Annotated in this window: 101 protein-coding genes and 3 pseudogenes (2 of these 104 running past the window's edge); 51 read left to right on the plus strand and 53 right to left on the minus strand. The window is 63.6% G+C overall.

Features of this window, described 5'->3' with window-relative positions; translation table 11 throughout:
- Positions 1–152, minus strand: partial view of an NRAMP family divalent metal transporter gene (locus DVR09_RS01340; protein WP_115415339.1) — the beginning only. The gene continues 1,138 nt to the left of window position 1, outside the view; only the first 152 of its 1,290 coding nucleotides appear in the window; the start codon lies at positions 150–152; the stop codon falls past the left edge of the window.
- A gap of 24 nt (positions 153–176) precedes the next feature.
- Complete coding sequence (locus DVR09_RS01345; RefSeq protein ID WP_234041503.1) at positions 177–764, minus strand: Lrp/AsnC family transcriptional regulator; 588 nt, start codon at positions 762–764, stop codon at positions 177–179.
- On the opposite strand from DVR09_RS01345, the gene DVR09_RS01350 reads away from it, so the two are divergent.
- Positions 715–1,332, plus strand: a complete 618-nt coding sequence (locus DVR09_RS01350; RefSeq protein WP_115415341.1) for a LysE family translocator — start codon at positions 715–717, stop codon at positions 1,330–1,332. The two genes, DVR09_RS01345 and DVR09_RS01350, sit on opposite strands and share 50 nt — an antisense overlap.
- Here the strand turns inward: DVR09_RS01350 and DVR09_RS01355 are convergent.
- From DVR09_RS01355 to DVR09_RS01370, 4 genes are all read right to left on the minus strand, one after another.
- Positions 1,322–2,077: an endonuclease III domain-containing protein gene (locus DVR09_RS01355; RefSeq protein ID WP_234041504.1), complete on the minus strand. Its 756-nt coding sequence runs from the start codon at positions 2,075–2,077 to the stop codon at positions 1,322–1,324. The two genes, DVR09_RS01350 and DVR09_RS01355, sit on opposite strands and share 11 nt — an antisense overlap.
- Positions 2,078–2,096: 19 nt before the next feature.
- Entirely contained in the window at positions 2,097–2,288 is a 192-nt protein-coding gene (locus DVR09_RS01360) for a hypothetical protein (protein ID WP_234041505.1), read from the minus strand.
- Positions 2,289–2,442: 154 nt separating this feature from the next.
- Entirely contained in the window at positions 2,443–4,017 is a 1,575-nt protein-coding gene (guaA, locus tag DVR09_RS01365) for a glutamine-hydrolyzing GMP synthase (protein WP_115417716.1), read from the minus strand.
- Between the two features lie 542 nt (positions 4,018–4,559).
- A complete protein-coding gene (locus DVR09_RS01370) occupies positions 4,560–6,146 on the minus strand; it encodes a tetratricopeptide repeat protein (RefSeq protein WP_115415343.1) in 1,587 nt (528 codons plus the stop codon).
- 210 nt (positions 6,147–6,356) lie between these two features.
- Here DVR09_RS01370 and DVR09_RS17490 point away from each other — a divergent pair, with 210 nt between their 5' ends.
- On the plus strand, positions 6,357–7,298 hold the full coding sequence (locus DVR09_RS17490; protein WP_177822614.1) for a PEP-CTERM sorting domain-containing protein: 942 nt from the start codon (positions 6,357–6,359) through the stop codon (positions 7,296–7,298).
- A 119-nt stretch (positions 7,299–7,417) separates the two neighbouring features.
- Here the strand turns inward: DVR09_RS17490 and DVR09_RS01380 are convergent, their stop codons facing one another.
- Positions 7,418–8,800: an L-serine ammonia-lyase gene (locus DVR09_RS01380; RefSeq protein WP_115415344.1), complete on the minus strand. Its 1,383-nt coding sequence runs from the start codon at positions 8,798–8,800 to the stop codon at positions 7,418–7,420.
- 128 nt (positions 8,801–8,928) lie between these two features.
- Here DVR09_RS01380 and gyrB point away from each other — a divergent pair, with 128 nt between their 5' ends.
- Entirely contained in the window at positions 8,929–11,451 is a 2,523-nt protein-coding gene (gyrB, locus tag DVR09_RS01385) for a DNA topoisomerase (ATP-hydrolyzing) subunit B (protein WP_115417718.1), read from the plus strand.
- 4 nt (positions 11,452–11,455) lie between these two features.
- Complete coding sequence (locus DVR09_RS01390; RefSeq protein WP_115415345.1) at positions 11,456–12,547, plus strand: AI-2E family transporter; 1,092 nt, start codon at positions 11,456–11,458, stop codon at positions 12,545–12,547.
- Here DVR09_RS01390 and DVR09_RS01395 read toward each other — a convergent pair whose 3' ends face one another.
- From DVR09_RS01395 to DVR09_RS01420, 6 genes are all read right to left on the minus strand, one after another.
- Positions 12,548–13,174: a hypothetical protein gene (locus DVR09_RS01395; protein ID WP_234041506.1), complete on the minus strand. Its 627-nt coding sequence runs from the start codon at positions 13,172–13,174 to the stop codon at positions 12,548–12,550.
- Between the two features lie 73 nt (positions 13,175–13,247).
- Positions 13,248–14,051: a DUF1295 domain-containing protein gene (locus DVR09_RS01400; protein ID WP_115415346.1), complete on the minus strand. Its 804-nt coding sequence runs from the start codon at positions 14,049–14,051 to the stop codon at positions 13,248–13,250.
- On the minus strand, positions 14,048–14,674 hold the full coding sequence (locus DVR09_RS01405) for a 1-acyl-sn-glycerol-3-phosphate acyltransferase (RefSeq protein WP_115415347.1): 627 nt from the start codon (positions 14,672–14,674) through the stop codon (positions 14,048–14,050). The genes DVR09_RS01400 and DVR09_RS01405 overlap by 4 nt, the downstream gene beginning before the upstream one ends.
- A 73-nt stretch (positions 14,675–14,747) precedes the next feature.
- Positions 14,748–16,358: a carboxyl transferase domain-containing protein gene (locus tag DVR09_RS01410; RefSeq protein ID WP_115415348.1), complete on the minus strand. Its 1,611-nt coding sequence runs from the start codon at positions 16,356–16,358 to the stop codon at positions 14,748–14,750.
- A gap of 9 nt (positions 16,359–16,367) precedes the next feature.
- Positions 16,368–16,673, minus strand: coding sequence for an alkylphosphonate utilization protein (locus tag DVR09_RS01415; protein ID WP_115415349.1), 306 nt, complete (start codon positions 16,671–16,673; stop codon positions 16,368–16,370).
- Positions 16,670–17,839, minus strand: coding sequence for an isovaleryl-CoA dehydrogenase (locus DVR09_RS01420; RefSeq protein ID WP_115415350.1), 1,170 nt, complete (start codon positions 17,837–17,839; stop codon positions 16,670–16,672). Before DVR09_RS01420 ends, DVR09_RS01415 begins: the two co-directional genes overlap by 4 nt.
- A gap of 149 nt (positions 17,840–17,988) precedes the next feature.
- Here DVR09_RS01420 and DVR09_RS01425 point away from each other — a divergent pair, with 149 nt between their 5' ends.
- The 4 genes from DVR09_RS01425 (at position 17,989) to DVR09_RS01440 (ending at position 22,328) form a co-directional block, all read left to right on the plus strand.
- Positions 17,989–19,515 (plus strand): sensor histidine kinase, encoded by a 1,527-nt coding sequence (locus DVR09_RS01425; RefSeq protein WP_115415351.1) that lies wholly within the window; start codon positions 17,989–17,991, stop codon positions 19,513–19,515.
- A 70-nt stretch (positions 19,516–19,585) separates the two neighbouring features.
- On the plus strand, positions 19,586–20,032 hold the full coding sequence (locus tag DVR09_RS01430) for a hypothetical protein (RefSeq protein ID WP_115415352.1): 447 nt from the start codon (positions 19,586–19,588) through the stop codon (positions 20,030–20,032).
- On the plus strand, positions 20,029–20,796 hold the full coding sequence (locus tag DVR09_RS01435) for an ATP-binding cassette domain-containing protein (RefSeq protein ID WP_115415353.1): 768 nt from the start codon (positions 20,029–20,031) through the stop codon (positions 20,794–20,796). The genes DVR09_RS01430 and DVR09_RS01435 overlap by 4 nt, the downstream gene beginning before the upstream one ends.
- On the plus strand, positions 20,793–22,328 hold the full coding sequence (locus tag DVR09_RS01440) for an ABC transporter permease/substrate-binding protein (protein ID WP_115415354.1): 1,536 nt from the start codon (positions 20,793–20,795) through the stop codon (positions 22,326–22,328). The genes DVR09_RS01435 and DVR09_RS01440 overlap by 4 nt, the downstream gene beginning before the upstream one ends.
- A gap of 155 nt (positions 22,329–22,483) precedes the next feature.
- On the opposite strand, the gene DVR09_RS01445 is transcribed toward DVR09_RS01440, so the two are convergent.
- Entirely contained in the window at positions 22,484–23,548 is a 1,065-nt protein-coding gene (locus DVR09_RS01445) for a class I SAM-dependent methyltransferase (RefSeq protein WP_234041507.1), read from the minus strand.
- Positions 23,545–24,408 (minus strand): prolipoprotein diacylglyceryl transferase, encoded by an 864-nt coding sequence (gene lgt, locus DVR09_RS01450; RefSeq protein WP_115415355.1) that lies wholly within the window; start codon positions 24,406–24,408, stop codon positions 23,545–23,547. The genes DVR09_RS01445 and lgt overlap by 4 nt, the downstream gene beginning before the upstream one ends.
- 165 nt (positions 24,409–24,573) lie before the next feature.
- On the opposite strand from lgt, the gene DVR09_RS01455 reads away from it, so the two are divergent.
- Together DVR09_RS01455 and DVR09_RS01460 are read left to right on the plus strand one after the other, a co-directional pair.
- The gene (locus DVR09_RS01455) at positions 24,574–26,268 is read left to right on the plus strand and encodes a class I adenylate-forming enzyme family protein (RefSeq protein WP_115415356.1); all 1,695 of its coding nucleotides are present in this window, start codon (positions 24,574–24,576) and stop codon (positions 26,266–26,268) included.
- Positions 26,265–29,024 (plus strand): [protein-PII] uridylyltransferase, encoded by a 2,760-nt coding sequence (locus tag DVR09_RS01460; RefSeq protein WP_115415357.1) that lies wholly within the window; start codon positions 26,265–26,267, stop codon positions 29,022–29,024. Before DVR09_RS01455 ends, DVR09_RS01460 begins: the two co-directional genes overlap by 4 nt.
- Positions 29,025–29,180: 156 nt before the next feature.
- On the opposite strand, the gene DVR09_RS01465 is transcribed toward DVR09_RS01460, so the two are convergent.
- Positions 29,181–29,852: a YggS family pyridoxal phosphate-dependent enzyme gene (locus DVR09_RS01465; RefSeq protein ID WP_115415358.1), complete on the minus strand. Its 672-nt coding sequence runs from the start codon at positions 29,850–29,852 to the stop codon at positions 29,181–29,183.
- A gap of 22 nt (positions 29,853–29,874) precedes the next feature.
- Here DVR09_RS01465 and DVR09_RS01470 point away from each other — a divergent pair, with 22 nt between their 5' ends.
- The 5 genes from DVR09_RS01470 (at position 29,875) to DVR09_RS01490 (ending at position 37,568) form a co-directional block, all read left to right on the plus strand.
- On the plus strand, positions 29,875–30,450 hold the full coding sequence (locus DVR09_RS01470; RefSeq protein WP_234041508.1) for a thiamine phosphate synthase: 576 nt from the start codon (positions 29,875–29,877) through the stop codon (positions 30,448–30,450).
- Positions 30,451–30,564: 114 nt separating this feature from the next.
- Positions 30,565–32,901, plus strand: a complete 2,337-nt coding sequence (locus DVR09_RS01475) for an FtsK/SpoIIIE family DNA translocase (protein WP_115415360.1) — start codon at positions 30,565–30,567, stop codon at positions 32,899–32,901.
- A gap of 82 nt (positions 32,902–32,983) precedes the next feature.
- Positions 32,984–34,561, plus strand: a complete 1,578-nt coding sequence (locus DVR09_RS01480; protein WP_115417721.1) for a DUF389 domain-containing protein — start codon at positions 32,984–32,986, stop codon at positions 34,559–34,561.
- Positions 34,562–34,639: 78 nt separating this feature from the next.
- Positions 34,640–35,755 carry an alanine dehydrogenase gene (gene ald / locus DVR09_RS01485; RefSeq protein ID WP_115415361.1) on the plus strand — a complete coding sequence of 372 codons (1,116 nt, stop codon included), beginning with the start codon at positions 34,640–34,642 and terminating at the stop codon, positions 35,753–35,755.
- Positions 35,756–35,858: 103 nt separating this feature from the next.
- On the plus strand, positions 35,859–37,568 hold the full coding sequence (locus DVR09_RS01490; RefSeq protein WP_234041509.1) for a sensor domain-containing diguanylate cyclase: 1,710 nt from the start codon (positions 35,859–35,861) through the stop codon (positions 37,566–37,568).
- Between the two features lie 35 nt (positions 37,569–37,603).
- Here DVR09_RS01490 and DVR09_RS01495 read toward each other — a convergent pair whose 3' ends face one another.
- A complete protein-coding gene (locus DVR09_RS01495; protein ID WP_115415363.1) occupies positions 37,604–38,002 on the minus strand; it encodes an acyl-CoA thioesterase in 399 nt (132 codons plus the stop codon).
- Complete coding sequence (locus tag DVR09_RS01500) at positions 37,999–40,149, minus strand: S9 family peptidase (RefSeq protein WP_115415364.1); 2,151 nt, start codon at positions 40,147–40,149, stop codon at positions 37,999–38,001. The genes DVR09_RS01495 and DVR09_RS01500 overlap by 4 nt, the downstream gene beginning before the upstream one ends.
- 141 nt (positions 40,150–40,290) lie before the next feature.
- Between DVR09_RS01500 and DVR09_RS01505 the strand changes: the two genes are divergently transcribed.
- From DVR09_RS01505 to DVR09_RS01525, 5 genes are all read left to right on the plus strand, one after another.
- Positions 40,291–42,093, plus strand: a complete 1,803-nt coding sequence (locus DVR09_RS01505) for an aminopeptidase P family protein (RefSeq protein WP_115415365.1) — start codon at positions 40,291–40,293, stop codon at positions 42,091–42,093.
- A 66-nt stretch (positions 42,094–42,159) separates the two neighbouring features.
- On the plus strand, positions 42,160–42,552 hold the full coding sequence (locus tag DVR09_RS01510) for a VOC family protein (RefSeq protein WP_115415366.1): 393 nt from the start codon (positions 42,160–42,162) through the stop codon (positions 42,550–42,552).
- A gap of 208 nt (positions 42,553–42,760) precedes the next feature.
- Positions 42,761–43,447 (plus strand): EF-hand domain-containing protein, encoded by a 687-nt coding sequence (locus tag DVR09_RS01515; RefSeq protein ID WP_115415367.1) that lies wholly within the window; start codon positions 42,761–42,763, stop codon positions 43,445–43,447.
- 49 nt (positions 43,448–43,496) lie between these two features.
- Positions 43,497–44,234: a response regulator gene (locus tag DVR09_RS01520; protein ID WP_115415368.1), complete on the plus strand. Its 738-nt coding sequence runs from the start codon at positions 43,497–43,499 to the stop codon at positions 44,232–44,234.
- Positions 44,234–45,643, plus strand: a complete 1,410-nt coding sequence (locus DVR09_RS01525; RefSeq protein WP_115415369.1) for an ATP-binding protein — start codon at positions 44,234–44,236, stop codon at positions 45,641–45,643. The genes DVR09_RS01520 and DVR09_RS01525 overlap by 1 nt, the downstream gene beginning before the upstream one ends.
- On the opposite strand, the gene DVR09_RS01530 is transcribed toward DVR09_RS01525, so the two are convergent.
- Complete coding sequence (locus tag DVR09_RS01530) at positions 45,640–47,166, minus strand: helicase HerA-like domain-containing protein (protein WP_115415370.1); 1,527 nt, start codon at positions 47,164–47,166, stop codon at positions 45,640–45,642. The two genes, DVR09_RS01525 and DVR09_RS01530, sit on opposite strands and share 4 nt — an antisense overlap.
- Before the next feature lie 109 nt (positions 47,167–47,275).
- Here DVR09_RS01530 and pabB point away from each other — a divergent pair, with 109 nt between their 5' ends.
- The 5 genes from pabB (at position 47,276) to DVR09_RS01555 (ending at position 51,387) form a co-directional block, all read left to right on the plus strand.
- A complete protein-coding gene (pabB, locus tag DVR09_RS01535; RefSeq protein ID WP_115415371.1) occupies positions 47,276–49,087 on the plus strand; it encodes an aminodeoxychorismate synthase component I in 1,812 nt (603 codons plus the stop codon).
- Positions 49,084–49,740 carry an RluA family pseudouridine synthase gene (locus DVR09_RS01540; RefSeq protein WP_115415372.1) on the plus strand — a complete coding sequence of 219 codons (657 nt, stop codon included), beginning with the start codon at positions 49,084–49,086 and terminating at the stop codon, positions 49,738–49,740. The genes pabB and DVR09_RS01540 overlap by 4 nt, the downstream gene beginning before the upstream one ends.
- A complete protein-coding gene (gene arfB, locus DVR09_RS01545; protein WP_115415373.1) occupies positions 49,733–50,137 on the plus strand; it encodes an alternative ribosome rescue aminoacyl-tRNA hydrolase ArfB in 405 nt (134 codons plus the stop codon). The genes DVR09_RS01540 and arfB overlap by 8 nt, the downstream gene beginning before the upstream one ends.
- A 344-nt stretch (positions 50,138–50,481) precedes the next feature.
- On the plus strand, positions 50,482–50,649 hold the full coding sequence (rpmG, locus tag DVR09_RS01550) for a 50S ribosomal protein L33 (protein ID WP_067692617.1): 168 nt from the start codon (positions 50,482–50,484) through the stop codon (positions 50,647–50,649).
- Positions 50,650–50,724: 75 nt separating this feature from the next.
- On the plus strand, positions 50,725–51,387 hold the full coding sequence (locus tag DVR09_RS01555) for a LolA family protein (RefSeq protein WP_115415374.1): 663 nt from the start codon (positions 50,725–50,727) through the stop codon (positions 51,385–51,387).
- Positions 51,388–51,770: 383 nt separating this feature from the next.
- Here DVR09_RS01555 and DVR09_RS01560 read toward each other — a convergent pair whose 3' ends face one another.
- Positions 51,771–53,168 carry an alkaline phosphatase gene (locus tag DVR09_RS01560; RefSeq protein ID WP_115415375.1) on the minus strand — a complete coding sequence of 466 codons (1,398 nt, stop codon included), beginning with the start codon at positions 53,166–53,168 and terminating at the stop codon, positions 51,771–51,773.
- Positions 53,169–53,454: 286 nt separating this feature from the next.
- Here DVR09_RS01560 and xth point away from each other — a divergent pair, with 286 nt between their 5' ends.
- The 3 genes and pseudogenes from xth (at position 53,455) to DVR09_RS01575 (ending at position 55,808) form a co-directional block, all read left to right on the plus strand.
- Positions 53,455–54,246: an exodeoxyribonuclease III gene (gene xth / locus DVR09_RS01565; protein WP_115415376.1), complete on the plus strand. Its 792-nt coding sequence runs from the start codon at positions 53,455–53,457 to the stop codon at positions 54,244–54,246.
- Positions 54,243–55,311 (plus strand): annotated as a pseudogene (gene ribA / locus DVR09_RS01570) (GTP cyclohydrolase II). The gene xth and the pseudogene ribA overlap by 4 nt, the downstream one beginning before the upstream one ends.
- Positions 55,308–55,808, plus strand: coding sequence for a GNAT family N-acetyltransferase (locus tag DVR09_RS01575; RefSeq protein ID WP_199798581.1), 501 nt, complete (start codon positions 55,308–55,310; stop codon positions 55,806–55,808). Before ribA ends, DVR09_RS01575 begins: the two are co-directional and overlap by 4 nt.
- An 8-nt stretch (positions 55,809–55,816) precedes the next feature.
- Here DVR09_RS01575 and asd read toward each other — a convergent pair whose 3' ends face one another.
- Genes asd through recQ form a run of 8 tightly spaced genes read right to left on the minus strand, consistent with a single transcriptional unit; the run spans position 55,817 to position 62,242 of the window.
- The gene (gene asd / locus DVR09_RS01580; protein WP_115415377.1) at positions 55,817–56,656 is read right to left on the minus strand and encodes an archaetidylserine decarboxylase; all 840 of its coding nucleotides are present in this window, start codon (positions 56,654–56,656) and stop codon (positions 55,817–55,819) included.
- 26 nt (positions 56,657–56,682) lie between these two features.
- Positions 56,683–56,946, minus strand: a complete 264-nt coding sequence (locus DVR09_RS01585) for a DksA/TraR family C4-type zinc finger protein (protein WP_115415378.1) — start codon at positions 56,944–56,946, stop codon at positions 56,683–56,685.
- A gap of 46 nt (positions 56,947–56,992) precedes the next feature.
- Positions 56,993–57,985, minus strand: a complete 993-nt coding sequence (locus DVR09_RS01590) for a right-handed parallel beta-helix repeat-containing protein (RefSeq protein WP_435867799.1) — start codon at positions 57,983–57,985, stop codon at positions 56,993–56,995.
- 55 nt (positions 57,986–58,040) lie between these two features.
- Complete coding sequence (locus DVR09_RS01595) at positions 58,041–58,304, minus strand: hypothetical protein (RefSeq protein ID WP_115415379.1); 264 nt, start codon at positions 58,302–58,304, stop codon at positions 58,041–58,043.
- On the minus strand, positions 58,301–59,275 hold the full coding sequence (locus DVR09_RS01600; RefSeq protein WP_115415380.1) for an alpha/beta hydrolase: 975 nt from the start codon (positions 59,273–59,275) through the stop codon (positions 58,301–58,303). Before DVR09_RS01600 ends, DVR09_RS01595 begins: the two co-directional genes overlap by 4 nt.
- A gap of 1 nt (position 59,276) precedes the next feature.
- Complete coding sequence (locus DVR09_RS01605; RefSeq protein WP_115415381.1) at positions 59,277–59,471, minus strand: type II toxin-antitoxin system antitoxin; 195 nt, start codon at positions 59,469–59,471, stop codon at positions 59,277–59,279.
- 30 nt (positions 59,472–59,501) lie between these two features.
- Positions 59,502–60,413, minus strand: a complete 912-nt coding sequence (locus DVR09_RS01610; protein ID WP_234041511.1) for an SPFH domain-containing protein — start codon at positions 60,411–60,413, stop codon at positions 59,502–59,504.
- 59 nt (positions 60,414–60,472) lie between these two features.
- Positions 60,473–62,242, minus strand: a complete 1,770-nt coding sequence (gene recQ / locus DVR09_RS01615) for a DNA helicase RecQ (protein ID WP_115415382.1) — start codon at positions 62,240–62,242, stop codon at positions 60,473–60,475.
- Positions 62,243–62,360: 118 nt separating this feature from the next.
- Between recQ and DVR09_RS01620 the strand changes: the two genes are divergently transcribed.
- From DVR09_RS01620 to DVR09_RS01645, 6 genes are all read left to right on the plus strand, one after another.
- Positions 62,361–62,657, plus strand: a complete 297-nt coding sequence (locus DVR09_RS01620) for a hypothetical protein (RefSeq protein WP_115415383.1) — start codon at positions 62,361–62,363, stop codon at positions 62,655–62,657.
- A 90-nt stretch (positions 62,658–62,747) separates the two neighbouring features.
- Positions 62,748–63,011 carry a hypothetical protein gene (locus tag DVR09_RS01625; protein WP_115415384.1) on the plus strand — a complete coding sequence of 88 codons (264 nt, stop codon included), beginning with the start codon at positions 62,748–62,750 and terminating at the stop codon, positions 63,009–63,011.
- Positions 63,008–64,192 (plus strand): acyl-CoA dehydrogenase family protein, encoded by a 1,185-nt coding sequence (locus tag DVR09_RS01630; protein ID WP_234041512.1) that lies wholly within the window; start codon positions 63,008–63,010, stop codon positions 64,190–64,192. The genes DVR09_RS01625 and DVR09_RS01630 overlap by 4 nt, the downstream gene beginning before the upstream one ends.
- A gap of 189 nt (positions 64,193–64,381) precedes the next feature.
- The gene (locus DVR09_RS01635) at positions 64,382–65,620 is read left to right on the plus strand and encodes a CoA transferase (protein ID WP_115415385.1); all 1,239 of its coding nucleotides are present in this window, start codon (positions 64,382–64,384) and stop codon (positions 65,618–65,620) included.
- A 3-nt stretch (positions 65,621–65,623) separates the two neighbouring features.
- Complete coding sequence (locus DVR09_RS01640; RefSeq protein ID WP_115415386.1) at positions 65,624–66,856, plus strand: acetyl-CoA C-acetyltransferase; 1,233 nt, start codon at positions 65,624–65,626, stop codon at positions 66,854–66,856.
- A complete protein-coding gene (locus tag DVR09_RS01645) occupies positions 66,856–67,710 on the plus strand; it encodes an HTD2 family dehydratase (protein WP_115415387.1) in 855 nt (284 codons plus the stop codon). The genes DVR09_RS01640 and DVR09_RS01645 overlap by 1 nt, the downstream gene beginning before the upstream one ends.
- Here DVR09_RS01645 and ppk2 read toward each other — a convergent pair whose 3' ends face one another.
- Positions 67,711–68,484: a polyphosphate kinase 2 gene (gene ppk2, locus DVR09_RS01650; protein WP_115415388.1), complete on the minus strand. Its 774-nt coding sequence runs from the start codon at positions 68,482–68,484 to the stop codon at positions 67,711–67,713. It lies immediately after the preceding gene.
- Between the two features lie 54 nt (positions 68,485–68,538).
- Between ppk2 and phhA the strand changes: the two genes are divergently transcribed.
- Positions 68,539–69,480, plus strand: a complete 942-nt coding sequence (gene phhA, locus DVR09_RS01655; protein WP_115415389.1) for a phenylalanine 4-monooxygenase — start codon at positions 68,539–68,541, stop codon at positions 69,478–69,480.
- A 57-nt stretch (positions 69,481–69,537) separates the two neighbouring features.
- Here the strand turns inward: phhA and DVR09_RS01660 are convergent, their stop codons facing one another.
- From DVR09_RS01660 to DVR09_RS01675, 4 genes are all read right to left on the minus strand, one after another.
- Positions 69,538–69,795 carry a hypothetical protein gene (locus tag DVR09_RS01660; protein WP_115415390.1) on the minus strand — a complete coding sequence of 86 codons (258 nt, stop codon included), beginning with the start codon at positions 69,793–69,795 and terminating at the stop codon, positions 69,538–69,540.
- Between the two features lie 79 nt (positions 69,796–69,874).
- Positions 69,875–70,129, minus strand: a complete 255-nt coding sequence (locus tag DVR09_RS01665; RefSeq protein WP_115415391.1) for a GlsB/YeaQ/YmgE family stress response membrane protein — start codon at positions 70,127–70,129, stop codon at positions 69,875–69,877.
- A 107-nt stretch (positions 70,130–70,236) separates the two neighbouring features.
- A complete protein-coding gene (locus tag DVR09_RS01670) occupies positions 70,237–71,052 on the minus strand; it encodes an undecaprenyl-diphosphate phosphatase (RefSeq protein WP_115415392.1) in 816 nt (271 codons plus the stop codon).
- 42 nt (positions 71,053–71,094) lie between these two features.
- Positions 71,095–72,822, minus strand: a complete 1,728-nt coding sequence (locus tag DVR09_RS01675) for an ABC transporter transmembrane domain-containing protein (protein WP_234041588.1) — start codon at positions 72,820–72,822, stop codon at positions 71,095–71,097.
- Positions 72,823–73,088: 266 nt separating this feature from the next.
- Here DVR09_RS01675 and DVR09_RS01680 point away from each other — a divergent pair, with 266 nt between their 5' ends.
- The gene (locus DVR09_RS01680) at positions 73,089–74,327 is read left to right on the plus strand and encodes a polyhydroxyalkanoate depolymerase (protein WP_115417727.1); all 1,239 of its coding nucleotides are present in this window, start codon (positions 73,089–73,091) and stop codon (positions 74,325–74,327) included.
- Positions 74,328–74,333: 6 nt separating this feature from the next.
- Here the strand turns inward: DVR09_RS01680 and DVR09_RS01685 are convergent, their stop codons facing one another.
- From DVR09_RS01685 to DVR09_RS01700, 4 genes are all read right to left on the minus strand, one after another.
- Positions 74,334–74,936 (minus strand): DUF4126 domain-containing protein, encoded by a 603-nt coding sequence (locus DVR09_RS01685; RefSeq protein WP_115415393.1) that lies wholly within the window; start codon positions 74,934–74,936, stop codon positions 74,334–74,336.
- A 194-nt stretch (positions 74,937–75,130) separates the two neighbouring features.
- Positions 75,131–76,090 carry a DUF5996 family protein gene (locus DVR09_RS01690; protein WP_115415394.1) on the minus strand — a complete coding sequence of 320 codons (960 nt, stop codon included), beginning with the start codon at positions 76,088–76,090 and terminating at the stop codon, positions 75,131–75,133.
- A gap of 54 nt (positions 76,091–76,144) precedes the next feature.
- Positions 76,145–77,323, minus strand: a complete 1,179-nt coding sequence (locus DVR09_RS01695; RefSeq protein ID WP_115415395.1) for an acetyl-CoA C-acyltransferase — start codon at positions 77,321–77,323, stop codon at positions 76,145–76,147.
- Between the two features lie 56 nt (positions 77,324–77,379).
- The gene (locus DVR09_RS01700) at positions 77,380–77,829 is read right to left on the minus strand and encodes a MaoC family dehydratase (RefSeq protein WP_115415396.1); all 450 of its coding nucleotides are present in this window, start codon (positions 77,827–77,829) and stop codon (positions 77,380–77,382) included.
- Between the two features lie 226 nt (positions 77,830–78,055).
- On the opposite strand from DVR09_RS01700, the gene DVR09_RS17860 reads away from it, so the two are divergent.
- The gene (locus DVR09_RS17860) at positions 78,056–80,047 is read left to right on the plus strand and encodes a sulfatase-like hydrolase/transferase (protein WP_162814812.1); all 1,992 of its coding nucleotides are present in this window, start codon (positions 78,056–78,058) and stop codon (positions 80,045–80,047) included.
- Between the two features lie 263 nt (positions 80,048–80,310).
- Here the strand turns inward: DVR09_RS17860 and DVR09_RS01710 are convergent.
- Positions 80,311–81,327: pseudogene (locus tag DVR09_RS01710) on the minus strand (DUF5935 domain-containing protein); the annotation flags it as partial.
- Entirely contained in the window at positions 81,320–81,502 is a 183-nt protein-coding gene (locus DVR09_RS01715; protein WP_115415398.1) for a hypothetical protein, read from the minus strand. The pseudogene DVR09_RS01710 and the gene DVR09_RS01715, both read right to left, overlap by 8 nt.
- A gap of 81 nt (positions 81,503–81,583) precedes the next feature.
- On the opposite strand from DVR09_RS01715, the gene DVR09_RS01720 reads away from it, so the two are divergent.
- The 6 genes from DVR09_RS01720 to DVR09_RS01745 all read left to right on the plus strand — a co-directional run bounded on the left by DVR09_RS01720 (position 81,584) and on the right by DVR09_RS01745 (position 90,789).
- A complete protein-coding gene (locus tag DVR09_RS01720; protein WP_115415399.1) occupies positions 81,584–82,828 on the plus strand; it encodes a TIGR04063 family PEP-CTERM/XrtA system glycosyltransferase in 1,245 nt (414 codons plus the stop codon).
- Positions 82,829–82,831: 3 nt separating this feature from the next.
- The gene (locus DVR09_RS01725) at positions 82,832–83,419 is read left to right on the plus strand and encodes a hypothetical protein (protein WP_115415400.1); all 588 of its coding nucleotides are present in this window, start codon (positions 82,832–82,834) and stop codon (positions 83,417–83,419) included.
- Between the two features lie 156 nt (positions 83,420–83,575).
- Entirely contained in the window at positions 83,576–83,821 is a 246-nt protein-coding gene (locus tag DVR09_RS01730; RefSeq protein WP_115415401.1) for a hypothetical protein, read from the plus strand.
- Positions 83,822–84,053: 232 nt separating this feature from the next.
- On the plus strand, positions 84,054–88,709 hold the full coding sequence (gene gltB, locus DVR09_RS01735; protein WP_115417728.1) for a glutamate synthase large subunit: 4,656 nt from the start codon (positions 84,054–84,056) through the stop codon (positions 88,707–88,709).
- Positions 88,710–88,835: 126 nt separating this feature from the next.
- Positions 88,836–90,272, plus strand: a complete 1,437-nt coding sequence (locus DVR09_RS01740) for a glutamate synthase subunit beta (protein WP_115415402.1) — start codon at positions 88,836–88,838, stop codon at positions 90,270–90,272.
- Positions 90,273–90,279: 7 nt separating this feature from the next.
- Complete coding sequence (locus DVR09_RS01745; protein WP_115415403.1) at positions 90,280–90,789, plus strand: AAA family ATPase; 510 nt, start codon at positions 90,280–90,282, stop codon at positions 90,787–90,789.
- Between the two features lie 37 nt (positions 90,790–90,826).
- On the opposite strand, the gene DVR09_RS01750 is transcribed toward DVR09_RS01745, so the two are convergent.
- Positions 90,827–92,308 (minus strand): serine hydrolase domain-containing protein, encoded by a 1,482-nt coding sequence (locus DVR09_RS01750; RefSeq protein ID WP_115415404.1) that lies wholly within the window; start codon positions 92,306–92,308, stop codon positions 90,827–90,829.
- A 128-nt stretch (positions 92,309–92,436) separates the two neighbouring features.
- A pseudogene (gene ung / locus DVR09_RS01755) lies at positions 92,437–93,115 on the minus strand (uracil-DNA glycosylase).
- A gap of 78 nt (positions 93,116–93,193) precedes the next feature.
- Between ung and DVR09_RS01760 the strand changes: the two are divergent.
- From DVR09_RS01760 to DVR09_RS01770, 3 genes are read left to right on the plus strand one after another with little or no spacing between them, the layout of a single operon-like run.
- Positions 93,194–93,811: a ribonuclease D gene (locus tag DVR09_RS01760; protein WP_115415405.1), complete on the plus strand. Its 618-nt coding sequence runs from the start codon at positions 93,194–93,196 to the stop codon at positions 93,809–93,811.
- Between the two features lie 24 nt (positions 93,812–93,835).
- Positions 93,836–94,504 (plus strand): LPS export ABC transporter periplasmic protein LptC, encoded by a 669-nt coding sequence (gene lptC / locus DVR09_RS01765; protein ID WP_115415406.1) that lies wholly within the window; start codon positions 93,836–93,838, stop codon positions 94,502–94,504.
- A complete protein-coding gene (locus tag DVR09_RS01770) occupies positions 94,504–95,052 on the plus strand; it encodes an LptA/OstA family protein (RefSeq protein ID WP_115415407.1) in 549 nt (182 codons plus the stop codon). Before lptC ends, DVR09_RS01770 begins: the two co-directional genes overlap by 1 nt.
- A 7-nt stretch (positions 95,053–95,059) precedes the next feature.
- On the opposite strand, the gene holA is transcribed toward DVR09_RS01770, so the two are convergent.
- From holA to DVR09_RS01790, 4 genes are all read right to left on the minus strand, one after another.
- Positions 95,060–96,106, minus strand: a complete 1,047-nt coding sequence (gene holA, locus DVR09_RS01775) for a DNA polymerase III subunit delta (protein WP_115415408.1) — start codon at positions 96,104–96,106, stop codon at positions 95,060–95,062.
- Positions 96,103–96,591, minus strand: coding sequence for an LPS assembly lipoprotein LptE (gene lptE / locus DVR09_RS01780; RefSeq protein WP_115415409.1), 489 nt, complete (start codon positions 96,589–96,591; stop codon positions 96,103–96,105). The genes holA and lptE overlap by 4 nt, the downstream gene beginning before the upstream one ends.
- A complete protein-coding gene (gene leuS, locus DVR09_RS01785) occupies positions 96,591–99,107 on the minus strand; it encodes a leucine--tRNA ligase (RefSeq protein ID WP_115415410.1) in 2,517 nt (838 codons plus the stop codon). Before leuS ends, lptE begins: the two co-directional genes overlap by 1 nt.
- Before the next feature lie 62 nt (positions 99,108–99,169).
- Positions 99,170–99,616, minus strand: coding sequence for a DUF3576 domain-containing protein (locus DVR09_RS01790; RefSeq protein ID WP_115415411.1), 447 nt, complete (start codon positions 99,614–99,616; stop codon positions 99,170–99,172).
- A gap of 336 nt (positions 99,617–99,952) precedes the next feature.
- Here DVR09_RS01790 and DVR09_RS01795 point away from each other — a divergent pair, with 336 nt between their 5' ends.
- The 3 genes from DVR09_RS01795 (at position 99,953) to DVR09_RS01805 (ending at position 101,894) form a co-directional block, all read left to right on the plus strand.
- Positions 99,953–100,717: a hypothetical protein gene (locus DVR09_RS01795; RefSeq protein WP_115415412.1), complete on the plus strand. Its 765-nt coding sequence runs from the start codon at positions 99,953–99,955 to the stop codon at positions 100,715–100,717.
- A gap of 116 nt (positions 100,718–100,833) precedes the next feature.
- The gene (gene phbB, locus DVR09_RS01800) at positions 100,834–101,559 is read left to right on the plus strand and encodes an acetoacetyl-CoA reductase (RefSeq protein ID WP_115415413.1); all 726 of its coding nucleotides are present in this window, start codon (positions 100,834–100,836) and stop codon (positions 101,557–101,559) included.
- Positions 101,560–101,624: 65 nt separating this feature from the next.
- On the plus strand, positions 101,625–101,894 hold the full coding sequence (locus DVR09_RS01805; protein WP_370459212.1) for a ribbon-helix-helix domain-containing protein: 270 nt from the start codon (positions 101,625–101,627) through the stop codon (positions 101,892–101,894).
- 27 nt (positions 101,895–101,921) lie between these two features.
- Here the strand turns inward: DVR09_RS01805 and DVR09_RS01810 are convergent, their stop codons facing one another.
- Positions 101,922–102,146: a hypothetical protein gene (locus DVR09_RS01810; RefSeq protein WP_115415415.1), complete on the minus strand. Its 225-nt coding sequence runs from the start codon at positions 102,144–102,146 to the stop codon at positions 101,922–101,924.
- A 63-nt stretch (positions 102,147–102,209) separates the two neighbouring features.
- Positions 102,210–103,493 (minus strand): UDP-N-acetylglucosamine 1-carboxyvinyltransferase, encoded by a 1,284-nt coding sequence (gene murA / locus DVR09_RS01815; protein WP_115415416.1) that lies wholly within the window; start codon positions 103,491–103,493, stop codon positions 102,210–102,212.
- A gap of 124 nt (positions 103,494–103,617) precedes the next feature.
- On the opposite strand from murA, the gene galU reads away from it, so the two are divergent.
- Entirely contained in the window at positions 103,618–104,508 is an 891-nt protein-coding gene (galU, locus tag DVR09_RS01820; protein WP_115415417.1) for a UTP--glucose-1-phosphate uridylyltransferase GalU, read from the plus strand.
- A gap of 241 nt (positions 104,509–104,749) precedes the next feature.
- Here the strand turns inward: galU and DVR09_RS01825 are convergent, their stop codons facing one another.
- From DVR09_RS01825 to DVR09_RS01850, 6 genes are all read right to left on the minus strand, one after another.
- Entirely contained in the window at positions 104,750–106,360 is a 1,611-nt protein-coding gene (locus tag DVR09_RS01825; protein ID WP_115415418.1) for a site-specific DNA-methyltransferase, read from the minus strand.
- Between the two features lie 115 nt (positions 106,361–106,475).
- Positions 106,476–108,023, minus strand: coding sequence for an acyl-CoA synthetase (locus DVR09_RS01830; RefSeq protein ID WP_115415419.1), 1,548 nt, complete (start codon positions 108,021–108,023; stop codon positions 106,476–106,478).
- A gap of 152 nt (positions 108,024–108,175) precedes the next feature.
- On the minus strand, positions 108,176–108,856 hold the full coding sequence (locus DVR09_RS01835; protein WP_115415420.1) for a M23 family metallopeptidase: 681 nt from the start codon (positions 108,854–108,856) through the stop codon (positions 108,176–108,178).
- A gap of 142 nt (positions 108,857–108,998) precedes the next feature.
- Positions 108,999–109,799, minus strand: coding sequence for a ferritin-like domain-containing protein (locus DVR09_RS01840; RefSeq protein ID WP_115415421.1), 801 nt, complete (start codon positions 109,797–109,799; stop codon positions 108,999–109,001).
- A complete protein-coding gene (locus tag DVR09_RS01845; protein WP_115415422.1) occupies positions 109,796–110,269 on the minus strand; it encodes a peroxiredoxin in 474 nt (157 codons plus the stop codon). The genes DVR09_RS01840 and DVR09_RS01845 overlap by 4 nt, the downstream gene beginning before the upstream one ends.
- Positions 110,266–112,947 (minus strand): bifunctional [glutamine synthetase] adenylyltransferase/[glutamine synthetase]-adenylyl-L-tyrosine phosphorylase, encoded by a 2,682-nt coding sequence (locus DVR09_RS01850; RefSeq protein ID WP_115415423.1) that lies wholly within the window; start codon positions 112,945–112,947, stop codon positions 110,266–110,268. Before DVR09_RS01850 ends, DVR09_RS01845 begins: the two co-directional genes overlap by 4 nt.
- 106 nt (positions 112,948–113,053) lie before the next feature.
- On the opposite strand from DVR09_RS01850, the gene DVR09_RS01855 reads away from it, so the two are divergent.
- Positions 113,054–114,351 carry the 5' portion of a M28 family metallopeptidase gene (locus tag DVR09_RS01855; protein ID WP_115415424.1) on the plus strand. It continues 406 nt past the right edge of the window, so only the first 1,298 of its 1,704 coding nucleotides appear in the window; the start codon lies at positions 113,054–113,056; the stop codon falls past the right edge of the window.

A 114,351-nucleotide genomic window follows, 5' to 3' on the forward strand; every position in this document is an offset into this window, starting at 1 on the left:
AAGGCGAAAGTGGCTATGCCGGAGAACAGAATGGCCCAGAGCAGCGCGGTTCCCGTTCCCGCGCCCGCGCTGGCAGCGGCCGCGACCGTGCCGGGTCCGATAAATGCCGCTGCGATTGCGGACCACAACAGGATCGAGCCGATACGCCTCATTGCGCCAATGCCCTTGTGCCCGGCTCAGTCATGTGTCGCCAGCACCAGCCGCGTACCGCAGGATCGCACCCCTTCAAGCGCACCGATTCGATCCCGCAAGCGGCCAAGGTCCTGTGCGGTATCGCAGCGGCAATCCACCAGAAGATCGATCTCGCCCGCAAGGCAGAACGCCCGCTGCACGCCGCTAAATTGTGAAACCTGGACCGCCACGGCCTTTTGATCACTATCATCATCGAGCGTGACAGTAATGAAGGCCCGGATGTCGTCGATCAATTCCTCGTCCACGCGAACGGTATAGCCGCGCAGAATTTTCAGTTCCTCCAGGCGGCTAATACGGTCATGCGTGGCGCTTCGCGACAGATCGATTTCCCGCGCCAGGGCAACCAGGCTTGCACGCGCATTCCGGCGCAGGGCAGCTATGAGAGCGCGATCCCTGCGATCGAGAACATGGCGATTGGCGGCTTTCGGATCCACCGGAAAAAATCCTGTTTCACCGGCGTCTTGCCGGTGGAGTTGCGAATACGGTCCAGCATATTTTGCTCCGCAAGAAAAGGAGCCGATAATGGACCTCACCACATTCCTGCTGTTTGTCGCCACTACCTTCGTGGTCATCCTAACGCCTGGCCCCGCAGCCATCGCTGTCACATCTTTGGCCGCAGGAAATGGTCTTTCCCGAGGCCTGTTCGTCATCGCAGGCGTGGCATGCGCCAATACGGTGTTCTTTGCGCTGTCCGCCCTGGGCATATCTGCCATGATTATCGCATCCGATACCCTGTTCATGCTCATCAAGTGGATCGGAGTGGGATACCTGATCTATCTCGGAATCGGCGCGATCACGGGCAAGAGCACCACCCTCACCGTCAGGCCGGGTGGCGAACGACCTGCAACGCACCTTTTTTCGCGCGGCTTCGTGGTCGAGTTCGCCAACCCCAAAGCGCTGCTTTATTTTGCCGCCATCCTCCCGCAGTTTCTCGATACGGCCGCGCCCATTGCACCGCAGATCGCAATTATGGGAGCGACAACGCTGGTCCTCGATTGCCTGGTCTATACGATATATGCTGCGCTGGGCCACGGTATCTCGCGGAGTGGTATTCCAGGTCGGGTTGTGAGGGTGCTTGATCGGTGCGCCGGCGGTGCGCTGCTGTTTGCCGCCTATAAAATGGCACGCGTTACCGCCTGATCTCTTCGGCCTGTTTGCGCCCCGTCTCGCACAGCGCTTGGGCCGGGCAATCGGAACAAGCCGGTGAGGATGGGCGGCACCATGTCTGACCGAGCTTCTTCATCAGCAGATGATGCTCGTCATAGTCTGCGGCAGACCATTCCTCGGGCATTGCGGGCATGATGGCATCGAAGGCGCGCGCCGTGCTGGCTTTTGGCGGCACCAGGCCCATGCGCTGGAGGATGCGCCGATGATGCGAATCGAGCACTATCGCGCGGCGATCCAGTGTCGAGGCATTCATCACCCCGGCAGCGATCTTGCGCCCGACGCCAGGGAGCTGTTCAAGCCAGTCCATCGCATCGCCCGTATCCATCCGCTCCAGATGCGACAGGTCCACCGCGCCGCGTCGCTCGATCAGATCGGTGAGGCATGCCTTGAGCCGCTCCGCCGCGATATTGGGGTAGGTCTGCGAAGCCAGTTCCTGCTGAAGCGCATCGAGCGGTGCCCCCGCCACACCTTCCCAACTGCCATAGCGTGTCAGCAACCGATCGGTCGCCGCGTTCGAAACCTCCGACTTGGTTCGCGCCCCGATCACGCCCTGCACGATCGCCCATTCGGGTCTCCGCCTTTCCGCCGTGGCCCGCCCTATATGTCCGAAGCGCTGCACCAGCAGGAGCTGGAGGCGCCGGAGCGTTTCGGCACGTGGATCGGGACCGAGAGAGAGCTGCATCGCGCCGGAATAATCCAGCGACTGCCGGGCCAGCAAGCCAGCGCTTCGCCGACCGTCAGTTGCCCCAGCCCGTCACCGCCACTATCCGCCTGCCAACGAACCAGGAAATCGGAAACGAAACGATCAATCCCGCAGCCGCAGCGATGGCGATCGGTTGCCATTCGGCATTCATATCCATCGACAGCACCGCGATGACGGCCATTCCCATCAAAGACGTCGCCACAATCGGCAACAGGATGAGCATCATTCGGAACATTGCGTGGCTCCCGCTTGTACGGTTGTGGTCACATCATGCAGGCGATTCGCGTGAAAGGCGTTGATTCAGATCAAGTTTCGATGAACCGCCTCGAGATAGGATTACTGCACGGTCTCGCAGACGCCGGGTGCGACCCCGCCTCGCTTCACTCCCACTCGATCGTACCGGGGGGCTTGCTGGTATAGTCGTAGACCACGCGGTTGATGCCCTGCACTTCGTTGATGATGCGCGTCGCGACGCGGCTGAGAAAAGCGCTGTCGAAGGGGTAAACATCGGCGGTCATGCCGTCGGTACTGGTCACCGCGCGAAGGCCGCATACGCTGTCATAGGTACGCCCGTCGCCCATCACGCCGACGGTCTTGACCGGCAGCAGAACGGCGAAGGCCTGCCAGATCGCATCATAGAGACCGGCATTGCGAATTTCCTCGAGATAGATCGCATCGGCCTTGCGCAGGATATCGCAGCGCTCTTTCGTGACTTCTCCCGGGATGCGGATCGCGAGGCCAGGCCCGGGGAAGGGATGGCGGCCGACGAAGATGTCCGGCAGGCCCAGCTCGCGGCCCAGTTCGCGCACCTCGTCCTTGAACAATTCGCGCAAGGGTTCGACCAGCTTCATGTTCATGCGCTCGGGCAGGCCGCCGACATTGTGGTGGCTCTTGATCGTGACGCTCGGCCCGCCGGTGAAGGAAACGCTCTCGATCACATCGGGATAGAGCGTACCCTGCGCGAGGAAATCCGCGCCGCCGATCTTCTTCGCCTCGGCCTCGAACAGGTCGATGAATGCGCCGCCGATGAACTTGCGCTTCTTCTCGGGGTCGGTCTGGCCTTCGAGACCGCCAAGGAACATTTCCTCCGCGTTCACATGGACGAGCGGGATATTGTAGTGGTCGCGAAACAGAGTCACGACCTGCTCTGCTTCGTTCATGCGCATAAGGCCGTGATCGACGAATACGCAGGTCAGCTGATCGCCGATCGCTTCGTGAATGAGCACTGCGGCAACGGCGGAATCGACACCGCCCGACAGCCCGCAAATGACCTTGCCGTCACCCACCTGTTCGCGGATTTCCTCGATTTTGGTCCGGCGGAATTCGGCCATGGTCCAGTCGCCAGCGAGCCCGCAGACATGGCGCACGAAATTGGCGAGCAGCTTGCCGCCGTCGGGCGTGTGGACCACTTCGGGGTGGAACTGGGTGCCGTAGTACTTGCGCTCTTCGTCGGCGATCACCGCGAAGGGTGCACCGTCGCTGGTCGCGACGATCTTGAAGCCGGGGGCGAACTGGGTGACCTTGTCGCCATGGCTCATCCAGACCTGGTGGCGCTCTCCGGTCTTCCACAGACCGTCGAATAGCGCGCAATCCTCGGTCACGGTGAGATAGGCGCGGCCGAACTCCCCGCCTTCGCCAGTCTCATGCCCGGGACGGACCTCGCCGCCCAATTGCTGGCTCATCACCTGCTGACCATAACAGATGCCGAGGATCGGCAATCCGCTGTCGAACAGCACCTGTGGGGCACGCGGGCTGCCCTCGTCGCACACGCTGGCGGGCGAACCGGACAGGATGATGCCCTTGGGCCGCAAGCGATGGAACGCCTCCTCCGCCTCTGTGAAAGGCGCGATCTCGGAGTATACGCCCCCTTCGCGCACACGACGTGCGATGAGCTGGGTGACCTGGCTGCCGAAGTCGACGATGAGAATGGAATCGGGAAGATGTTCTGCCTGCATGGCCATCCCGTTAAGAGCAGCACGCCGTGCCTGTCCAGCGCCGCTCGGACGATTGCCGCGCAGTGCCGGAGAATTATCCGCAAAGGCGCAACGATGGCGCGATCCGGCACCGTGTTTTTGCTCTTTTGCTTACCGACGCTTGCCGCATGCTCTTCCGCCGCGGCTGGTTACCGACATGCAATTCGACAGCCAAATCGCCTACTTAGACCCAGGTAATCGGGGGAGATCGGGTTTCGTCGCCAGGAAAGCGCTCCTTCGCCCTTGCGTAAAACGCAACATCTTTCGATCTTTTCTCACTTTTGTACGCGGGCATGAAAGATTATTTCCTACTCACAGCCGGACGGTGAACCCTGACACTCCCGTCCCGGACGAGTTACAGAAGCGCTGGCCCCCCAAGCAGCCACGTTTCTGGCCTTCCTCGCCACCAGCGGCAGGCTATCGGCCCCGCACCGGCGAGGCGATATGGCAGCGAGTAGAGACGCGGCCGCCGACATTCCTCTCCCTCCCCCAAGAAGTCGGTGCCGCGTCTCGAAACGCAGCCTTCAGCTTTTCAGTTGAGCGATCATGCGATTCAGCTCGGCATGCTGGGAAGCGGGGAGCCCGGGCCGCAGTCGTTCCATCAGGGCGATCGCTTCCTTCCGCTTGTCGGCGGCCGCCAATACCTGCGCGAGATGCCAGCTAATCTCCAGATTGTCGGGCAGGGCGCGATACGCCGCCGTGAGGTGCTGTGAAGCGGTTTCGATATCCTTGTTGTTCATGAACAAGGTCCAGCCCAACGTATCCCGGACATAGGGATCATCGGGCATCAATTGATAGGCCCGCCTCGCCATTTTGAGCGCTCCGGCTTTGTCGCCCAGTTGCAATTTCACCATCGCCGCATTGTTGAACACCACGGGATTGGTGCTGCCCTCCCCGGTCGCGAGACTGGAATAGATCCTGTCCGCCTCCTGCCAACGCTCCTTGCCGATCGCTTGATTGGCACGGTCGAGTTCGCGGCGCATATCGCTTTTCGCGTCCTGCACTGCCGTCTCGAGCTGACCACTGCCGCTTTCCAGTCGCGCAAGCTTCGCCCGTGCCTCTTTCTCTGCTCCGGCATTTTTCAAAGCCTGGTGAGAATCGGCGAGGGCCGCCCAGGCCAGGGCATCGCCAGGTTGACGTTCGAGATATGGCGTAAGCTTGGCAACCGCCGTATTGTGGTTGCCTTCCTCTGCCGCCACGAAACCGGACAGACGTAGGCCACCCGGCATGGCCTCGATAGCCGCCTGATTGTTTTGGATGATTTCCTTGGCGATCTTCTCGTTGCCGGAGAAGAATTCCACTTCGGCCAATGATAGCTGAATGATCGTGCTGCCAGGAGCGACGGACAGGGCGCGCCCATAATATTCCTTTGCCTTGTCCAGATCCTCGGCCGCGCGATAACTGTCTCCCAGCGCGGCTAGCATGATGGGGTTTTCGGGTTGGCTTTCCACCGCTTTCTTGAAGGCGTCGAAGGCTCCGTCCCTATCGCCCTGTGCCAAGGCGACCTGACCTTTGAACAACATGACTTGCGCGACTTTCGGTCGCTTTTTCGACAAATCATCGGCCAATTTACGCGCTTCTTCGACTTTGCCGTCGGCCAGCAGCATGTGGCCTTGCAGCAGGCGCAATTCCGGATCGTCCGGTTGTGCCTCCAAAGCCTCGCGCAAAACGGTCCGCGCCTCGTCGTTACGATCGAGAGAAATCAACGCGAAAGCCCGCGCCCAGGCCATATGGTGCGCAAAAGGTCCCGAAATTGTTTCGGTCAGCTCGAGCGCCTTGTCCAGCCGCCCCTCCAAGAAGGCGGCCTTGGGCAATAACGCCTTCGCTTCCGCACCATATTTTGCGCTCTTGGAAAGCTTTTTCAGCTCGCTTTCCGCCCGCGTGCCGTTGCCGAGTTCCAAAAGGATCCGCGCATAGAGCATTCGTGCCGCTTCGTTGTCGGGTTCGGCCTTTAGCTCGGAAATGACGAATTCTTGTGCGGTACCGTACTGGCCCGCCGCATAAGCTTCCTGTGCCTTTTCGAAGGCGTTGTCCTGCAAACCGCTACAGCCGCTTGCGAGAAGCATAGGCGCGATGACCACAAGTGCGGTGTATTTGAAACTGCGGCGCATAAATCTGTTCCCAATATGGTATATGCAGCGTTTGAAATTGCCGGGAGCCGTTCTACCCAGCAAAAGTGAATTGTTGTTAAATGCTCTGGTTAATCGGCTCGCGCGCGAGCGATTATCGCGGGAAACCCGCTGCCCGACGCAAAACAGGCCATACCATCCACCATGATGGTTCGGGCTGCGTGCGGATCGGGCGAATGGGCTCTGTTAATCTTGGTTCGCCCAACCTTCCCTAAATGGCACAACCCCACCACGCTGCTCGACTATCAAACGTTAACGGCTATCGCACCATTCAATGATATCGGACACCTTTCAGTGGCGCCTGAGCTTGGCGATCAGGAGATAGTTATGAAGAAATTCGCACTTGCGACAATCGGTCTGGCTTCGCTCTTGGCAGCGCAACCAGCATCGGCTGCAATATACAATTATCAAACCTCGTTTGACGGCAAGATCGGCACGACCAATATTCGCATCGACACCGTTGCCGGGACTGCCAACTTCATAGGACGGAACATCAACCTGACTATGACCGGATCCGCGATCAAGAATTTTGACCCAAACCTCAGTTCCTATGGGAACACCTATAAGGTCGATTCGATCAGCGGGTGGCTCCGGCGCGAACGCTCGTTCCTGTTCGGCACCAAATGGACGGAAACGGTCAACGCGTTCTGGTCGAGCTGGCCCAAGCATACCCAGTTCCGCTTGGGTACCGACAGCTCATTCCTCTGGCTGTATGGCAGGAATGGCAACAATATGCCGCGCGATATCGATGCAAAGGGGGACTGGACGACCTATACCAGCTCGACCTCCGGCGGCTCAACCAGCTCGGGCAGCTCCACTAGCTCGGGTGGCTCGCGTTGTGGTTATTACGGCAGCCGCTATATCTGCTGGCCGACAGGAAGCTCGAGCGGCAGCACGACCAGCGGTGGTTCCACCACCAGCGGCGGCTCGACCACCAGCGGTGGCAGCACGACGAGCGGCGGTTCCACCACCAGCGGTGGCAGCACGACCAGCGGTGGCAGCACGACCAGCGGCGGTTCCACCACCAGCGGCGGCACCCCCGTCCCGGAACCCGGCATGCTCGGACTGTTCGGCATGGCTATCTTGGCTCTTGGCTTCGGACGCCGCCGCCGGTTCAAGCGAGCTGTCGCCTGAACCAGGTCAAATCACGCATCATAGCAATAGGTGGGGCGGCCGAATTGGCCGCCCCTCTTTTTTGAATTGTCAAACCGCCCAACAGCTGTGGAGATTTCGCCGGATTGCGGCGAGCAAGATCAGCATTCGATGACATTGACGGCCAGTCCGCCTTGGCTGGTCTCCTTATACTTGGTCGACATGTCGAGCCCGGTCTGGCGCATCGTTTCGATCACCTGGTCCAGACTCACGCAGCTTTCGGCGCCCGTTCTATGAAGCGCCAGCCGCGCGGCATTGACTGCCTTCACCGCGCCGATGGCGTTGCGCTCGATACACGGCACCTGGACCAGACCACCTACGGGATCGCAGGTGAGGCCGAGATTGTGCTCCATGCCGATCTCCGCTGCGCTGGCGACCTGTTGCGGTGAGCCGCCCCACAGTGCGGCGAGCCCGCCGGCCGCCATCGAACAGGCAACGCCGACCTCGCCCTGGCAGCCCATCTCCGCACCCGAAATGCTGGCGCGCTGCTTGTAAAGCAGGCCGATCGCTCCGGCTGTAAGCAGGAAAGTGCGGCGTTTTTCGCTACAACGCGCGCCTTCCTCCTCGCAATAGAAGCGAATCACCGCCGGGATGATCCCGGCCGCACCATTGGTCGGCGCGGTCACCACGCGCCCCCCGGCAGCGTTTTCCTCGTTGACCGCCATGGCGTAGCAGTTGAGCCAGTCGAACAATTGCTCGCGCTCGTTCGACTGAGGATTGGCGGACAGCTTGTCCCACAGATCCGGCGCGCGACGGGCAACCTTAAGCCCACCTGGCAAAATGCCGCGCTGCGACAGCCCGCGATCGATACACTGGTCCATCGCCGCCGCGACACGGTCGATGCCCGCGAGTGTCTTTTCGCGCGGGCGGAATGCGTCTTCGTTGGCAAGTACCAGATGTGCGATAGGCAGGCCCGTGCTAGCGCAGGCAGCCAGCAATTCCTCGGCCGAGCCGAAATCGTGTGGCACCGGCGTGCCGGTATTGATCCGGTCGTCCTTCGGCTTGCGCTTCAATTGCGCTTCGGAAGCAACGAAGCCCCCACCGGTCGAGTAATAGGTTCGCTGCGAAAGTTGCGCGCCGTCGTCATCGTAGGCCGTCAACGTCATGCCGTTGGGGTGCAAATCCGGAATGATATGCCCGGCAAGCTCGATATCGGTTGCCGGATCGAAAGCGATATTCCTCTTCCCGCCAAGCGCGAGCGATTTGTCGTTCCGCACCCGATCAAGCGCGTCCGCCGCCTCGTCCGGGCAGGTCGTATCGGGCGCGAAGCCCATGAGGCCGAGGATCGAGGCATCGACCGTGCCGTGCCCCACGCCGGTCAGCGCGAGCGAGCCCTGCAGTTCGACCGCGACACGCGCGGTACGCTCCAGCCGTCCCGACTTCGCCAGCCCCCGTACGAATGTCCGCGCAATCCGCATCGGTCCGACTGTGTGAGAGGACGAAGGACCGATCCCGATCCGGAATATGTCGAGTACCGAAAGCATGGGCTCTGGATGCGCCTTTCGCGTACCGAAATCAACCGGTTGCAGCTGCAACCGCCGTCACGCCAATCTGTGGGTAAAATCGGCCCCGAAACTTTGGAATTCCGCCGCCGAAAGCCTATATGATCGACATGAACGATACCCCTGAGAATGCGGGCGCCGAAGCGCCGAAAAAGAACGGTTACGGCGCGGATTCGATCAAGGTCCTCAAAGGCCTCGACGCAGTGCGCAAACGCCCCGGCATGTATATCGGCGATACCGACGACGGATCGGGCCTGCACCACATGGTGTTCGAGGTGTCGGACAACGCCATCGACGAAGCGCTGGCGGGGCACTGCGACCTCGTTTTGATCGAGCTCAACCCCGATGGCTCGGTGAGCGTGGAAGACAATGGCCGCGGCATTCCGGTCGATATGCACAAGGAAGAAGGCGTTTCGGCGGCCGAGGTCATCATGACCCAGCTGCATGCGGGCGGTAAGTTCGAGAATACGAGCGACGACAATGCCTACAAGGTTTCAGGCGGCCTGCACGGCGTGGGCGTTTCGGTCGTCAACGCGCTGTCCGAATGGCTCGAACTGACCATCTGGCGCGACGGCAAGGAACACTGGATGCGCTTCGAACACGGCGATGCGGTGGAATCCCTGCGCGTGGTGGGCGATGCGCCGAAGGTCGAGCAGAACCCGGACGAAAACGGGTTCAAGAAGGGCACGCGCGTCACCTTCAAGGCGTCGGAAGAGACCTTCAAGAACGTCATCGAATACGATTTCGAAAAGCTCGAGCATCGCTATCGCGAACTCGCCTTCCTCAATTCGGGCGTGCGCATCCTGTTGCGCGACAAGCGTCACGAGGAACCGCTGGAGCACGACTTGTTCTACGAGGGCGGGATTGCGGCCTTCGTGAAATATCTCGACCGCAACAAGCAGGCGCTGGTCGCCGAACCAATTTCGGTGAGCGCGGAAAAGGACGGCATCGGCATCGACGTCGCCTTGGAATGGAACGACAGCTATTACGAAAACGTCTTGTGCTTCACCAACAACATCCCGCAGCGTGACGGCGGCACCCACCTTGCTGCGTTCCGCACTGCGTTGACTCGCACGCTCAACAATTACGCCAGCGCCAGCGGCCTGATGAAGAAGGAAAAGGTCAGCCTGTCGGGCGAGGACATGCGCGAAGGCCTGACCGCGATCGTCTCGGTCAAGCTGCCCGACCCCAAGTTCGGCTCGCAGACCAAGGACAAGCTGGTTTCCTCCGAAGTCCGCCAGCCGCTGGAATCGCTCATGGGCGAAAAGATGACCGAGTGGCTCGAGGAAAATCCGAACGATGCCAAGCAGATCATCCAGAAAGTCATCGACGCCGCCGCTGCGCGCGAAGCGGCGCGCCGTGCGCGCGAAATGAGCCGCAAGGGCGCGATGAGCATCGCTTCGCTGCCCGGCAAGCTCGCCGACTGCCAGGATCGCAACCCCGAAAACTGCGAACTCTTCCTGGTCGAGGGCGATTCGGCAGGCGGCAGCGCCAAGCAGGGCCGCGACCGCAAGACGCAGGCGATCCTTCCGCTGAAGGGCAAGATCCTCAATGTCGAGCGCGCGCGCTTCGATCGGATCATCGGTTCGAAGGAAGTCGGCACGCTGATCCAGGCGATGGGCACGGGCCTGCGCGACGAATTCAACCTCGAGAAACTGCGCTATCACAAGATCGTGATCATGACCGACGCCGATGTCGACGGCGCGCATATTCGCACCTTGCTGCTCACCTTCTTCCACCGCCAGATGCCCGAAATCGTCAAAGCCGGGCACCTCTTCATCGCGCAGCCGCCGCTCTACAAGGTGGCGCGTGGAAAGAGCGAAGTCTATCTCAAGGACCAGGCGGCCTATGATCGCTATTTGATCGCGCAAGGGCTCGAGGGGCGCGTGCTCGAAGCGCAGGGCGGCGCGGCGCGCGGCGGGGGCGAGCTCGAAGCGCTGGTCGATCACGGCTTGCGCATGCGCAACCTGCTCGGCTTCGTGCCGCGCAAATACAAGACCGACCTGATCGAGGCGATGGCGATCGCGGGTGCCCTTGCTCCCGCGAGTGACCGCGTGGCAGCGCTCGACCGCGCGGCGAAGCACCTTCAGATGGGCGATCCCGAAGCGCGCTGGAGCGCGGAGATCGGCGAGGACGGCAAGGTCCGGCTCAATCGGGTGTGGCGCGGCGTAACCGACGTTCACGAAATCGATCCGGCATTCCTCGACAGTGCCGAAGCGCGCAAGCTCGACCGGATCGCGCAGGACTTCGCCGACGTCTATTCCTCGCCCCTGCGATTGGTCCGTGGTGGCACCACGGCAGAGCCTGAAGAGGCCGATGCGAGCGACGCGGAAGAGGATGTCGTCACCCTCGCGGACGATGCGATCACACTGCCGACGCAGCTGCTCGACGCCGTCATGGCCGCGGGGCGCAGGGGCCAGAAGATCCAGCGCTATAAGGGGCTGGGCGAAATGAACGCCGAGCAGTTGTGGGAGACCACGCTCGACCCCGACAATCGCGCCCTGTTGCAGGTCAAGGTCGAAGATGCGGATGTGACCGACGAGATCTTTACCCGTCTGATGGGCGATGTGGTCGAACCGCGTCGCGAGTTCATTCAGGACAACGCGCTCAACGTCGCCAATCTGGACATTTGACCGGATGAGCGCGGAGCGGACAACCGAACCGGTCGAACAGCGGGGTTTTCTGCTCTTTTTGGGTCTTGTCACCTTCGCGTTGCTGATGGTGGTCCTTCCCTTCGCCCGCCCGCTGCTCTGGGCGGCGATGGGCGCGATCGTCTTTCAGCCGCTCTACCGCTGGTTCCTTCTCCGGCGCCCCGGAAAAGAAAGCCAGTCGGCGCTGGCCAGCATGGTGGTGATTCTTTTCGCCGTGGTTTTGCCGTCTTTGTGGATCGGCAGTGCCGTGGTCGACGAGGCCGCCGGGCTCTTCCTGGCGTTCAGCGAAGGCGACATCGATGTCGCGATGTATTTCGAGCAGGTCTTCAGCGCTCTTCCGGCCAATATCCAGGCATCGCTGGCAAGTGCCGGTTTCGGCGAGCTAAGCGCCGTGCAGGAGCGCGTGACGGCATTCGTCCAGGCCAGCCTCGGGCTGATCGCGCAGCAAGCGCTCGCCATCGGCGGCAGCGTGTTCGGTTTCGTTCTCAGCTTCGGCATCGCGCTCTATGTCGGCTTTTTCCTGCTGCGCGACGGGCGCATGGTTGGCGATGCCGTGCTCGCGGCGCTGCCGATGGAACGCGGGGTTGCCGACCGGCTGGCGGAGCGCTTCCTCACCATTGTGCGCGCCACGATCAAGGGTTCGGTCGTGGTCGGCCTGGTACAGGGGGCGCTGGGGGCGCTGACCTTCTGGATCGTGGGGGTGCCCTCGGTCCTGCTGCTCGGCGTAATCATGGCGATCGCCTCGCTGCTGCCCGCGCTCGGCCCGGCGATCGTCTGGGTACCGGCGGCGATCTATTTGCTGGCAACCGGGGCGATCTGGGAAGGGATCGCCGTCATCGTGTCCGGCGTTGCGCTGATCGGCATGGCGGACAACGTCCTGCGTCCGATCCTCGTCGGTCGGGACACGGGCATACCCGACTGGCTCATTCTCGTCACCACGCTGGGCGGGATCGCCATGATGGGTCTGTCGGGCATCGTCGTCGGCCCGCTGGTTTGTGGGCTTTTCCTGGCAGGGTGGGGCATTTTCGCCGAACAGCGCGCTCCGGCCGCGGCGCAAACCGCGGAACCACCGGACTGATCAGGCGGCGCGGATGTCCTGTGTGCCGCGCGCGCCACCATCCTTCGCGTTCAGCCCATCGAAAATCGCCGCGACGATAAGCGCGAGCTTCTCCTCGCTCAGCCGCTCGTTGAGCATGGCGACCATATAGGGTTGGATATAACACAGCACCATCTGATTGATCAGCGACATGGCCGTATCGACATCGAGCCCCTCAAGGAAACCTTCGGCCTGCGCCTCCGCGATGAGTTCGCACAGATAGTGGTCACCCAGATCGATATAGCTGCGCGCATATTCGAAATAGCGTTCCCCCATCTCGACATAGAGGTTGAAGGTCGCCGGATCGTCGCGGAAGTTCTGCCGCAACAGGCGAAAGCGCCGGGCGAAAAATTCGTACATCTTGCGCCGGGGCGGCAGATCGGAAGCCATGACTTCGTCCATCACGGCCAGCTTGGGCGCGAACCATTCGGCGGTGATGGCGTCGAAAAGATCGCCATCTTCGGGGAAGACCGTTTCCACCCGGCTGCGCGCGACGCCCAGCTCGGCTGCGAGCCGGGTCCGGGTGACTTCCTCGCCGGTACGCTCCAGCAGCGCCATCGCCTCACGCGCGAAGCGGCTGCGCAAATCGTCGATGTCCTTCCCGCTCACGCCGGCACACTCCCAAATCGGCTCCTGCCGCAAATTAGGGACGCGTGCGTGCCGGTTAAACCCCCCGCTTGATTCAGCTCAAGGATTTCTTCGGCGGAAGCGGGAAGAAGGCAGAGGTCCGCGCCCGGTATTCCGCGTATCCGGGCCGCGATTTCTTCATCCCGCCTTCGAGCAGGGGCGCGCCCGACCATCGGGTCAGCGTGAATGTAAGGAATAGCGGTCCGATAACGGTCGCGGCGGCGACCCACCAGCCCGCCGAGGCCGCGGCAAGCCATATGCCCCACCACACGCACGCATCGCCGAAATAGTTGGGATGGCGGGTATAGCGCCACAGCCCCTTGTCCATCACTTTGCCGTCATTCGCCGCATTCGCCTTGAAGCGGGCGAGTTGCCAGTCGCCGACCCATTCGAAGACTATACCCACCGCCCAGAGCGTCAACCCGATCAGTGCCAGCCCGCTGATCGGCGTCAGTGCGCTGGCTTCCAGAATTCCGTATTGCGCGGGGCTGGAGACCAGGAAGAGCAGGACCGACTGACCGAGAAAGACCTTGGTAAGCGCGGCCAGCGCGAAGCGCCCATTTTCGCGATCCGTCCTGAGTATGCGCTTGTAGCGTTTATCCTCGCCCTCGCGCCGCCAGCGAAGGAAGAGATACAGGCACAGCCGCGCGCCCCAGATGACTGTCATCGCCATCAGCAAGGTCGCCAGCGGCCCGGGATCGTAGAGCCTGAGCCAGCTTACCAGCGCCATCAGCGCCATCCCCCCGCCCCAATAGGCATCGACAAAGCTCACATCGTCGATCTGCAGGGAAATCACCCACAGGATCAGCGCCAGTCCGAGCAAAATCACGGCATTGGCCAATAGCGCTTCGACGATCATCCTCTGTCCTCCTCCATCAGGCGCATAGCCTGTTGTTCCAGTACCTTGAACCGCCCGTAATCGGGCAGTTTGGAGCGCATGAAGCGGGCGATCTCCAGCAGGGTCTGCGCATAACTTCCCGTGGGTTCGATCGCCGGACCGAAGCCGAGAAGTTTGCGCTCGTTACATACCCATACCGGAACGATCGGCACGTTGGCGGCACGGGCGATATTGTAGAAGCCCGATTTCCATTCGCCCTTCGATCTGCGCGTACCTTCCGCCGCAATCACCAGCGCCAGCCGCTCGCGCCGGTCGAATTCGGCGGCGATCTGATCGACCATATTGGTCCGCTTGGTCCGGTCGATGGGAATTCCGCCCATATCCAGCATGAAGCTTTTCAAGATACCCCGGAACAGCGTGTGCTTGCCCATGAAGTTCGGCTCGACGCCCTCTTCCGCGGTTGCACCGATGAAGAACACGAAGTCCCAATTCGATGAATGCGGCGCACCGGCGATTACGTATTTCGGAATGTCTGGCAGATGTCCGTCGAGCTTCCAGCCCTTCCAGTGGTAAATCGCCACGATGACACGCCGCACGACGCGCGACAGGATCGATCGCTTGCGGCAAGGCCCGTTGGACGACAATTTACTCTCCCTCGAACGCAGGCGTAGCAGTTACGTCGGGGAAAGCGATAGGGATGCCGCGGTTTCCCGACGGTTACATCCTGAACACGCCGAATTGCGGCTTCTCCGGAATCGGTGCTTCGAGGCAGGCGGCAAACGCGAGGCCGAGCACATCGCGGGTCTGCGCCGGGTCGATCACGCCATCGTCCCACAGGCGCGCGGTGGCGTAATAGGGATTGCCCTCATCCTCGTATTTCTGGCGGATCGGGGCTTTGAACTCCTCGGCCTGTTCGTCGGTCCAGCTATCGGCGTCGCGGTGAACGGTGGCGAGGACCGACGCGGCCTGCTCGCCGCCCATCACCGAAATGCGCGCATTGGGCCAGGTGAACAGGAAGCGCGGGCTATAGGCGCGGCCGCACATGCCGTAATTGCCCGCGCCGAAGCTACCGCCGATGACGACGGTCACTTTGGGCACGGTCGCGGTGGCGACGGCGGTGACCAGCTTCGCACCATGCTTGGCGATCCCCTCCGCCTCGTATTTCCCGCCGACCATGAAGCCGGAAATATTCTGCAGGAACAGCAGCGGTATGCGGCGCTGGCAGGCAAGCTCGATAAAATGCGCGCCCTTCTGCGCGCTTTCGGAAAACAGCACGCCGTTATTGGCGAGGATCGCCACCGGCATGCCCCAGATATGCGCAAAGCCGCAGACCAACGTGCTGCCGTAATGCTGCTTGAACTCGTGAAATTCGCTGCCGTCGACGAGGCGGGCGATGACCTCGTGCACATCGTAGGGCGCGCGCACATCGTCGGGAATCAGCGCATAGAGATCGTCGGCATCGAATTTCGGCGGGCGCGGATCGCGCAGCTCGATATTCTTCGCCTCGGCACAATTATCGCCGAGATGCGACACGATATCGCGCACGATGGTGAGCGCGTGTTCGTCATTCTCGGCCAGATGATCGACCACGCCGCTTTTCTTGGCGTGGAGATCGCCGCCGCCCAGATCCTCGGCGCTGATTTCCTCGCCCGTCGCCGCCTTCACCAGCGGCGGCCCGGCAAGGAAGATCGTGCCCTGATTGCGCACGATCACCGTCTCGTCGGACATGGCGGGCACGTAAGCCCCGCCCGCCGTGCAGCTCCCCATCACGCAGGCGATCTGCGGGATGCCCAGCGCGCTCATATTGGCCTGGTTGAAGAAGATGCGCCCGAAATGGTCGCGGTCTGGGAAGACCTCGGCCTGGTGCGGCAGGTTGGCCCCGCCGCTGTCGACGAGGTAGATGCAGGGAAGGCGGTTCTCCTGCGCGATCTCCTGCGCGCGCAGGTGCTTCTTGACCGTCATCGGGTAATAGGTGCCGCCCTTCACGGTGGCATCGTTGCACACGATCATCACCTGCCGCCCCGACACGCGCCCGATCCCGGCGATCATCCCCGCGCCGTTGATTTCGTCCTTGCCGTACATGCCATTGGCGGCGAGCTGGCCGATCTCGAGAAACGGGCTGCCCGGATCGAGCAGCCGCTCGACACGCTCACGCGGAAGCAGCTTGCCCCGTCCGACATGCCGCTCGCGGCTTCCTTCGGAGCCACCCAGTGCGGCGGCAGCAACGGTGGAGCGCAAGTCTGCGACGAGCGATGTGTTGTGCTCGAAGCGCGCCTTGGCGTCGGGCGCCTCCCGGTCGAGCGTGGAAGTGAGAACGGGTGCAGTCATTGGTTTGCCCTAACGCTTCTTGACGAATTCGGCACGTAGGACGAGGCCCTTGATGCCGGGATATTTGCAGTCGATTTCCTGCGCATCGCCGGTCAGCCGGATCGACTTGATGAGCGTGCCTTGCTTCAGTGTTTGGCCCGCTCCCTTCACGTTGAGATCCTTGACCAGCGTGACCTGGTCGCCATCCTGCAGCAGGTTGCCAACCGCGTCGCGGACCTCGACATTTTCGGTCGCAGCCTGCTTTGCTGCCAGCTCCGAAGCGGGCATCCACTCGCCACTTTCCTCGTCGTAGACGTAGTCCTCGTCTGCGCTCACCCCGCCGCCCCGATCAGTTCGCGCCCGATCAGCATCCGCCGGATCTCGTTCGTGCCCGCCCCGATATCGAGCAGCTTGGCATCGCGCATGTACCGTTCCACCGGCCAGTCGAGCGTGTAGCCCGCGCCGCCCAGTGCCTGAACGCTTTCAGCGGCCACGCGGAAGGCGTTTTCCGATGCCAGCAGGATCGCGCCGGCCGCATCGAAGCGGGTGGTCTTTTCCGCATCGCAGCTCTTGGCCACGGCATAGGTATAGGCACGCGCCGATTGCAGCGCGACATACATGTCCGCCACCTTGGCCTGCATAAGCTGGAAGCTGCCGATGGGCTTGCCGAACTGCTTGCGCTCGCGAAGGTAGGGGATGACCGTGTCGAGGCAGGCCTGCATCACGCCGAGCTGCAATCCGGCAAGGACCACGCGCTCGTAATCCAGCCCGCTCATCAGCACGCCGACGCCCCCGTTTTCGGGACCCATCACGTTCTCTTCCGGAACGAAGCAATCGTCGAACACGAGCTCGGCCGTGGGCGAGCCGCGCATGCCGACCTTCTCGATCTTCTGGCCGATCGAAAAGCCAACGAAATCCTTCTCTATCAGGAAGGTGGTGATGCCGCGGCTGGCGGCGTCGGGCGAAGTCTTGGCATAGACCACCAGCGTATCGGCGTAAGGCGCGTTGGTGATCCAGAACTTCGTGCCGTTGAGCACATACCCGCCATCGACCTTCTCGGCCTTCGCCTTCATCGAGACGACGTCCGAACCGGCGCCTGCCTCGCTCATCGCCAGGCTGCCCACATGCTCGCCGCTGATGAGCTTCGGAAGGTAATTGGCCTTCTGTTCCGTGTTACCCCAGCGTGCAATCTGGTTGACGCAGAGGTTGGAATGCGCCCCATAGCTGAGGCCCACGCTCGCGCTCGCACGGCTGACTTCCTCGACCGCGATGACATGCTCCAGATAGCCGAGATCGAGCCCGCCATCCTCTTCGCTCACAGTGATGCCGTGCAGGCCCAGCTCGCCCATCTGCTGCCACAGCTCGGACTTCGGGAAGTAATCCTCGCGATCGACCTTGTCTGCCAGCGGAGCGATCTGTTCGTCGGCGAAGCGAGACACGCTCTCGCGGATCATTTCGGCGCTTTCGCCGAGCTGGAAATCGAAATCGGGGGTCGCGCGCATGGTCTCTCCTCAAACGCCTCGCGAAAATCGTATGCGCGCGCCGATAGCGGAGCAGGCGGCACTGGGCAAACCGAATAGGTCGGTGGCGCGCGCATGGCCGTTATATACTTTACGAAATTGGCGCTTGCTCCTAGGCGCTTGCTCCCGAAATGTTTCGCAAGGACAACATCCTGTGGCCGGACGGGCAATCACCCTCCGATGCCCATTGCGACGAGGACAAGCGCCTCGCGATTCTGGCCGCCCACGGCACGAAGGGGCTGGTGGATGATCCGGAATTGCAGGAGATCGTCGACCTCGTCGCGCGGATTTGCGATGCCCCGATCGCGATGGTCACGATGGTCGAAAAGGAGCAGCAGAGCTTCCTGTCCCGCACCGGCCTCGAAGCCCGCGACACTCCCCGCTCGAACAGCTTTTGCGCGCATGCCATGCTGGGGGGGGACCCCATGGTGATACACGATACGCTTGAGGACCGGCGTTTCGCCGACAATCCGCTAGTCGCCGGGCCACCGCATATCCGGTTCTATGCCGGCCACCCGTTGATATCGACTGAAGGCGCCCCGCTCGGCGCATTGTGTATCATCGACACCGTACCGCGCGACCATGGGTTGTCACCACTGCAACGCGAAGCCCTTTCGGTTCTGGCCAAGAGCGTCATGCGACGGATATCCCAGCAGCGGCTGAGCGAGAGCGCCCAGCGAGCACTCGATGTCCGCGAAAGCTATTTGCAGCGCATGATCGACAGCGTACCGGGCATCGCCTGGTCGGCCGACGAAGATGGCAATTTCGATCATGTGAACGCCCAATGGGAGGAGCTGACGGGTCTTCCCAAACCCCGGGTAGCCGCCGACTGGCGCACTGCGATCCATCCCGAGGACTGGCAGGCGACATCGGGCGAGTTCCTGGCCTCGCTCCACAGCGGCGAGCCGTTCGAATATGAATGGCGCTTGAAACTGGCGGATGGCGGCTACCGATGGATGCTGTCACGGGCAGTCCGGGCCGCGGTCGGTCCCGACCGCAAGCGCTGGTTCGGAACGGTGATCGACGTCGATCGCCAGCACCGTCTTTCCGACACGCGCGACCTGCTGGCAAACGAGCTGTCGCACCGGATCAAGAACATCTTCGCCGTCGTCTCCGGCCTTGTCGCGATCCGTTCGCGCGGGAAACCGGAGGTTGCGGAATTCGCGGCGGAGCTCAATCAGGTGATTCGCGACCTGAATACGGCGCACAATTACGTCCGCCCCGATCACGGACCGACGGCGAACACGCTTTCCGGCCTGCTGGCAGACCTGCTTGCGCCCTATGGAACCCCCGGCGAGGAACGGTTCAGTATAAGCGGTCCGGGAATCGCGATCGGACCACGCGCCGCCACGCCGCTGGCGCTGATATTCCACGAACTGGCGACAAATTCCGCCAAATATGGCGCGCTGTCCTGCCCCGAGGGAACCGTGACGGTCGCGGTGGAGGACGATTGCAGCGACACGGGCAATATCTGCGTCACCTGGCGCGAAAATGCGCGAAGCTGCGGCCTACCCGGCGAATCGGATCGCGAGGGCTTCGGTTCGCGCCTGCTGCGCATGGCGGTGGAAGGCCAGCTTGGCGGCACGTTCGAACGCACCTATTCGGACGATGGACTGGACGTGCGCATCGGCTTCCCCCGATCCGCGGTCGATAGCTGACCGGGCACCGCCCTTGAACCGGTCGCCCGCCTGTGCTTTCGCTGACACCATGCGAAGCAAAGGGGAACACATGCGCCGTTTGCCGGTCCTGGCCGTAGCCATAGCGACGCTTGCCGCGTGCTCGCCCGAAGCTGGTGAAAGCAACGAGGCCGCACACGCCCCGCAAGAGGCTATCACACCTTCGGGCGAACCGGCTCCCGACGCATTTTCCGCCACCGCCTGGCGCGCTCTGGCTGCCGATGGCGCGCGCTACACCACATATCTCGACGCCGATGGCACCTATCGCGATTTGCGCAATGGCGATCCCTGGCAGACTGGCAAATGGAGCCATGCCGACAGCCCACAAGGTCGGCTTCTGTGTTTCACGCCCGATCACGACAATGGCGTCGAGCGCTGCTGGGAGCCGGGCCGGATGAGCGATGGCGCCATGCGCGCGGAAAGCGAGACCGGGCATTCGATCGAACTCGAGCGCGTGGAATACAGCCTGCCCCCCGAGGTCGACGAAGAGCCATCATGACCGAAACGCCCGGGGCGCTGCTTCAGCTATGCGACCTGTGCAAGAGCTATGAGACCACCGATGCGGTGTCCGGAGTTTCGCTCGCCATCGCCCGCGGCGAGTTCGTCGCGCTGGTGGGCGCTTCGGGATCGGGCAAGTCGACGCTGCTGAAAACCGTCAACCGGCTGGTCGAGCCGACATCGGGCACCGTGCGCTTCGATGGCGAACCTATCGCGAACCTGCCCCTCGCCGCGCTCCGACACCGAATTGGCTATGTGTTCCAGTCGATCGGCCTGTTTCCCCATATGACCGTGAGCGAAAACATCGCCATCGGCCCGCGGCTGGTCGGCGAAAAGCTGGCGGCCAGGCGGGTCGAAAAACTTCTCGAACTCGTCGATCTCGATCCCGCCATGGCTACCCGCATGCCCGACGAACTGTCCGGCGGACAGCGCCAGCGGGTCGGCGTGGCCCGCGCGCTGGCGAACGAGCCGCAAGTTCTGCTGATGGACGAACCTTTCGGCGCGCTCGACCCGGTTACCCGCGACGCGCTGGGCAATCGCGTCCGCGCGCTCCACGAGAAACTCGGCCTCACGACCGTGATGGTCACACACGACATGGCCGAAGCGCTGCTGCTGGCCGATCGGGTGCTGGTGATGGAGGATGGCAGGATCGTCGCCGACGAAGCCCCGCAAGCTCTGCTCGCCGGGGCGGGGGGCGCAATCGCGCAAGGGCTTGTCGCGGTTCCGCGCGCGCAGGCCGATCGGCTCGCGGAGCTGGCCCGGTGAGCGACATCGGGACCATACTGCTTGGCCTGGGCGACAAGCTGGCAGCGCATGTGCTCCTGTCGGCCGCCGCCATCGCACTGGGCATTGCCGTTGCCCTGCCGCTCGCCATCTGGGCGAGCCGCTCGACCGCCGTGGCGCGCGCGACGCTGGGCTTCGCCAGCCTCGTCCAGACGATTCCCGCCCTCGCGCTTCTGGCATTGTTTTTCCCAATCCTGCTCAGCTTGCGCGCCGTGTTCGGCGAAGGGCTGCCGACGCTCGGCTTTCTGCCCGCGCTGCTCGCCCTGTCGCTCTATGCCCTGCTGCCGATCCTGCGCAATGCGGTGACTGCGCAGACCAATCTCGATCCGGGCGTGATCGAGGCTGCCGACGGCGTGGGCATGACCTTCTGGCAGCGCTTGCGGCTGGTCGAGGCGCCACTGTCCGCGCCCTATATCATGGCCGGAATCCGCACCGCGGCGGTCTGGACAATCGGCGCGGCGACGCTGTCGACCACCATTGGCCAGCCAAGCCTGGGGGATCCGATCTTCGCCGGCTTGCAAACGCAGAACTGGGTGCTGGTGCTGGCCGGATGCCTTGCAAGCGCGGGACTGGCGCTGGTGACCGACGCGCTGCTCGGCACCATCGAAAAAGGCCTGGCCTCGCGGCGCCGCTTCCTGACCTGGGGTGGGTTGGCTACCGTCGCGCTGGGCATCCTCGCGGCGCTGGCCATACAGGCCGGTGAAGGCAGGGACGATCGCATCGTGATCGGCGCGAAGGGATTTTCCGAACAGTACATTCTCGCACGGCTGATCGGGCAGCGGCTGGAGGCAACGGGCTATGCGGTCGACTATCGCGACGGGCTGGGCTCGGCTGTCGCGCACCGTGCGCTTTCCACCGGCGCGATAGATGTGCTCGTCGATTACACCGGCACGATCTGGACCAACGAAATGGGGCGCAGCGACAATCCCGATCGCGACACCATGCTCGCCGAGATCGTCGAATGGGAGGACCGCACCAGTGGAACGCGAGTCCTCGGTCGGCTGGGATTCGAAAATGCCTACGGTCTCGCCATGCCGCGCACCGCCGCCGAAGCGGGCGGATTCGAAACCATCGGCGATCTCGCCCCGCGCGCGCAGAGCATGTCCATTGGCGGCGACCCGGAATTCTTCGAACGGCCCGAATGGATCGCGGTGCGCAAAGCCTACGGGCTCCGCTTTGGCGAGCGACGCAATTTCTCGCCCACCTTCATGTATAACGCGCTCAAATCCGGCGAGGCGGACGTGATCGGGGCCTATACATCCGACGGGCGGATCGCAGCCGACGATCTCGTTTTTCTCGACGATCCCGAACGCGCCTTTCCGAACTATGATGCAATTGTCCTGCTCAGCCCGGAAGCGAGCGAAGACGAGGGCATCGCCGCAGCCCTGTCCCCGCTGGTGGGCGCGATCGACGTCGCGGCGATGCGCGAGGCCAATCTCTCGGTTGATCGCGACGAAGACAAGCTCACCTTCGAGGAGGCCGCGCACAGGCTGGCGAAACGCATCGGCCTGTGACCTAGCGCGCCCTGCGCCATAGCTGCGTCCGCTCGCTGGCGCCGATCTGGACGACACCATCCCGTTCCGCAGTCACCCAGCGTCCTCGATCGGTTCGGCGAAAGCCAGCGGTGTTGCGGCGAGCGAAAGGGCGGGGCGCGCGATCAGGCGCTTCATCATTCGGGTTTCCTCCGCTGACCTTCGGGAAAGCCCGCACCGCGCGGCCAGTCGCGCGCGGTCAGCGCCATGCATTTGAACACATCGCCCATCGCGTCGGGCTGGACCAGCCGGTCGTGCGCCAGCCGAATATCCTCGGCGCGGGCGGGCGATGCTTTCGCGAGAGCCTGCGCGCGCAGGCCGATGCCCATCGCGGTGAGCCATGCGCCCTGCGTCGTGAGCGAGCTGGCCACACCTTCCCGCCGAGCAATCGCATCGAGCGTGGCGAAATCGACATGCGCGCTCAGGTCCATCTCTCCCGGCGCGTCGAACACATCGCATTTCTCATGCGCCTTGACCGCCTGCAAGGTCGACCCGGTTCGCGGTGCCAGATGGCCATAATCGATAAACAGCGCCGCCCCGCCCTGAACGTCGAGCCGCAGGGCCAGCGCCTCGATCAACGCCGCCGCCGCCGGACAGGTTTCGATGACCGTATCGGGCTGTGCGGCTCGCTGATTGTCCGGCACCGCCTCGGTCATCGGATTGGGGCCGGACACAAAGGCGAACTCGCCCCCCTCCAGCCCGACCATGCGCTCGCGCCAACCCTGGGCGGTCATTACCAATTGACGAATCGGGAGCGCGTCGAGGAATTCATTGGCGAGCAGGAAAAGCGGGCGATCCTCCGGCAGCGTATCGATCGAATCGTGGAACCGCGCACCGGCCAGAGTGCCGCCCTGGATCTTGCGCAGTGCTTCCGATCCTTCGACCAGATGCACCTCGGGCCGCAGACCCTGGCTGGCCATGGCGCGCAGCGCATCCCTGGCCAGCGTCCCGCGGCCCGGACCCAATTCGACATAGATCGCGTCGGCCGGACGGCCTGCACGCACCCAGATATCGGCCAGCCACAGCCCGGCCATCTCGCCGAACATCTGGCTGATCTCGGGCGCGGTGGTGAAATCGCCGCCCGCCCCCAAGGGATCGCGCGAAGTGTAATAGCGCGCATTGCTCTCGCCCATATAGCGCGACACGGGCATCGCCCCCGTGGCCTCGATCAACCGGCGGAAGCTGTCCGCAAGCCCGGTCATGCCGCCGTTGACTTTGCTCCGTTCACCGGCTTGCGCGTCAGGCTATAGACCACGAACGCAATGCCGAGCGCGATCATCGGCAGGCTGAGCCATTGGCCGCGCGAGAGACCGGTTTCGATAACCACATTGGCAAGATGAGCATCGGGTTGGCGGAAGAATTCGTTGACGAGGCGGCCCAGCCCCATGCCGGCAGTGAACACGCCGACCAGCAGGCCGACGCGATACCGCGCCTTGGTTTTCCAGAACAGCAGCATCATCACGATGCCCAGCAGCAGCCCTTCGAGGCCCGCCTGGTAGAGCTGGCTCGGATGACGGGCGACGTCGCCGCCATCGGGAAAGACCATCGCCCAGGGCACGTTGCTCTCGACCGCGCGACCCCACAATTCGCCATTGATGAAATTGGCGATGCGACCCGGAAAATAGGCGAAGGGCACCGACACAGCGACGTAATCGCTCACCCTCAGGAAGGCGAGCTGGTTGCGCCACGATACCCAGAGGATCGCGAGCACCACGCCGATCAGCCCGCCGTGGAAGCTCATTCCCCCTTCCCACAGCTTGAGCATGTCGAGCGTTCCGAAAAGGTCGGGCCTATAAAATGCGACATAGCCCATGCGCCCGCCGAGGATCACGCCCAGCGTGCCATAGAAGAACAGGTCGTCAGCATGGCGCTGCGCCAACGGGGCGCCGGGGCCCTTGATCATCTTCGACAGGTGCCAATAGGCGAACAGGATGCCGACGAGATAGGCGAGCGAATAGAAGCGCAGCTGGAAACCGCCGATCTCGAACAGATAGGGCCTGAGGCCGAGATTTTCCCAGTAGATCGGTTCTGCCGCGCCCGATGCAGCCAGTAGTGACAGCAAGTCGTATTCCCCTTAGAGGTGTGTCCAAGGCCGCGACCGGCGACCCATCGGGAGCGGCTTTTGGCATAGCAGGGGTTTTGGGGAAAGCCTGCGTCGAGCCGCAATTCATGCGCGAGCCTCGAACATGAGGCCGTGCGCCGTATTGGAGAGGACACGAAACAACCCATGCCGACACAACTCGATCAGGATATCGACCGGATCACGAAGGCCGTGACCGCGCCCGGCCAGATGTTCGAGCTCACAGAAGTCACCCGCCGCGGCGTGACCATGCCCGCCTTCAAGAACGCCCCGCCCAGCGTCGTCCATTACTTCGCGCATTTCTGCAACGAGAAGAAGGACGAGACCTTCCTTGTCGAAGGCGACCAGCGGATGACCTTCGGCGAGGTCTGGCATGCCGCCACGCATGTAGCCCACAGCCTGGCCACCGAGCATGGCATCGAGAAGGGCGACCGCGTCGGCATCGCCGCGCGCAATTCGTCCAACTGGATCGTCGCCTATATGGGCATTCTGATGGCCGGCGGCTGCGCAACGCTGCTCAACGGCTGGTGGACGGGCGAGGAGCTCGCTTATGGAATCAAGCTTTGCGAATGCAAGCTGGTGCTGGCCGATCCGCAGCGTGCCGCACGTCTCGAAGATGAAGACCACCCGGCGAGGGTCATCGTGTTCGACCATGGCGTTCCCGCCCAAGGCCTTGCCTCGGTATGGGCCGCAGGCGACACGGCGATGAAGATGCTCGGCCAGATCGGGCCTGACGATCTGGCAACCATCCTCTACACGTCGGGATCGACCGGCCACCCCAAGGGGGCCTATTCGGACCATCTCGGGGTCGTCTCGGGCACGATGAACTACGTCTGCCAGACCGCGATGATGCTGCAATTGCTGACCGAACGGGGCGAGGCTCCCACGGTCCAGCCATCCGCTCTGGTCGCGGTACCGCTGTTCCATGTGACCGGCGAGGTCCCGCTGTTCCTTCAGAGTTTCGCCATGGGCCGCAAGCTGGTGCTCATGCCCAAGTGGGATGCGACCGAAGCGCTGCGCCTGCTGGCCGAGGAACAGATCACCTATTTCGTCGGCGTTCCGCTGATGAGCTACGAGATCGCGGTCCATCCCGAGCGCGAGAAATATGACCTGTCGCAATGCAAGACCTTTGCCGGTGGCGGCGCGGCGCGGCCCATCGAACACGTCAAGAAGATCAAAGACGCCTTTCAGGACGGCTATCCGGTTTTGGGTTACGGCCTGACCGAAACCAACGGCGTGGGCGCGGGCAATCTCAACGAGAACTATCTCGCCAAGCCCAGCAGCACGGGCATGCCCTCGCTCCCGCTGGTCGACATGGCGATACTCGACGATGACGGTACACCGCTGGAACAGGGTGTGATCGGCGAGGTTTCGATCCGTTCGGTGTGCAACTTCCTTGGCTATTGGAAGGACGAGGACGCGACCAGGGCCGCCTATTCGGACGAGGCCTATTTCCGTACCGGCGATCTCGGCTATCTCGACGAAGACAATTACCTGTTCATCGTCGACCGCAAGAAGGACATCATCATCCGCGGCGGCGAGAATATTTCCTGCCTCGAGGTGGAAGAGGCGATCTACGCGCATCCTGCGGTTGCGGAATGTTCGGTCTTCGGCCTGCCCGACGAACGCTTCGGCGAAATTCCGGCCGCCGTCTATCACACGCATGAGGGAAGGGACCTCACGCCCGAGGACCTGCAGGAATTCCTGCATGAGCACATCGCCGCTTTCAAGGTTCCGACGATCATGTGGCGCAGCGAGGAACAATTGCCGCGCCTGGGCACCCAGAAGGTCGACAAGCGCACAGTCAAAGCGACCTTTGCCAAGGAGCATCTCGCCGCTTGAGCCTGGCCCGTATCCCCCGACAACGCGCGATCATCGACAGGCGCAAGCTTGCCTCCGCGATCGAAAGCCTTGTCGCGGAGCATGGCGACAAGGCGCGCCCGCAGATCGTCGACCTGCTCAAGACCGCTCTCAACGAAGGGCGGACGGAGCTTGCACGACGTCTGGAGGACAAGCCATCCGCCGGGCATGAGAATGCGGGCGGATTCGCGTTCCTGATCGACCAGCTGATCCGGGTGATCCACGATCACGCGACCGCCCATCTCTATCCCAGCGCGAACCGTTCGCAGGCCGAGCGGCTCGCAGTCATGGCGGTGGGCGGGTATGGGCGCTCCGAAATGTCGCCGCATTCGGATGTCGACATCGCCTTCCTGGTAGGCGGCCGGAAAACCGCCTGGTGCGAACAGGTGGTCGAGGCGATGCTCTACCTCCTATGGGACCTGGGCCTGAAGGTCGGCCATTCCACGCGCACGCTCGATGAGGCGATGCGGCTGGCGAAGGGCGACCTCACCATCCGCACCGCGCTGCTCGAGGGGCGCTATGTCTGGGGCGATCAGGGCCTTTACGATGAAGGATCGCGGCGGTTCACCATGGAGGTGGTACGCGGCAATGAACGGGCCTTCGTTACCGAGAAGCTCGCCGAACGCGACGCCCGCCACAAGCGGATGGGCGACAGCCGCTATGTCGTCGAACCCAATGTGAAGGACGGCAAGGGCGGCCTGCGCGACCTCCACACGCTCTACTGGATCGGCAAGTTCATCCACCGCGTGCGCACTGCGTCCGAACTGGTCGATGTCGGGCTGTTCACCCGCGCGGAATATCGCAGTTTTCGCAAAGCGGAGAACTTCCTCCTCGCGGTGCGCAGCCACATGCATGTGATTACCGGCCGCGCCGAGGACCGGCTGACCTTCGACCTCCAGCGCCGTATCGCGGAACGGATGAACTTCGCCGAGCGCCCGGGCAAGAGCGCGGTCGAGCGCTTCATGCAGTTCTATTTCCTGCAGGCGAAGCGCGTCGGCTCGCTCACCGGCGTGTTTCTGGCGCATATCGACGAGCAGTTCGAAGCCAAGACTGCCCGACGCGGATTTTTCGCCGGGTGGAAAGCCAGGTCGCGGCAGATCAAGGGCTACCGCGTCCATGGCGGCAAGATCGGCGCGCCATCGGACGACTGGTTCAAGCGAAGTCCGGTGCGGCTGATCGAAATCTTCCAGCTGGCAGAAGCGGAAGGGCTGGAAATTCATCCCGAAACCATGCGGCAGGCGAACCGCGATAGCGGCTTGATCGACAACGCGATCCGCGAAGACGAGCGCGCCAATGCGCTGTTCCTCGATCTGCTGTGCGGTCGGAACGATCCCGAAACAGTGCTGCGCTGGATGAACGAAGCGGGCGTGTTCGGGAAATTCGTGCCCGATTTCGGCAAGGTCAACGCACAGATGCAGTTCGATATGTACCACCATTACACGGTGGACGAACACACAATCCGCGCGATCGGCCTGCTGAACCGCATCGAGAAGGGTGAACTGGCCGACGACCATCCGCGCGCCACGCGGCTGATCCACAAGGTCGGCTCGCGCCGCGTCGCCTATGTCGCCGCGCTACTGCACGATATCGCCAAGGGGCGCGGGGGCGACCATTCGGTGCTGGGTGCCGAAGTCGCTCGCGAACTTTGCCCTCGGTTCGGGCTGACCGAGAGCGAAACCGAGATGGTCGCCTGGCTGGTGCTCAATCACCTGCTGATGAGCCACACCGCGCAGAAGCGCGATCTGACCGATCCCAAGACGATCGAGGATTTCGTGGCGCAGGTACAGAGCGCCGAGCGGCTGCGCCACCTCGCCATTCTGACGGCAGTCGATATCCGCGCGGTGGGTCCGGGTACCTGGAATAGCTGGAAGGGCCAGCTTCTGGGCGAACTTTACGATATATCGAGCGAGCGGCTTCGTCTCGGCCATATGCGTCATGGCCGCGAGCAGACGATCGCCCATAAGCAGGCCGAGGTGGTTGAACTGCTGGACGCCGAGGCCGGACTGGTCGAGAATCTGGCCGAGACGATGGGGGATGCTTACTGGATCGCGGAGCCGCCCGACATCATCGCGCTCAATCTCGTCCATTATTCCGCCGCGCGCGAGCAGGAACACGAGCTGTCGATCCACTGCGAATATTACGAGGCACGTGGCGCGACACTGGTGACGGTGATCGCCGCGGACCACCCCGGCCTGTTCTATCGCATAGCCGGGGGTATCCATCTGGCGGGCGGAAACATCATCGATGCACGCATCCACACCACGCGCACCGGCTGGGCACTCGACAATTTCCTTGTTCAGGACCCGCATGGCGATCCCTTTGCCGAAGAGGGGCAGCTCGAACGGCTCAAGACCAGCATCGCCGATGCGCTGGCCAACAAGGTCGATCTCGCCCCGCGCCTGGCGCAGCGCCCGCTGGCACACAGCCGCGCGCGCGCCTTCGACGTCGCACCGCGCGTGCTGTTCGACAACAAGGCCTCGAACCGCTTCACGGTGATCGAAGTGAATGCCCGTGATCGCCCGGCGCTGCTGAACCGGCTGGCCCGGGCGCTGTTCGAAAGCCGGCTGGTGGTCCATTCCGCCCATATCACCAATTATGGCGAGCGCGCGGCCGACACGTTCTACGTGACCGACCTGACCGGAGGAAAGCTGGAGCCGGGCGAGCGGATGAACCGCATCGAAGCGCGCCTGATCGAAGCCGCCAGCGACGCCACGCAGGACCGGCTGGAAAACGCGTAATTTATCGTCCTGCCGCTTCGCTACTTGAGGGCGGGGATTTTCCTCCCCCCTATCGCTTCGCTGCTTGAGGGCGAGGGATCTTCCTCCCCCTACCGCTTCGCTACTTGAGGGTGGGGGATCCTCCTCCCCCTACCGCTTCGCTACTTGAGGGTGGGGCTAGGCGGGTTTGCCGCGCTCTCCGAACAGGGCCGTGCCCACGCGCACATGCGTCGCGCCTAGCCTGATCGCGGTTTCGTAATCCCCGCTCATGCCCATGCTGCGGCCATCCAGCCCATGATCGCGGGCAAGCTTGTCGAGGAAGGCGAAGAAGGGCGCGGGCTCGATATCGAAGGGCGGAATGCACATCAGGCCTGCCACCGGGATATCGGCGCCTTGCGCCTGTTCGAGCAATGCAGGCAGCTCGGCGACCGGGCAGCCGCCCTTCTGGTCTTCCTCGCCGACATCGACCTGCACGAAACACGGCACACGTTTGCCGAGCTTGTCCATCGCCTTGGCGAGCGCCTTCACCAAACTAGGCCGATCGAGTGAGTGGATCACGTCGAACAATGCCACGGCGTCCTCCGCCTTGTTCGATTGCAATTGGCCGATGAGGTGTAGTTGCACCGACGGATGCGCCTCGCGCAGCGCGGGCCATTTGCCTTGCGCTTCCTGCACCCGATTCTCGCCGAAATGGCGCTGGCCTTCGCGCAGCAACGGCTCGATCGCCTCTGCCGGATGCGTCTTGCTGACCGCGATCAGCGTGACCTCCGAGGGTTCGCGGTGAGCGATCTTGCAGGCCTTGACGATATTCGCCTGCACCTTCTGAAGCGGAGTCTCTGCCTTTTCCATCACGCCGCGCTATACCGTGTGCGTGACACGAAACCAGTCCCTCCCCCTATTGTGGTTGCTTAGCGACCAGCGCAACGATGCGGGGCTGGAGGGCGCGCTGCGCGCATTGCCGAGAGGATCCGGCTTCGTATTCCGCCACTATCACCTCGATCCTGCGGCCCGGCGCGCCCGTTTCGACGAACTGGCCGATCTGGCGCGCCAATTGGGGCATATGGTAATTCTGTCCGGCGAGGAGGACTGGGGGGCGGATGGATGTTACGGCGTTCCCGAGCGCCTTGGGCAAGGGCTGCGCCTCGCCACGGCGCATGATGGAAAAGAGCTTCAGGACGCCATCGCCGCGCGGGCGGACGGCATTTTCCTCTCGCCGGTCTTTCACACGGCCTCGCATCCGGGCGGTGCGACCCTCGGCGTGCACGGCTTCCATGTTCTCGCGCAGCAATCGCCGGTCCCGGTCATCGCTCTGGGCGGCATGACCCACGATCGAGCCCGCGAACTCGATTGGCCACGCTGGGGCGCGATCGACGGACTCGGTTCATCTCCGACCGAAGGGAAGCAAGGGCGACCCCCCGCCCGCGGCGACTGCAAGGAGCGAGGATAGCCAAGTGAGCGGATGCGAACGTCGGCGCTTGAGGCGAACCGAAACAGACGCCGCTTGACCTCGGAGTCCCCGAGGATTCATACTGTGCGCTCTCGACGGATCAGGGGAACCCACATGGCTTCGCGCGCAAGCGCAGCACCCGATTGGCGCGCGGCCTTCCGCCGCTCCTTCCGCCGCGCCACGCATATGGCCGGCGCGGGGCTGCTGTTCATGCTGCTCGTCTTTCTGACGCTGTCACTGGCAAGCTACACGCAGACCGACCCCAGTCCCTCGACCGCTGCCAGCGGCGAGGATATCCGCAACTGGATGGGCGCCAGCGGTGCCTGGGCCAGCGAACGCGCGCTCAATTTCCTCGGCCTTCCGGCAGTGCTGCTGTTACCCCTGCTCTACATCTCCGCCCGCAGGCTGTGGTCCGGGGTCGAGCAGGAGGAAGAGGAAGCAACACCGGGCCGCTGGTGGGGGCCTTTCGCCATGCTGCTGGCCGCCATCGTGCTGCTCGGCACGGTGCTCGCGCTGATGGTCGATCCGGCGACCGGCAACCTGCCCGCCGGGGTCGGCGGCCTGTTCGGCCAGCTCGGCGGCTTGTCGATCGAGGCGGTGGCCGAACGCTTCGGCGGCGATTTCGCCGGTTGGATCGTGCTGGCGCTCGCGCTGGTGGCGCTGGGCGGCGGGATCGCGCTGGTCACCCGCGTCTTCGCGATCGACTGGGCGCAGTTCCTCACCCTGCCCGATTTCGTCAAGCGCAAGGCGCGACTGCCCGAACTCGACCTGCCACTGGGGCCAAAGAAACAGAAACCTGCCAAGCAGCCGCTGGGAGATGAGGAAGATCCCGAACCGGTCGCCATGCGCGAGCCGCGCCGGGCGCCCGAGATCGCCGATCCCGCGCCTACTCCGGCGCAGCCCAAGCCGGCCAAGGCGAAGCAGCGCGATATGTTCGCCAACTACCAGTTGCCGAGCCACGACCTGCTCGACGACGCGCCCGACAGCGCCGCGCCGAAGCTCGACAAGATGGCGCTCGAACGCAATGCGCGCCTGCTCGAAAACGTGCTCGACGATTTCAACGTCAAGGGCGAGATCACCGCCGTACGCGCCGGCCCCGTGGTGACCATGTACGAGCTTGAGCCTGCGCCCGGCATCAAGGCCAGCCGCGTCGTCGGTCTGGCCGAGGATATCGCGCGCAATATGTCCGCGATCTCCGCGCGCGTCTCGCCCATTCCGGGCAAGACCGTGATCGGGATCGAACTGCCCAATGCCGACCGCCAGATGGTCAGCTACAAGCAGCTCGCCAATTCCGCCGCCTTCGTCGATAGCCGGGGCAGCCTGCCGATGATTCTCGGCAAGGATATTGCCGGCGAGCCGATCGTGGCCGACCTTGCCGCCATGCCCCATCTGCTGGTCGCGGGTACGACGGGTTCTGGTAAATCGGTCGGCCTCAATGCGATCCTGCTGTCGCTGCTCTATCGCTTCACGCCCGACGAATGCCGGTTGATCCTGATCGATCCCAAAGTGCTCGAATTGAAGAGCTACGACGACATTCCGCATCTCCTCAGTCCGGTGGTTACCGAACCGCACAAATCGGTCCGCGCGCTCAAATGGGCGGTGGAGGAGATGGAAAAACGCTATCGCATGATGAGTAGCGTGAACTCGCGCAACATCGCGGGCTTCAACGAAAAGGTGAAAAAGGCGGCCGAGAAGGGCAAGCCGCTCGGCCGCCGGGTGCAGACCGGCTTCGATCCCGAGACCGGCGAGGAACTCTACGAGGAAGAGCAGCTCGATTACGAGCCGCTGCCGCTGATCGTGCTGATCGTCGACGAGCTGGCCGACCTCATGGTCACGGTCGGCAAGGAAATCGAGGTGCTGATCCAGCGCCTGTCGCAGAAATCGCGCGCCGCCGGCATCCATTTGATCATGGCGACGCAGCGCCCCAGCGTCGATGTCATCACCGGCGTCATCAAGGCCAACCTGCCCACCCGCATCAGCTTCAAGGTGACCAGCCGGATCGACAGCCGCACGATCCTGGGCGAACAGGGCGCCGAGCAGCTGCTGGGCAAGGGCGACATGCTCTACAAACCCAATACCGGCGCGATGATCCGCGTGCACGGGCCGTTCGTATCGGACGAGGAAGTCGAACGAGTGGCCGATCACTGGCGCGCGCAGGGCAAACCGGATTATGTCGACGCGGTGACCGAGGAACCCGAGGACGGCGGCTTCAATTTCGAGGACGAATTCACCGCTTCGGACAATCCCGACGAGCGCAAATACCGCCAGGCCTGCCAGATCGTGATCGAGAACCAGAAAGCCTCCGGCTCCTGGCTGCAACGCCAGATGGGCGTCGGATACAACACTGCGGCGAAATGGATCGAGCGAATGGAAGCCGAGGGTCTGGTCGGCCCCGCCAACCATGTCGGTCGCCGCGAAATCTTCCGCGACCAGGACGGCAATCCGATCTAGCCCCTGGCTGCAGCACCAGCAATCGGCGCGCACCGCAAATTTGGCACGACTTCCGCGCTTTATGCCGCTAAGCCGCGCGGCCATGGCTACCGTGACAGACACTGCTGCCAGCGCCCCGCCCCCGAAAGAAACGGATGGTGACGGCCAGGCCAAGCGCCGTCCTATCAGCCGCTGGACGATCCTGCGCGCGCTGGCCGAGATGCGCATGTGGTGGCGCGACGGGGTGATCGCCGATCTCGACCATGTCGCCACCATCGAACGGGTGCGCGGCGAATCGCTGCTCACCAGCCGCTATATCTTCATGACCGCGATGAGCGCCGGGATCGCCATACTCGGCCTGTTGCTGTCCTCGCCCGCAGTGGTCATCGGCGCCATGCTGCTCTCGCCGCTGATGAGCCCGATCATCGGCACCGGATTTTCGCTGGCGACGGGAGATGCCAACTGGCTGAGGCGCTGCGGGAAGGCACTGGCCGCAGGCTCGCTGTTCGCAATCCTGTTCTGCGCCCTGATCGTATTCCTTTCGCCTTTGCAGACGGTGACCGAGGAAATCGCCTCGCGCACCCGGCCGAACCTGTTCGATCTGCTGGTGGCGCTGTTTTCGGCGCTGGCAGGCTCCTATGCAGTGATCCGCGGGCGCGAGGGCACGATCGTGGGCGTGGCCATTGCCACCGCCTTGATGCCGCCGCTCGCCGTGGTCGGCTTCGGTCTGGCAACGTTCAACTGGACGGTGTTCGCCGGCGCGTTGGGCCTGTTCATCACCAACCTGGTGACCATCGGCCTCACCGCTGCGGTCATGGCACGCCTTTATGGCTTCCAGTCGGGTGTGACGAACCGTCAGGGAAGGTTGGCATCGATCATCATCCTGACGGTGTTCGTCGCCATGGCCATACCGCTCGGCTTTTCGTTACGGACAATCGCCTGGGAGGCGAATGGGCAGCGAATCGTAAACCACGAGGTTTCCGAAGCCTTCACCAATCGCGCGCGGGTGGAACAGCCGGTCGTCAACTGGGATACCGATCCGGTGACGGTATCGGCCAGCGTGTTCACACCCGAATTCAACGCCGATGCCGATACAGAAGTGGCACGTCGACTGGAGCAACGGCTGGGGCGCGCCGTCGTCGTCAATATCGACCAGTTCCAGGTCGGCACCGATCCTGGCGCGGCGGAACAGGCGGCACTGGCCCGCGCCCGCGCCCGCGAAGCCGCGGAGGCCAGCGAACGCCAGATCGCCGCCTTGGCGCGCAGTCTGGCGCTGATCGCGGGGGTCGAGCGCAAGGATGTCCTGCTCGACCGCGAGAACAAGCGCGCCCAAGCCACCGCGCAACCGCTCGAAGGGCTGACCCTGGCGGGCTATCGTGAATTGGAGCGCAGGCTCGAACGCACGGTACCCGGCTGGACGGTCGAATTGCGGCCTCCCCTTACCGCATTGCCCGAAGTGACGGTGGGCGAGGATGGCCTCGATGCCGAGAATGCCACGCGGCTGGCGCTGATCGGCTGGGCAGCGAAGCGCACCGGCTTGCGCATTACCCTTTCCGGCAGCGACGAGGCGCTCCACGAGCTGAATGCGGTGCTTGGAGAGGACGCCCGCTTCGTCGACACGCGCAGCGAGGGCCAAGGCAATGCGGTGAGCGCCGCCTGGTCGACCACGACCGCCCGTTAAACCGACAGGGATAGCGGCGGGCTTGCCCGCGCCTGGTTGCAGTTGTAACGGGCGGGCGCACATTAAGGAGTCCTCCCCATGCTCATCGGCAGCCCCAAGGAAATCAAGAATCACGAATACCGCGTGGGCCTGACGCCCGAGAGCGCGAAAGAACTCGTCATGCAGGGGCATGAGGTGTGGATCGAGACCGAGGCGGGCTGCGGCATCGATGCGACTGACGAGCAATATGTCGCCGCCGGCGCTAAGATCGTCGACGGGCCTGACGCGATCTTCGCCGAATGCGAGATGGTGGTGAAGGTCAAGGAGCCGCAGGCGGTCGAGCGCAAGAAGCTGCGCGAGGGCCAGATCCTCTACACCTATCTCCACCTCGCTCCCGATCCGGAGCAGACCAAGGACCTTGTCGACAGCGGTGTCACCGCCATCGCTTACGAGACCGTCACCGGTCCGCGCGGCCAGCTTCCGCTCTTGAAGCCGATGAGCCAGGTCGCCGGGCGAATGAGCGTGCAGGCGGGCGCGACCGCGCTCGAAAAGGCGCATGGCGGGCGCGGCGTCCTGCTGGGCGGCGTGCCGGGCGTGATGCCGGGCAAGGTCGTGGTGATCGGCGGCGGCGTGGTCGGCTTCAACGCCGCGCAGATGGCGGTCGGCCTCGGTGCGGACGTCACCATCCTCGACCGCGATCCCGAAGTTCTGGAAAAAGTCGGCACCCATTTCGAAGCGCGCGCGAGCACGCGCTTTTCCAACGCCGCCAATCTCCATGACGCCGTGTGCAATGCGGATCTCGTCATCGGCGCGGTGCTGATCCCAGGTGCTGCGGCCCCCAAGCTGGTGACGCGCGACATGCTCAAGGATATGCAGAAAGGCGCGGTGCTGGTCGATGTCGCGATCGACCAGGGCGGCTGTTTCGAAACATCGAAGCCGACCACGCATGCCGATCCAACCTATGTGGTCGACGACATCGTCCATTACTGCGTCGCCAACATGCCGGGCGCGGTAGCGCGTACAAGCACCTATGCGCTCAACAACGTCACCCTGCCGCATGCGCTGCGTATCGCGCGGATGGGCTGGAAGGATGCGCTGGCTGCCGATCCGCACCTTGCCGAAGGCCTCAATGTTCACAAAGGCGAAGTAACTTATGAAGCGGTCGCCAGCGAGCTTGGCTACGACTATCGGCCGGTGGCGGAGCTCACCCGGTAATTCATGGTTACGGTGATATAAGCCGGCGTTAACGCTTTGGCTTTATCGTGGGTGCGTGAAACGCATCCCTCGCGTCGTCTGGCTGCAAGCCCGGCAGCTTTTCTTGGCCGCATTGTTCGCGGTAGCGGTTGGTTTGCCTGGCGTGGTGGTGGCGCAATCCGGTTTTGCGCCGGGATCGATCTGCCACATTTCCGGGCCGAAAACGATATCCTATGCCGATCTGGTCGACGATCCCGGAGGCTGGAACTGCAGCGATGACGATATGGATCTCGATGCCGAACGCCATATCATCCGCCTGGACTTGACCAATCGCCCTTCCGCGCAAGCAAACCCTCGCTACTTCGAATTCGAGCGGAACGCGTTCGAGACTCTTTCGATCTCCGCCATCGGGCGTGATGGCAGCGCGGTATCGCAAAGCCTGGCTCAAAGGGACTTGCAGCTCGGCATATCCAGCTCGCGTTCGATAGCGCAATTGCCTGAGTCTTCCACGCCGCTCGAAGCCGTCGTAGTGACGGTCGACGGCAGCGATTACCCTTACGCCTTTGTCGAGGCGTCGCTGAACGATCGGCCATCGGTCGTATTGGTGGCGGGGTGGGTGCATATATTCGCCGCGATGATCTGCGCGATACTGTTCGCGCCGATCATATTCGATCTCATCTACTATCGCGTCCTGCGCCAGCCTTTCCCGCTCTATCACGCCCTGTTCTGTCTCACCGCTGTGGCGCAGAGTGCGACCGCCTCCGGCTTGACGGCGCTCACCGGCCTCGTCTCGCTACAGACCGAGCTGATGATCGAATATCTCAGCATCGATTTCATGCTGCTGACGATCATCATGTTCGCAAACAGTTTTGTGAAGCCGGAATATATCGATCCAAAACATCGCACAATTCTGCGTATCGCTCTCGCTCTGGCCGCGCTTAATGTCGGATTGAGCACCCTGGATTTGCTTGAAGTGAGCAATCTTGTGTTCGAAATCGTCTATCTTTTGTTCGCCTTGATCGGTTTCGGATCCTATTTCTACGTTTTGGCGGTCGCGTGGCGACGCGGCAGCAACACTGCGAAATATCTCGTCCTAGGCCTCGCTCCCTTTGCCTCCTTCCTGCCCTTGCAGATTTTTTCCCTCCTTGTTTTCGGCTCTATGGTACTCGTTGAAAATGTGGTGCTTCACAGCTCTTTCCTGCTGATCGAGGTCATCGCCACCACAGTGGCAGTGGCCGATCGCTTCATGATCATCAGGCGCCAGCGCGATCAGGCAATGGACGAAGCCAGGGTGCTTGAGGCGCTGAGCGAGCGCGACCAGTTGACTGGCATGGCGAACAGGCGCGCGCTGTCGGCACGGTTCGAAACCATGGTTGCCGATGGGTTCGATACGATGGCCCTTATCGACATCGATTTCTTCAAGTCGATCAACGACATGCATGGTCACCCAGTCGGTGACGAAGTCCTGCGACGCGTTGCGTCGGTGTTGCGCGAAGGCGAGAACGAGAAGGATATTGCCGCGTTTCGCATCGGCGGGGAGGAATTCCTGCTGCTTCTGCGTGGAGATGATGCCGCAAGCAATGCCGAGGAGCGCCGCCGTGCAATCACCACACATCTCCTGTTGGAGATGGAAGAGCTCGACAATCCCGTAACCGCCAGCATGGGGCTGGTCGATTTCTCGGCCCTCGCGAATGAATCGGAAATCGACTTCTCCAGCCTCTATTCGCGCGCCGACAAGCTGCTTTACGATGCGAAATGCGCCGGCCGTGACCGAGTAGTGATGGAGCGCCTCTCATTATTCGTCCCCGAAGGCCCAACCGCCGTCACCGCCTGAGGGCTGGTCTCGGAGGCCGGGATTCTTTGAATCGGTCATCCCGATAGGAACCCGGCAAGCACTTCGGGCCGGACGCGCGCCAGCCGCCCCGTCGCCCGGTCGAGCATCGCCCAGGTGGTCGCCGCGCCGACTATGACCTTGCCCGCATCGTTGCGGAAATCGACGCGGCGCAGCGAGGTCGCGCCCCGCGCAGGCCCCTCGATCCAGGTCTCGCCGGTAACGCTTTCGCCTGCATCGATGTTGCCGCGATAATCGATCTCGTGACGCGTCACGACCCAGAAGAACGCCGCACGATCCTCGGGCCGGGCCACCGCATCCCAATGCGCGGTGGCCATGTCCTGAATCCACTGCACCCACACCGCATTGTTGACGTGGCCGAGCTCGTCGATGTGCTCGGCCCCGGCGGTGAAGGTCCTTTCGAACCTGGCCGTCACTCGGTCATGTCCATCTGCCACAGGATGAAGGCGACTTCCTCTGCGGTTTCGCGGATCGACTGAAACCGGCCTGACTTCCCGCCATGCCCGGCGCCCATATTGGTCTTCAGGAGCAACTCGTTATCGTCGGTCTTCAGCTCGCGCAGCTTGGCGACCCATTTTGCGGGCTCCCAATAGGTCACGCGCGGATCGTTGAGCCCAGCCGTCACCAGCATCGGCGGATAATCCTGCGCCACCACCTGATCGTAGGGGCTGTAGCTGAGGATATAGGCGAAGGCCTGCTTGCTTTCGATCGGATTGCCCCATTCGGGCCATTCGACCGGCGTCAGCGGCAGGTCCGCATCGAGCATGGTGTTGAGCACGTCGACGAAAGGCACATGCGCCACCACCGCGCCCCACAGATCGGGATCGGTATTGGCGACGACGCCCATCAGCTCGCCCCCGGCGGACCCGCCCGAAATGCTGATCCTGCCCTTTTCGGTATACCCCTTGGCCACCAGCCCCTTCGCCACATCGACGAAATCGTTGAAGGTGTTGGTCCGCTCGTTGAGCTTGCCCTGAAGGTACCACTTGCGGCCCAGATCGTCGCCGCCGCGGATATGCGCGATGGCATAGGCGAAACCGCGATCGATCAGGCTGAGGCGCGTGGTCGAAAAGCCCGGCGGCACGGCATAGCCATAAGCACCATAGGCATAGAGATGCAGCGGCCCGGTCTGCGGCCGGTCCTTGCGCATGACCACGCTGACCGGGATCATCGTCCCGTCGCGCGCCGCGATCTCGACCCGTTCGGTAGTATAGAGGTCTGCGTCGTAGCCGCTCGGGATTTCCTGCTGCTTGAGCAGTTCGAGCTCGCCGCTGGCGACATGGTAGTCATAAACCGAATCCGGGGTGACCATGCTCTCGTAGGAAATGCGCAGCTTGTCCTGATCGTATTCGGGATTGTTATCGAGCCCGGCGCTGAAGCTTGCCTCGGCAAAGGCGACCGGCTTGACCAGAGCTGGATCGGCATAGGAGCGTAGCTGGATCTGGTCGAGCCCGCGCAGGCGCCCTTCGGTGACGTAGAAGTCCTTGAACAGGTCGAAATCGGTCAGGTAGAATTCGTCCGATCCGGCGATCAGCGTGGTCCATTCGCCGGGCGTCTCGAGCGAGGCGGTGGCGAGCCGGAAATTGACGTGATCGTCGTTCGTGTGGACCCACAGCGTGCCGTCGCGCACATCGACATCGTATTCGACACCCTTGGTCCGCGGTTTCACCAGGATCGGCTCGGCAGTCGGATCGTCTGCGGGGACAAGGCGGACCTCGCTGGTTTCGTTGTCGCCGGTCGAAACGATCAGCCAGTCTTCCTGCGCGGAAAGGCCGCTGCCCACGCGAAAGCCCTCGTCCTGCGTCTCGCGATAGAGCTCGACATCCTCGCTCACCGGTGTGCCCAGCACATGCATGGTCGCATCGTGGACGCGCCAGTTGTCGTCGGCGGTGCCATAGACCAGCGCGGTGTCGTTCTTGACCCAGACCAGCCCCGAAAGCGTGCCGGGAATCTCGTCGGGCAGCAACTCGCCCGTCTGCAAATCCTTGATCCGCGCGGTGAAGCGTTCGGACCCGTTGGTGTCGGCCGAATAGGCAAGATAGCGCCCGTTCTGCGAGACCGAGAACGCGCCCAGGCGGAAGTATTCGACATCCTTGGCCAGCTCATTCTCGTCGAGGATCAGCACCGGATCGCCGCCTGCCACCGGCTTGCGGTAATATTTGCGATATTCGGCGCCCTCTTCGAATTCGGACCAGTAGAGCCAGTCGCCACGGCGCTGCGGCACGGTGGAATCGTCTTCCTTGATCCGCGCCTTCATCTCTCCGAACAATTCGTCGACCAGCGGCTGGTGCGGCTCCATCCGCGCTTCGAACCAGGCGTTTTCCGCCTTCAGATGCTCAAGTACGTCCTCGTCGTCGACTGTCGGATAGGACTGGTCTTTGAGCCAGTGATAGGGATCGGCAATGGTGATTCCGTGATGCGAATAGCTGTGGTCGCGTTTTTCGGCAGTCGGCGGCGAAGTCGGCTGTGTCACTTGGGTCCCTTCGGAAGTCTGGGCGTGGAGCGGCGCGCCAAGCGCCAGTGCTGCGGCAGATAGGAACGCGGCGTATCGGGTGAAAGGCATGATCGGTCCTCCCGGCGCGGCGCAAAGCTGGAAAGCGGCGCCGCGGATGACTATGACGGGGGAGTGATTATGCGGCCACGCCGTGGCCCGCAAGCGTCCAGTCGCGCAAGCTGCGACTGGCCTCGATGAAAGGATTCCGCCGTGTTGATGCAAACCTATGAAACCCGTCTCGACGGATTGCGCCGCGAACTCGCCAAGCGCGGGCTCGACGGCTTCGTGATCCCGATCTCCGACGAACATATGAGCGAATATGTCGGCGCCTATGCGCAGCGTCTCCACTGGCTGACCGGGTTCGGCGGCAGCGCGGGCAGCGCCGCGGTGCTCAAGGACAAAGCCGCGATGTTTACCGACGGCCGCTACACCGTGCAGGTGCGCGAACAGGTCGACGGCACGCTCTACGATTACGAGGACGTCCCCGCCACTTCACCCGCAAAGTGGATCGCCGAGCACGCACCCGAGGGTGCCAGGATCGGCTACGATGCCTGGCTCCATGGGATCGGCTGGGCCGAGGAAGCGCACAAGCTGTTCGCAAAAAAGGGCATCGAGCTGGTTCCCGTCGAGGGCAATCCGATCGATGCGATCTGGGACGACCGGCCAGAGGCCTCGCTCGTGCCAGCGGTGCCGCATGATGACGAGCACGCGGGCCGTTCGAGCGCGGACAAGCGCGCCGAGGTGGCCGACTGGCTCAAGGCCGAGGGCTACGATTCGACCGTCATCAGCGCGCTCGATTCGGTCGCCTGGCTGCTCAATATGCGTGGGAAGGACGTCGACAACACGCCGGTCGCGCTGTCCTATGTCCTCGCGCATGCGGACGGCACGGCGGAGCTGTTCATCGCGCCGGAGAAGGTCACGCCCGAACTGACCAAACATCTCGGCAATGCAGTGACGGTGCGCGACCGGGCGGACTTCGTGCCCTCGCTCGAAGCGCTCAAGGGCAAGACCGTGGCGGTCGATCCGAACCATGCGGTCGCGGGCATCTTTCACGCCCTCGCGGAAAGCGGCGCCACCGTCGTCCGCGCCGACGACCCCACCGTCCTGCCCAAGGCGATCAAGAACCCGGCCGAACAGCAGGGCCACCGCGACGCACAGGCCCGCGACGGGGCGGCGGTGTCGCGCTTCCTGCGCTGGATTTCGATTCATGCGCCCTCGGGTGAAATCGACGAGCTGACCGCGGCGGCCAAGTTGCGCGAATTCCGCGAGGCGGGCGGCGTGCTCAAGGATGCGAGCTTCGACACCATCAGCGCCGCCGGTCCGCATGCCGCGCTGCCGCATTACAAGGTCGACGAAGAGAGCAATATCCCGATCCCGCCTTCCTCGATCTACCTGTGCGATTCGGGCGGCCAGTATCTCGACGGCACCACCGATATCACCCGCACCGTCTGGGTCGGGCCGGGCGAGCCGAGCGCGGAAATGATCGAGCGCAACACCCGCGTCCTCAAGGGCCACATCCAGCTCGACATGCAGAAATTTCCCGACCGCACCAGCGGCGGCGCGCTCGATGCGCTCGCGCGGATGCATCTGTGGAATGGCGGGGTCGATTACGGCCATGGCACCGGCCACGGGGTCGGCAGCTATCTGTCGGTTCACGAAGGTCCGCAGCGCATCTCCAAGCCCGGCGGCGCCTTCCCCGGCACCGAGACGCCCTTGCGCGAAGGCATGATCCTGTCGAACGAGCCCGGCTATTACAAAGCGGGCGCCTATGGCATCCGGATCGAGAATCTGGTGCTGGTCGTGCCGGCCGGGATCGCAAGCGAAGGGGAGTATCTCGGCTTCGAGACGCTGACCTTCGTGCCACTCGATCGCCGCCTGGTCGACAAGGGCCTGCTTACGCCCGCCGAGATCGACTGGTGGAACGCGTATCACGCCAAGACCTTCGCCATCCTCTCTCCTCAGCTCGAAGGCGAGGATCTTGCATGGCTGAAAACGGAATGCGCACCCTTGTAGAAGGGCATTCGTTCCCGTAATGTTCCCCGCAAGCGGTCGCGAATCGCCACATCAAGGAGCATTGCCATGATCGGATACGTCACCTTCGGGACCAACGACCTAGAGCGCGCCGCCAAGTTCTACGATCCCATAGCCGCCGAAATGGGCGTTGGGCGAATGATGGAGTTCGACAGCTTCATCGCCTGGGGCCAAGCGGGCGGCGGCGCCGGGATCGCAGCGACCAAGCCTTTCGACGGCAAGGAAGCCAGCGTCGGTAATGGCACCATGGTCGCGCTGCAGGCCAAGGACCGCGACCAGGTCAAGCGGCTTTACGACATCGCGCTCGCCAATGGCGGCAGCGATGAAGGCGAACCGGGGCCGCGCGGGGAGCCGGACGAAAACGGCATGGTGTTCTATGCCGCCTATTTCCGCGATCCCGACGGCAACAAGCTCAACGCCTTCTTGATGGACAAGGCGTGATGGACAAGGTCTGAGCCGTCGCACGCCTTTCGCGGCGCTGAACGAACCGGGCTGAATGATGCAAAGCGTTACAATTCAGCCCAGGTTCGGGATAGAACTGCGACATTGCGGCCCTAGATACGGGGACACGAGCTGCGGCGGGCTTCTCAAGTCCCTCCCCCTCAGACCCCTGGTCCGTCGCAGCTCTCCAGACCTTTGGAGAATTGCAATGAACAAGACCGTCCTCACTCTTTCCGCCGCCGCGCTGGCGCTGACCGGTACGGCCGCGCTCGCCAATCATCACGGCAAGTCCAATCCCGATGCCAATGGCGACGGGGTCGTAACGCTCGACGAAATGCGTACCCACGGCAATCAGGCCTTCGCCAGGATGGACGCCAATGGCGACGGCGTGATCGATGCCGAAGACCGTCAGGCGCGCCGTGAGGCGATGTTCGCCCAAGCGGACGCCAATGGCGATGGCGAGCTTTCACAGGCCGAAATGAAGGCCATGCATCAGGCGCGCATGGAACGCCGAGACGAACGCCGTGCCAAGCGCATGGAGCGCCGGGAGGAACGGATGAGCACGCGTTTCGCGCGGATGGACGCCGACAATTCGGGCGGCCTCTCTCGGGACGAGCTGAAAGCGATGCAAGAGGCGCGCTCGGAACGCCGTGGCAAGCGTCAAGACATGCGGGGTGGCCGTGGCGGCCATGGCCCGCGCAAAATGATGCGCATGGCCGACACCGATGGCGATAAGACCATCACTCGCGGCGAATTCGACGCGGCCATCGCAGCGCGCTTTGCCAAGGCCGATGCCGATGGCGACGGCCAGATCACCAAGGCCGAACGCCAGGCCGCGCGCGAAGCCATGCGTGCCGAACGCAGAGCCAAGCGCGGCGATCGTCGCGGCCAGTAAGCGCTTGATCGCGCGCATCGCCCGGCGGTAGGCGCGGACAGGACAGACCATGACCGATCCCACGCCTATTGCCATCCTCCTCGTCGACGACGAACGCAGCCTTCGCGAACCCCTGGCGGAATATCTCGTCCGCCAGGGGTTCCAGGTACGCGAGGCGGAAAGCGCGGCAGCCGCGCGCACCGTGCTGGCGCAGAATGTGCCCGATATCGTCCTGCTCGACATCATGATGCCGGGGGAGGACGGTCTGTCGCTATGTCGCCATCTCGTCGAAACCCGCGGCCTTCCCACCATTCTTCTCACCGCCAAGGGCGAGGCCATGGACCGGATCGTCGGGCTCGAAATCGGCGCGGACGACTATGTCACCAAGCCGTTCGAGCCGCGCGAGCTGGTTGCGCGCATCCGTTCGGTCCTGCGCCGCGCCGAACGCGCCGCGCCAGCGCCCACGGATGAGCCGGTTTTTGTTTTCGAAGGCTGGCAGCTCGATCCGCTCAAGCGCCGCCTGACCGATCCCGACGGCGCGCTCGTGCCTCTTTCCACCGCCGAATTCCGGATGCTGCGCGCCTTTTGCGAGCATCCGCGCCAAGTGCTGGACCGCGACCGCCTGCTCGATCTGGTGCAGGGGCGCGAGGCTCATCTGTTCGACCGCGCGGTCGATAACCAAGTCAGCCGCCTGCGCCGCAAGATCGAGACCGACAGCCGCAATCCGCATTTCATCCAGACGGTACGCGGCGATGGCTACCGCTTCGCCGCCGATGTCGCGCGCCTCGAACGCGGCGCGCACGGCTGATGCGCCTGCTTCCGCGAAGCCTGCTGGGTCAGGTCATGCTGGCCATGGCGGCCGCACTGCTGATCGCCCAGGCGATTTCGGCAACCATGCTTTACCGCGCGGCCACCGAACGGCGCGAAATGGCTTTCATGCATGCCGCCGCCTTCCAACTGCTCAGCGGTCCGCGCCATCGGGATGCCCGCAAGGCCCGCATGATGCGCCCGCCGCATATGATGCCGTCACGCCGGGATGGGACGCCAAGGGTCCGCCTGCCGCGTAGCCTGCGTTACTCCGAAACCACCCGCGCTCCCTTGGCGGCAGATGCTCCCCGCGACCAACAGCGAGAAGCGGAATTGGCACGGCTACTGCGTTCGCAAGGCATTTCCGTCGGGGAAATCGCCATATCCGTGCAGCCCTTTCTGGACGACCCCGTCTTGCGCGAGGCGGCGCGTGACTTTCCCCGGATTCGGGCTCTGGTCGAAACTGTCCCGCACGAGGTGATGGTGGTCGCCTTGAAGCAGGAGGGCAGCGCGGTGTGGCAAGTCGCGCGCCTCCCCGTCCCGCCGCTCGATCGCGGCATCCCCCGCACGCTGGTGATGCAGACGCTGATTCTGTTCCTCGTGCTGGTCGGCCTGCTCTATTTCGTGCTGCGCCGGATCACCCGGCCGCTCGATGCTCTGGCCGAACGGACCCGGCGGTTCGGCAGCGTCGGCACGCCCGAAGAGCCACTGGAAGCGAGCGGACCCGACGATGTGAGACGGCTGATCGAGGCGCATAATGCGATGCAGGCGCGGATCGGCTCCATGCTCGATGAAAAGGATGTCATGCTCGGCGCGATCGGCCACGATCTCAAAACGCCGCTTGCGGCACTGCGCGTTAGGATCGAGAGCGTCGAGGACGAGGCCGCGCGTGACAAGATGGCCGCGACGATCGAGGATATCACCGAAACGCTCGACGAGATCCTTTCGCTGGCGCGTATCGGCCGTACCGACACCGAGCCCGAAATGACCGAACTCGGCGCACTCGCCGCATCGGTGGTCGAGGAATTCGAGGATATGGGCAGGCCGGTGACGCTGGAGGCGCAGGGACGCATCGCGGCGCCCGTGCACCTGACCTGGCTCAAGCGCGGGCTGCGCAATCTGGTCACCAATGCGCTGCGCTATGCCGGATCGGCGCACCTATCCATTCTTCGGGAAGACGGTCAGGCCGTGCTCCGGATAGATGATGACGGTCCCGGCATTCCGGAGGAACGGCTGGCGGAAATGCTCGAACCGTTCACACGCGGGGAAGCGAGCCGCAACCGCGAGACAGGTGGCGCGGGCCTGGGCCTCACGCTGGCGCGCGCGGTTGCCGAACAGCATGGCGGAACGCTCAGCCTCGCAAATCGCGCCGAAGGGGGCCTCCGCGCGGAAATCCGCATCCCGACCTAGCGCATCAGCCCACCGATGATATTGCGCACGAAGGCGGTCGCGCCGGTGCGCAGCGGGTCGGCGCGCGATTTCTTCCCCATCACCGTTGCCACGGCGATCGAGGTCAGCGATCCGGCCGCCGCCTTGGCTGCGGCCTTCCCCGCTTTCGTCCACATCGAGGTGTGCTTACGAGAGCGCTTGCGCACTTCGGCCTCGCCCTTCTCCTCGACCTCCTTCGCGGTCTCGGCGGCATCGACGGCCTTGGCGGCGAGCACTTCCTCCGCGCTCTCGCGATCCACCGCCTCATCGTATTTTCCGTCCAGATCGCTGACCGAGTTGACGATCTTGCGCTCCTTCTCGGTCACCGGGCCGAGGCGCGAATGCGGCGGCTTTATCAGCGTGCGCTGAACCACGGTGGGCGCGCCGTCCTCGTCAAGCGTCGAGACCAGCGCCTCGCCCACTCTCAATTCGGTAATCGCCTGTTCGACATCGAGATCGGGATTGATACGGAACGTTTCCGCTGCCGCCTTGATCGCGCGCTGATCGCGCGGGGTGAAGGCGCGCAGCGCATGTTGCACGCGATTACCGAGTTGCCCGGCGATCTTTTCCGGGATGTCGATCGGTTTCTGCGTGACGAAATAGACGCCCACCCCCTTCGAACGGATCAGCCGGACGACCTGCTCGACCTTGTCCTCCAGCGCCTCGGGCGCCTCGTCGAACAGCAAATGCGCCTCATCGAAGAAGAACACCAGCTTCGGCTTTTCCGGATCGCCGACTTCGGGCAGGCTTTCGAACAGTTCGGCGAGCAGCCACAGGAGGAAGGTGGCGTAGAGCTTGGGACTGCGCATCAGCCTGTCGGCAGCGAGGACGTTGATTACCCCGCGCCCCTGCCCGTCCAGCTTGAGGAAATCGTCGATCTCCAGCGCGGGCTCGCCGAAGAACATATCCGCGCCCTGGCTTTCGAAGCTCAAGAGCTGGCGCTGGATCGCCCCGACGCTGGGCTTGGAGACATTGCCATAGGTGCCAGACAGCTCCTTCGCATTGTCATAGGCATAGGCGAGCATCGCCTGCAGATCGCCCAGGTCGAGCAGCAGCAGGCCGTTCTCGTCCGCATGACGGAAGACGATGTTGAGTACGCCTTCCTGCGTGTCGTTGAGGTCGAGCAGCCGCGCCAGCAGCAAAGGCCCCATCTCAGAGATCGTGGTCCGGACCGGGAAGCCCTTTTCGCCATATAGGTCCCAGAAAACCGCCGCATTGTCGGCATAGGCATAGTCGTCCATGCCCAGCTCCTTGGCGCGCCCCTCCAGCTTGTCGGCATGTTTAAATTGTGGTGAACCGGCCATTGCGATGCCCGCAAGGTCGCCCTTCACATCGGCGACGAAAACCGGGACGCCTTGTGCGGAGAAACTTTCCGCGAGCCCCTGCAGCGTCACCGTCTTGCCCGTGCCGGTTGCCCCGGCGATCAATCCATGGCGATTGGCCTGACCGAGCCGCAGGTGCTGGCGCTCGCCATTGGCCCCCAGTCCGAGGAAAATTTCGCTCATCGGCAATCCGCTCCCGCTGCTCGCAAGTCGCAGGGGTGTGGCGCAGGCTTGTGGGCGCGGTCAAGCAATCCCTCGACAGGCGCTCGCCAAGCGGTAAAGGCTGGCACCGATGGCGGAACGGCATCCCTTTGTCCTGCTCGACGATGCGCGCGATAGCGGCGCGGCCGACGCCCTGCTGTTCGAGAACCCGCGCGATATCTTCGTCGCGCACCGTCCCGACGAAATCGAGACCGTGCTCGCCGCTGCCGAACAGGCTCGCCGTAAGGGCGGAGAACTGGCGGGATACATCGCTTACGAGGCCGGGCTGGCGCTGGAGGACAGATTGCGCCCGCTGACCGATGCCCGCAGCGGCGGTGCGGGGCCGCTCGTCTGGCTGGGCGTATTCGACACGCCGCAGCGGATTGCCGCAGAGGACATGCCCGACTGGCTGACGAAAAACGCGCCGGGCGGCGGCAGTGTCGGCCCGCTCGAGCCGCAGATTTCGCCAGGGGGATACGGGCAGGCTTTCGCGGCGCTGCAAGAGGCGATCCGCGCGGGCGATATCTACCAGGCCAATCTGACCTTTCCCCTCGCGGGCGGCTTCATCGGCGACCCGCTGGGCCTCTATGCGGCACTGCGCCCCACCGCGCAGGCGGGATATGGCGGGGCTGTCTTCGACGGATCGCATTGGCTGCTCAGCCTCAGCCCCGAACTGTTCGTGTCGCTGAAAGGGGGCGAGGCCAAGGCCAAGCCGATGAAGGGCACACGCCCACGCGGCCATGACGAGGCCTCGGATCGCGCGATGGCCGAAGAGCTTGCCGGATCGGTCAAGGACAAGGCCGAAAACCTGATGATCGTCGACCTGCTGCGCAACGATCTCTCCCGCGTCGCCGAACCCGGGAGCGTGCGGGTAGACGATCCTTTCGCGATCGAAAGCTACCCCACGGTCCACCAGATGGTCAGCGCGGTACGCGCGCGGCTGAAACCGGATGAAGGCGCGATCGATCTGGTACGCGCACTGTTCCCCTGCGGATCGATCACCGGCGCGCCCAAGATCCGCGCGATGGAGCTGATCGATGCGGTCGAGCGCGATCCGCGCGGTCCCTATTGCGGCGCGATCGGGCGGATCGGCAAGGATGGCGATGCGGCATTCAATGTCGCGATTCGAACGCTGCGCCTGACCGAAGTCGAAAACGGGCGAGGCAAGGCGGTACTCGGGGTGGGCGGAGCGATCGTCGCCGACAGCGAACCAACGTCCGAATGGCGTGAAGCGCTGCTCAAGGGGGCCTTTGTCCGGACCTCTTCGCCCCATCATCGCGCGGCGCAATTCGACCTGATAGAAACGATGCGCTTTTCGCCGGAAGCGGGCATCACGCATCTCGAAAACCATCTCCTGCGAATAAAGACGAGCACGAGTGAGCTGGGCTTCACCTTCGATCGGCACGAGGCGCGCAACCAGCTTCATGCGCTGTGTTTCGTGCTCGACAAGCCCAGCCGGGTACGCCTGCTCGCCTCCCGTTCCGGCGAAATCGCGCTCGAGGCACGGGATATACCCGAAGCCTGGCCGGAACCTGCCCGCTGCATCGTTCTGCCGCTCCCCGTCGATCCGGGCGACTGGCGGCTGCGCCACAAGACCACCGATCGCGGCTTTTACGAGGACGCACAGCGCATCGCCCGGCAGCATGACGCGCACGAAGCGCTGTTCGTGCGCGAGGACGGCTTGCTCACCGAAGGCTGCGTCACCAATATCTTCGTGCGCGGCGAAGACGGCGTATTGCTGACCCCGCCTGCCAGCCTCGGATTGCTGCCCGGCGTGTTCCGCCGGTCCCTTCTTGACGAAGGCAAGGCGCGCGAAGCCGAATTGCGCATCGAAGACTTGGAAAACGGCTTCTTGCTCGGCAATGCGCTGCGCCTGATGATGGACGCGAAACTCAAGACATGACCCAGATCCCGATCCTGTTCGAAGACGGCGAAGCGCTGGTGATCGACAAGCCAGCGGGCCTGCCGATCGAACGCCCGCGCCGCGGCGGCCCCGCTCTCGAAGACCATTTCGAGGAGCTGAAGCTGGGTTTCCAGCGCGCGCCCGTGCCCGTCCACCGGATCGACACCGATACCAGCGGCTGCCTGCTGCTGGCGCGCAATCCCAAGGCGCTCAAGCGCTTTGCGAAGAGCTTCGAGGACCGTCTGGTCGAAAAGCGCTATCTCGGCGTGCTGGCTGGCGTGCCCGAAGAGGCCGAGGGCAAGATCGAACTGTCGCTGTCGAAGATCAGCAGCGCCGAAAAGGGCTGGCGGATGATCGCGGCGAAGAAGGGCAAGCCTTCGATCACCCATTGGCGCGTGATTGCCGAAATCCGAGGCAAGGCGCTGCTCGAATTCCGCCCCGAGACCGGTCGCACGCATCAGATCCGCGTGCATTGTCAGGCAGGGCTAGGCATGCCGCTGCTTGGCGATCCGGTCTATGGGAGCGGAAAGGGCGCGCCGCGCACCATGCTGCACGCCGCCGCGCTTTCCGTCCCGCGCGAAGGCAAGGCGCCCATCGAAGCCACTGCCCCCATGCCGCAGGATTTCACCGCTCTCGGCTTCGGTGATGGGTAGAATAGCCGACAAGGCTCTCGAAATCGCGGAGGAGAAGTTCATCGCCTCCTCCGGCCCCGGCGGGCAAAACGTCAACAAGGTCGCCACGGCTGTCCAGCTCCGCGTCGACGTCTTCCAGCTCGGCATGCCGCCGGAAGCATTCGAGCGGCTGAAGGAAATTGCGGGCAGCAAGCTGACCAAGGGCGGCGAGATCGTGCTGACCGCGAACGAATACCGCACGCAGGACCAGAATCGCGAGGCAGCACGCGAACGATTGCTTGCCTTGCTGGGCGAAGCGCTGACCCCGCCGAAAAAACGCAAGAAGAGCCGCGTGAACCGCGTCGGCAAGGTCAAGCGGTTGAAAGCCAAGAAGGTGCGCGGCGAGGTCAAGGCGAAGCGCGGTAAGGTGGACTGGTAGAACGTATCTCGACTACGGCATGGGCCTCCGCTCGATATGAACGGGGCAACGGAAAACCAGCCCGTTCGTATCGAGCGAAGTCGAGACACCTGCCTGCTCCGCGGCGCTTGACTTTTCCCCGTGAATCACACAAAGGGCGCGCCGGACGGCGGTGCAGCCGTTCTTTTCGTTTCTGGGAAACGATTTCGGCACCAGCCCACTCCCCCTCCCGGCCACCCACTAGGGTATGCTGATGGGTGGCCGGGAGGGGAGTGGGGCGGAACCGGTCTGACCAAGCGCAAGGAACACGCCGCCCTTATTTTTTCGGCCCGAGGGCCATCCAGAAAGATCTTTAGGAACACGCCATGGCGAAGCCCGCAACCGTCAAGATCAAGCTCGTCTCGACCGCAGACACGGGCTTCTACTACGTGACCAAGAAGAATCCGCGTAACCACACGGAAAAGTTCACCTTCCGCAAGTACGATCCCGTCGTGCGCAAGCATGTCGAGTTCAAGGAAGCCAAGATCAAGTAATGCTCTGCCAGGCTGAACCGCGGGAACGAGCCGGGTTCAGTGATGGTTCAATGCTCCGACCCTAATCGCAGGAGCATGAGCACCTTGTCTTCGAAATCGAACAAACCGATCCGCGCCGCGCTGGCTTTATCGCTGGCTGCGGCGCTTCCCGTTTCCGCCATCCTCGCGCCCGCCCCGGTGGTCGCCGCCGAGGGCGACCTCGACCGGGCAGTCGCCGCGCTGCGCGGCATCTCCACGATGAAGGCGGATTTCGTCCAGACCGACCGCAGCGGGCAGACCGTGCGCGGCGTGATGACGCTGAAACGCCCCGGCAAGATCCGTTTCCAGTACGAGAAGGGCGTGCCGATGCTCGTCGTCTCGAACGGCAAGTCGATGTATATGGTCGACTACGAGGTCAATCAGGTCCAGCGCTGGCCGATCAAGAATTCGCCATTGGGCGCGCTGCTCGATCCCAGCCGCGACGTGAAGCGATACGGCAAGCTGGTTCCCACCAACCACCCCGACGTCGTCAGCGTGGAAGTGCGCGATACCAAGCGCCCCGAATTCGGGGTCATAACCCTGATTTTCGCGCGCGACGCTTCGGCCCCCGGCGGTCTGCGCCTGACCCATTGGGTGGCGCTCGATTCGCAGAATCACCGGACCACGGTAAGGCTGGCGAACCAGCGCTATGGCGTGGCCGTGGCCGACAGCGCCTTTACGTTTCGCGATCCGCGGCGATCGTCCCGTCGCCCGGGATGAACGCCTTGGCGGTGAGCGGTGCGCCCTACGGGATATCCCGCTTCGGACCGTTCATTGAACAGCAATCGCCCCGGGCATAATCTCCAAATCACGAGACGACACGAGGTGGGTTTCCCCCCTGTTGACCCCCTCGACCTGGTTCATCTCGTTCCAAGCGTGACGAACGCTCACAGGAAACCCCCGTGCCAATGCCCCCGGCACGGGGGTTTTTTGTGTCTTTGTTCGGATGCGCCTTCGACCTCCGTCGAAGGCTTGGGGCGGCACCTGCCCACTCCCCACCCGGCCACCCATAGAATACCGTGCCGTGGGTGGCCGGGTGGGGGAGTGGGCAGGTGCCGCAAGGGAAGCGCGGATGCGCTTCCCGCACGCAACAAGGACTCCGCTTACTCTTCCCAGCCGAACGCTTTCCTGATCACATTATAGATCAGGTTCTGTTCCATCACCCCGCGCACATTCTCGGCGCCGGGTCCCTGGGCATAGAGCGCCACATCCTCGCCTGCGTGAGTTTCGGATTTGGTGGGGATCGCAGCTTGCTGGCGGGCCTTCACACCGGTTTCAGGCATCGGTCGCTCGCCTTCGAAAGCGCCCATGCCGTTGGCATAGCCGAGCGTCGTGTAGGGCTTTCCATCCTCGGCCAGCGAGGGACCTTCATCGCGCGGGTTCGACACGAGGCCGAGGATCGGATTGCCGCGCTTGGGATAGCCCGCGATCGTGAACACGTGGCTGTGGTCGGCAGTCACCATGATGAGCGTCTCTTCGGGGTCGGTGTTGTCGATCGCCCATTTGATCGCGCGCGCGAATTCGACCGCTTCCTCCAAAGCATAGCCCGCCTTGCCTTCATGATGGCCGTGGTCGATGCGCCCGCTTTCGACCATCAGGTAGTAGCCTTGCGGATCGCTCGACAGGCGCTGGATAGCCGTGGCGGTCATCGAAGTGAGCGTGGGTTCGGTGCTGTCGACCTCGCGATCGACCATGTAGGTCATATGGCTGAGGGAAAAGAGGCCGAGCAGCGGTTTGTCGTCCGGCGCCGCAGCCATGTCCTGAAGTGTTGTCGCGTAGGTACCGCCGGTGGCAACCTCCCAATCGCTCGGAAGGTCGGCGGCATCGTCCAGCCTGCGCCCGCCCTTGTCCTTGCCGTAAAAGGCAACGCTGCCGCCGCCGAGCGCCACATCGAAAGGCGCCTCGACCAACTGCTGTGCGATATCGACGCAGCCTTGTCCGCGCTGGTCTTCGGGGATCCAGGTGTCGGCCTCCCAGTCGCGGGTCACGCTGCGCGCATAGACCGATGCAGGCGTCGCGTGTGTAAGCCGCGCGGTGCTGACGATGCCGAGCGCAAGCCCCCTCGCCTTGACCTCTTCACCAAGCATGGGCGCCGCGTGTCCCATCCCCGAAGCGCAATCGCCCTCCGTAACGCCGGGTCCGTAGCCGAGCACGCCGATGTCGGTTTTCACACCTGTATGCATCGCGCTGGCCGTGCCCGCGCTGTCGGGAACCTGCGCGTCGATATTGTAAGTCTTGACCAAAGCCACATTATCGAAGGTCTCGAACGGCAGGACATATTCCTCACCGGTCTGGCCGAGCTTCTGACCGGCATAGATGCGCGCGGCGGTGACGGTGGAAATGCCCATGCCGTCGCCGATGAAGAGAATCACGTTCTTGGCCCGCTTTTCCCCCGGGGCCGCAGCGGACGCGGCTTGCGGCGCTTCCTGCGCGACGGTTGCGGTACACCCTCCGAGCACGAGCGCGGCTGCGGTGGCAAGGAAAAGCGGACGAATGGTCATCTCAAAACTCCGTGATCTTGAACGCGCGCCCTATATCACCGCTTGGCATGACGAAAGCGCGACGGTCTCTAGTGGCGTGCGTGAAGCGCATCCGCGCTTCACGTGGCTGTTCCGTCCCGCTCCCCCGCCCGGCCACCCATGGCACGATACTGGTTGGGTGGCCGGGCGGGGGAGTGGGCCGGTGACGCAAGCCTTCGACGGATGCGAAGGCGCACCAAGCTAAAGACTCCCGCGTGACCGATCCCCGACGCTTGCGGCAACGGTGGGCCTCGCCTAACCCGCCATCATGGTTTCTATCGCTACCTGGAATATCAATTCCGTCCGCCTGCGCATGCCGATCGTCGAACGCTTCATCAAGGAGCAGTCGCCCGACGTGCTGTGCCTGCAGGAGATCAAGTGCCAGGAGCACCAGTTTCCCTACGAAGCGTTTCGCTCGCTGGGTTACGAACATTTCGCCGTGCACGGGCAGAAGGGCTATCACGGCGTGGCGACAGTGGCGAAAACACCGCTGCGGGAATTCTCGCGCCATGACTGGCAGGACAATGGCGAGGCACGCCATGTCGGCGTCGAGCTGACCGAGCACCAAGGGATGATCGTCGAGAATGTTTATGTGCCCGCCGGCGGCGACGAACCCGATCGCGAGGTCAATCTCAAATTTGGGCAGAAGCTCGACTTCCTCGAGCGCATGACCCGCTGGGCCGATGCGATCGACCGCCCCACGCTGATCGTCGGCGATTTCAACATCGCTCCGCTCGAAAGCGACGTGTGGAACCACAAGCAGCTCCTCAAGGTCGTCAGCCATACGCCAATCGAGGTCGAGAGCCTCCAACGCTTCATGGATGCGCATGGCTGGGCCGATATCGGACGCGAGCACATCAAGGCACCGGAGCGCTATTATAGCTGGTGGAGCTATCGCGCGAAGGATTGGAAAGCCAACGATCGCGGGCGCCGGCTCGACCATATGTGGGCGAGCGAGGACCTGGCGAAGCAGGCGCTGCGCCATTCGGTCCATGAATATGCACGGGACTGGGAAAAGCCATCGGACCATGTGCCCCTGGTGACGGAGTTCGCGCTCTGAGCGAGTTCGCCTCCCCTCCAAGCCCCTCCCGCCGCGCCGCGCAGGCAGTCGATGCGCTGCGTCATGGGTGGCCGCTCGCCATTGAAGGCGCGCCCCTGTTGCAACCGGTCGAGACGGCGTTCGGAGAGGTGTCGGGAGAGGCGATGCTCATTTCCGCCACGCGAGCGGCAACACTCAAGCTTATCAACCAGATCGAGGCCGCCGCGCCGCGCCAGCCGGTGCTGATGCGTGCCGCCGACCCCTTCGACCTGTCTGCGGCCTTCGCCGTGGCCGACCCCGCGCTCGACATGGCCAACCCGCTCAAGGGGCCGTTCAAGGCATTGCATCTCGACTGGGAGGACCAGGCGCGTGCCGCGCTCGAACTGGCGCGGATGGCCGGGGTGCTGCCCGCATTTCTCGTCGACCCACAAGGAGCGGCGGAAGCCGTCCCCCTCAGCGCGACCGACGTCGCTGCCTTTGCCGATGCCCGGCGCCTGCAGATCGCCTCACGCGCGCGGCTGCCGGTGGCGGCGGCCGAGGATGCGCGGATCGTTGCCTTCCGCAGCCCCGACGACACGCGCGAACATGTCGCGCTGATCATCGGCGAACAGACCGCCGACCGCGCGCCGCTGGTGCGCCTGCATTCCGAATGCCTTACCGGCGACATCCTCGGCAGCCTCAAATGCGATTGCGGGCCGCAGCTCGACGCCGCGCTGCACGCGATGTCGCACGAAGCGGAGAAGGGCGGCTGGGGCGTGCTGCTCTACATGCGGCAGGAAGGGCGCGGGATCGGCCTCGTCAACAAATTGCGCGCCTATCGCCTGCAGGATCAGGGTTTCGACACGGTGGATGCCAACACACGCCTGGGCCTGCCCGATGAGGCACGCGACTTCCCCACCGCGGCGCGGATGCTGGAGCTGCTCGGGTAAAGGCTATCCGGCTGATGACCAACAATCCGCGAAGGTAGAGGCGCTGGAAGCCGAGGGGGTGACAATCCGCGAGCGCGTGCCCCATGCGCTGCCGGACAATCCGCACAACACCCGCTACCTGGCCACCAAGCGTGACCGATCGGGGCACCTGCTGTGACGGCCATCGCGATCCGTCCCGAGGAACCGCGCGACCATGCGGCGATAGGCGTGGTCACGCAGGCGGCTTTCGCAGATGCGCCGCATAGCGACGGCAGCGAAGTGCGTATCATCGAACGGCTGAGAGCGGATGGCGATCTCGCGCTTTCGCTCGTCGCCGAGGACTGCGATCGTATCGTCGGGCATGTAGCCATTTCGCCGGTGGAGATATCCGATGGCTCCGTCGGCTGGTATGGGCTCGGCCCGATTGCCGTTCTGCCATCACTGCAACGCCAGAAAATCGGTTCGCGGTTGATGCAACGCGCGATCGCCGACATGCGGATGCAGGGCGCGCGGGGCCTCGTACTGCTAGGCGATCCCGTCTATTACGCGCGCTTCGGTTTCGAACACGATCCCGCCCTGCGATATCCCGGGCCTCCCCCCGAATACTTCCAGCGGCTTGTGGTGGCCGGCGATGCACCGAGCGGGGATGTGCGCTACGCGCGCGCCTTCGGCTGAACTTCCCCTCAGCGCCTGCGCCCGATTGCCTTCCCCATGCGTACGGCCGCGCCCGCCTTCAGCCGCGCGTCCCATTCGACCTTGCCCGGTTCGAACAGCAACACCACGGTCGATCCGAGAATGAAGCGCCCCATCTCGTCGCCCGCCGCGAAGGTATGTTCATCGCCGAACTCCTCGCGCACCCGTTTTGCGGCGTGCGTTTCGACAAGGCCAGACCATACGGTCTCGATCCCCGCCACGATCATCGCCCCCACCATGACGCTGGCGAAAAGCCCGTCCGGCCCTGCGAACAGGCAGGCGAGTCGCTCGTTGCGGGCGAAGAGACCATCTACATTCTCGGCCGTCACCTGATTCACCGAAAACAGCTCGCCCGGGACGTATGTCGCGGATTTCAGCGTTCCGGCTGCGGGCATGTGCACGCGGTGGTAATCGCGTGGGCTCAGATAGATGGTGGCGAATTGGCCGCCGTCGAACCGTGCCGCCGCCTGCTTGTCGCCGCCAAGAAGCTGCGCAGCAGTGAAGTGACGGCCCTTGGCCTGGAAGATGCGCCCTTCCTCGATCCGCCCGATCTGGCTGACCGCGCCGTCGGCTGGGCTCAGGACATATTGGCTTGCGTCGGCCAGCGGACGAGCGCCCGGCTTGAGTTCGCGCGTGAAGAAATCGTTGAAACTTGTGAACTCACCCACACCGCGCGCGGCCTCGCTCATGTCGACATCATAGGCGGCGATGAAGCGGCGGATCAGTCGGTCGCGCAGCCATGGAACTTCGCTCGAGGCGAGTTTGCCCGCCATGCGCGAAACCGCATGGTGAGGCAGGAGATGCTGGAGCCAGATGAAAGGGGATGTCATACCCGATGCGTGGACGCCATCGCGCGTCAGCGCAACTGGCTGTCCTTGCTTCCGCGACGATTGATGGCGGAATGGCGCACCGCGCCGTCGCGTGCGGACTGGCATTCGACACAGGTCCGCACGCCGGGTAGCGCCACACGGCGTTTTTCCGGGATGGGCTCTCCGCATTCGTCGCAATATTCGGCGCTTTCGCCACGTGGAAGGCGCGAACGCGCCGCGCTGACCGCGTCATTCACCGAATCGTCGATCTGATCCTGAACTGCCCCGTCGCGGGCCCAACCGCCTGCCATTGCCTGCTCCTTCGCCCGATAAACGGGTGAGGGACGGCATGTTTCCTCAGCGTAGCTCCAGCCGCCGGATGCCGGGGCCGAGCATATTATTCTGCATTACTAGCGCATCGCCGGTCCAGTCGGCCACGAAGGCCGGGCTGCGTGAAAGGCCGGGAACCAGACGTGCCTCATTATCCGCGATCACCAAACCGTCGGAACTGTAGTTGGCACCCTCGGCACCGATGGCGATCATCGTCGACCAGTTTTCCTTATCGCGACCCTGAACGAACCAGTTCCCGCGAATACTGCCCGTGCCGCCATTTGGCAGATCGATCAGATAATTGGTGCCACGGCCATTGGCATCGTCGAAGCTCGAATCCTCCACCACATTGTGCGCGGCGCGCGACTTGAGATAATGCCCGCCCGTGCCCTGCTCGAACCGGCTACGGGTCACCACAACGCGGCCGTAATCGCCGGCGTAGATCGAATGCGCGCAACCGCCCGAATATTCGCAAGTGCCCAGACGCGTGAATGTGGACTTGTCGACCACCAGCTCGCTGTTCTCGCCATTGGTCGTCAGAATACCCTGCTGGCTGTCGCGGAACCAGCTTTGCGATACGCGCAAGGGACCTTTCTCGAGACGGATGCCCGCGCCGTTGCCGTCCTCGACGGCGAGATCGGCGAAGACGATTCCGTCGACGCTGGCACCTCGTCCGCGCAGGACCAGCGCAGCCTTGTCTTCGCAGGCCATGCCGCCCAACAGCGCGCTACCCGGCTGTGCAGCGCGAAAATGCACAACGCCTTCGCGCTGCACCGCGCATTCGCGCCAGTTGCCCGAGGCGATGACCACAGTTCCCTCGCCGCTGCCGATGGCATCGACCGCGGCTTGCAGCGACGCATAGCCGCGGCCCGTTTCGGCAACGGTGAAGCTGGCCGTCGATGGGCCTTGTGCCAGCACGGCGGCGAGCGGGATCGCGCTTATCGCCACAGCCGCGACGGCGGCCAAGAGCCAGCGGGGCATGCGCGAGGCGGAAGAGGCGTAGGGTGAAACCATAATCATTGCCTAGACCCGTATGGTTAACAATCGGATAAGCTTGGTCCTGTGGCCAACCCCGTCAATCGTCGTCACCCCAGCGCCAACGCCAGCCGCCGCGTGTCTTGAGGGCGGAGATATAGAGCAGCACTGCAGTCACGGGAACGATGAGGATCAGGAAGACGGTAAGCCACACATCCTCTTCCCGCGACGCCAAGAGGACGCCGAGAACGATCAGAAGCACGTAGCCGATAATCAGAACCCAGCCTTGCCACGACACCGGCATGCCCGCTCCGTAACCGTACCGTTTGGGTTCGAACCAGACATCGTCTTTCCTCTCGCTCATCGGATCGCTTTCCTGAAATCGGTAATAAATGCAGCGATACCATCGACAAGCGCTGGCGACACCGCAAGCGATGGATCGGCATAGCTGGCTCGATTGGCAGCAACGTCACCGCCGGCTATATCTTTCAACACGTGATTCATGGCGGGAATTGCCAGATACTCGGCGCCGGGGGCTGCGGCGACCAAGGCCTTGGCATCCTCTGCCCCGACTTGAAGATCGGTGCCGCCCTGGACGATGAGCATCGGAAGCTCGACCATATTGGCCATAGCTGCCGGGTCCTGTGCCATAAGATCAATAAGGAACCCCTGCACCGCCGGAGCGAACAGCCCCTGCACTGCGGGATGGAATTTCCCGACGTCGACCCGCTCGCCCGCTTCGAGCGCGGTGATGGCGGTTTCCGCCTCATCGAGGATCGGCGCGTTGGCAGGATTGGCGCTCAATTGCTCGCGCAAGATGGTGCCTAACGGCCGCCCAGGCGTTGCCACCAGTATAAGGCCGCACAGATGTTCAATCCGCTTGGCTGCGGCAAGCGCCACCAGGCCGCCCTCGCTGTGGCCCAAAAGCCATATGCAGTCTGTTGTCCCGCTGGCGGCGCGGGCCGCGTCCACCCAGCTTCCGGTATCGGCGACATAGTCGGACACCGTGACCGCATTGGCATCGGTAACTGCCGCCTTGCTGGCAAACATGCCGCGCTTGTCGATACGGACCGTGCCGATGCCGCGCCCGGCCAACGCTTCTGCGAGCAGGCGGTAGGGGGCGGCGGTGACGCCCATCGGGTTGTTGCCATCGCGATCGGTGGGGCCTGATCCGGGAAGGATGAGGACCACAGGCCGCCCCTCGGCAGGTGCAATCAGCGTGCCCGCGAGATCGCCTCGCGGTCCCTCGGCGGTCAGGGGAACCGGTTCAGGGACAGCCATGAGCGGTGCGGCTGTCACAAGGCCGGCTGCGGCGAGTAGTATGGAAAAGCGCATGTCACGGTTCCTTCCTGGGTCGGCCGCGTGCGGGCAGTTTCGATATGGGTACGGTAATCCCGCGTTGGTTCAGCGCCTCGCGCAGCAACATCTCGATCTGCGCATTGGCGCTGCGCAATTCGGCCGCGGCCAAGCGCTCGATCGCGGCATGGACTGCCGGATCCAAACGCAGGGCAAAGGCCTTTTTCCGTGACATCTAGCGTCAATATCCCGTCGCGGCCAGCGCCTAGTAGAGCGATCCGGCATTGATCACCGGATGCGCATCTTTCTCGCCGCACAGCACGACCATCAGGTTGGAAACCATTGCTGCGCGGCGCTCGTCGTCCAGTTCCACGATATTGTCCTGCGCGAGCTTGGTCAGCGCATCTTCCACCATGCCAACCGCGCCAAGAACGATTTTCGCGCGCGCCGCTATGATCGCATCGGCCTGCTGGCGTTTGAGCATGGCGCTGGCGATCTCGCTGGCATAGGCCAGATGCGTGAGGCCCGCTTCGTCGACCACGATACCCGCAACCTTGAGCCGGTCGTTGAGTTCTTCCAGCAATTCGCGATTGATGACATCCGCGCCCCCGCGCAGCGTGACCTCCTCGCCCTCGAAATCGTCGTAGGGATGGCGCGACCCGACGGTCCGCAGACCCGCTTCTATCTGGATGTTCACGAACTCCTTGTAATCGTCGACATCGAAGCTCGCCTGGGCGGTATCGGCCACGCGCCAAACCACATTGCAGGCAATCTCGATCGGATTGCCGCGCAGATCGTTGATCTTCACCCGTTCCGAATGAATATTGTGCGCGCGCACCGACAGCTTGGTGCGCATCATCCAGGGCCACACCCAGCGCAGCCCCTCGCGCCGTTCAGTCCCGCGATACTCGCCGAACAGCGTGATTACCGCAGCTTGGTTGGGCTGGATCATGAAAAAGCCAACGGAAAGAAAGCCGAGAACGAGAATCGGCGCCACCAGCAGACCAACGAACGCCAGTTTTTCACCCTTGGCCGCACCATCCGGCGGCAGATTGCCGGACAAATTCCACGCCACCAGCAGCAGCAGGGCAAGGATCAGCGCGAGCATGGGATACCCGCTGAAACTCGATCCGGTACGTTCCGTACTGGTCTTCATTCCCTTCACTTCGACCGACATGGACAATGCTCCTTCCGATATAATTATAATATCATATTTATATCGAGTGGCGGAACGAGTCAATGCTCCCAGATGGCCCGCAGAAACTGCTCTCCATATGCTTCGAGTTTCTTGGCCCCAATGCCGGGCAGCCGGCCCAGTTGCGCCAGCGTTTCGGGGCGCGCGGAGGTCATCTCGCGCAGAGTGGAATCGTGGAAGACGACGTAGGGCGGGACCTGGGCTTTCTCGGCCACTTCCTTGCGCAAGGCCCGAAGCGCTTCGAACAGCGGATCACCGATCGGATTGGGTGTCGCATCGGCCCTTCGTCCGCGCGACCGCTTGGGGGGAACCACGATCTCCACCGTCCTCTCCCCCCTGAGAATCGCACGGGCCGAACCGCCCAATGCCAGCCCGCCATGTTCGGTCGCGACAAGATCGCCGCGCGCCTGCAAGGCCCGCGACAGCGGCTGGAGCAGGCGTGCCTCGTCGCCCTCGACGATGCCGAACACGCTCAGCCGGTCGTGCCCGCGTTGGCGCACGCGCTCGTCCTCGTTGCCGGTGAGCACCTTCTGCAAGTGCCCCATCCCAAAGCTCTGTCCGGTACGGTAGACGGCGGATAGCAGTTTGCGCGCGAGCTGCGTGACGTCGGTGACGCTCGCGGGCTCGAGGCAATTGTCGCAATTACCGCAGCGCGAAGGCGGGTCTTCGCCGAAATGCCTCAATAGCACCGCACGGCGGCATTCGGCAGTCTCGACCAGTCCGGCAAGTGCATCGAGCCGCGCGCGCTCGGCATTGCGCCGAGCCTCGTCGACCTCGGCGAGCCGCTGACGCGCGGTGGCGAAATCGCCCGCGCCCCAGAACATGATCGCTTGGGCCGGGTCCCCATCGCGCCCGGCGCGGCCCGTTTCCTGGTAATATCCCTCGATCGATTTGGGCACGCCGACATGCGCCACGAAGCGCACGTCCGGTTTGTCGATACCCATGCCGAAAGCGACCGTGGCAACGATCACAATATCTTCGGACGCGACGAAAGCGGCTTGGTTGGCCGCGCGAACCTCCGGATCCAGCCCGGCGTGATAAGGCAATACCGGCCTGCCGGTCGCGGTTGCAAGCTTTTCGGCAAGATCCTCCACCTTGCGCCGTGTTTGCGCATAAACGATCCCCGGACCCGGCTCGTTCGCCATCAGCTCGTTCAGTTGGCGCACCGGATTGTCGCGGTGACGGATCGCGTAGCGGATATTGGGCCGGTCGAATCCGGCCAGCACCAGCCCGTTATCTGCAATGCCCAGCTGCGCCATCACATCGGCGCGCGTCTGATTGTCCGCGGTCGCGGTCAGCGCTAGGCGCGGGACCGTGGGGAAGGCGTCCATCAGCCCCCGCAGCATGCGGTAGTCGGGGCGAAAATCGTGCCCCCATTCGGACACGCAATGCGCCTCGTCGATGGCGAACAGGCACAGAGACGAGTTCGACAGGAACTCGCGAAAAGCTGGCTGGCTCGCGCGTTCGGGCGCGACATAGAGCAGGTCGAGCTCGCCAGCGCGGAAGGCATCCTGCGTTTCGCGCCAATCGGCATCGGCGCTGGTCAGCGTTGCCGCGCGAATGCCATTGGCCCGTGCGCTTCTGAGCTGGTCGTGCATCAGGGCGATCAGCGGGCTTATCACCACGCAGGTCCCCTCCAGCAGGACTGCAGGCAATTGGTAGGTGAGCGATTTGCCAGCCCCCGTCGGCATCACCGCCAGCGTCGATTCACCTGCCAGCGCCCGAGCGACAACCTCTTCCTGACGCCCGCGAAAGGCATCGAAACCGAAGGTGTCCTTGAGGGCCTGAAGTACGCCTGCATTTCCGCTCATCCACGCCTGATGCCAGACAGCCGCGCCCGCGCAACCGCAGTCGGGCGATTTTCCCCTTGCCGAGTAGCCCGCGCTTGCGCTTTACCCCGCAGCGTAAATCCAGCTTGGAGAAAAGCCCATGAAGTTCCGATTTGCCCTGACCGCTGCCGCCACCGTCGCGCTCGCCGCCTGCGGCAGCACCGAAGACGCGTCCACCGAAGCAGAAGCCGACACCGTTGAAATCGCCGCGGACGAAGCCCTGGCCGACATCGATGCACAGCCGGTCGAGGATCCCGCAGCCAATGTCGATGAGACTGCGCCGGGGCGCGAAGACATGTCGCCCAGCGAAGAGGCACAGATACAGGAAGCCGGCGACAACGCCGCCGACACGGCTGCCGCCGCGATGGACGCCATGTCCGAAGATACCGGCAACTGATCGATGGGCGGGCGGGTTTCGGCCCGCTCGCACCCTCGCGCCGCCGTAGCGTCCTTTGCGCGCGGCACGAGAGCGCGTAGCTTTCACCGCATGATCCGACTCACGCCCTGTATCGTCGCGCTTTTCGCGCTGTCCGCCTGCTCCGGTTACCAGGAGGAAGAACCTGTCGAAGCCATTTCGCAAAGCGAAGCCAAAGCGCTCGACGATGCGGCCGAGATGATCGAGCAGCGGCGCCTGCCGGAAGACCTCCTGTCCGACGAAGAGGAGGAGGACGTCACCGTGCAAGGCAATATGCCGTCGGATGCCGCGCCACGCGAATCGGGTGGGCCGGAGCCGATGGAGCTTCCCCGATGAGCGAACTCGCCAACCCGGGGATGGATACCGAGACCTTCGACCAGTTTCTCGAACAGCTCGAACGCTATGTCCGCGAACGGCTGATCCCGGCGGAAAAGCAAGTCATCGCCGACGACAAGATCCCAGACGAGATCGTCGCCGAGATGAAGGAGATGGGACTGTTCGGCCTGACGGTGCCGGAGGATTTCGGCGGCGCGGGGCTGAACACAACGCAATATGCCAAGGTCGTGAAGGCAATGTCCTATGCCGCGCCCGCATACCGCTCGATCTTCTCGATTAATGTCGGGATGTTCAATTCGGCAATCAAGAATGGCGGGACCGACGCGCAGAAGGCCAAATGGTGGCCCAGGATAGCCGAGGGGGCGATCGCCTGTTTCGGCCTGACCGAGCCGGGCTCCGGCAGCGACAGCGCCGCCATGGCGACCACCGCGCGGCCCGATCCCGATGGCAATGGCTGGATCCTCAACGGGACCAAGCGCTACATCACCAATGCCCCCCATGCCGAAGTCGCCCTGATCATGGCGCGCACCGAAAAGGACGCCCTGCCCAAGAACGCGCATGTTTCCGCCTTCATCGTGCCGATGGATACACCGGGCGTGTCAACCGGCAGCCCCGATGAGAAGATGGGCCAGTCGGGCAGCCATATCTCCGACATCATGCTCGACGATGTGCATGTGCCGGGCGAAGCGCTGCTGGGCGGGGAAACCGGCAAGGGCTTTCGCTTCGCAATGATGAGCCTCGACAATGGCCGCATTTCGGTCGGCGCGGCCAGCACGGGCTATGCCCGCCGCGCGCTCGATTCCGCGATCAAATATGCGAACGAGCGCCAGGCCTTCGGCGAACCGATCGCCAATTTCCAGCTGATCCAGCAGATGCTCAGCGAAAGCTGGACCGAAATCTACGCCGCCGAGGCAATGATGGCCGATGTCACCGCGCGGGTCGACCGAGGCGAAAACACGGTCAAGCACGCCGCCGCTTTCAAGGTCTTCGCATCCGAAATGTGCGGCCGCGTGGTCGACCGCGTGGTGCAGATTTACGGCGGCGCGGGCTACCTTGCCGAATACGACGCCGAACGTTTCTTCCGCGATGCGCGGATTTATCGGATCTACGAAGGCACGACGCAGATCCTCCAGCTCCAGATCGCCAAGCACATGCTGCGTGAATATGCTGCGGGTGTGTGACGAGACGTAGGATGAGCCCCGTGACGAGTCTTTTTTGCGTGCGTGCCGGAGATCCGTCCGGCCCTTGCTGTTCCAGCCCGCGCCCCCTCCCGGCCACCCACGGCACGGTATCTTATGGGTGGCCGGGAGGGGGCGCAGGATGGAACAGCCGCAAGCTGACGACGGAAGTCGGCAGCGCACCCAAGAAAAATGTATAACCTCCTCTCCGGCCTCTCGATCATCGAAGCCTCGAGCTTCGTCGCTTCGCCCACTGCCGGACTGTATTGCGCGCAAATGGGCGCGGAGGTGATCCGCGTCGACCACAAGGCGGGCGGGCTCGATTACGACCGCTACATGCTCACGCGGGAAGGCCGCTCATTAAGCTGGGAGAATCTCAACCGCGCGAAGAAATCGGTCGCGCTCGACCTGCGCAGTGGCGAGGGCCGCGAGCTGCTGGTCGAACTTGCGGCACAAACCGGCAACCTCATCACCAACCTGCCCGAGAAGAGTTTCCTGTCGCATGACGCCATTGCGGAGAGGCAGCCGGATGGTGTGCCCGATCTCGTCAGCGTACGGATCATGGGCTGGCACGACGGCAGGCAGGCGATGGACTTCACCGTCAACGCCGCCAGCGGATACCCGCTGATGTGCGGGCCGGAGGAGTGGGATCTCGAGACTGCACCACCGGTCAACCAAGTGCTTCCGGCATGGGATTTCATCACCGGAGCCTATTGCGCCTTTGCCATGCTGGCCGGGCTTCGCCACCGCGATGCCACCGGCGAAGGCAGCGAAATCCGTGTGCCGCTCGGCAACGTCGCCATAGGGACCATGGCGAATAGCGGCGCGATGGCGGAAATGCTCTATCGCGGGGCCGATCGTGAGCGGTTGGGCAATGCCATCTGGGGCGCGTTCGGGCGGGACTTCAGAACCCGGGACGGCGTGCGCTTCATGGTCGCCGCTCTGACACCGAAACAATGGGGCGGGCTGGTCGCCGCCTTCGGTCTCGCGGGAGAGATCGCGGCGCTCGAGACCGAACTGGGCGTGCGCTTCGCCGATGGCGACCGCCCCCGCTTCGAAAATCGCCACCGCCTGTTCGACCTATTTCAGAAACGTGCCGATAGGATGGACTGGGGCGACCTCTCCGCACGCCTTGCCGAAAACGGCGCGACTTTCGAGCGCTACCGCACGATGCAGGAAGCGGCCAATGACGCACAGCTCGTCGCGAACAATCCGCTGTTCGGCCCCTCGCCCGCAAACCCGAGCGAATTCGAGTACCCGGCGACGCGCAGCTTCGCCAATATCCCCAGCCGTGAAGCGGGCGATCCCGCGCCCGCCCCCTATCTCGGCCAGCATACCGAGGAGGTCCTGGCGGACCGACTCGGCCTCGCTTCGGGCACGATCCACGCGCTCGTCGATCGGGGGATCGCCCGCCTTTCGGACAAGGACTGACCCATGACGTCGACACGCCGCGTAGCCATTTGCAAGCCCCTGAGAACGCCCGTCGGCCGCTATCTCGGCAGCCTTGCCTCGCTGGAGGCGGGACAGCTTGGCGCCATTATCATCAAGGCGCTGGTGGAGCGTAGCGGCATCGACCCGGCGCGCGTCGACGATGTCGTCTTCAGCCAGGGCTACGGCAGCGGCGAAGCGCCCGCGATCGGTCGCTGGAGCTGGCTTGCCGCGGGCTATCCTGAGGAGGTGCCCGGCTTCCAGCTCGACCGCCGCTGCGGTTCGGGCCTGCAGGCAGTCGCGACGGCGGCGATGATGGTGCAGACCGGTGTGGCCGATTGCGTGCTCGCCGGTGGGGTCGAAAGCATGTCCAATGTCGAGCATTATACGACCAAGGCCCGCCACGGTGCGCGGCTTGGCGACATGGTGCTGTGGGACCGGTTGACGCGCGGGCGCCTGATGAGCCAGCCGATCGAGCGCTATGGCGTCATCACCGGCATGATCGAGACCGCCGAAAACCTCGCCAAGGATTACGGCATCAGCCGCGAGGAGGCCGATGCCTTCGCCGTGCGCAGCCATCAGAACGCGGCATGTGCTTGGGAGGAGGGCAAATTCGACGAGCAGCTCGTCCCGGTCGAAATCCCCCAGCGGCGCGGCGACCCTGTCATGTTCGCCAAGGACGAGGGCTTTCGCGCCGATGCCAGTATGGAAACGCTCGGCAAATTGCGCGCCATCGACCTGAAGCGCGACGCCGACGCCATCGTGACGGCAGGCAATGCCAGCCAGCAGAACGATGCCGCGGCGGCCTGTCTCGTCGTGGCCGAGGACAAGGTCGAGGAACTCGGTCTCGAACCGATTCTGTGGTTCCATTCGTGGAGCGCGGCGGGTTGCGATCCCAGCCGGATGGGCATCGGCCCGGTCCCGGCGGTCGAGCGCCTGTTCGCGCGGAGCGGCATGGGCTGGGACGATATCGGTCTGATCGAACTGAACGAAGCCTTCGCTCCGCAGGCGCTCGCGGTGCTCAAGGGCTGGGGCTTTGCCGAGGACGACAGCCGCCGCGAGATCGTCAATGTCAACGGTTCGGGCATTTCGCTCGGCCACCCGATCGGCGCGACCGGCATCCGTATCCTTGCCGACATGGCGCATGAAATGCACCGCCGCGAGGTGCGTTATGGGCTCGAGACCATGTGCATCGGCGGCGGGCAGGGCATGGCCGCCGTGTTCGAGCGCGCCGCCTGATGAGCGACTGGTCGGATTGGATCGGGCGCAAAATGCGCGCTACCGATCGGCTCGACCCCGCGCTGGCCGCGCGCTGGTGCTCCACGTTCGACCGCGATGCGCCGCCTGATGAGGCCATGCCGCAAGGCATCCATCTGTGCCTGTGCACGCCCGAAGCGCGCACGGGACAATTGGGCGAGGACGGTCATCCCCTGCGGGACGACAGCCCGGCAAGCTTTCTGCCGCCCATCCCCCTGCCCCGCCGCATGTGGGCATCGAGCGCAATGCAATTTCATGGGCCGATCGCGATCGGTGCATCGATCGAACGGGTCAGCCGGATCGCATCGGTCACGCCCAAGTCGGGCAGCCGGGGCGACATGGTCTTCGTCGAGGTCGATCACGAAACCAGCGCCGATGGCCGACTGGCGGTGAACGAGCGGCAAAGCATCGTCTATCTCGAAGCGCTGGCGGGCGACGCGCCGCTTTCCCCACCTGCGAATTCCGGCGATATATTTGACCCGTCGGGCTGGGATGTACAACGCATCGTTCACCCCGACGAGCGGCTGTTGTTTCGCTATTCGGCGCTGACCTTCAACACGCACCGCATCCATTACGACAGGCCTTATGCCCGCGAGGTGGAACGCTATCGCGGCCTCGTTGTGCACGGCCCGCTTACCGCCAGCTTGCTGCTCCAGCTCGCCGCAGAGCACCATGGCGAAAACCGCTTGACCCGGTTTGCCTTTCGCGGCGTAAGCCCGGCGATCGCGGGGGAGCCGCTTCATCTGGTAATGCGCGGCGAAGGGGGGACGATCGAGCTGGGCGCCTTTGCGAGCGATGGCCGACAGGTAACGAAGGCCTCCGCCAGCCTGGCCTAGCTAGCCAAGCGGATAATCGGCAATCGGCGCGATCACGGTATAGCGTTCTTCCTTGGGTTCGCGCCCCAGTTCGGGAAAATCGATTTCGGGCGGCGCCACAGCCGTGTCGGGCAGGCGATCGAGCAGGTCGCGCACCAGTGTCAGGCGCCCCCGTTTCTGATCGTTGAAATCGACCAGCGTCCACGGCGCCCATGCGGTATGCGTCGCTGCCAGCATCGCTTCCCGTGCCTCGGTATAGGCATCGTATTTGTCACGCGCGGCAAGATCGATCGGCGAAAGTTTCCAGCGCTTGAGCGGATCTTCAAGCCGTTCGCGCAGGCGCTCTTCCTGCTTTTCCTGATCGGTGGCGAGCCAGTATTTGAACAGCAGGATGCCATCGTCGACCAGCATCTTTTCGAAGGTCGGTGCCTGCCGCAGGAATTGTGCGACCTCGCGATCGTCAGCATAGCCCATGACCTTTTCCACACCCGCACGGTTGTACCAGCTGCGGTCGAACAGCGCGATCTCACCCGCGCAGGGCAAGTGGTGGACGTAGCGCTGGAAATACCACTGGCTCCGTTCCGCGTCGGTCGGCTTGGCCAGGGCGACGATGCGGCACTGGCGCGGATTGAGCCTGTCGTGCACGGCCTTGATCGCGCCGCCCTTACCGGCAGTATCGCGCCCTTCGAACAACACAACGATCCGCTGTCCGGTGGTGCGCGCCCAGCGGGCCATGCCAACCAGCTCCTTTTGCATGGGCTTAAGCGCACTCTGGTAATCGTCTTTTTTCATCATTCCCCCGCCCGAGATTTGTGTGGTGGCCGCATTGGTAGTATCATCGGCAACGATATGGCTACACTTGCAGAACCCGAACAGGATTTTACGCGTCTGCCGAACCTTCCGGAAGACGTCTTTACCGCTCCGCTGAAGAAGCCCGAGCATGTCGGCGACGACTGGCTGGAGCCCAAGCAGACCGAATACGATAGCGAGGATGACGCGATCTGGGACGATCTGTTCGCGCGCCAGATGAGCGTATTGCCCGGCCGCGCGGCCACCGCTTTCATGGAAGGCACCGAGAAGCTCGACCTTGGTCGCGGCGGCGTTCCCGAATTCGGCAAGCTGTCGGAAGAGCTGGACAAGCTGACGGGCTGGAGCGTGGTGCCCGTGCCGATGCTGATTCCCGACCATGTATTCTTCTGGCATCTCGCCAACCGGCGGTTTCCGGCAGGCAATTTCATTCGCACGCGCGAAACCTTCGATTACATTCAGGAACCCGACGTCTTCCACGACGTCTTCGGTCATGTGCCGATGCTGACCGATCCGGTCTATGCCGACTACATGCAGGAATATGGCCGCGCCGGGTGGAAGGCGATGCGGTACAATCGCCTGAAGGCGCTGGGTGCGCTGTATTGGTACACGGTCGAATTCGGACTGATCCAGGAAGCGCCTGGCGATATCCGTGCCTATGGTGCGGGCATTCTCTCCGGCCCGACCGAGGTGGTGTATTCGGTGGAAGCGAAAAGCCCCAACCGCATCATGCTCAATGTCGATCGCGTGATGCGGACCGATTATGTCATCAGCGATTTGCAGCCGACCTATTTCGTGATCGAGAGCTTCGAGGACCTGTATCGGCAGACGGTAGAGCGCGATTTCGACAAGCTCTATCGCGATCTCGGCCCCGGCTTCACCTATGCCAATACGGCGGTGATCGACGTCGACTACGTGGTCAACCGCGGGACGCTGGAATATACGCTACGTGGCGGCCGCGGAAGCGGTGCAAAGCCCGTATAACGGAAAACGGCCCGGGATCGCTCCCGGGCCGCATCCTTGTTCTTAGTGGAAAGCGTCTTAGTTGACGGCTTCTTCCACGCCTTCGGTCAGCGCATCGGTGTCGCCTTCGGCAGCATCTTCGATGTCGTCAGCCTGAGCTTCCATGGCATCGGCCTGCTCGTCGGTGATTTCACCGGCGTCTTCCATGGCATCGGCAGTGTCTTCCATGGCTTCGGCCTGTTCTTCGGCGGCTTCTTCGGCCGGGCTGTCGCAGGCGGCAACGCCGAGGCTCAGTGCAGCAGCCGAAGCGATAATGGTAAGCTTGTTGAAGTTCATAGTCGTTCCCCTTGGTATTCGAGACGCGAATCCATCCCGCGCCCGTTTGTAAAGAAATGCGGATGATTGTGAAGCGCGCTTAACGATAGGCGCGTTGCCGTACAACGTTAAACAGGCCGATCGACACGACCGAGCCAAGCACCGCCCATAGCAGGGCGATACCGCTGACCGTCCCGAAGATGGCGCCATTGCCCGCAATCAGGCCGGTCACCAGCGAGCCGAGTACACCCACCAGAGCATTGGCCAGGATATTCCGGCCGTCCTCAATACGTAGGATAATCGTGGCCAGCCACCCGAGAAGGGCGCCCACTACGATCAAGATCAGCAAACCCATTGGTCTCCACCTTCGCGTTTCACTCAAGGGGATAAAGCAGTGCCCAAGCAATGGTTCCGCGAAGCTGAAAGAATTATGGCCGGACTGTGTCGAAATTCAGACCGGAGTCAGGCGAAGGTCAGCCAGGCCAGTGCCGCCGAGCCCGCCACAATGCGGTACCACGCGAAAGGCGTGAAGCCGCTGCGGCTGACAAAGGCGACGAATGCACGGATTACCACCAGAGCGACGATGAAGCTGACGATAAAGCCCACCGCGATCTCGTCCCAGCCGACCCGTGTCGCACCGCTCATCATCTCGTCATATTTGGTGAAAATCTCCAGCGTGCTCGCGCCGATCATCGTGGGCACGGCAAGGAAGAACGAGAATTCGGCCGCGGTCTTGCGATTGACGCCCATGGCCAGCGCTCCCATGATCGTCGCGCCGGAGCGGCTGACACCGGGCACCATGGCCAGGCATTGGGCGAAACCCACGGCCAGCACTTTCTTGAGCGGCAGCTCGGCCACGCCCTGCCCTTCGTCGCGCGGCTTGGCAACACGCTCGATCACGATGATCGCGATCCCGCCCGCAATCAGCGCCCAAGGCACAATTCCTGGATTGCCAAGCATGGCTTCGAAGCTCTCGTAAAGCGCAAAGCCGATCACCGCACTGGGCAGGAAGCCAAGCAGGATGTTGCGCGCGAACATCAAGCCTTCACGCTCACCCTTCAGCACGCCCATCCCCGCCGACCAGAAGGTGCCCCAATACTGGTACACCACCGCCAGGATCGCGCCGAGCTGGATGACGACGTTGAACATCGCCCATTCGTCCGGGTCCGCGCCCGACAGTTCGGTGGCGAGGATCAAGTGCCCGGTCGAAGAGACGGGGATGAATTCGGTCAGACCCTCGACGATGCCGAGAAAGATCGCGGTGAGAAAATCGTTCATTGCCGATTGGCCCAAGACAGTTGCGCGAAGGGTGTCAAGCGATCAGGCGCTTTCGAGGCCGAACTGCAGCGATGCGAGACGCGCATAGAGCCCGCCATTGACCGAAAGCTGTTCGTGCGTTCCCTGTTCGACGATGCGCCCGTCTTCCATCACCACGATGCGGTCGGCCGCGCGCACGGTCGACAGACGGTGCGCGATGACCAGCGTCGTGCGATCCTCCATCAGATGCTCGAGCGCTTCCTGAACCAGCCGTTCGCTTTCGGCGTCGAGCGCGCTGGTCGCCTCGTCCAGCAACAGAATCGGCGCGTCGAGCAGCAAAGCGCGGGCAATGGCAATCCGCTGGCGCTGACCGCCCGACAATTGCGTGCCGCTCTCGCCAAGATAGCTATCGAGGCCCTGTGGCAGCTTCTCGAGGAATTCGGCGGCATTGGCAGCGCGTGCGGCGGCCCAGATCTCATCGTCACCCGCTTCCCAATTCCCATAGCGCAGATTGTCGCGCGCATTGGCGCTGAACAGAACGCCCTCTTGCGGGACATAGGCCATGCGGCGGCGCACTTCGGCGGGGTCGGCGCTCGTCAGCGGGACGCCATCCAGGCGGATGGAACCGGCCTGGGGATCGTAAAACCGCTCGGCAAGCTGAAAAATGGTCGATTTGCCCGCTCCCGAAGGACCGACAATGGCCACGGTCTCGCCCGGCTCGACCTCGAGACTGAAGTCGGTGATCGCGGGGGCTTCCAATCGTGTGGGATAGCGGAAGGTCACGTTGCGGAACGACAGGCTGCCGCGCGGCGGAACAGGCAGGACCTGCGGCCGATCGGGAGCCTTGATTGTCGGCTTCTCATCCAGCAATTCGGACAACCGGCTGGCCGCGCCGGCCCCGCGCAGCAGATCGCCATAGACTTCGGTCAGCGCGCCGATCGCCCCGGCCACCAGGCCAGCGGTGAGGACAAAAGCGGCGATAGTCCCGCCCGAAATCACGCCCTCGCTGACTGCCTGCGCGCCGCGCCAGACCAGCATGGTTATCCCGCCGAAAACCAGCAGGATAACCACCGCAGTCATCGCCGCGCGAAGCATCACGCGCCGTTTCGCCACGGCGAAGGTCCGCTCCACCGCTTCGCGAAAGCGTCCGTGCTCGCGCGTTTCCTGGTTGAAGCCCTGGACGATCTTCATCGCGGAAAGCACTTCGGTCACCATTGCGCCGATATCGGCAACCCGGTCCTGGCTGGTGCGCGAAACCTTGCGCAACCGCCGTCCGAACAGCGTGATCGGTATGACGATCGCGGGAATGATCAGGAACAGGCCGAGTGTCAGGCTCGGCACCAGCCAGAAAAGATAGGCGGTTCCGCCGATCGTCATCAGCAGATTGCGCAGGGCCACGGAAACGGTCGTGCCCACGACCTGTTCGATCAGCGCGGTGTCGCTGGTCATGCGGCTGGAAATTTCCTTGGGGCTGTTTTCCTCGTAGAAACCGGGCGCCAGCCGCAGCAGGTTTTCCTGTACCCGCAGGCGGATATCGGCAACCACCCGCTCGCCCAGCCAGCTGACGAAGTAGAAGCGCATGGCGGTGCCCGCCGCGAGCACCGCGACAATCAGCAAGAGGTAACGGAACCAGCGCCCCATATCGGCCGGGTCGGCCCCTGCGGCGAAACCGCGATCGATGACCAGCTTGAAACCGGCCGGAATGGCCAGAGTGGCGGCGGCGGTGATGCACAGGGCGAGCAATGCCAGCGCCACATGGCCCGGATAGTTCTTTCCCGCCTGCCATACCATCCTGAGCGGGCGCAGCGAACGCTGCCTCGGCGCATCCTTCGTGGCGCGCTTGCGCGCAAACCGTCCGCGCCCTTCGATTTCGGTGTTGTCCTTGGCTGACATGACGATCCCACTAGGTCCACGCGCCTGGAAAATCCACAGCGCTGCGCGCGCGAAGGTACAAATAGCGCATTTGTGCATTGCACAATGCACGATCCAGCGGCAGGATGCCCCTCTTTCGCCCGGCGGAACAGAAGACAATGGGCCGGGCCAGCAGGGGATACGCATTGCTTTACCACGCCTACGAACTGCAGCGCAGCTGGCTGAATTCGGCCAGCGCCTTCGCCTCTATCGGGGTGGAAATGCTCAACAATCCGGCCAACCCGGTGAATTATGTCGGCCCGATGGGATATATGAACATCGGTCCTATGGCCGCGAGCGCGCTCGAAGTGTTCGCCCACGCCACTGCCACTTACGGCAAGCCGGCCTGGGGGATCGAGGCGGTCGAGGTGGACGGAAAACCCGATCCGGTGGTCGAGGCGACGGTACTGAACAAACCGTTCGGCGATCTTAAAGAGTTCCACCGGGAGAACCTGCCCGACAATGCGCCCCGCCTGCTGGTGGTCGCCCCTATGAGCGGCCATTATGCCACGCTGCTGCGTGGCACGGTGAGAAGGATGCTCCGGAATTACCGCGTCTTCGTGACCGACTGGGCCGACGCCAAGACCGTGCCGCTCCACGAGGGCAGCTTCGATCTCGACGACTATATGGATTACGTGATCGCCTATCTCGAACACATCGGCGAAGGCGCGCATGTGATGGCGGTATGCCAGCCTTCGGTCCCGGTCTTCGCCGCGACCGCGATCATGAACCGCGACGCGCATCCCTGCACGCCGAAAACGCTGACCATGATGGGCGGCCCGATCGACACACGCTGTTCGCCCACCAGCGTCAACGACCTTGCCATGGATCGCCCCATCGAGTGGTTTCGCCACAATGTCATCGCCACGGTGCCGATGCAGTATCGCGGCGGCGGGCGGCGGGTCTATCCCGGCTTCATGCAGCTTGCCGGCTTCATGAGCATGAATCTCGGCAATCACATGATGAGCCATTACGAGATGTTCAAACACCTCACCATCGGCGATCAGGACAGCGCGCAGGCGACCAAGGATTTCTACGACGAATACCGCAGCGTGTGCGACATGACGGCCGAGTTCTACCTGCAGACGGTGGAAGAGGTCTTCCAGACCCACGCCTTGCCCAATGGCACCTTCGTCCATCGCGGCAAGCGCATCGATTTGGGCGACATCACCCAAACCGCGCTGCTGGCCATCGAGGGCGAGCGCGATGACATTTCCGGACTGGGCCAGACCAAGGCCGCGCTCGATCTCACTCCGAAGCTGTCCGACGAGAAAAAGCGCTATTACATGGCCGAGGGCGCAGGCCATTACGGCATCTTCAATGGCAGCAAATGGCGCAACCGTATCGCCCCGGTGGTCGAGGACTTCATCGCCACGCATGGGTGAGGTGGTTCAGGCCGGCGGCGGCTCCTTGGGCCGACCGAAGATCAGACCGATTACGCGGCGCGCCACCATGAGCAGCCAGACCGTGAGCGCAAGCAAGGCGAGGGCAATACCGCCTGCGACGAGCGGGAATTCATAGGCAAGGTATAGCAGGCCGACGGTCGCCACGTCCTCGGCCGTCGATACCACCATATTGCTAACCGGTTCGGGGCTGGTGTTGATCGCTCCGCGCGCACTTGCCTTGCCCACATGCGCCGCAAAGCTCGCCCCGCCACCCAAAAGGAACGCGATCACTTGCGTCGCGGGATCGGACGGATCGACAATGGCCAGCGCCAGCAGGGCGCCGCCGACAGGTCGAACGAATGTGTGCACCCCATCCCAGATCGAATCGAGCCACATCACCTTGTCCGCGAAGAATTCCGCGACCGCGGCCAAGGCCGCGATCGCCATGACCCATGGGTTCGCCAATACGTCGAGGCTGGCGAGGTGCTCGGGCAGCGGCAATGCGTCCAGGCGCATCGCGAGACCGGTGGCAAAGATACACAGATAGAGCCGCCACCCCGCCAGCAGGCTGACGCTTCCGGCAATACCGATGATCTCGACGACACCCATAGGGGTGAGCATAGGCCCCGCGCGGCGCATTCGTCCAACGGCAATTGCGCCCGATAGACACCTTGCCGCGCCGCTAACGATCGATCTGAAGATCGGCGGACCGGGCGACATCCTTTACCGCTCGGCAGACCGAGTGCTTGCAGCAGGAACGATACGGTGGCGGTCGCATCGTACGGCGCGAGTATCGCGCCCGGTCAGGCGGGGCCTGCGCGCTCCGCCTTGACATCATAGGGTCGCCCAAGAGCGCCCGCAGGAATTTCCAGCGCCGCACGGTCCCACCCCGAACGGTCCGCCACTGCCCGGTAGCTTGTCTCGAGAAACTCCAGCAGCGCCGCCTCGGGATCGCTCGCCTCGCGCATGCTGGCATAGGGAAGCACCCATTCGCCCAGTTCGGCGTGCCAAAAAGCTCCCTCCGGCCCGACCTCGGCATCGCAATACCCGTCAGGCGTGGGGTAGCCATAGGCGTAAAAAGCCGCCTCATCGACACCCCCGCCACCCAGCCAGAACCCCGCACTGGCGACTTCATGGCTATAGGCCTCGCGCGTCACGCGGTCGGGAAGGTTAGGAAATCCGCCGGGATGAAGCGGCGCCTCTCGCCCCGAGAACCGCGTAACCGCGAGATCGAAGCTGCCCCAGAACAAATGGCTGGGGCTGGATTTTCCAACAAAGCCGGTACGAAATGTCTCGAACACCCGGTTTGCGTGGGAAAAGGCGCGGTGGATACGCGCCAGGACGGAGATGTCCCATTCCCGCTCGCGCTTATCCCGTGCGAAGGGAACCGCCTCTTCGACTTCGTTCGGAGCACCGGAAATATCGGTCTGAATTCCCGCGCGCCCCAGCAATTCGGCGAGCTGTTCGTGAAAGCGCGCGACGGTCTGACCGGCCACTTCGAATCCGGCGGCGAACCCGGTCGAGGTTTCGACCGCGACGGTTGATCCCAGGCAGTCGAAGAGAACTTCCACCTCTCCGCGCGGAAAGAACACCGGATAGCTGCGGAAACCGCGCGGCACCACGCGCAGCGCCAGATGCCAACTGTGGTTGCACCACGGCAGCGCCCGAGTGGGCAATTTGCCCACGACCTGGAGATAGGCATGCAGGCTTTCGATGACCGGGCGGTCGGCCTCGAAATCGAGTTTCGGCCACCGCTCGGTCATCGTGATTACCTCCTAGGCCTCATGCAGCGAAGCGGTAGGCCCGACAAAAGACTCCTAGAAAATCTCGAACAGGCCGGCTGCGCCCATGCCGCCGCCGACGCACATGGTGACGACGCCGTATTTGGCACCGCGGCGCTTGCCTTCGATCAGCGTATGGCCGACGCAGCGTGCGCCGGTCATGCCATAGGGGTGGCCAATCGAGATCGAGCCGCCATTGACATTGAGCTTGTCGTTGTCGATGCCCAGCTTGTCGCGGCAATAGAGCACCTGGACGGCGAAGGCTTCGTTCAGTTCCCACAGGCCGATATCGTCGACCTTGAGATCGAAGCGTTTCAGAAGCTTGGGAATGGCGAAAACCGGGCCGATGCCCATTTCGTCGGGCTCCGTGCCCGCAACCGCCATGCCGACATAGCGGCCAAGCGGCTGAAGACCCTTTTGTTCGGCGACCTTGGCTTCCATCAGGATCGAGGCCGAAGACCCGTCCGAAAGCTGCGAGGCGTTACCCGCCGTGATCGAGGTGCCGGGACCCATGACCGGCTGGAGGCCCTGAAGGCCTTCGAGCGTGGTCGAAGGGCGGTTGCCTTCGTCCTTGGCGATGGTGATCTCAACATCCGAAATCTCGCCGGTTTCCTTGTTCTGCACTTTGTGCGTGGTGCTGACAGGTACGATTTCGTCGTCGAACTTGCCCGCTTCCTGCGCGGCGGCGGTGCGCTGCTGGCTGGACAGGGCATATTCGTCCTGCGCTTCGCGGCTGATGCCATAGCGCTGGGCGACCGTCTCGGCGGTCTGCAGCATGGGCATGTAGATCGCGCCGTGCATGGCGATCAGCTCCGGATCGGGCATCACCCGCATTTCCTTCGTCTGCACGAGGCTGATCGATTCCTGACCACCCGCGGCAACCACGTCCATGCGGTCGGTGATGATCTGCTTGGCAGCCGTGGCGATGCTCATCAGACCCGAGGAGCACTGGCGGTCGATGGTCATGCCGCTTACCGACACGGGACACCCCGCCCGCAATGCTACCTGGCGGGCAAGGTTGCCGGCCTGTGTTCCCTGCTGGAGTGCGGCACCCCACAACACGTCGTCGACCTCGCCGGCATCGATGCCAGCGCGCTCGATCGCGGGCTTCAGGGAATAGGAGCCGAGCGTCGGTCCCTTGGTGTCGTTGAACCCGCCCTTATAGGCGCGGCCGATGGCGGTGCGGGCGGTGGAGACGATGACTGCGTCACGCATGGGTATGTCCTTGATTTGCTAGAAATGTCTGATCCTCACCGGGGAGGAGGGGGAAATCAGACGAATATCTGGGTGATCCACTCAGTGATCAAAGCGGGCTTCTCCTCGCCTTCGATCTCCATCGTGATCTCGCAGGTCTGCTGCCACTGGCCAGGGCGCTTTTCGTTCATTTCGATCAGCTTCCAGTGGCCGCGAATGCGCTTGCCGCTGCGAACGGGGCTAATGAAACGGGTCTTGTTACCACCGTAATTCACGCCCATTTTCACGCCGTCAAGCTTGGGCACGTCCGAATTGGCGCCGAGATAGGGGATCATCGACAGCGTAAGAAAGCCATGCGCGATGGTGCCGCCGAAGGGCGTCATTTTGGCCTTTTCTTCGTCGATATGGATGAACTGGTGATCGCCTGTGGCCTCGGCGAACTGGTTGATCCGTTCCTGGCTCATCTCGACCCATTCGCTGGTGCCGATGGTTTCGCCGACTTTCTCGGCCAGATCCTGCGGGCTCATGCGCGCCTCTCCTTAATCCAAAAACGTGCGTTTCATGCGACTCTCGCCGCGCGGTTCGGCGCGAGTCATGGCGCATGAAAAGAGGGTGCGCAACCGCATCGCGCGTGCCGCTACGGCATGGCGAGGCGCAACCGCCGGTGAGAAAGCGCCAATGCATATTGAGCCGATTCGCATGACCGCTATGGTCGTAAGGGGGGCCATGAAGCCGCCCCGAAAAGGGAGGATCATGGCGGGGCGAATTATCACTGGTTTGTTCCGTCCGGCAATCGGGGTCCCGCTGGTGGCGACAATTGTCGCGGCTGCCGAGCTTCTTGTTGCAAACCGCAAGTTCGGTGTCTTCACCGGCGGTTTCGGGCAGTCGAGTGCGGTCGACACCCCCGGCGAGATCGCCCTCTTCGCTCTGGGCTTCGTGCTTGCCCAGCTCGCCATCGCGCTGCTGGCATGGAAAATCGCGGCGAGGCTCGCGAGAGCCTCGGGCGCGCAGGCGACAGTGCTGCATTTCGCCTTTCTTTATGGCGGGATCAGCCTGCTCGTCCTCAGCCTGCAGTACCAATTGCATTCCTATTTCAGCGATGCGGTCAGCTTCGCTCTGCTCAAGCAATTGGGAGGGGGAAGTGCCACCGACGCGCTGCTCTTCGCCAAAAACGAAATCATGCTGGGGCTGGCTGCCCTTGCCGCCTTCCTTTTGGCATGGTGGGTCGCGGCCCGGTTGCTGCATCGGCTGACCGGGCCGCAGCCCGCGATCGATGCCATCAGGTCCGGCTGGCATATGATCGCTGCCATATGGCTTTTGCTTGTAGGTGGGCTGTTCGTCATTCCGCGGATCGGCGGGGATGGGGCACGCGGGCTGGAGCGCATCATGGCCTGGCAGGCGCTGGGCGACCTGCTCTCGCTGGCGAGCGATTTCGATGGCGACGGCTATGGGCTGGCCGGACGCGTCATCGATCCATACCCTTTCGACGAAGCACGCCACCCACTTGCGCTGGACGTGCCTGGCAATGGCATCGACGAGGATGGATATGGCGGCGATCTCGCGCTCGTCCCCGTTCCCGGCACTCTTCCCGAAACGCCGTTGAGCGGCAAAAAACCGCATCTCGTCATCGTGGTGCTCGAAAGCACCCGGGCGGACGTGCTCGGAAAACAGATCGACGGGCAAGTGGTCGCCCCGAATCTTGCCCGGGTGGCCGCGCAAGGCGGCGCCATCGCCCCCGCCTACAGCCATGTCGGCTTCACCACTGCCTCGCTCAAATCGCTTTTCGCCGGTAGTCTGGTCGTTCCTCCGGGCTCGCCGAGCCTGTTCCGCGAACTCGACCGGAGTGGCTATGAAATCGGCGTATTCTCGGGCCAGCCGGAAGATTTCGGCGGTATTTCGGAAGCGGTCGGAATGCGCGAGGTGGCCGATCATTTCGTCGATGCGGAACTGCTCAAGGAGCAGCGCGCCTTCAGCTTCGCCGCGCAAGGCTCGCTGCTGATCGACGAGAACATCGTGCTGGACCGGTTCGACGCTCTGCTGGGCGATCCCGCCATCTGGACGACGCCGCAATTCGTTTACTTCAACTTCCAGACCCCGCATTTCCCCTACCACCATGACGGGGTGCCCGAGCGCTTTGCGCGCCCGCCGCTGGAACGCGGCCAGATCGGAGCGGAGAACCGGGACGCGCTCCAGAGAACCTATTGGAACGCGGTGGCATACAGCGATGCCGCGCTCGGGCGTCTGATCGACCGGCTCCAGACGATGGGCGTATGGGACGAGACGGTCCTGGTGGTCACCGGCGATCATGGAGAGGCGCTGTTCGAAGGAGGGTTCCTGGGGCATGGCCACATCATCAACGATCGCCAGAACGCGACCTTTTTCGCCAGCAATCGGCCGCTGGCGGGCGTTTCCGCACCCATTTCGCTGAGCGATTACCGGCGGATCATCCTGCGGATGCTCGGGGCCGAGGTGCCGGAGGCACCGATTTTCGAGCCCTTCCTGCATATCGGCCCGCTCGAATCGCCCACCGCCATCGGCATGGCCGACCGGCAATTAGGCGTCATCTCGCTGAGACTCGACAGCGGCGCGGCCTGCGTGACCGCGCAGGGCCGATGCCGAAACTACGCGTCGCTCGATGGGGCCGAGCGCGAGGCATTCGATAGGCTGGTGGCGCGCTGGGGTCCGAGCGCTGGGCCGCGCGGCGGCGGGAAGTACGGCCCGAAGCGGCCTCGTCGCAGCGCTTGAGATAGGCCCATAGCCCGCATTGCAGGCCAATCAGGATCAGGATCACCGGCTGATAGGCGATCCCTGGAAGAGCGATCCGACCAAGTAAATGATCTGCGCCATCTGCAGGGCACTGGCGAGCGGCGCCTGCCAGCTCGCACCTTCACGCCCCGCCAGCGGCGGCGGATCCTTTCCATCTGCCACAGCCCGCTGGCATGTAGCCACAGCCACAGGAACAGGCCCACCCAGCCCTGCTCACCGAGCACTTCGAAGATCGACGAATGGAAAGCGCGCGCCTCGTCAACCACATCCCGATACTCGACCATGGTCGTGTTCGCGTTCTCCTCGACCTGCGGCAGGCGGTATTCGAACCGGTTTCCGCGATAGGAATCGAACCCCCCGCCCATCGGGTTCTCAAGTGCATAATTGTATGTCCACTGCCACACCGCAAGGCGGGTGGAGGCGGATTGGTCCTCCTCGTGGCCGGCAATAAGCCCCATGCGCTCGTAATAGCTTTGCGGCAGGAACGGCGCGGCCATCAAGACCATCGCCGCGCCGGCAGCGACGAAGCTCAACCGCCGCTTGACGTCGCGCAGCAGCAACAGCGCAAGTACGCCGATACAAACAAGGCCGGTGCGCGCCTCGGTGCCGACCGGGGTCAGCAAGCAGGCGAAGATGAAGGCCCAGCCGAACAGCTTCACCCGCCAGTCTGGCGGAAATACTCTCCCATGGTGCATGAACCACCAGATGATCGGGATGAGCCCGACCGCGACGGTGGACAGCGTCGAACTTTCATAGATGTTCGAATTGTCGTTCACGAAGAAATAGAGATTGCCGTACCCTCCGCCGCCCAGCACGGTCTTGAGGCTGGCGGAAATGATGATCGCCCCCGCAGTCAGCGTCACCACCAGCGTCGCGAGTTCGATCCTGAGCCGGGTAACCAGCGTGAAAGGCAGGAAGATCGCGAAGACCAGCGCACGCCAGACCCATTCCCATTTGGTGGCTGCCTCCACGGGGAAATCGGCCCATTGCAGCGTCAGGAAACACCAGCCGAGAAAAGCGACCATGATACCCTGGCGCAAGGTGAAGCGGATCTGCGATTTCGTGTCGGTCACCGCCCAGCCGACAAAGGCCAGGACGAAGGCGATGAGGGAGATCGGAAACAGCGGCGTCAGCGTCCAGCCGATCTTCTGCGGCGCGAGGATATCGATGTAGAGATAGGCCAGCACCCAGACGAAAGGGCGCCTGAGGCCGAGCGCGAAGAGCGCCATCACAAACAGGAACAGAGCAAGGTCAAGCATCGGAGGCTTGGCCCCGCTCGCGGCGCGCACGGCGAGCCGCGCGTTCTTTGGGCTTGCCCTCTGCAATTTCGGCACCGGGCGGATCCTCGCGATCGAGTTCATCGCGCGCAATCACGCGCAATATCCCGATGAGGATCAGCGCGTGAGTCAGTCCGAGGGCGAGGTAATCAATCACTATGGGGTGCTTTCTCGCATGACTGCCTAATGCAACGGGGTTGACGCGGCGTTAAGTGTACTGTGTCACATCGGCGAGCCCATGACCCGCATTCTGCATGTCCTCGACCATTCTCTGCCGCTACACAGTGGTTATACATTTCGCACGCGCGCAATCCTGAAAAGCCTGCGCGCTGCGGGTATGGAGGTTCGCGGGATTACCGGCGCGCGCCATTCGGAAGACGGTCCGCCGATCGAACAGGTCGAGGGGCTTACCTTCCACCGGGTTAGCCATATCCCGTCCGGCCCACCGGGTCTGCGCGAATGGCGCGAAATCGAATCGCTGCGAAAAGGTATCGAGAGAGTGGCCGCCGATTGGCGCCCCGACATTCTGCACGCCCATTCGCCCGCACTGTGCGGCATGGCGGGACTGCGGGCGGCGCGCCGACTGGGTTTGCCCTTCGTATATGAAATCCGCGCGTTCTGGGAAGATGCCGCTGTCGGCAACGGGACGGGACGCGAAGGATCGCTCAAATACCGCCTCACCCGGTCGCTCGAGAACCGGGTGGTGGCCGGGGCCGATGCAGTCTTCACCATTTGCGCCGGCCTGCGCGACGATCTGGTGGCGCGCGGCCATGATGGCGCCAAGATCGGCCTGTCGCCCAACGGCGTCGATCTCACCCTGTTCGGCGATGCCCCGCCGCGCGATGGCGCGCTGGCCGAATCAATCGGTATTGGCAGCGGACCGGTGATCGGCTTCATCGGCAGCTTCTACGACTATGAGGGGCTCGACGATCTGATCGCGGCCATGCCGCTGCTGCGCGAGCACCACCCGACTGCCCAATTGTTGCTGGTGGGTGGCGGACCGATGGACGAAGCGCTGCGGGCGCAGGCTGCAGCGTCTTCTGCCGGGGAGGCAATCGTCTTCACCGGACGCGTCCCGCACTCCGAAGTCGAGCGGTATTATTCGCTCGTCGACGTGCTCGCCTATCCGCGCAAAAAATCGCGTCTGACCGATCTGGTGACTCCGCTGAAACCGCTGGAAGCGATGGCGCAGCAGCGGATCGTCGCGGCGAGCGATGTCGGCGGACATCGCGAGCTGATCGAAGACGGGGTGACCGGCCTGCTGTTTCCGCCCGACGATCCTCCGGGGATTGCCACATCGCTGGCGCGCTTCATCGACGAGAAATATCGCTGGCCGGGGATGCGGGAGGCCGGACGGCTCCATGTCGCCGCAAACCATGACTGGGCGCGGAACATCGATCGTTATCGGGCCGTTTACCAAGATCTGCTAAGGAAACGAGTCTGTCGCGGCCGCAGGAGCCGCATTGAACGGGTGATTGAGTAAGCGATGACTGCCGCCAAACGCACTGCTCCGATCAGCAGCCACCCCGCTTTCAAATGGGGCGTGGCCGCGTGGTTCGCATTGCTGCTCGGCCTCGGCCTCTTCGTCATGCCCCCGGCCATCCACACCGTGCTGGCCGAACGCATCGGTATCGCCGGTATTCTGAGCGATAGCACCGCGATCCGCGCGGCATTGTCGCTGATCGCCGCGGCGCTCGGCCTGCTCATCGGTCTTGTGCTTGCGATTCGCGTGGCGGCGATCAACGAGGCTTCGCGGGAGGAGGACGACGACGAAAGGGATAGCGCCGGGATCTGGTTGCAGGATCGCGAAGACGAACGGGAAATCGAGACCGAGCCTGCCCCACTCGCGGCCGCTGCCCCGCGCCGCCCCTTCAATCCGCGCGAGGACATCGGCGAGGAAGGGATTGGCATGGCCGGTCGGCAGATCGAGGATGAAAGCCCTGCGGAGCCGGAAGCCCCCGCCGAAAGCGGGGATACGCCTGGAATCGACCAGATCGATGGCAGGGCCGAGGACCGGTTTATCGCCGAGGACTGGGAAGAGCCCTCCCCGAAACGGGTATCGAAACGGACATAGCGCCGGCTTGGGACCATTCGCGCGACCCCCCGGCATAGCGGCGGAAGCGCCTTCGGACGCGCCGCTCCCGAAGCTCGGGACACCGCAGCGATCGCAGACGCGGTCGGTTCCGAAGTGCAACCCCAGGATTTGGATACGCCGACAAACGACACTGTGATGCCCGCCGCAATCGGCGATCTTCCCCTCGATGCGCTGACCGAACGGCTCGGCGCCGCGCTCGCCGCGCTGAAGACGGGACCGTATGCCCAGGCCCCGGACGAGGCCGATCCCGCTATTGCTTCCCTGCGCCGCGAAGCCGAGCGCGAGGCGCCCGGTCCGGTTCCATCCGAAAGCCCAAGCGATCCGCAGGCTGAACTGCGCAGCGCCCTCGACAAACTCAGCCGGGTGGGCAAGCCCGAATAAGGCCCGCGCCGCAGGGGTCGGATTTCCGCTACGGAATCGCACCGAAAAGCGTAAATCTTGACGTCCATGAAATTTTGCTACGCTTCTCGCAGTTGCAAAAAACCTTTCCTGTCGGCATGACGGGCCTTCGCGCAATTTTGCAGGTGCCGTGTTCGGCGCCGATCGACCTTGCTCCCGGCCGCCCCGCATAAAGCGAGGCCGGTTGGCGGGCACGAAGGAGGACGCTTCGCCCATGGGACGCACGCCGCCCCACACTATCACGGGTCTCTACGATCCGCAGAACGAACACGATGCCTGCGGTGTCGGCATGGTCGCGCATATCAAGGGTGCGAAAAACCATGCCATCGTCACCCAGGCGCTCGAAATTCTCGCCAACCTGGACCACCGCGGCGCGGTCGGCGCCGATCCGCTGCTGGGCGACGGGGCCGGAATCCTGTTGCAGATTCCCGATCCGCTCATCCGAAAATGGGCAGACGGTTGCGGCCACGATTTGCCGCAATCGGGCGATTATGCCGTGGCGATGTGTTTCCTCCCGCAGCAAGAGGAAGCCCGCGAATTTGTCGAACGGCAGCTCGAACGGTTCGCCGAAAAGGAAGGCCAGCGCGTCGTCGGCTGGCGCGATGTCCCGACCACGCTGGACGGGCTGGGCAAGGCGGTGGTCGATTCGATGCCGGTCATTCGCCAATGCGTCATTGCCCGCGGGACGAACTGCCTCGACAACGATGCCTTCGAGCGCAAGCTCGTCGTCATCCGCAAGCAGACTCTGAATCCGCTGAAAGCGCTCGAGGCCAAGCATGGCATCGAAGGACTCAGCCAGGCCTATATCCCGAGCTTTTCCAGCCGCACGGTGGTCTATAAGGGCCTGCTGCTCGCCAACCAGGTCGGCAGCTTCTACGACGATCTGCGCGATCCCGATTGCATTTCGGCGCTTGGCCTCGTCCATCAGCGTTTCAGCACCAACACCTTCCCCAGTTGGCGCCTCGCCCACCCCTATCGCTTCATGGCGCATAATGGCGAAATCAACACGGTTCGCGGCAATGTGAACTGGATGGAAGCGCGCCGCCGGACGATGGAAAGCGAGCTGCTCGGCTCGGACCTCGACAAGATGTGGCCGCTGATCCCGCATGGCCAGTCGGACACCGCCTGCCTCGACAATGCACTCGAGCTGCTGCTCACCGGCGGCTACAGCCTCGCGCATGCGATGATGATGCTGATGCCCGAGGCATGGGCGAAAAACCCGCTGATGAGCCCGGAACGCCGCGCCTTTTACGAATATCATGCCGCGCTGATGGAGCCGTGGGACGGCCCGGCGGCGGTATGCTTCACCGATGGCCGCCAGATCGGCGCCTGCCTCGACCGTAACGGATTGCGCCCTGCCCGCTGGTGCACCACAAAGGACGATCTCGTCGTGCTCGCCTCGGAAAGCGGTGTCTTGCCGTTCGACGATGCCGACATCACGCGCAAATGGCGGCTCCAGCCGGGCCGCATGCTGCTGATCGACCTCGAAGAGGGGCGCATCGTCGAGGACGAGGAGCTCAAGGCCGATCTCGCCGCCGCTGACCCTTACGAAGCATGGCTGGCGAAGGCGCAATACAAGCTTGAGGACCTCGATCACATCGAACCCGAGCTGTCGGCCATTCCGGTTGCCGACACCTCGCTGCTCGAACGCCAGCAAGCCTTCGGCTACACGCAAGAAGACATTGCGCGGTTTCTCGAACCGATGGCGCGCGGCGGCGAGGACCCGATCGGATCGATGGGCACCGATACGCCGATCGCGGTGCTGTCGGACCGCAGCCGTCTGCTCTACGATTATTTCAAGCAGAACTTCGCGCAGGTGACCAACCCGCCGATCGACCCGATCCGCGAAGAGCTGGTGATGAGCCTGCTTTCGATGATCGGACCGCGTCCGAATCTGCTCGGCCGCGATGGCGGCACGCACAAGCGCCTCGAAGTTTCGCAGCCCATTCTCACCAACGAGGATCTGGCCAAGATCCGGTCTGTCGAAGCGGCGCTGGACGGCGCCTTCCGCACCGCCACCATCGACATCACCTGGGATGCAAGCACCGGGGCCGACGGTCTCGCCATGGCGCTGAAGGAAATGTGCTGGGCCGCGACCGAAGCCGTGCTCGGCGATGCCAACATCCTGATCCTGTCCGACCGGGGCCAAGGCCCGGACCGCATCCCCATGCCCGCGCTGCTCGCCACCAGCGCAGTGCACCACCAGCTGGTGCGCCAGGGTCTGCGCATGCAGACCGGCCTCGTCATCGAAACCGGTGAAGCGCGCGAGGTGCACCATTTCTGCGCGCTGGCTGGATACGGGGCGGAAGGCATCAACCCCTATGTTGCGTTCGAAACGCTCGAGCATCTGCGCGCCGACCGCTTTCCAGATCTCGCTCCCGGCGATGTCGCACACAATTACGTCAAGGCGGTGGGCAAGGGCATCCTCAAGGTGATGTCCAAGATGGGTATTTCGACCTACCAATCTTATTGCGGCGCGCAGATCTTCGATGCGGTCGGCCTCAATTCCGAATTCATCGACGCCTATTTCGCCGGCACGGCGACCACGATCGAGGGCATCGGCCTCAAGGAAGTGGCGCAGGAAGCGGTGCTGCGTCACGCGCAGGCCTATGGCGACAATCCGCTATACGAGAGCATGCTGGATGCGGGCGGGATCTATCAGTACCGCCTTCGCGGCGAAGCCCATGCCTGGACCCCGCAATCGGTCGCGCAATTGCAACATGCGGTGCGCGGCAACGATGCGAAGAACTACGCCGAATTCGCGGCCAGCGTGAACGAGCAGTCGGAGCGCCTGTTGACGATCCGCGGGTTGATGGAACTGCAACCGGCCGATCAGCCGCTGAGCCTCGACGAGGTCGAACCGGCGGTCGAGATCGTCAAGCGTTTCAGCACCGGCGCCATGAGCTTCGGCTCGATCAGCCATGAAGCGCATTCGACGCTGGCCATCGCGATGAACCGCCTGGGCGGCCGCTCGAACACCGGCGAAGGCGGCGAAGAGCCCGAACGCTTCCGCCCGCTCGATAATGGCGATTCGATGCGTAGCCGGATCAAACAGGTCGCCAGCGGCCGGTTCGGCGTGACCACCGAGTATCTGGTCAATTCGGACGATATCCAGATCAAGATGGCGCAGGGCGCGAAGCCCGGAGAAGGCGGCCAGCTTCCCGGCCACAAGGTCGACAAGCGTATCGGCAAGGTGCGCCATTCGACCCCGGGTGTGGGCCTCATCAGCCCGCCGCCGCACCACGATATCTATTCGATCGAAGATCTCGCCCAGCTCATTCACGACCTCAAGAACGTGCAGCCCAAAAGCCGTATCTCGGTGAAACTGGTGAGCGAAGTCGGCGTCGGCACGGTCGCCGCGGGCGTATCCAAGTGCAAGGCCGATCATGTCACGATTTCCGGCTATGAAGGCGGCACGGGCGCGAGCCCGCTGACCAGCCTCACCCACGCCGGCTCCCCGTGGGAAATCGGCCTGGCCGAAACCCAGCAGACGCTGCTGCTCAACGATCTGCGCAGCCGCATCGCGGTGCAGGTCGATGGCGGCCTGCGCACCGGGCGCGACGTCGCCATCGGGGCGCTGCTGGGCGCGGACGAATTCGGCTTCGCCACCGCTCCGCTGATCGCGGCAGGCTGCATCATGATGCGCAAGTGCCATCTCAACACTTGCCCGGTAGGCGTGGCGACGCAGGACCCGGTGCTGCGCAAGCGCTTCGTCGGCACGCCCGAGCATGTCATCAACTACTTCTTCTTCGTCGCCGAAGAGCTGCGCCAGATCATGGCCGAAATGGGCTTCCGCACGGTCGAGGAAATGGTCGGCCGGGTCGACCGGATCGACATGCGCCGCGTGGAACGTCACTGGAAGGCGCATGGCGTCGATCTGAAGCGCATCCTCCACGCCGTCCCGATCGAGGAAGGCAAGGCGCTGTTCCACACCGATACGCAAGACCACGGACTGGCGGCGGCGCTGGATGTCGAGCTGATCGAAGCCTGCAAGCCCGCGATCGAAAGCGGCCAGGCGGTCCAGCTCACCCGGACCATACGCAACGTAAACCGCACCGTTGGCACTATGTTGTCGGGCAGGATCGCCGAGGCGCATGGGCATGCGGGTCTCGCGCCCGACACCATCCGGATCGATTTCACCGGGGTCGCCGGCCAGAGCTTCGGCGCCTGGCTCGCGCACGGGGTGACGATCAGCCTGACCGGCGATGCCAACGACTATGTCGGCAAGGGCCTGTCGGGCGGCCGGATCATCGTGCGCCAACCGGACGCGGCTCCGCGCGCGCCGGGCGACAATATCATCGTCGGCAACACCGTGCTGTATGGTGCAATCGCGGGCGAGGCTTATTTCCACGGCGTTGCGGGCGAGCGTTTCGGCGTGCGCAATTCGGGCGCAATCGCCGTGGTCGAGGGCACTGGCGATCACGGATGCGAATACATGACCGGCGGCGTGGTCTGCGTGCTCGGCGCCACGGGGCGTAACTTCGCCGCCGGGATGAGCGGCGGTATCGCCTATGTCTACGATCCCAAGCGGCGCTTTGAAAAGCTGTGCAACCATGCGCAGGTCGATGTGATCGATGTTCAACCGGGCGATGGCGAGGGCGCCGAAAAGAGCTGGGGCACACCGCAGCAGCGGCCCGTCTCGGTCGAGAATAACGGCATGGGCGATCCGCTTTACCACGATGCCGAACGGCTCAGAATTCTTGTCGAACGGCACCTGCTCCATACCGGATCGGCCCAGGCCAAGGCGCTGCTTGACGACTGGACGAACGAGCTCAAGAACTTCCGCAAGGTGATGCCGCGCGACTACGCCCGCGCACTGAAGGCACTCGAAGACGAACGCGAACAGGCCGCGATGGAAGCGGCGGAATGAGCGACATCAACCTATTCCGTCCTTCCCGCAACGGCGGGAATCCCGTATTTTTTTTCAACTTTCCCGCAAAGCCTGGCGGGACCCCCGCCTGCGCGGGGGCTTCGGCCAAATCGGAGATTTGACCTCGTGGGCAAGGAAACCGGCTTTCTCGAATATGAGCGCAAGGATCGCACCTATCGCGATCCCGAAGAGCGGCTGACGCATTATAATGAGTTCGTGGTTCCGTTGTCGGAAGACCAACTGCGGACGCAGGCGGCCCGGTGCATGAATTGCGGCATCCCCTATTGTCACACCGGCTGCCCGGTGAACAACATCATTCCGGACTGGAACCACCTGGTTTATGAAGACGATTGGAAGAATGCGCTCGAAGTGCTGCATTCGACCAACAACTTCCCCGAATTTACCGGCCGCGTATGCCCCGCCCCATGCGAGGCGGCCTGCACACTGAACCTCATCGATTCGCCGGTCACCATCAAGTCGATCGAGTGCGCGATCATCGACCGCGGCTTCAAGGAAGGCTGGGTCAAGCCGCAGCTTCCCGAAAAGCGCACCGGCAAATCGGTCGCGGTGATCGGCAGCGGCCCGGCGGGCCTCGCCTGCGCCCAGCAACTTGCGCGGGCCGGCCACGCCGTGACCGTGTTTGAAAAGGCCGACCGGATCGGCGGGCTGCTTCGCTACGGCATTCCCGACTTCAAGATGGAAAAGCACCTGATCAACCGCCGCGCGGTGCAGATGGAAGCCGAAGGCGTCCAGTTCCGCACATCGAGCGAAGTCGGCGTCGAGGTCAGCTTTCAGGCCCTGCAGGAAAATTTCGATGCCGTGGTCCTGGCTGGCGGCGCGGAAGAAGCGCGCATGCTCGACATTCCGGGTTCGGAACTCGATGGTGTGCGGCTGGCGATGGAATTCCTCACCCAGCAGAACAAGCGCAATGCGGGCGACGACGAAGTGCGCGCCGCGCCGCGCGGCAGCCTGACGGCTACGGGCAAGCATGTGATCGTGATTGGCGGCGGCGATACCGGCAGCGACTGTGTCGGCACGTCCAACCGCCAGGGTGCTGCCAGCGTCACCCAGCTCGAAATCATGCCCAAGCCGCCTGAAAAGGAAGACAAGGCGCTGACCTGGCCCGACTGGCCGCTGAAACTGCGCACATCGTCCAGCCACGAGGAGGGCGTCGAGCGCGACTGGGCGGTGCTGACCAAGCGCGTGGTCGAGGAAAACGGCGATGTCGCGGGTCTCGAATGCGTACGGGTCGAATGGAAGGATGGCCGCATGCAGGAGATCGAAGGCAGTGAATTCACGCTCAAAGCCGACCTCATCCTGCTGGCGATGGGCTTCACCGGTCCCAAGCGGCGCGGCCTGCTCGACCGGGCGGGCGTCGACCTCGACACCCGCGGCAATGTCGCGGCGGACACCGACTGGTATCTCACCAGCGAGGCGAACGTGTTTTCCTGCGGCGACATGCGGCGCGGGCAGAGCCTCGTCGTCTGGGCGATCCGCGAGGGGCGCCAATGCGCTCATGCCGTCGACAAGGCACTGATGGGCGAAAGCGCACTGCCACGCTGAGGCTCGCTTGGCGGATTACCTGATCACTGGCTGTTCTGGTGGCGGAAAATCGACTCTGATAGCCGAACTGGCGGATCGCAGATTTCGCATTGTAACCGAGCCCGGCCGTCGGCTGATTGCCGACGGGATCACACCTTGGGACGACCTACGCGGTTTCCTCTTGGCGGCGGTGGACACGGCCCGGGCGGACCTGGAGATCCATCGCTCGACACGCGAACCGGTGTTCTACGATCGCGGGCTGATCGATGCACTGGCGGGTCTCGAGCGGCTGGGTTCGGGAAGCGTTATGGATATGTTGGGCAGTGGGCGGCCGTATGAAGGCCTCGTCTTCATTGCCCCGCCCTGGCCGGAAATCCACGCAACCGACACCGATAGGCAGCATGCATTCGACGAAGCGGTCGAGGAATATCGCCACTTGGCAAAGCTACTGCCCGCATTGGGCTACCGGCCGGTCGAACTTCCCCGAACATCGGTGGCCGAGCGCGCCGCTCTCGTGCTGAACGCCCTCGGCATCTGATATTCGGCAGCCTGCGACATCGAGCCCCTGCCGGACCCTATAACCCGCGCAGGCGACGGCTGGTGTTCGAATGTTGCCGGATTGCGCGGACTTTACCTGCGCGATCGCGCTCGAACAGCACCTCATCGCGTTCTTCGCCCTTGTCGGTCACGACACGAAAGCGATCACCACCCAGCGGCTTGAGCCGCCACATGCGCCTGGCCGGTTCGCCGGAATCGGGATCGAGCCAGGTCAGTCCGCCCGCCCAGGGGATCAGCATGTAATCCGAATCCCACGGCTGCCCGCTATAGACGCCTGCATATTCGCCAAGCTCCACGCCAGCGACCGGATCGAACGGCTTGGCTTCGCCGCGTGCCTTGACCAGCGCCGCAATGCCGCGCGCCAGCAAGCCCGGATCGTCCATCGCATTCATGGCGACCGCAACGCCCATTTCTTCCTTGGGCGCTATCATCAGCGCGCTGCGATAGCCCGGACAACTGCCACCGTGGCCGACCACCGTCGTGCCGTTTTCCTGCCGGACCGAAAAACCCAGCCCCCAACTCGTTTCCCAATCGGGCGAAATGTAATGCACCCGCTGCATTTCGCGCAGGGTCGAGGCGCGCAGCACTTCGCGCTCGCCGGTTTTCGCCAGCCGCATGGTCCACCGGGCGAATTTCGCCAGATCGGCCACACTGGCGCTGAACCCTGCCGCCGGAGTGATCCCGGCGGGATCGAACAGTTTGACCTCCGGGCGCGTGCCGTCCGCCTCGAGCGCCCCCCAGCCCACTGCGAGCTGCTGGCCATGGAGTTCGGCGGGGATGCCGGGTCTTGTGTTCTCTAGACCGAGCGGATCGAGAATATTCGTTGTCACATAATCGGCGAAGGGTTCGCGGCTCACCGCTTCGACCGTTTCACCCACAAGGGTGAGGCCGAGATTCGAATATTGCCAGGTGGTCGCAGCCGGATAGAGCGGCGATTGGCTGGGAACCTTCGCCCGGATCTGATCCTGCGTGGGAAAAGGGAAATCGGGTCCGGTCCAATAGGGAAAGTCCGATTCACGCGGGAGGCCCGCCGAATGGGTCAACAGCCCGCGCAGCGTCACCGGCACGCTCTCGCGCGGATCGTCGGCAAGCTGCGCCCAAGGCAGATAGTCCGCCACAGGGGTGTCGAGCGCGACCCGGCCCGCTTCCCATTGTTGCATCAGCGCAACCGCCGTGAAAAGCTTGGATATCGAGCAGATCGAATAGATCGTATCGGGCGTGGCAGGCATGGTCTGCGCGCGGTCGGTCGTCCCGAAGCCCTGCGCCCAGACAGTTTCGTCCCCGCGTGCCACCGCTGCCGAAATCGCCGGAATCTTACGATATTGCCGCTGACCCTCGATCCAGAGATCGGCCGCCCGCATCGCCTCGGCCAGTGCGGCCTGTTTCGCCTCCTCCCCCTCGGCACGCTGCTCTGAATGTGCGCTTTCGGTACCGGCATGGGCCGGAACCATCATGCCCATCACCGCCAAAGCCGCGCCCGCCCTGAAAATCGTCTTCATCGGAAAACCTTCCCCTCTTCCGCGCGAGACTGGCACATGAGGGCAAGGTTGAAAAGCCGCCTGGCCACCGGTCGCGCACCCGAGGCAGGAAACATTTTGCGGCAACGCTTATGCGCGAAGCATGGATGTCATAGCTGCCAGTCGATCGCGCCGCGTCCGTTTTCGACAAGGAAGGCGTTGGCCCGGCTGAAGGGTCTCGAACCGAAGAAGCCGCGATGCGCCGAAAGCGGGCTGGGGTGCGGGCTTTCGATCACACAGTGCCGCCCGCCGCGAAGGCCCTCGATCCGTTTTGCCTTGGCCTGCGCATGGCCGCCCCACAGGATGAAGACGCTGGGCTCCGGCCTCGCCGCCACCGCCGCCACGCAAGCGTCGGTGATCGCATCCCAACCGCGCCCCGCATGGCTGCCCGCTCGCCCCGCCTCGACCGTCAGCGTGTTATTGAGCAGGAGCACGCCCTGCCTCGCCCATTTGCTCAGGTCGCCATGATCGGGCCGTGGCACCCCGAGATCGGCCTCGAGTTCCTTGTAGATATTGACCAGGCTTGGCGGGACCCTCACACCTTCGGGCACCGCGAAGCACAGCCCCATCGCCTGCCCGGCCCGTGATAGGGGTCCTGCCCGAGGATCACCACCTTCACCGCGTCGAGCGGAGTCAGTTCGAGGGCCTTCAACCTGCGACCGCGCGGCGGGTAGATCGCCTTGCCCGCCCGCTCTTCGGCAACCAGAAAGCCGCCCAGTTGCCGCGCCTGCGGGCTGCCAGGACCGGATCGAGCACGGGCTGCCAGCTATCGGGGATAGTGTCGGTCATGGCACGATTGTAGCCGGGGTGGCGCGGCAGACCAGCACCCCTTCCCTACAATCCCCAATAGGCCTAAGGCGCTGGCCCATGGCAGTGTATTTCCACGAAGAAGACCTCCCCGAAGGCGTCCTCGCCGATGGCCCGGTGGCCGTCGATACCGAAACCATGGGCCTCGTCACCATCCGCGACCGGCTGTGCGTCGTGCAGATCAGCGACGGCAAAGGCGACGAGCATCTCGTGCGCTTCGGCCCCGACAGCAGCTATGACGCGCCCAATCTCAAGGCGGTTCTGGCCGATCCCGAGCGGCTGAAACTGTTCCATTTCGCACGCTTCGACCTTGCCGCGATCGAGCATTACCTCGGCGTGATGGCCACGCCCTGTTATTGTACCAAGATCGCCAGCAAGCTGACCCGCACCTATACCGACCGCCACGGGCTCAAGATGCTGGTGGAAGAACTGCTCGGCGAGAGCATTTCGAAAGCGCAGCAGTCGAGCGACTGGGGTGGGCCGGATCTGAGCGAGGCCCAGCGCGACTATGCCGCGAGCGACGTGCGCTTCCTTCACCGCATGAAGGACGAACTCGACAGACGTCTCGAACGGGAAGGCCGCACCGCGATGGCGCAGGCGTGCTTCGACTTCCTGCCCACCCGCGCGCGACTCGACGTGGCCGGCTGGGCCGACCACGACATCTTCAGCCACATGTAAGGAGCGCACGCGTAGGGCGACACCATGGCATCCCGGCATCGCAGGATCGAAACGGCTCAGGCCAAGGAGCGGCGGCATGAACGCCAGCACTGGGCCGAACCCGGCGGAACGCACGACCGTCTGGTCGGCTTCCTGGCACGCGCGCTGCCGATGGGTGTCGGGGTGATCGCCGCGCTGATGGTGATCACACCGCTATCGCCGCGCGGCGAAGTGAGCTTCCTGCTCGATCGCAATAAGGTGGCGATCATCGATGAGCGGCTGCGGGTCGACAATGCGCTGTATCGCGGCGCGGACGATAAGGGACGGCCGTTTTCGCTGACAGCGGGCGAGGCAGTCCAGCGATCGAGCGCCGAGGGTATCGTGCGGATGAACGATCTCGTCGCACGGCTGTTGCTCGACGACGGACCCGCGCGGGTCAGCGCCCGGGCCGGGCAATACGATATCGACGAGGAAGTGGTGTCGATCATCGGTCCGATGCGCATGCAGGCCGCCGATGGCTATCGGATGGTGGCGCGCGACGTTTCGGTCGATCTCGCCGACAAGCAGCTCGTCGGCGCGGGCGGGGTGGATGGCGCGATTCCTGCCGGGACCTTTCGCGCCGATCGCTTGACCGCCGATCTTTCGGCACGCACCATAACCCTGACGGGCAATGCGCGGCTGCGCATGGAGCCCGGCAAGCTGAGGATGCCCTGATGAAGCACTTGCTCCCCACCATCGCCCGCTGGGGACTCGGCTCCTTCGCCGTGACCGTGGCCGCATTCGCGGGCATCCAGCTTTCCGCCCAGGCAATTGCCGGACACAATTCGAACGCGCCGGTTTCCTATGCCGCCGACCGGATCGAACTGCAGGACCGGCAAAACCGCGTTGTGCTGTCGGGCAATGTCCGGATCACCCAGGCCGGGCTCAATCTCAGCGCGGCGCGCACGATCGTGAACTATTCGGATGCGGGCAGTCTTTCCATCCAGCGGATCATGGCGACCGGCGGGGTGACCGTGTCCCGCGGCAATGAGCGCGCGCGCGGCGATACGGCGGTCTATGACTTCAATCGCCGGATCATCACCATGGCGGGCAATGTCCGCCTGAATCGCGGCGGCGATACACTCAATGGCGGACGGCTGGTGATCGATCTGGCCAGCGGCGTATCGAGCATCGATGGGCGTGCCAGCGGTTCCTCGTCGGTTACAGGCCAGGGCGAATCGGGAGGCCGCGTGACGGGGACATTCTCGGTTCCCGAGAACTGAGCGGCGCCTAGCGAGCCCGGGCGCCCGCGACTCTCGCAATATCGGCAAGACCCTGCGCGAGCAGGAGTTCGGCCGCCTGGCTGTTGGTGAGCAGATCGCGGTGCAGGCCGACGAGGCGCTGCGTCAGCCGGTCGAGCTTGTCGCCGTGCCGCCACAGCGCGAATTGCTGGCCGATCTCGCGTTTCTCCTTGAAGAAGATACCTAGCCGCGCTTCTTCGCCCCGATTGAGATCGCCGAAGGGACGCGGGCCGAGCGCCGCCGCAATCCGCGCAAGCTGCGCCGCGCGCCGTTCGAAGGCAAGCAGCACACCGACCGGGTTGAGGCCGAGTTGCTTCATGCGCGCCAGCTCAATCCCGACCTTGGCCGCCTGGCCGCCCATCACCGCATTGACCAGCGGCGCGAAACCATCGTCCTCGCTCGCGGCGCCGATCGCATCGACGTCCTCAGCAGTGGCAGCCTGCGGGCTCTGCGCGCTGCCATCGAGATAGAGAGCGAGCTTCTCGACCTCGCTCCGCGCCAGCCGGACGTCGAGATTGGCCGCCCGCGCGATGCGTTCGGCCAGGTCTCCGCCGAGCCGCACGCCCGCCCCGTCCGCCAGTGCGCGCACGGCGCGTGTGACGGATTGCAGGTCGGGCGGATAGAACATCGCCACCAGCGCATCCTTGCGTTTGTCGAGCAATTTGGCGCTGCGCGACTTGTCGGTGGCGGAGGTGGCAATGACAATCACCGGGCAAGCCTCGCCGGCACCCGCCTCGCCGGTCTCGATCAGCACTTTGAGCGCTTCGAGGGCTTCCTCGCCGCTGGCGCGGACCCAGATGTGCCGCCGATCGCCGAACAGCGATGAGCTACGCGCCTCGTCGCCCAGTTTCGCGGGATCGCCGCGCAGCTCGGCGCCGGACAGCTCCACTCGCTCGCCAGGATCGGGCAGCCAGGTGACAAGATCGTTCGCAGCCGCACTGGCACCCGCTTCGTCCTGCCCGCAGAAGAAAAAGATCGAGCAGCTCTGCGCCGCCGCGCGCCCCTTGGCCGCGAAATCGCGGTTGGTGAGTTTCACCGGTCGTCGCGCAGCGCCAGCGCGACGCGGGTGACGATCCGCTGGGCGAGGTCTCGCGAAAGGTTTTCGAGCGCGGAGCGTTCCGCGGCAATCGTCGCATATTCGGAAGACACCACGTCGATCCCCGCATCCGATCCGTCGGTGGCATCGAGCACGATATCGCCGGTCGCGAGATCCACCAATTGGTAGCGCGCGCGCAAAATGCGCCGCTCGCGGCTGATCGTATCGTCGCGCAGCACGGCCAGGCCTTCGAGCTGATCGTCGAGCCGCACTTCGAGCCGGTATCGCGGGCTCGCCTGTCCAGCGGCACCGAACCGCTCTTCCAGAGCGCTGCGTACCAGCCAGCCGGCACGCCCTTCGATCGGCGCCACATCGATCGCCGCCAGCGACTGCGCGACCACACCGCTACCACCCCCGCCATACATGGGCGACAGGTTGCATGCGGCAAGCAGAACGGAAGCGAAGCTGGCGAAGAGGATACGCATCAGGTGACGATATTCACCAATCTGTCGGGAACGACAATGATCTTGCGTATATCGGCCCCGTCGATGGAGCGCTGCACCTTCTCACTGGCAAGCGCCATGGCTTCGAGATCCTCGTTCGAAGCGCCTTTAGGCGCGGTCAGCGTGTCGCGCAGCTTGCCCTTGTGCTGGACGGCGATGGTCACCTCGTCTTCGATCAGCAGCGCGGGATCGACTTGGGGCCAGGGCGCCTCGGCGATCAGCCCTTCCTGTCCCATGGCGGCCCAGGCTTCCTCGGCAAGGTGCGGCATCATCGGCGCGACCAGTTGAGCCAGCGTGCGAATAGCGGCCGAACGGCTGGCACTGGAAACGGCCTTTTCAATCGCACCGGTCAGTTCGTAAATCCGCGCGACAGCCTTGTTGAAGCCCAGCGCCTCGATATCGTCCGCCACAGCGGCGACGGTCTGATGGGTTTTGCGGTCGAGCGACTTGTCCCCGCCTGTCGCGCCCGCATCATGGGCAGAGAACAGGCGCCACAAGCGGTGGACGAAGCGCGAGCACCCCTCGATCCCCGCTTCGGACCACGGCAGATCGCGCTCGGGCGGGCTGTCGGACAGCATGAACCAGCGCACCGCATCCGCGCCGTAAGTGTCGACGATCGTGTCGGGATCGACGACGTTCTTCTTCGACTTCGACATCTTGATGACGCGGCCGATTTCGACCTCGCCGCCATCTGCCGTCAGCAGCGCCTGCTCGGCCTCGCGGCTGATCTCGTCGGGGGCATAATAGACCGTCTTGCCGCCTTCCTTGCGGCTGTAGGTCTCGTGCGTGACCATCCCTTGCGTGAACAGCGAAGCGAAGGGCTCCTTCACCTCGATCTGGCCCATATGCGCCAAGGCGCGGGTCCAGAAGCGGGCGTAGAGCAGGTGCAGGATCGCGTGTTCGACCCCGCCGATATATTGTTCGACCGGCAGCCATTTCGCGACTTCTTCCGCGTCGAAGGGCTTGTCGGCAGGCTGGCTGGCAAAGCGCAGGAAATACCAGCTCGAATCCACGAAAGTGTCGAGCGTGTCGGTCTCGCGCTCCGCCTTGCCGCCGCATTTGGGGCAGTCGACTTGGCTCCAGGTCGGGTGGCGCAGCAGCGGGTTGCCCGGCGTCTGAAAATCGACATCCTCGGGCAAGGTGATCGGCAGGCTGTCCTTGGGCGCGGGGACGACGCCGCATTTCTCGCAATGGATGAAGGGGATGGGCGTGCCCCAATAGCGCTGGCGCGAAACGCCCCAGTCGCGCAGGCGCCACACGGTCTTGCCCGTGCCGCGTCCCTGATCCTCGATCCGGCGGATAATCTCGCGCTTGGCGGCCTCGACGTCCATTCCATCGAGGAAATCGGAGTTGACGATCACGCCTTCCCCCGCCTCGGCTTCGCCGTCGAAAGGCTTGTCCGCGTCATCCACGCTGGGCGCAACCACACGCGGGATCGGCAGGCCGTACTTCGTCGCGAATTCGAAGTCGCGCTGGTCGTGGCCGGGCACCGCCATGATCGCGCCGGTGCCGTAATCCATCAGCACGAAATTGGCGATGAAGACAGGCAGGTCGGCGCCGGTGAACGGGTGTTTGGCGGTGATACCGGTATCGAAGCCGAGCTTCTCCGCCGTCTCCAGCTCGGCCGCGGTCGTGCCGCCCTTCTTGCATTCCGCAATGAAGGCCTTGGCTTCTCCGCTGTCGAGCGACTGCGCCACCGGATGGTCGGCGGCAACGGCGACGAAGCTAGCGCCGAAAATCGTGTCGGGGCGCGTGGTATAGACCGGCAGCCTATCGCCACTCGAAAGATCGAAGCTGAATTCCAGCCCCTTGGATTTGCCGATCCAGTTTTCCTGCATCAGCCGGACTTTGTCGGGCCAATTGTCGAGGCTGCCCAATCCTTCGAGCAATTCCTCGGCGAAATCGGTGATCTTGAGGAACCACTGGTTGAGCTTGCGCTTCTCGACTTCCGCGCCCGAACGCCAGCCCTTGCCGTCGATCACCTGCTCGTTGGCAAGCACGGTCATGTCGACCGGATCCCAGTTAACCTCTGATTCCTTGCGATAGACGAGGCCCGCTTCGTAGAGATCGATGAACAGCGCCTGTTCGTGGCCGTAATAATCGGGCTCGCAAGTCGCCAGCTCGCGGCTCCAGTCGAGCGCGAAGCCGAGGCGCTTCAGCTGCGCCTTCATGTGTTCGATATTGTCGCGGGTCCAGCCGCCGGGGTGGACGCCCTTTTCCATCGCCGCGTTTTCCGCCGGCATGCCGAAAGCGTCCCAGCCCATCGGGTGCAGCACTTCGTGGCCAGTCGCCTTCTTGTAGCGCGCCAGCACATCGCCCATCGTGTAATTGCGCACGTGGCCGATGTGGATGCGCCCCGAAGGATAGGGAAACATCTCGAGCACGTAGCTCTTGGGCTTGTCTGAATTGCTGTCGGCGCGGAAGGTCTGCGCCTTGTCCCACGCATTTTGCCAGCGCGCATCGGCGCTGGCCGGATCGAAACGGGTATCGCTGCTCATGCGAGCCGCGTTTACGGATTTTGCAAGCTATGGGAAGGCGCTTTCGCGGCGCCCGCCGGCAATTAGCTGACGGCCTGGCGGCGCAGTTCGCGCGCCTTGGTGAGAATGATGTCTTCCAGCTTCTGGACGGTGGCCGCCTGGATCGGTGCATCGACCCAGCTTCCGCCCTGATTGATCTGGCGGCTGGCGGCAACGCGAAGGGCGTCCGCGCGCAAATCCGAATCGAGGATGGTGATAGTCATCTTGACCCGCTCGCCCGGATTGCTCGGATTGGCATACCAGTCGGTCACGATCACACCGCCATTGCTGTCCGCCTGAAGCAGCGGGGCGAAGCTGACCGCGTCCAGGGCGGCGCGCCAGAGATAGGAATTGACGCCGATCGTGGTGACCTGCGCCGCGGCAAGATCCGCCTGGGGCCGTTCGCGCCCGCCGCAGGCCGCGAGACCGATTGTGGCCGCGACCGCGATCGCGATGGTAGCGGGGCGGCGGAAGGTTGCGAAAGCGCTCATGTCGGTCCTTGGTGTCCTGCGGGTTTCAAGGCTCTATAAAGCCTGCTCGCATGGGAGCAAGGCATAGGGCCGTTTGCAGCGACACTCACCCCCATACGCGTGAATGCGGCCTTAATCCCGTTCCGCTCGGGCGAGCCGACGACAAGTGCTTGTGGAAACTCGGCAACACTTTTTCCCAATTGCCGAGATCGTCTGTGGAAAAGCTGGCCATGGCACAAAGGAATGCTAGTCTCGCTTCGGAGCACAAAAGGAATCGGCATCAACAGTGCCGGAGTCAGGAACCATTCAAGAGATTTCTGGCTTGATAGTCCGGTAGAAAAGGGAAGCGTGTTGAAAATGGCGGATTCGGTGAAAGGTCAGGGCAGAGCGCGACGCGCACCTGCGATGCTGGCTGTTGCCGGTCTGGCGCTCATGATTCCCGCGACCGGCCTCGCCGTGGTGCAAGGCGATGCGAAGGCCGCTCTTCCGGAAACAGTATCTTACCTGCCGTTCACGCCGGCCAGGGTCGACCCGCAGCTTGCCGCGCGCGTCGCCGCGGTGATGGGCGAAGACGGGCTCCGCTTCACTCCCGCGAGCAAGCCGCTGCTGGCACAGGATCGCACGGTGACCGTGGCTGTGCGCGTGGACGATGCAACGGCGCGCGCGATTTCGGTTCGCAGCGCAATCGATTCGGTTGGCGATGGTGAACGCAATCAACGCCTTCTCGCGATCAGCCAGACCAGTTTCAATCTGGGCGTGGCGCGCGGCTATCAGAGTTTCGCCCAGCCCGCCAAGCCGACCACCGTCTCGGTCGGCCTGCGCGACATGGGCATGCCCGATCTTTCGACCTTCGCACCGGACAAGGGCGAGAAGGCCGAAAAGCCCAGCCGCTTCAATTCACGCCTTGCGCTGGAAAAGCAGGACAATGCCGGGCGCTCGCCGCGTACTTTCGAAGGTGCGGGCAATCAGAGCGTCGATATCAGCACCTCCTATCGGGTGGTCGGCAACCTCAATCTGACCGCGGGCGTCCGCCTGTCGAAAGACAACAATCGCCTGGCTCCCCTTACCGATGGGGTCGAGGACGATCAGGCCGTTTATGTCGGCACGCGCGTAAGCTTCTAAGACATTGGTCGAGAATTCGCTCGCATAGGCGCCAATTGGGGCGAATTGACTTGGCTCGCGCCGCATCCCTCGCTTAAATCCGTGGAGACGCTACGGAAAGCTGGGGAGAAGAGATTATGTCACGAGTTGCCATCGTAACCGGGGGCACCCGCGGAATCGGTCGTGCGATCTGCGAAAGGCTGCGCGACGAACGCGGCTTCACGGTCGTCGCCAATTATGCAGGCAATGACGATGCGGCGAGGAAATTCACCGATGAAACCGGCATTCCCACGATCAAGTTCGATGTCGGCGATTACGACGCCGTACAGGACGCCTGCCAGAAGGTCGCCGGGGAACACGGACTGGTCGATGTGGTCGTCAACAATGCCGGTATCACGCGCGATGGCACGCTGCTGAAGATGAGCTACGAGGATTGGGACGCCGTGATGCGCACCAATCTTGGCGGATGTTTCAACATGGCCAAGGCGACCTTCGCGGGAATGAAGGAGCGCGGCTGGGGCCGAATCGTCAATATCGGATCGATCAACGGTCAGGCCGGGCAATACGGACAAGTGAATTACGCCGCCGCCAAATCCGGTATTCACGGCTTTACCAAGGCACTGGCGCAGGAAGGCGCACGTTTCGGAATCACCGTCAATGCGATCGCACCCGGTTACATAGATACCGATATGGTCGCCGCCGTGCCCGAACCCGTGCTGGAGAAAATCGTCGCCAAGATTCCAGTCGGCCGGCTCGGCAAGGCGAGCGAGATCGCCCGGGGCGTCAGCTTTTTGTGCTCCGAACATGCCGAGTTCGTCACCGGCTCCACCATGAGCATCAATGGCGGCCAGCACATGTACTAAGAACCGGGGTGTGGTAGGATTAGGGGGCTTTCCGAGCGACGCGCGCCTGTTTAGGAGCGCGCGAAATGGAAATGCCTCCCTATCATCCGCCGAAAAAATACTCCGTCCGCATAGACGGGCACCGCACCTCGATCAGCTTGGAGCCCGTGTTCTGGGAGAAGCTGTGCGCGGCCGCTGCCGCCAGGGGGCAGTCGATCAACGCTCTGGTCGCGCAGATCGATGCCGAACGCATCCGTTCGGAAACCCCGCCGGGCCTGGCCGGGGCGATCCGCATCTGGCTGGTCACACACGAAAAAAGCGGCTGGATCACTCCAGCCGCCCCGTGTCCGATCTGATCTGATTCTGGCCTAGATCCGCGAAATTCAGTATTTCGCGGTGGCATCGCTCGCCGGATAGGTCTCGTCGAGCGCTTCGTCGGTCGCGCTCATCGGTTCGTGCGACGTGGTCGCTTCGGCGCCCGCATTGCGGAACGGACCTTCCGGCTCGCCATCGGCGAAGGCTACGCCGTTGCGATCGACGCGGTTCTTTTCATAATAGCGATATCCGGCATATCCGAGGCCGCCGAGCGCCAAGAGCTTCAAAAGCATGTCAGTGAACTCCTTCCTTTCCCGACCAACGCACAGGGGTGGGAAAAGTGCCGTCTCGCGGCTTCAATCGTCCCCGACCCGTTCGATATCGGCGCCGACCAGTTGCAGCTTCTCCTCGAGCCGCTCATAGCCGCGATCCAGATGGTAGAGACGGCGCACGGTTGTCTCGCCGCGGGCCGCCAATCCGGCGATCACCAGGCTCATCGAAGCACGCAGATCGGTCGCCATGACCTCGGCCCCGGTCAACTGGACGGGGCCGCGCACGATCGCGGTGCGGCCTTCGGTTTCGATGTCGGCTCCCATTCGCGCCAGCTCGGGCACATGCATGAAACGGTTTTCGAAGATCGTTTCCTTGAGCACGCTGGTGCCTTCGGCGCGGGTCAGCAGGCTCATCAACTGCGCCTGCATATCGGTGGCGAGGCCGGGGAAAGGCGCGGTGGTGAGATTGTGCGCCTTGAGAGGACCCTTGGCCGCAACGGTGATGCCCTTCTTGTCGCTGTCGATTTCCACGCCGATGTTGCGCAGCGCGTGGATGGTGGAGCCCATGTCGCCTGCCTCGGCCCCTTCGAGCCGCACCTCGCCGCCGGTGATGGCAGCCGCACAGGCATAGGACCCGGCCTCGATCCGGTCGGGCATCACACGATAGGTCGCTCCGTGTAGCGTGTCGACGCCGTGGATGGTCAGTTCCGAAGTGCCGATGCCCTCGATCTCCGCGCCCATCGCGGTCAGCAGATTGCACAGATCGACGATCTCCGGCTCGCGCGCGGCGTTGCGCAAGATGCTGGTGCCGTTGCAGAGCGCGGCGGCCATGACGGCGTTCTCCGTCGCGCCGACCGAAACCACGGGAAAGTCGAACTCGCCGCCGGGCAGGCCGCCATCGGGCGCGCTGGCTTTTACATAGCCTTGCGCCAGTTCGATATGCGCCCCGAAGGCTTCGAGTGCCTTGAGATGCAGATCGATCGGGCGGTTGCCGATGGCGCAGCCGCCGGGCAACGAAACGGTCGCCTCGCCCGTCCGCGCCAGCAGCGGGCCGAGCACGAGGATCGAGGCGCGCATCTTGCGCACCAGATCGTAAGGCGCGACCGAGCTGGTGATCCGCATCGCTTCGAGCGTGACGTTCCGGCCGAATTCGTCGGGCCGCTTGCCGGGAATGGTATGGCTCACCCCGAACTGCGTCATCAGATGCTGGAACCCGTCGATATCGGCAAGGCGCGGCAGATTGCGCAGAGTCACCGCCTCCTCGGTCAGCAGAGCGCAGGGGATGAGCGTGAGCGCGGCATTTTTCGCGCCCGATATGGGGATGGTGCCCGACAGGCGATTGCCGCCGCGAATGATGAGTTTGTCCATGAAAGTGTGCTTTACCCCTGGTCGCCCCACTGGCAAGCGTCACGACAATGTCGTACCCGCGCGCTTGGGGTGTTTCGTCCGTTCCATCCCCTGTGCCCCCTCCGGAAAAGCCAGGTGAGCCGAGATGACTGCACATAAACCCATAAGGAAAGCGGTGTTTCCCGTTGCCGGGCTGGGCACGCGTTTTCTTCCCGCGACCAAGGCTATTCCCAAGGAGCTGTTGCCGATCGTGGACCGTCCGCTGATACAGTATGCGGTGGACGAGGCGCGCGAGGCGGGCATCGAGCAGATCATCTTCGTCACCGGACGCGGCAAGACCGCGATCGTCGAACATTTCGACGTCGCTTACGAACTCGAACATACGATGAGCGAGCGGGGCAAGGATCTGAGCGTGCTCGAACCCACGCGGGCAACGCCGGGGGACGTCATCACCGTGCGCCAGCAGGTGCCGCTGGGCCTGGGCCACGCGATCTGGTGCGCGCGGGCGATCGTGGGCGACGAGCCCTTCGCCATCCTGCTGCCCGACGAGCTGATGGTTGCGGAAAAAGGGGGCGGCACCGGCTGCATGAAGCAGATGGTCGAGGCCTATGAGGAAGTGGGCGGCAACCTCATCTCCGTTCTCGAAGTGCCGCAGGAGGCGGTGTCGAGCTATGGCGTGATCGCCCCGGGCGAGGTGAAGAGCGACACGCTGACCGAGGTGACCGGGCTGGTCGAAAAGCCGCCCGTGGCCCAGGCCCCGTCGAACAAGATCATCTCGGGCCGTTATATCCTCCAGCCCGAAGTCATGCGCGTGCTGGAAGATCAGGAAAAGGGCGCGGGCGGCGAAATCCAGCTAACCGACGCCATGGCTCGCATGATCGGCAACCAGGCCTTCCATGCCGTTACCTTCGCCGGCCGCCGCTTCGACTGCGGCAGCAAGACCGGCTTCGTCGAAGCCACGCTGGCCCTGGCGCTGGAGCGCGAGGACATGGGCGCCGAAGTGCGCGCGATGGCGGAGCGGTTGCTGAGGGGTTAGGGCGACACTTGGGCGACAAAGGCGACACCCTGTCACCCGAGGCAAGCGCCCCGTTACCGCAACAATTACAATGTGTTGGCGCGAACTCGCCCCATGTGTGGGTCGGTGTCTCCCCCCCCCCCCGCGGGTGCGTGTGGATAGTCGATGGAGACCCAGATCGCAGCCTAACACCAAACCGAGCCTGTAGGACAGGCTCGGTTCGCGCGAAGCCCAATCGAACAAAGGGCTCGCACTCCAGAAATTAGAGCAGTTTCGCCTGCTTGCTGGTTTCTTCGCGCCTGGCCTTTTTCGCCACGCTGGTATCCACCCACGGAATATCCGGTCGCTTGTTCTGGAACAGTTCGGCCAGCGTGATGATCTGCAGACGCGGATGCTTGCGCCCGGTATATTCGTTCTCCCAGACACCGACCGCCGCCGCATCGCGTTCCATCGCTCGGGTGGGAAGTTGATTTGTAATCAGCACCCCGATCTTCGCCCCTTCGCGCTCCATCACCTGGGCGAGACGGCCCACGTCCTTCACGCCGGTGGCACCGCCCTTGACCTCGACGATCGCTTTCTCGGTCTTCTTGCCATCGGGCTTGAACCAGATGATGCCATCGATCCCGCCATCCGGCCCCTTGCGCCCGCCCTTCCACGGATCGGCATCGACGACGCTGAGCGCCCACAGCTCGAACTGGTGCTTGTCGCGCTTGGCGAGATCCTGCGCGCTGGCAAGCGATTGCGGACGGCCCTTCACTTCGAAATCGAGCGCGGGGAAGGCTTCCTTCATGCGCTTTTCGATCAGGCCCACGGCGAGATGGGTGACATCGATCCCGATCCACTGCCGCCCCAGCTTCTGCGCCGCATGCACCGCCGTGCCGCAGCCGCAGAACGGGTCGAGCACGACATCGCCTTCGTTGGAGGAGGCGGCGATAATGCGTTCGAGCAGCGCGAGCGGTTTCTGCGTGGGGTAGCCGAGGCGTTCTTGGGCTTGGGAGTTAATGGGCGAAATGTCGTCCCAAAGCGTGTCGACCGTTTCACCTTCAAGTTCATCAAGAAAGCGCTTCCGCTGAAGTCGTTTCTCTTTGCTATCAGGAAAGTGCACCCGACCCTCGGCATCCATCTCCTTCATACGCTCGAGCGACACGGCCCAACCTTTCTCAGGCGGTTGATATCCTTTGTACTCGTAGACAAGATTGGGTCGGAATGACGGGCTAGTCAGGTTATCCAAACGATACCGTCGCCCGCTTTCGTCAACGTGGGTAAACTTGGAGTTGATGTAATCCTGACTGTTCGGTCGGTATTGACGGACAAAAGCGGAGGCTGGTGATTTCGCATAGAACAGAACGATGTCATGGCTCACACCGAACCTGATCGCTGCGTTGTTCGTTTCACCCCTCCCGGCCTTTCGCTTCCATACAATCTCGTTCCGATAGTTCGTCGCCCCAAACACCCCATCGAGCAGCAGCTTGAGGTAATGGCTCGCGGTCGGATCACAGTGCAGGTAGAGCGACCCCGTCGGCTTCAACACCCGGTGCAGTTCGATCAACCGCACCGCCATCATGGCGAGATAGGCCATCATGTCGTTTTCGCCGAGGAAATCGCGCATGGCCCGCAACAGCGTGAAGGCGTCGGTATTGCCGCTGCGCATGACCTCGTCGAAGGCGTCCTCCGCGCTGTCGTTCCAGTGCCAGGTATCCTCGAACGCCTCGATCTGGCTTTCGGACTGCGCGCCTTCGGGCGACTTGAACAGAATATTGTAATTGGCGTTCGAGTTGAACGGCGGGTCGAGATAGACGAGATCGACGCTCTCGCTGGCGATATGATCGCGCAGGACGTGCAGATTGTCGCCGAAATAGAGCGTATTGGTCACGAAACGCCTCCCTGACGCCTGTTCTAGCGCAGCGGAGTCGCGGGGCAAGTGGCGGATTTCCCATATGGCGACCGCGCGCCATGGCCGTGCTGCGCGGCTCTCTCCGCCGCTGCCCTCAGGCTTGCTCCGTCTCTTCCTCGGCCTTGCGCAGATATTCGTCGCGCAGTTCGCGTTTGTAGAGCTTGCCATTCGCCTCGCGCGGCAATTGCGCGCGGAAGTCGAACAGCTTGGGCATCTTGATCTTGGCGAGGCTGGGGGCGAGGAAATCGCGCAGCTCCGCTTCCAGCGCATCGCCTGCCTCGGCCATCTCCACCGGCTGGACCACGGCGACGACTTTCTCGCCGAAATCGGGACAGGGCGCGCCGATCACCGCGGCATCCATGACCTTGTCATGCGTCACCAGCAGGTTCTCGATTTCCTGCGGATAGATGTTTACCCCGCCGGAAATGATCATGTGGCTCTTGCGGTCGGTGAGGTAGAGATAGCCGTCCTCGTCCACATGGCCGATATCGCCCAGCGTCATCCAGCCCTTGGGATGCATCGCCTCGCGGGTCTTGTCGGGATCGTTGTGATAGGTCGGAATATTGGCGTTCTCGAAGAATAGCAGCCCGTCCTGCCCCGGCGGCAGCTCCTCGCCATCCGGCCCGCAGACGTGCAGCGTGCCATGGATCGCCTTGCCCACGCTGCCGGGATGGGTGAGCCAGTCCTCGGCCTTGATCAGCGTCATGCCGATGCCTTCGGACCCGGCATAGTATTCGTTGATGATCGGCCCCCACCATTCGATCATCTCGCGCTTGATCGGCACCGGGCACGGCGCGGCCGCGTGCAGCGCGCGCTGGTGGCTCGACAGGTCGTATCGGGTACGAACTGCCGGATCGAGCTTGAGCATGCGGACGAAATGGGTCGGCACCCACTGGCTGTCGGTGACCTTGTAGGTCTGGATCGTCTCCAGCGCGTGTTCGGGATCGAACTTTTCCATTACCACGACCGTTCCGCCGAGCCGCTGCGCGGTGGTGCCCCAGCCGAGCGGGGCCGCGTGATAGAGCGGCGCGGGCGAGAGATAGACCATGCTCCCGTCGGCAGGCATGCCCGCCCCCATGATCGCCAGCGCGACCAGCGGATTGGTGGCGAGGATATCGTCGTCTTCGGGCGGGGCGGGCTTCACCCCCTTGGGCCGGCCCGTCGTGCCCGAGGAATAGAGCATGTACTGACCCGGTGCCTGGTCCGGAATCGGTTCGGCAGGCTGCGCGGCCAGGGCAGCTTCGAAATCCTCCTCGCCCTCGCCGCCCACGATCAGCAGGGGCAGGTCGGCGCATTCGCCCCGAATATCCTCGATCACCTGGGCGAATGTGGTCGTCGTCAGCAGGAATTTCGCGCCCGCATCCTTGAGGATGTAGCATATTTCGGGAGCCGTCAGCCGAGTCGAGATCGGCACCAGCATCGTGCCCGCGCGCTGCGATCCCCAAACCACTTGCAGGTAATGCGCATTGTTTTCCATCAGCACCGCGAAATGGTCTCCGCGCTCCACCCCGCGCGCGCGCAGGAGCTGCGCGAAACGGTTGGCATAATCGTCCATTTCGCCGAAGGTCACGGTCTCGCCGCTGCCGGCCATGATGATCGCGGGGTGGTCGGGGCGCGTCTGCGCATGGGTGACGGGGTGCATCGGTCTGTCTCTCTCCTCTCCGGCGGTCCGTCATTCATGCGGACTCGTCCGGTTTCGCAAAGAAACCTACCTAACCCTCTCGCTCGGGCAAGAAAAAAGGCGGCGGGATTTCTCCCACCGCCCTTTTTGCGAAGCCCGATGGGCCGATTGGCTCAGTTTTCGTCGCCGTCGCCCTGGCCGCCAGTGCCGGTCGCGAGCGCGAAGGCGCGCTGCGCTTCCGATTCGACCATATAGGGAACCGGGTTCACCGCCTTGCCATCGATGCGGACTTCGTAATGCAGGTGCGGGCCGGTCGAACGGCCGGTCGACCCGACATAGCCGATGATATCGCCCTTCTTGACGCGCGTCCCGGCTTCGACCGCGATGCCCGACATATGCGCAAACCGGGTCTGGAGGTTGGCACCGTGTTCGATCGAGACATATTTGCCGTAGCTCGAGAACCACTCCGCCTTGCTGACATAACCGTCGGCGGTGGCGTAGATCGGTGTGCCGGTCGGCGCGGCCAGATCGACACCGTTATGATTGCGGCGACCGCCGAGAACAGGGTGCGTGCGCATGCCGTAGTCGCTCGTCAGGACGGTGTTGTCGAGCGGCATGCGCGAGGGCACCGAAACGCTTGCAGCGACAGGCGTCGAGCGATCGAGCTTGTCCCACTGCGCGAAGAGCTGCTGGAACTGCGCATCGTCGCCGCCCCGTCCGGGCGCCGCAACCTTGCTCATGTCGATAGCGCCGACGGCGGCGGTGTTGGTTTCCTGCGCATGGGCCGGTGCCGCGGCGATGCCGAAAGCTGCTGCGACCGATGCGAGGACAAGCGTAATGCGCTTGTTATTCATGCTAACCCGTCCATCCGGCGCTTTACCGCGCCTTTTTGATCCCTGACATATCCAGCGTCCCGTGCCGGTATGCCATTTTTTTGATGTCACTGCCGGAACCCCCCGGCATCTCGTGAGTATGGGTTATGAGTGAAAAAAGTAATCAGGCAATAGCCGCGTAGAAGTCGCGCGGCAGGCCGCCTGCCAAACGCGCTGAGTCGTTGAACGGCCCTTTCAGCTCTCCGGAAAAGTGGATTTGGACCAATTTCTGCCACGATTCCCGTGGGTTTTCGCCGCGCGTCGCGCAAACAGCGTGAAAATGCTGGGAGCCCGCAGCGACGTGGCGAATTTCATCGTCAAGGATTCGCTGGAGAATTTTCGCCCCGTTTTCATCGCCTTGCGCCCTTACCCTCTCTAGTGTCGCAGGCGTGACGTCGAGACCGCGCGCCTCGAGAACCATGGGAACGATTGCGAGCCGCGCAGCAACGTCGTGCGCAGTGTCCCGCGCAGCGCCCCACAGTCCGTCGTGCGCAGGCAACGCTCCATAGTTGCTGCCGAGCGAATCGAGTTTGCGGGCGATCAGCGCGAAATGCATCGCTTCGTCGGCCGCCACTGCGAGGAAGTCCGACACGAAGGTCTCGCCCATCGATTCGCCGAAGCGGCCCGCCATATCGAGCGCAAGGTCGATGGCGACGAATTCGATATGCGCCAGCGCGTGCCAGAGCGCGATGCGGTTGCGCCGCGACCCCATCTTTCCACGCCTGGGCATGCGGCCCGGAGGCAGGAGCTCGAGCGCGGTCGGCCACGCAGGGCGATCGGGCATGGCGACATCGAACACGAAATCGAGCCGCCCAAGCCGCCAGTCGCGCGCCACCTGCCGCGCCGCGAACACCTTGGCGGTCGCCTCGCCGGTGAGCAGCACATCGCGGATCGCGGTCGCGACTGAGCGACGCGCGGACTTCATGCCGAACGGGCGGCTTCGAGCACTTCTTCGGCGTGGCCCTTAACCTTCACCTTGGGCCAGGTCCGCAGGATCGTACCGTCTTCGCCGAGGAGATAGGTCGTGCGGACCATGCCCATGAAGGTCTTTCCGTACATCTTCTTCTCGGCCCAGACGCCAAGTTCGTCCGACAGCCCGCCTTCCTCCGCATCGGTGGCGAGATCGACCGTGAGATCGTGCTTGGCGATGAAGTTCTGATGCTTCCTGGCCGAGTCCTTGCTGACGCCGAGGAGAGCGACGCCCGCCTTGTCGAATTCGGGCTTGAGCGCGGTGAAATCCTTCGCTTCGGTCGTGCAGCCGGGCGTGTTGTCCTTGGGATAGAAGAAGATCACCGCCTTCTTTCCCGCAAGATCGGCCTTGGTCACCGTGCCGCCATCAGGGGTTTCCATCGAAAAATCGGGGAAGGCATCGCCTTCGCCATAGCTCTTGGTCATTCGTCCAACTCCAGGGTTTCGCCGTAGATATCCTGCCAGGCCGCCGCAACTTCAGCGCGGGCGGCACCCAACCGTTCGATCAGGCACGCATAATCCTCGCACCCGCTTTGCCGCGCCAGCAGCGATGCTGCCGCCGGATCGGGGCGATCGAGATCGGGGGCCAGCAGCCGGGTACCGACCAGCAGCCGCGTCATCAAGTCGTGCGCCCCGGCGATCGTACCGGAAAAGCGGCCTGCCTTGACGAGGGTGTCGATCGCCAGACCGAGATCGGGTGTTACGGCCTGGCGATCGCGCAGTTGAAGGAAATGTACGAGAAACTCGATATCGACCAATCCCCCGCGCAACAATTTGGCGTCGAGCGGACCTTTGGCCGGTTTGTGATCGGCCATTTCGCGACGCATCTTTATCAGGTCGGCACGGAGCCTTTCCGGATCGCGTTCGCGCGACAGGATCGACGCCACGACCTGATCGATATCCTCGCGCGCCGTTTCGCTGGCGGCGAGCACGCGCGCCCGAGTGAGCGCCATATGCTCCCAGGTCCAGGCATCTTCGCGCTGGTAACGGGCGAAACTCTCGACGCTGACCGCCAGCGGTCCCTGATTGCCCTGCGGCCGCAATCGGGTGTCGACCTCGTAAAGCGCTCCCTGAGCAGTCGGCACGCTCAGCGCCGCCGTGACCCGCTGGGCGAGCCGGTTGAAGTAGAGGGTGGCGCCCAAAGGGCGCGGTCCGTCGGATTCCCTCTCATGCGTGCCGGTGAATAGATAGATGATGTCGAGATCGGAGGCGTGGGTGAGCACGCCGCCCCCCAGCCGCCCGAGGCCCAGGATCGCCAGTTCGCTGCCCGCGATCCGCCCGTGCTTGGATGCGAATTCCTCCTCGGCCGCATCGAGCGCGACCCGCAGCGCGGCCTCGGCCGTGCGCGAAAGGCCCGCTGCGATCGCCAGCGGATCGTGAGCCGCCTCGATAAGCTGGACGCCAAGCGCAAACCGCATTTCGCCGGTCACCACCCGCAGCCGGTCGAGCCGCATCTCGTAATCGTCGCCGCGCTCGCGTCGGCCCATGCGCGCCGCCAGCTCGTCGACACTTCCCGGAAGGTCGAGCGCGGTACGATCGATCAGCGCATCGAGCAGATCGGCCCGCCGCGACAGTTCCTCGGCCAGCGGCGGGGCGAGTGTCAGACAATCGGCGATCAGGGCGAACAGGCCAGGCCGCGCCTCGAGCAGGCGAAAAAGGTTGATGGCGCTGGGCAGGCGCGAGATCAGGCTTTCCCAGCGCACAAGGGCAGCATCGGGATCGGGGGAAGTAGCGATCGACGAGAGCAGATCGGGCCTGATCGCCTCGAAAGCCCCGAGCGCTGCACTGCTGCGCAGTGCCTGGTATTTTCCATCGGTCCAGCCCGCCACCCGCTCGGCGATATCCGCGGGCACTTGCGGCGCATGCTCCTCTCCGGCCACGACATGCGGTGCGCTCGCGGGCACCGATATCCTGTCCTCATCAAGCAGCGCATCGAAGCGCTCGGCCACCGGGCGGGCAAGGTCCCGCACATATTCGACCAGAGCCGCGCCATCGGCAAGCCCGTGAAGCCGCGCGGCAGTGTCCAGTGCTTCACCCGAGGGCAGCGAATGGGTCTGCTGGTCGCCGATCATCTGCAACCGGTGTTCAATGGTCCGCAGCCCGTCATAGCTTTCGCCAAGCGCCCGCGCATCGTCTTGCGAAATACGCCCCGTTGCCGCCAGTGCATCGAGAGTCTGACGCGTACCCCGCACCCGCAACGCCGGATCGCGCCCGCCATGAATCAATTGATGTGTCTGGGCGAAGAATTCGATTTCGCGAATACCGCCCCGGCCCAGCTTGAGGTTGTAACCGGGCTGGGGCACGGGCGGGCCACTTTGTTTGTCGCGGATGCGGTGGGTCAATCGCCGGATTTCGTCGATGGCGCCGAAATCCAGGCTGCGCCGCCAGACGAAGGGGCGGATATGATCGAGAAAGGCCTCGCCCGCCGCTATGTCTCCCGCGCAGGCGCGCGCGCGAATGAAAGCCGCGCGTTCCCATGCCAGCGCCGAACTTTCGTAATGTGTGATCGCCGCATCGAGCGGGATCGCCAGCGGAGAGACTTCCGATGCGGGCCGCAGCCGCAGATCGACGCGAAAGACATAGCCTTCGGCCGTCACTTCCGACAACAATCGCACGATCTCCCGCGCATAGCGCTGCGCCGCCTCGCCCGGTTCGTCGCGTTCGCGCCGTGCAAGCGTTTCCGGCTCGTAAAGCAGGATCGGATCGATGTCCGACGAATAGTTCAGTTCGCCCGCGCCATGCTTGCCCAGGGCCAGGCCGATCATGCCGGCAGGCTCCGCATCCGGCACGCGCCGAAGAATAGCCGCCCCGATGGCATCATGCAGCGCACGGTCGGCAAAGAACGATAGTTCGCGCATGACCTTGTACAGATCGAAAGCGCCCGCCAGATCGCCCACCGCCAGCACCAGCGCCAGGCCGAGCCTTTCGCGGCGCAGGGCCGTCGGAATATCGGCGGCCTCTACCTGCTTGGCGGCAAGCAAGGCTTGTTCCCCCTCGCCAGCGGCCAGCAACTCCGCCAGATCCGGCCGTCGATCCAGCGCACGCGCGAGAAAGGGGGCGTTTTCGCGGGCGCGGGCGAGCGCTGAGGTCCAGTCGGCTGACATCGATCACGTCCCTGCCGCTGCACGAGCGCGCGTGCAAGCTTGCCCTTGCCCCTTGCCGCCGACTAGAAGCGCCCGCAGAGGAATAGGACGCCAGAGAGGATCCCCCATGAAACGCCTTGCATTTGCCGCCTGTTCGGCACTGCTGCTCACCGCCTGCCAGGATCTCGGCCAGGTCGACAATGGCACCGACGCGCTCGACCTGCCCGACGTCGCCGACGGAACGATCTCCGAAGAGACGATGAAACGCGTGACCGAACGGCTTTCATCCGATGAGTTCGAGGGCCGTGCGCCCGGCACCGCGGGCGAGGAAAAGACCGTCGCCTATCTGATCGAGGAATTCGAGAAGGCCGGCCTTACACCCGGCAACAACGGCAGCTGGGTCCAGGACGTGCCCCTGGTCGAAATTACCGGCAGGGATTATGCCCCGCTGACCATCTCCGGTGGCAAGGATGGCGACATGCAACTCGCCTACAGCACCGACTGGGTCGGCGTGACCTATCGCGAGGATGCCGAAACCACTCTCGAGAATAGCGAACTGGTCTTCGTCGGATACGGCGTCAACGCGCCCGAGAAGGGCTGGAACGACTATGACGGCGTGGACATGACGGGCAAGACCGCGGTCATCCTGGTCAACGATCCCGATTACGGGACGGAGACGCTCGAAGGTCCCTTCAACGGCAAGGCGATGACCTATTACGGCCGCTGGACCTATAAGTATGAGGAAGCCGCCCGCCAGGGCGCGGCGGGCGCCATCATCATCCACGATACCGAACCGGCCAGTTATGGCTGGAACGTCGTCGAAAGTAGCTGGTCCGGCCCGCAGGCCTATGCCTCGCGCGGCGACAATCCGCCGCCGATGACGCAGGTCAATGGCTGGGTACAGAAGGAAAAGGCGCGCGAAATCCTGGCGGCCGCAGGCCAGGATCTCGACGAGCTGATGGCCGCCGCGCGTAAAAAGGACTTCGCAGCCGTCCCGCTGGGCCTCACCGCGTCGACCAGCTTCTCGAACGATATCCGCACCTTCGCTTCGCAAAATGTGATCGGCATCCTGCCGGGAAGCGAGCGCGCGGACGAATACGTCATGCATACGGCGCATTGGGACCATCTCGGACGCTGCACGCCCGCTCCCGATGGCGACGATATCTGCAACGGCGCGGTCGACAATGCGACCGGGACCGCAGCGCTGGTCGCGCTGGCCGAAGCCCATGCCAAGGCGGGGCCGGCCAAACGCAGCCTCGTCTTTCTCGCCGTAACCGCAGAGGAATCGGGCCTGCTGGGTGCGGATTACTACGCCGCGAACCCGGTTTTCCCGCTCAACCGGACGGTAGGCGGCATCAATATGGACGCCTTCCTGATGGCCGGTACGGCCAAGGATGTGACCGTGGTCGGGCCGGGCAAGTCGCA

Origin of the sequence: Erythrobacter aureus (assembly GCF_003355455.1) — a bacterium.
Taxonomy (GTDB): Bacteria; Pseudomonadota; Alphaproteobacteria; order Sphingomonadales; family Sphingomonadaceae; genus Qipengyuania; species Qipengyuania aurea.

Bases quoted from the DNA above. Each gene is read 5' to 3' on its own strand.
- DVR09_RS01350 (WP_115415341.1), top strand. From the start codon at position 715: ATGGACCTCACCACATTCCTGCTGTTTGTCGCCACTACCTTCGTGGTC.
- DVR09_RS01345 (WP_234041503.1), bottom strand. From the start codon at position 764: ATGACCACGAAGGTAGTGGCGACAAACAGCAGGAATGTGGTGAGGTCC.
- DVR09_RS01360 (WP_234041505.1), bottom strand. From the start codon at position 2,288: ATGATGCTCATCCTGTTGCCGATTGTGGCGACGTCTTTGATGGGAATG.
- guaA (WP_115417716.1), bottom strand. From the start codon at position 4,017: ATGCAGGCAGAACATCTTCCCGATTCCATTCTCATCGTCGACTTCGGC.
- DVR09_RS01370 (WP_115415343.1), bottom strand. From the start codon at position 6,146: ATGCGCCGCAGTTTCAAATACACCGCACTTGTGGTCATCGCGCCTATG.
- DVR09_RS01380 (WP_115415344.1), bottom strand. From the start codon at position 8,800: ATGCTTTCGGTACTCGACATATTCCGGATCGGGATCGGTCCTTCGTCC.
- gyrB (WP_115417718.1), top strand. From the start codon at position 8,929: ATGAACGATACCCCTGAGAATGCGGGCGCCGAAGCGCCGAAAAAGAAC.
- DVR09_RS01390 (WP_115415345.1), top strand. From the start codon at position 11,456: ATGAGCGCGGAGCGGACAACCGAACCGGTCGAACAGCGGGGTTTTCTG.
- DVR09_RS01400 (WP_115415346.1), bottom strand. From the start codon at position 14,051: ATGATCGTCGAAGCGCTATTGGCCAATGCCGTGATTTTGCTCGGACTG.
- DVR09_RS01410 (WP_115415348.1), bottom strand. From the start codon at position 16,358: ATGACTGCACCCGTTCTCACTTCCACGCTCGACCGGGAGGCGCCCGAC.
- DVR09_RS01420 (WP_115415350.1), bottom strand. From the start codon at position 17,839: ATGCGCGCGACCCCCGATTTCGATTTCCAGCTCGGCGAAAGCGCCGAA.
- DVR09_RS01425 (WP_115415351.1), top strand. From the start codon at position 17,989: ATGTTTCGCAAGGACAACATCCTGTGGCCGGACGGGCAATCACCCTCC.
- DVR09_RS01430 (WP_115415352.1), top strand. From the start codon at position 19,586: ATGCGCCGTTTGCCGGTCCTGGCCGTAGCCATAGCGACGCTTGCCGCG.
- DVR09_RS01435 (WP_115415353.1), top strand. From the start codon at position 20,029: ATGACCGAAACGCCCGGGGCGCTGCTTCAGCTATGCGACCTGTGCAAG.
- DVR09_RS01445 (WP_234041507.1), bottom strand. From the start codon at position 23,548: ATGACCGGGCTTGCGGACAGCTTCCGCCGGTTGATCGAGGCCACGGGG.
- DVR09_RS01455 (WP_115415356.1), top strand. From the start codon at position 24,574: ATGCCGACACAACTCGATCAGGATATCGACCGGATCACGAAGGCCGTG.
- DVR09_RS01465 (WP_115415358.1), bottom strand. From the start codon at position 29,852: ATGGAAAAGGCAGAGACTCCGCTTCAGAAGGTGCAGGCGAATATCGTC.
- DVR09_RS01475 (WP_115415360.1), top strand. From the start codon at position 30,565: ATGGCTTCGCGCGCAAGCGCAGCACCCGATTGGCGCGCGGCCTTCCGC.
- DVR09_RS01480 (WP_115417721.1), top strand. From the start codon at position 32,984: ATGGCTACCGTGACAGACACTGCTGCCAGCGCCCCGCCCCCGAAAGAA.
- ald (WP_115415361.1), top strand. From the start codon at position 34,640: ATGCTCATCGGCAGCCCCAAGGAAATCAAGAATCACGAATACCGCGTG.
- DVR09_RS01500 (WP_115415364.1), bottom strand. From the start codon at position 40,149: ATGCCTTTCACCCGATACGCCGCGTTCCTATCTGCCGCAGCACTGGCG.
- DVR09_RS01510 (WP_115415366.1), top strand. From the start codon at position 42,160: ATGATCGGATACGTCACCTTCGGGACCAACGACCTAGAGCGCGCCGCC.
- DVR09_RS01515 (WP_115415367.1), top strand. From the start codon at position 42,761: ATGAACAAGACCGTCCTCACTCTTTCCGCCGCCGCGCTGGCGCTGACC.
- DVR09_RS01520 (WP_115415368.1), top strand. From the start codon at position 43,497: ATGACCGATCCCACGCCTATTGCCATCCTCCTCGTCGACGACGAACGC.
- DVR09_RS01525 (WP_115415369.1), top strand. From the start codon at position 44,234: ATGCGCCTGCTTCCGCGAAGCCTGCTGGGTCAGGTCATGCTGGCCATG.
- DVR09_RS01530 (WP_115415370.1), bottom strand. From the start codon at position 47,166: ATGAGCGAAATTTTCCTCGGACTGGGGGCCAATGGCGAGCGCCAGCAC.
- pabB (WP_115415371.1), top strand. From the start codon at position 47,276: ATGGCGGAACGGCATCCCTTTGTCCTGCTCGACGATGCGCGCGATAGC.
- DVR09_RS01540 (WP_115415372.1), top strand. From the start codon at position 49,084: ATGACCCAGATCCCGATCCTGTTCGAAGACGGCGAAGCGCTGGTGATC.
- arfB (WP_115415373.1), top strand. From the start codon at position 49,733: ATGGGTAGAATAGCCGACAAGGCTCTCGAAATCGCGGAGGAGAAGTTC.
- rpmG (WP_067692617.1), top strand. From the start codon at position 50,482: ATGGCGAAGCCCGCAACCGTCAAGATCAAGCTCGTCTCGACCGCAGAC.
- DVR09_RS01555 (WP_115415374.1), top strand. From the start codon at position 50,725: ATGAGCACCTTGTCTTCGAAATCGAACAAACCGATCCGCGCCGCGCTG.
- DVR09_RS01560 (WP_115415375.1), bottom strand. From the start codon at position 53,168: ATGACCATTCGTCCGCTTTTCCTTGCCACCGCAGCCGCGCTCGTGCTC.
- xth (WP_115415376.1), top strand. From the start codon at position 53,455: ATGGTTTCTATCGCTACCTGGAATATCAATTCCGTCCGCCTGCGCATG.
- asd (WP_115415377.1), bottom strand. From the start codon at position 56,656: ATGACATCCCCTTTCATCTGGCTCCAGCATCTCCTGCCTCACCATGCG.
- DVR09_RS01585 (WP_115415378.1), bottom strand. From the start codon at position 56,946: ATGGCAGGCGGTTGGGCCCGCGACGGGGCAGTTCAGGATCAGATCGAC.
- DVR09_RS01590 (WP_435867799.1), bottom strand. From the start codon at position 57,985: ATGATTATGGTTTCACCCTACGCCTCTTCCGCCTCGCGCATGCCCCGC.
- DVR09_RS01595 (WP_115415379.1), bottom strand. From the start codon at position 58,304: ATGAGCGAGAGGAAAGACGATGTCTGGTTCGAACCCAAACGGTACGGT.
- DVR09_RS01600 (WP_115415380.1), bottom strand. From the start codon at position 59,275: ATGCGCTTTTCCATACTACTCGCCGCAGCCGGCCTTGTGACAGCCGCA.
- DVR09_RS01605 (WP_115415381.1), bottom strand. From the start codon at position 59,471: ATGTCACGGAAAAAGGCCTTTGCCCTGCGTTTGGATCCGGCAGTCCAT.
- DVR09_RS01610 (WP_234041511.1), bottom strand. From the start codon at position 60,413: ATGTCGGTCGAAGTGAAGGGAATGAAGACCAGTACGGAACGTACCGGA.
- recQ (WP_115415382.1), bottom strand. From the start codon at position 62,242: ATGAGCGGAAATGCAGGCGTACTTCAGGCCCTCAAGGACACCTTCGGT.
- DVR09_RS01620 (WP_115415383.1), top strand. From the start codon at position 62,361: ATGAAGTTCCGATTTGCCCTGACCGCTGCCGCCACCGTCGCGCTCGCC.
- DVR09_RS01625 (WP_115415384.1), top strand. From the start codon at position 62,748: ATGATCCGACTCACGCCCTGTATCGTCGCGCTTTTCGCGCTGTCCGCC.
- DVR09_RS01630 (WP_234041512.1), top strand. From the start codon at position 63,008: ATGAGCGAACTCGCCAACCCGGGGATGGATACCGAGACCTTCGACCAG.
- DVR09_RS01635 (WP_115415385.1), top strand. From the start codon at position 64,382: ATGTATAACCTCCTCTCCGGCCTCTCGATCATCGAAGCCTCGAGCTTC.
- DVR09_RS01640 (WP_115415386.1), top strand. From the start codon at position 65,624: ATGACGTCGACACGCCGCGTAGCCATTTGCAAGCCCCTGAGAACGCCC.
- DVR09_RS01645 (WP_115415387.1), top strand. From the start codon at position 66,856: ATGAGCGACTGGTCGGATTGGATCGGGCGCAAAATGCGCGCTACCGAT.
- ppk2 (WP_115415388.1), bottom strand. From the start codon at position 68,484: ATGATGAAAAAAGACGATTACCAGAGTGCGCTTAAGCCCATGCAAAAG.
- phhA (WP_115415389.1), top strand. From the start codon at position 68,539: ATGGCTACACTTGCAGAACCCGAACAGGATTTTACGCGTCTGCCGAAC.
- DVR09_RS01660 (WP_115415390.1), bottom strand. From the start codon at position 69,795: ATGAACTTCAACAAGCTTACCATTATCGCTTCGGCTGCTGCACTGAGC.
- DVR09_RS01665 (WP_115415391.1), bottom strand. From the start codon at position 70,129: ATGGGTTTGCTGATCTTGATCGTAGTGGGCGCCCTTCTCGGGTGGCTG.
- DVR09_RS01670 (WP_115415392.1), bottom strand. From the start codon at position 71,052: ATGAACGATTTTCTCACCGCGATCTTTCTCGGCATCGTCGAGGGTCTG.
- DVR09_RS01675 (WP_234041588.1), bottom strand. From the start codon at position 72,822: ATGGTATGGCAGGCGGGAAAGAACTATCCGGGCCATGTGGCGCTGGCA.
- DVR09_RS01685 (WP_115415393.1), bottom strand. From the start codon at position 74,936: ATGGGTGTCGTCGAGATCATCGGTATTGCCGGAAGCGTCAGCCTGCTG.
- DVR09_RS01690 (WP_115415394.1), bottom strand. From the start codon at position 76,090: ATGACCGAGCGGTGGCCGAAACTCGATTTCGAGGCCGACCGCCCGGTC.
- DVR09_RS01695 (WP_115415395.1), bottom strand. From the start codon at position 77,323: ATGCGTGACGCAGTCATCGTCTCCACCGCCCGCACCGCCATCGGCCGC.
- DVR09_RS01700 (WP_115415396.1), bottom strand. From the start codon at position 77,829: ATGAGCCCGCAGGATCTGGCCGAGAAAGTCGGCGAAACCATCGGCACC.
- DVR09_RS17860 (WP_162814812.1), top strand. From the start codon at position 78,056: ATGGCGGGGCGAATTATCACTGGTTTGTTCCGTCCGGCAATCGGGGTC.
- DVR09_RS01720 (WP_115415399.1), top strand. From the start codon at position 81,584: ATGACCCGCATTCTGCATGTCCTCGACCATTCTCTGCCGCTACACAGT.
- DVR09_RS01725 (WP_115415400.1), top strand. From the start codon at position 82,832: ATGACTGCCGCCAAACGCACTGCTCCGATCAGCAGCCACCCCGCTTTC.
- DVR09_RS01730 (WP_115415401.1), top strand. From the start codon at position 83,576: ATGCCCGCCGCAATCGGCGATCTTCCCCTCGATGCGCTGACCGAACGG.
- gltB (WP_115417728.1), top strand. From the start codon at position 84,054: ATGGGACGCACGCCGCCCCACACTATCACGGGTCTCTACGATCCGCAG.
- DVR09_RS01750 (WP_115415404.1), bottom strand. From the start codon at position 92,308: ATGAAGACGATTTTCAGGGCGGGCGCGGCTTTGGCGGTGATGGGCATG.
- DVR09_RS01760 (WP_115415405.1), top strand. From the start codon at position 93,194: ATGGCAGTGTATTTCCACGAAGAAGACCTCCCCGAAGGCGTCCTCGCC.
- lptC (WP_115415406.1), top strand. From the start codon at position 93,836: ATGGCATCCCGGCATCGCAGGATCGAAACGGCTCAGGCCAAGGAGCGG.
- DVR09_RS01770 (WP_115415407.1), top strand. From the start codon at position 94,504: ATGAAGCACTTGCTCCCCACCATCGCCCGCTGGGGACTCGGCTCCTTC.
- lptE (WP_115415409.1), bottom strand. From the start codon at position 96,591: ATGCGTATCCTCTTCGCCAGCTTCGCTTCCGTTCTGCTTGCCGCATGC.
- leuS (WP_115415410.1), bottom strand. From the start codon at position 99,107: ATGAGCAGCGATACCCGTTTCGATCCGGCCAGCGCCGATGCGCGCTGG.
- DVR09_RS01790 (WP_115415411.1), bottom strand. From the start codon at position 99,616: ATGAGCGCTTTCGCAACCTTCCGCCGCCCCGCTACCATCGCGATCGCG.
- DVR09_RS01795 (WP_115415412.1), top strand. From the start codon at position 99,953: ATGGCGGATTCGGTGAAAGGTCAGGGCAGAGCGCGACGCGCACCTGCG.
- phbB (WP_115415413.1), top strand. From the start codon at position 100,834: ATGTCACGAGTTGCCATCGTAACCGGGGGCACCCGCGGAATCGGTCGT.
- DVR09_RS01805 (WP_370459212.1), top strand. From the start codon at position 101,625: ATGGAAATGCCTCCCTATCATCCGCCGAAAAAATACTCCGTCCGCATA.
- DVR09_RS01810 (WP_115415415.1), bottom strand. From the start codon at position 102,146: ATGCTTTTGAAGCTCTTGGCGCTCGGCGGCCTCGGATATGCCGGATAT.
- murA (WP_115415416.1), bottom strand. From the start codon at position 103,493: ATGGACAAACTCATCATTCGCGGCGGCAATCGCCTGTCGGGCACCATC.
- galU (WP_115415417.1), top strand. From the start codon at position 103,618: ATGACTGCACATAAACCCATAAGGAAAGCGGTGTTTCCCGTTGCCGGG.
- DVR09_RS01830 (WP_115415419.1), bottom strand. From the start codon at position 108,023: ATGCACCCCGTCACCCATGCGCAGACGCGCCCCGACCACCCCGCGATC.
- DVR09_RS01835 (WP_115415420.1), bottom strand. From the start codon at position 108,856: ATGAATAACAAGCGCATTACGCTTGTCCTCGCATCGGTCGCAGCAGCT.
- DVR09_RS01840 (WP_115415421.1), bottom strand. From the start codon at position 109,799: ATGAAGTCCGCGCGTCGCTCAGTCGCGACCGCGATCCGCGATGTGCTG.
- DVR09_RS01845 (WP_115415422.1), bottom strand. From the start codon at position 110,269: ATGACCAAGAGCTATGGCGAAGGCGATGCCTTCCCCGATTTTTCGATG.
- DVR09_RS01850 (WP_115415423.1), bottom strand. From the start codon at position 112,947: ATGTCAGCCGACTGGACCTCAGCGCTCGCCCGCGCCCGCGAAAACGCC.